115 protein-coding genes, 4 tRNA genes, 1 rRNA gene and 3 pseudogenes (2 of these 123 cut by a window edge) are annotated in these 112,512 nt (G+C 42.9%); 63 read left to right on the top strand and 60 right to left on the bottom strand.

Annotated elements, in window-relative coordinates; genetic code table 11:
* The 5 genes from OCC_RS08830 to OCC_RS08815 form a co-directional block, all read left to right on the top strand.
* Positions 1-263, top strand: partial view of an ABC transporter permease gene (locus OCC_RS08830; RefSeq protein WP_004068923.1) — the end only. Its footprint begins 721 nt before the window's first position; the window shows 263 of its 984 coding nt (coding positions 722-984); its start codon lies off the left edge, out of view; the stop codon is at positions 261-263.
* The gene (locus tag OCC_RS08825; RefSeq protein WP_004068926.1) at positions 260-1,150 is read left to right on the top strand and encodes an ABC transporter permease; all 891 of its coding nucleotides are present in this window, start codon (positions 260-262) and stop codon (positions 1,148-1,150) included. The genes OCC_RS08830 and OCC_RS08825 overlap by 4 nt, the downstream gene beginning before the upstream one ends.
* A gap of 34 nt (positions 1,151-1,184) precedes the next feature.
* A complete protein-coding gene (locus OCC_RS12710; protein WP_004068928.1) occupies positions 1,185-1,535 on the top strand; it encodes a hypothetical protein in 351 nt (116 codons plus the stop codon).
* Positions 1,536-1,640: 105 nt separating this feature from the next.
* Positions 1,641-2,363, top strand: a complete 723-nt coding sequence (locus OCC_RS12705; protein ID WP_004068930.1) for an amidohydrolase family protein — start codon at positions 1,641-1,643, stop codon at positions 2,361-2,363.
* A 148-nt stretch (positions 2,364-2,511) separates the two neighbouring features.
* Positions 2,512-3,564 (top strand): M20/M25/M40 family metallo-hydrolase, encoded by a 1,053-nt coding sequence (locus tag OCC_RS08815; RefSeq protein ID WP_004068931.1) that lies wholly within the window; start codon positions 2,512-2,514, stop codon positions 3,562-3,564.
* 1 nt (position 3,565) lies between these two features.
* Here the strand turns inward: OCC_RS08815 and OCC_RS08810 are convergent, their stop codons facing one another.
* The 3 genes from OCC_RS08810 to mtnA are packed head-to-tail and all read right to left on the bottom strand — an operon-like array spanning position 3,566 to position 8,600.
* Positions 3,566-6,316 carry a DEAD/DEAH box helicase gene (locus tag OCC_RS08810; RefSeq protein ID WP_004068933.1) on the bottom strand — a complete coding sequence of 917 codons (2,751 nt, stop codon included), beginning with the start codon at positions 6,314-6,316 and terminating at the stop codon, positions 3,566-3,568.
* Positions 6,317-6,345: 29 nt separating this feature from the next.
* On the bottom strand, positions 6,346-7,488 hold the full coding sequence (locus OCC_RS08805; RefSeq protein WP_004068936.1) for an iron-containing alcohol dehydrogenase: 1,143 nt from the start codon (positions 7,486-7,488) through the stop codon (positions 6,346-6,348).
* Positions 7,489-7,535: 47 nt separating this feature from the next.
* Entirely contained in the window at positions 7,536-8,600 is a 1,065-nt protein-coding gene (gene mtnA / locus OCC_RS08800) for an S-methyl-5-thioribose-1-phosphate isomerase (RefSeq protein WP_004068937.1), read from the bottom strand.
* Positions 8,601-8,895: 295 nt separating this feature from the next.
* Here mtnA and OCC_RS08795 point away from each other — a divergent pair, with 295 nt between their 5' ends.
* On the top strand, positions 8,896-10,074 hold the full coding sequence (locus OCC_RS08795) for a cell wall-binding repeat-containing protein (protein ID WP_004068938.1): 1,179 nt from the start codon (positions 8,896-8,898) through the stop codon (positions 10,072-10,074).
* Positions 10,075-10,120: 46 nt separating this feature from the next.
* A complete protein-coding gene (locus OCC_RS08790; protein ID WP_171814839.1) occupies positions 10,121-10,645 on the top strand; it encodes an NTPase in 525 nt (174 codons plus the stop codon).
* A gap of 5 nt (positions 10,646-10,650) precedes the next feature.
* Here the strand turns inward: OCC_RS08790 and OCC_RS08785 are convergent, their stop codons facing one another.
* The 3 genes from OCC_RS08785 to OCC_RS08775 form a co-directional block, all read right to left on the bottom strand.
* The gene (locus OCC_RS08785; protein WP_449449426.1) at positions 10,651-11,382 is read right to left on the bottom strand and encodes an ABC transporter ATP-binding protein; all 732 of its coding nucleotides are present in this window, start codon (positions 11,380-11,382) and stop codon (positions 10,651-10,653) included.
* Positions 11,366-12,364, bottom strand: coding sequence for a FecCD family ABC transporter permease (locus OCC_RS08780; RefSeq protein WP_004068945.1), 999 nt, complete (start codon positions 12,362-12,364; stop codon positions 11,366-11,368). The genes OCC_RS08785 and OCC_RS08780 overlap by 17 nt, the downstream gene beginning before the upstream one ends.
* Before the next feature lie 119 nt (positions 12,365-12,483).
* Positions 12,484-12,561 (bottom strand) — tRNA-Glu (locus OCC_RS08775).
* A gap of 86 nt (positions 12,562-12,647) precedes the next feature.
* On the opposite strand from OCC_RS08775, the gene trm5b reads away from it, so the two are divergent.
* Positions 12,648-13,640 carry a tRNA (guanine(37)-N1)-methyltransferase Trm5b gene (gene trm5b, locus OCC_RS08770; protein WP_048874711.1) on the top strand — a complete coding sequence of 331 codons (993 nt, stop codon included), beginning with the start codon at positions 12,648-12,650 and terminating at the stop codon, positions 13,638-13,640.
* Positions 13,641-13,757: 117 nt separating this feature from the next.
* Here the strand turns inward: trm5b and OCC_RS08765 are convergent, their stop codons facing one another.
* Positions 13,758-14,222 carry a DUF192 domain-containing protein gene (locus OCC_RS08765; protein ID WP_004068948.1) on the bottom strand — a complete coding sequence of 155 codons (465 nt, stop codon included), beginning with the start codon at positions 14,220-14,222 and terminating at the stop codon, positions 13,758-13,760.
* A 157-nt stretch (positions 14,223-14,379) separates the two neighbouring features.
* Here OCC_RS08765 and OCC_RS08760 point away from each other — a divergent pair, with 157 nt between their 5' ends.
* Together OCC_RS08760 and gltA are read left to right on the top strand one after the other, a co-directional pair.
* Positions 14,380-15,228: a sulfide/dihydroorotate dehydrogenase-like FAD/NAD-binding protein gene (locus OCC_RS08760; protein ID WP_004068950.1), complete on the top strand. Its 849-nt coding sequence runs from the start codon at positions 14,380-14,382 to the stop codon at positions 15,226-15,228.
* The gene (gltA, locus tag OCC_RS08755; RefSeq protein ID WP_004068951.1) at positions 15,229-16,671 is read left to right on the top strand and encodes an NADPH-dependent glutamate synthase; all 1,443 of its coding nucleotides are present in this window, start codon (positions 15,229-15,231) and stop codon (positions 16,669-16,671) included.
* Positions 16,672-16,710: 39 nt separating this feature from the next.
* Here gltA and OCC_RS08750 read toward each other — a convergent pair whose 3' ends face one another.
* The 8 genes from OCC_RS08750 to OCC_RS08715 all read right to left on the bottom strand — a co-directional run bounded on the left by OCC_RS08750 (position 16,711) and on the right by OCC_RS08715 (position 23,353).
* Positions 16,711-17,271, bottom strand: coding sequence for a 2-oxoacid:ferredoxin oxidoreductase subunit gamma (locus OCC_RS08750; RefSeq protein ID WP_004068953.1), 561 nt, complete (start codon positions 17,269-17,271; stop codon positions 16,711-16,713).
* Positions 17,268-18,113: a 2-oxoacid:ferredoxin oxidoreductase subunit beta gene (locus OCC_RS08745; protein WP_004068955.1), complete on the bottom strand. Its 846-nt coding sequence runs from the start codon at positions 18,111-18,113 to the stop codon at positions 17,268-17,270. Before OCC_RS08745 ends, OCC_RS08750 begins: the two co-directional genes overlap by 4 nt.
* Before the next feature lie 5 nt (positions 18,114-18,118).
* Positions 18,119-19,276: a 2-oxoacid:acceptor oxidoreductase subunit alpha gene (locus OCC_RS08740; RefSeq protein ID WP_004068957.1), complete on the bottom strand. Its 1,158-nt coding sequence runs from the start codon at positions 19,274-19,276 to the stop codon at positions 18,119-18,121.
* Positions 19,273-19,785 (bottom strand): 2-oxoacid:ferredoxin oxidoreductase subunit gamma, encoded by a 513-nt coding sequence (locus OCC_RS08735; protein WP_004068959.1) that lies wholly within the window; start codon positions 19,783-19,785, stop codon positions 19,273-19,275. The genes OCC_RS08740 and OCC_RS08735 overlap by 4 nt, the downstream gene beginning before the upstream one ends.
* Positions 19,775-20,638, bottom strand: a complete 864-nt coding sequence (locus tag OCC_RS08730; RefSeq protein ID WP_004068961.1) for a 2-oxoacid:ferredoxin oxidoreductase subunit beta — start codon at positions 20,636-20,638, stop codon at positions 19,775-19,777. The genes OCC_RS08735 and OCC_RS08730 overlap by 11 nt, the downstream gene beginning before the upstream one ends.
* 53 nt (positions 20,639-20,691) lie before the next feature.
* On the bottom strand, positions 20,692-21,909 hold the full coding sequence (locus OCC_RS08725; protein WP_004068963.1) for a 2-oxoacid:acceptor oxidoreductase subunit alpha: 1,218 nt from the start codon (positions 21,907-21,909) through the stop codon (positions 20,692-20,694).
* Positions 21,910-21,913: 4 nt separating this feature from the next.
* A complete protein-coding gene (locus OCC_RS08720; RefSeq protein ID WP_004068965.1) occupies positions 21,914-22,171 on the bottom strand; it encodes a 2-oxoglutarate ferredoxin oxidoreductase subunit delta in 258 nt (85 codons plus the stop codon).
* Positions 22,172-22,381: 210 nt separating this feature from the next.
* Entirely contained in the window at positions 22,382-23,353 is a 972-nt protein-coding gene (locus OCC_RS08715) for an archaeosine biosynthesis radical SAM protein RaSEA (RefSeq protein ID WP_004068967.1), read from the bottom strand.
* 93 nt (positions 23,354-23,446) lie between these two features.
* Here OCC_RS08715 and OCC_RS08710 point away from each other — a divergent pair, with 93 nt between their 5' ends.
* Both OCC_RS08710 and surE read left to right on the top strand, forming a co-directional pair.
* A complete protein-coding gene (locus OCC_RS08710; RefSeq protein ID WP_004068969.1) occupies positions 23,447-24,013 on the top strand; it encodes a DUF996 domain-containing protein in 567 nt (188 codons plus the stop codon).
* A 2-nt stretch (positions 24,014-24,015) separates the two neighbouring features.
* Positions 24,016-24,801 carry a 5'/3'-nucleotidase SurE gene (surE, locus tag OCC_RS08705; protein ID WP_004068971.1) on the top strand — a complete coding sequence of 262 codons (786 nt, stop codon included), beginning with the start codon at positions 24,016-24,018 and terminating at the stop codon, positions 24,799-24,801.
* 11 nt (positions 24,802-24,812) lie between these two features.
* Here the strand turns inward: surE and OCC_RS08700 are convergent.
* Both OCC_RS08700 and rrf read right to left on the bottom strand, forming a co-directional pair.
* Positions 24,813-24,890, bottom strand: a tRNA-Asp gene (locus OCC_RS08700).
* A gap of 9 nt (positions 24,891-24,899) precedes the next feature.
* Positions 24,900-25,021: ribosomal RNA gene (rrf, locus tag OCC_RS08695) — 5S ribosomal RNA — on the bottom strand.
* Positions 25,022-25,171: 150 nt separating this feature from the next.
* Between rrf and OCC_RS08690 the strand changes: the two genes are divergently transcribed.
* From OCC_RS08690 to OCC_RS08680, 3 genes are read left to right on the top strand one after another with little or no spacing between them, the layout of a single operon-like run.
* Positions 25,172-26,020, top strand: a complete 849-nt coding sequence (locus OCC_RS08690) for a CBS domain-containing protein (RefSeq protein WP_004068972.1) — start codon at positions 25,172-25,174, stop codon at positions 26,018-26,020.
* Positions 26,017-27,027, top strand: coding sequence for a homoserine dehydrogenase (locus OCC_RS08685; protein ID WP_004068973.1), 1,011 nt, complete (start codon positions 26,017-26,019; stop codon positions 27,025-27,027). The genes OCC_RS08690 and OCC_RS08685 overlap by 4 nt, the downstream gene beginning before the upstream one ends.
* 32 nt (positions 27,028-27,059) lie before the next feature.
* Positions 27,060-27,587 (top strand): ASCH domain-containing protein, encoded by a 528-nt coding sequence (locus OCC_RS08680; RefSeq protein WP_004068975.1) that lies wholly within the window; start codon positions 27,060-27,062, stop codon positions 27,585-27,587.
* 3 nt (positions 27,588-27,590) lie between these two features.
* Here OCC_RS08680 and OCC_RS08675 read toward each other — a convergent pair whose 3' ends face one another.
* Positions 27,591-28,196 (bottom strand): ZPR1 zinc finger domain-containing protein, encoded by a 606-nt coding sequence (locus tag OCC_RS08675; RefSeq protein ID WP_004068977.1) that lies wholly within the window; start codon positions 28,194-28,196, stop codon positions 27,591-27,593.
* Between the two features lie 56 nt (positions 28,197-28,252).
* A complete protein-coding gene (locus tag OCC_RS08670; protein WP_004068980.1) occupies positions 28,253-28,642 on the bottom strand; it encodes a cell division protein SepF in 390 nt (129 codons plus the stop codon).
* A 418-nt stretch (positions 28,643-29,060) separates the two neighbouring features.
* On the opposite strand from OCC_RS08670, the gene hpkA reads away from it, so the two are divergent.
* Complete coding sequence (hpkA, locus tag OCC_RS08665; protein ID WP_004068982.1) at positions 29,061-29,264, top strand: archaeal histone HpkA; 204 nt, start codon at positions 29,061-29,063, stop codon at positions 29,262-29,264.
* Positions 29,265-29,291: 27 nt separating this feature from the next.
* Here the strand turns inward: hpkA and OCC_RS08660 are convergent, their stop codons facing one another.
* The 3 genes from OCC_RS08660 to OCC_RS08650 are packed head-to-tail and all read right to left on the bottom strand — an operon-like array spanning position 29,292 to position 31,058.
* Positions 29,292-29,807 carry a metallophosphoesterase gene (locus OCC_RS08660; RefSeq protein WP_004068984.1) on the bottom strand — a complete coding sequence of 172 codons (516 nt, stop codon included), beginning with the start codon at positions 29,805-29,807 and terminating at the stop codon, positions 29,292-29,294.
* 16 nt (positions 29,808-29,823) lie between these two features.
* Positions 29,824-30,744, bottom strand: coding sequence for a transcription initiation factor IIB (locus tag OCC_RS08655; RefSeq protein ID WP_004068985.1), 921 nt, complete (start codon positions 30,742-30,744; stop codon positions 29,824-29,826).
* Complete coding sequence (locus OCC_RS08650) at positions 30,741-31,058, bottom strand: Gar1/Naf1 family protein (protein ID WP_004068988.1); 318 nt, start codon at positions 31,056-31,058, stop codon at positions 30,741-30,743. The genes OCC_RS08655 and OCC_RS08650 overlap by 4 nt, the downstream gene beginning before the upstream one ends.
* A gap of 207 nt (positions 31,059-31,265) precedes the next feature.
* Here OCC_RS08650 and OCC_RS08645 point away from each other — a divergent pair, with 207 nt between their 5' ends.
* The 9 genes from OCC_RS08645 to OCC_RS08605 all read left to right on the top strand — a co-directional run bounded on the left by OCC_RS08645 (position 31,266) and on the right by OCC_RS08605 (position 45,507).
* Positions 31,266-32,591, top strand: coding sequence for a RuvB-like helicase (locus OCC_RS08645; RefSeq protein ID WP_004068989.1), 1,326 nt, complete (start codon positions 31,266-31,268; stop codon positions 32,589-32,591).
* A 291-nt stretch (positions 32,592-32,882) separates the two neighbouring features.
* A complete protein-coding gene (locus OCC_RS08640) occupies positions 32,883-34,145 on the top strand; it encodes an ORC1-type DNA replication protein (RefSeq protein ID WP_004068992.1) in 1,263 nt (420 codons plus the stop codon).
* Entirely contained in the window at positions 34,138-36,144 is a 2,007-nt protein-coding gene (locus tag OCC_RS08635; RefSeq protein WP_004068994.1) for a DNA-directed DNA polymerase II small subunit, read from the top strand. Before OCC_RS08640 ends, OCC_RS08635 begins: the two co-directional genes overlap by 8 nt.
* A gap of 11 nt (positions 36,145-36,155) precedes the next feature.
* Positions 36,156-39,971, top strand: coding sequence for a DNA polymerase II large subunit (locus OCC_RS08630; RefSeq protein ID WP_004068996.1), 3,816 nt, complete (start codon positions 36,156-36,158; stop codon positions 39,969-39,971).
* A gap of 70 nt (positions 39,972-40,041) precedes the next feature.
* Positions 40,042-40,728 carry an RING finger protein gene (locus OCC_RS08625; RefSeq protein WP_048874635.1) on the top strand — a complete coding sequence of 229 codons (687 nt, stop codon included), beginning with the start codon at positions 40,042-40,044 and terminating at the stop codon, positions 40,726-40,728.
* Positions 40,729-40,782: 54 nt separating this feature from the next.
* Positions 40,783-40,858 (top strand) — tRNA-Gln (locus OCC_RS08620).
* 269 nt (positions 40,859-41,127) lie between these two features.
* Positions 41,128-42,819: a DUF2357 domain-containing protein gene (locus OCC_RS08615; protein ID WP_020953768.1), complete on the top strand. Its 1,692-nt coding sequence runs from the start codon at positions 41,128-41,130 to the stop codon at positions 42,817-42,819.
* A 6-nt stretch (positions 42,820-42,825) separates the two neighbouring features.
* A complete protein-coding gene (locus tag OCC_RS08610) occupies positions 42,826-44,715 on the top strand; it encodes an McrB family protein (protein WP_004067136.1) in 1,890 nt (629 codons plus the stop codon).
* 102 nt (positions 44,716-44,817) lie between these two features.
* Positions 44,818-45,507, top strand: a complete 690-nt coding sequence (locus OCC_RS08605; protein ID WP_004067138.1) for an HAD family hydrolase — start codon at positions 44,818-44,820, stop codon at positions 45,505-45,507.
* Positions 45,508-45,553: 46 nt separating this feature from the next.
* On the opposite strand, the gene argF is transcribed toward OCC_RS08605, so the two are convergent.
* The gene (argF, locus tag OCC_RS08600) at positions 45,554-46,501 is read right to left on the bottom strand and encodes an ornithine carbamoyltransferase (protein WP_004067140.1); all 948 of its coding nucleotides are present in this window, start codon (positions 46,499-46,501) and stop codon (positions 45,554-45,556) included.
* A 190-nt stretch (positions 46,502-46,691) separates the two neighbouring features.
* Between argF and thyX the strand changes: the two genes are divergently transcribed.
* The 3 genes and pseudogenes from thyX to OCC_RS08585 all read left to right on the top strand — a co-directional run bounded on the left by thyX (position 46,692) and on the right by OCC_RS08585 (position 50,163).
* Positions 46,692-47,426 (top strand): FAD-dependent thymidylate synthase, encoded by a 735-nt coding sequence (gene thyX / locus OCC_RS08595; RefSeq protein WP_004067142.1) that lies wholly within the window; start codon positions 46,692-46,694, stop codon positions 47,424-47,426.
* Positions 47,427-47,661: 235 nt separating this feature from the next.
* Positions 47,662-49,343, top strand: a pseudogene (locus OCC_RS08590) (Na+/H+ antiporter NhaC family protein).
* A gap of 163 nt (positions 49,344-49,506) precedes the next feature.
* Positions 49,507-50,163, top strand: coding sequence for a DUF257 family protein (locus OCC_RS08585; protein WP_004067144.1), 657 nt, complete (start codon positions 49,507-49,509; stop codon positions 50,161-50,163).
* Here OCC_RS08585 and OCC_RS08580 read toward each other — a convergent pair.
* Entirely contained in the window at positions 50,160-50,645 is a 486-nt protein-coding gene (locus tag OCC_RS08580) for an HIT family protein (RefSeq protein ID WP_004067146.1), read from the bottom strand. The genes OCC_RS08585 and OCC_RS08580 overlap by 4 nt on opposite strands.
* Before the next feature lie 93 nt (positions 50,646-50,738).
* On the opposite strand from OCC_RS08580, the gene OCC_RS08575 reads away from it, so the two are divergent.
* The gene (locus tag OCC_RS08575) at positions 50,739-51,971 is read left to right on the top strand and encodes a 2,3-bisphosphoglycerate-independent phosphoglycerate mutase (RefSeq protein WP_004067148.1); all 1,233 of its coding nucleotides are present in this window, start codon (positions 50,739-50,741) and stop codon (positions 51,969-51,971) included.
* 159 nt (positions 51,972-52,130) lie between these two features.
* Here the strand turns inward: OCC_RS08575 and OCC_RS12460 are convergent, their stop codons facing one another.
* The 4 genes from OCC_RS12460 to OCC_RS08555 all read right to left on the bottom strand — a co-directional run bounded on the left by OCC_RS12460 (position 52,131) and on the right by OCC_RS08555 (position 55,079).
* The gene (locus OCC_RS12460; RefSeq protein WP_148290434.1) at positions 52,131-52,313 is read right to left on the bottom strand and encodes a hypothetical protein; all 183 of its coding nucleotides are present in this window, start codon (positions 52,311-52,313) and stop codon (positions 52,131-52,133) included.
* A gap of 74 nt (positions 52,314-52,387) precedes the next feature.
* Positions 52,388-53,353: an aminotransferase class I/II-fold pyridoxal phosphate-dependent enzyme gene (locus OCC_RS08565; protein WP_004067152.1), complete on the bottom strand. Its 966-nt coding sequence runs from the start codon at positions 53,351-53,353 to the stop codon at positions 52,388-52,390.
* On the bottom strand, positions 53,346-54,215 hold the full coding sequence (cbiB, locus tag OCC_RS08560) for an adenosylcobinamide-phosphate synthase CbiB (RefSeq protein ID WP_004067154.1): 870 nt from the start codon (positions 54,213-54,215) through the stop codon (positions 53,346-53,348). The genes OCC_RS08565 and cbiB overlap by 8 nt, the downstream gene beginning before the upstream one ends.
* Positions 54,216-54,323: 108 nt before the next feature.
* On the bottom strand, positions 54,324-55,079 hold the full coding sequence (locus OCC_RS08555; RefSeq protein ID WP_004067156.1) for a uracil-DNA glycosylase family protein: 756 nt from the start codon (positions 55,077-55,079) through the stop codon (positions 54,324-54,326).
* Positions 55,080-55,121: 42 nt separating this feature from the next.
* Between OCC_RS08555 and OCC_RS08550 the strand changes: the two genes are divergently transcribed.
* The 7 genes from OCC_RS08550 (at position 55,122) to OCC_RS08520 (ending at position 58,503) form a co-directional block, all read left to right on the top strand.
* On the top strand, positions 55,122-55,370 hold the full coding sequence (locus tag OCC_RS08550; RefSeq protein WP_004067157.1) for a PF20097 family protein: 249 nt from the start codon (positions 55,122-55,124) through the stop codon (positions 55,368-55,370).
* Positions 55,367-56,011, top strand: coding sequence for a PAB0415 family putative ATP pyrophosphatase (locus OCC_RS08545; protein WP_004067158.1), 645 nt, complete (start codon positions 55,367-55,369; stop codon positions 56,009-56,011). The genes OCC_RS08550 and OCC_RS08545 overlap by 4 nt, the downstream gene beginning before the upstream one ends.
* Positions 56,004-56,438, top strand: coding sequence for an alpha-ribazole phosphatase CobZ (cobZ, locus tag OCC_RS08540; protein WP_004067161.1), 435 nt, complete (start codon positions 56,004-56,006; stop codon positions 56,436-56,438). The genes OCC_RS08545 and cobZ overlap by 8 nt, the downstream gene beginning before the upstream one ends.
* Before the next feature lie 181 nt (positions 56,439-56,619).
* The gene (cobS, locus tag OCC_RS08535) at positions 56,620-57,318 is read left to right on the top strand and encodes an adenosylcobinamide-GDP ribazoletransferase (RefSeq protein ID WP_004067163.1); all 699 of its coding nucleotides are present in this window, start codon (positions 56,620-56,622) and stop codon (positions 57,316-57,318) included.
* Between the two features lie 53 nt (positions 57,319-57,371).
* Positions 57,372-57,566: a DUF2281 domain-containing protein gene (locus tag OCC_RS08530; RefSeq protein ID WP_004067165.1), complete on the top strand. Its 195-nt coding sequence runs from the start codon at positions 57,372-57,374 to the stop codon at positions 57,564-57,566.
* Positions 57,566-57,946, top strand: coding sequence for a type II toxin-antitoxin system VapC family toxin (locus OCC_RS08525; protein ID WP_004067167.1), 381 nt, complete (start codon positions 57,566-57,568; stop codon positions 57,944-57,946). Before OCC_RS08530 ends, OCC_RS08525 begins: the two co-directional genes overlap by 1 nt.
* 5 nt (positions 57,947-57,951) lie before the next feature.
* Positions 57,952-58,503 carry a GTP--adenosylcobinamide-phosphate guanylyltransferase gene (locus OCC_RS08520; RefSeq protein ID WP_004067169.1) on the top strand — a complete coding sequence of 184 codons (552 nt, stop codon included), beginning with the start codon at positions 57,952-57,954 and terminating at the stop codon, positions 58,501-58,503.
* Here the strand turns inward: OCC_RS08520 and OCC_RS08515 are convergent.
* Both OCC_RS08515 and OCC_RS08510 read right to left on the bottom strand, forming a co-directional pair.
* Positions 58,483-59,934, bottom strand: a complete 1,452-nt coding sequence (locus OCC_RS08515; protein ID WP_004067171.1) for a cobyric acid synthase — start codon at positions 59,932-59,934, stop codon at positions 58,483-58,485. The two genes, OCC_RS08520 and OCC_RS08515, sit on opposite strands and share 21 nt — an antisense overlap.
* A gap of 27 nt (positions 59,935-59,961) precedes the next feature.
* Positions 59,962-60,981, bottom strand: a complete 1,020-nt coding sequence (locus OCC_RS08510; RefSeq protein WP_004067173.1) for an ABC transporter substrate-binding protein — start codon at positions 60,979-60,981, stop codon at positions 59,962-59,964.
* An 84-nt stretch (positions 60,982-61,065) separates the two neighbouring features.
* On the opposite strand from OCC_RS08510, the gene cobT reads away from it, so the two are divergent.
* On the top strand, positions 61,066-62,058 hold the full coding sequence (gene cobT / locus OCC_RS08505; RefSeq protein ID WP_004068589.1) for a nicotinate mononucleotide-dependent phosphoribosyltransferase CobT: 993 nt from the start codon (positions 61,066-61,068) through the stop codon (positions 62,056-62,058).
* Here the strand turns inward: cobT and OCC_RS08500 are convergent.
* The 8 genes from OCC_RS08500 to OCC_RS08465 all read right to left on the bottom strand — a co-directional run bounded on the left by OCC_RS08500 (position 62,042) and on the right by OCC_RS08465 (position 69,621).
* On the bottom strand, positions 62,042-62,629 hold the full coding sequence (locus OCC_RS08500; protein WP_048874633.1) for an adenosylcobinamide amidohydrolase: 588 nt from the start codon (positions 62,627-62,629) through the stop codon (positions 62,042-62,044). The two genes, cobT and OCC_RS08500, sit on opposite strands and share 17 nt — an antisense overlap.
* 38 nt (positions 62,630-62,667) lie before the next feature.
* Complete coding sequence (locus tag OCC_RS08495) at positions 62,668-63,210, bottom strand: 50S ribosomal protein L16 (protein WP_004067179.1); 543 nt, start codon at positions 63,208-63,210, stop codon at positions 62,668-62,670.
* Between the two features lie 360 nt (positions 63,211-63,570).
* Complete coding sequence (locus OCC_RS08490; protein WP_004067181.1) at positions 63,571-64,566, bottom strand: NrpR regulatory domain-containing protein; 996 nt, start codon at positions 64,564-64,566, stop codon at positions 63,571-63,573.
* A 21-nt stretch (positions 64,567-64,587) separates the two neighbouring features.
* On the bottom strand, positions 64,588-65,661 hold the full coding sequence (locus OCC_RS08485; RefSeq protein ID WP_004067183.1) for an alanine/ornithine racemase family PLP-dependent enzyme: 1,074 nt from the start codon (positions 65,659-65,661) through the stop codon (positions 64,588-64,590).
* Positions 65,662-65,694: 33 nt separating this feature from the next.
* The gene (locus OCC_RS08480) at positions 65,695-67,086 is read right to left on the bottom strand and encodes a YfcC family protein (protein ID WP_004067185.1); all 1,392 of its coding nucleotides are present in this window, start codon (positions 67,084-67,086) and stop codon (positions 65,695-65,697) included.
* Between the two features lie 72 nt (positions 67,087-67,158).
* Positions 67,159-67,521: a DUF4387 domain-containing protein gene (locus OCC_RS08475; RefSeq protein WP_004067187.1), complete on the bottom strand. Its 363-nt coding sequence runs from the start codon at positions 67,519-67,521 to the stop codon at positions 67,159-67,161.
* Position 67,522: 1 nt separating this feature from the next.
* A complete protein-coding gene (locus OCC_RS08470) occupies positions 67,523-68,887 on the bottom strand; it encodes an acyclic terpene utilization AtuA family protein (protein ID WP_004067189.1) in 1,365 nt (454 codons plus the stop codon).
* Positions 68,888-68,892: 5 nt separating this feature from the next.
* Positions 68,893-69,621, bottom strand: coding sequence for a gamma-glutamyl-gamma-aminobutyrate hydrolase family protein (locus OCC_RS08465; protein WP_004067191.1), 729 nt, complete (start codon positions 69,619-69,621; stop codon positions 68,893-68,895).
* A gap of 461 nt (positions 69,622-70,082) precedes the next feature.
* Here OCC_RS08465 and OCC_RS08455 point away from each other — a divergent pair, with 461 nt between their 5' ends.
* Complete coding sequence (locus OCC_RS08455) at positions 70,083-71,228, top strand: alanine--glyoxylate aminotransferase family protein (protein ID WP_004067193.1); 1,146 nt, start codon at positions 70,083-70,085, stop codon at positions 71,226-71,228.
* Here the strand turns inward: OCC_RS08455 and OCC_RS08450 are convergent.
* A complete protein-coding gene (locus OCC_RS08450) occupies positions 71,225-71,818 on the bottom strand; it encodes a Flp pilus assembly complex ATPase component TadA (RefSeq protein ID WP_004067195.1) in 594 nt (197 codons plus the stop codon). The genes OCC_RS08455 and OCC_RS08450 overlap by 4 nt on opposite strands.
* Positions 71,819-71,893: 75 nt before the next feature.
* Here OCC_RS08450 and OCC_RS08445 point away from each other — a divergent pair, with 75 nt between their 5' ends.
* From OCC_RS08445 to OCC_RS08400, 10 genes and pseudogenes are all read left to right on the top strand, one after another.
* Positions 71,894-72,208, top strand: coding sequence for a hypothetical protein (locus tag OCC_RS08445; RefSeq protein WP_004067196.1), 315 nt, complete (start codon positions 71,894-71,896; stop codon positions 72,206-72,208).
* Positions 72,209-73,212: 1,004 nt separating this feature from the next.
* Complete coding sequence (locus OCC_RS08440) at positions 73,213-73,521, top strand: PqqD family peptide modification chaperone (protein ID WP_004067200.1); 309 nt, start codon at positions 73,213-73,215, stop codon at positions 73,519-73,521.
* On the top strand, positions 73,518-74,585 hold the full coding sequence (locus OCC_RS08435; protein WP_004067201.1) for a radical SAM/SPASM domain-containing protein: 1,068 nt from the start codon (positions 73,518-73,520) through the stop codon (positions 74,583-74,585). The genes OCC_RS08440 and OCC_RS08435 overlap by 4 nt, the downstream gene beginning before the upstream one ends.
* Before the next feature lie 4 nt (positions 74,586-74,589).
* Positions 74,590-75,765, top strand: coding sequence for an MFS transporter (locus tag OCC_RS08430; protein ID WP_004068585.1), 1,176 nt, complete (start codon positions 74,590-74,592; stop codon positions 75,763-75,765).
* Positions 75,693-76,271: a hypothetical protein gene (locus OCC_RS08425; RefSeq protein WP_004068572.1), complete on the top strand. Its 579-nt coding sequence runs from the start codon at positions 75,693-75,695 to the stop codon at positions 76,269-76,271. The genes OCC_RS08430 and OCC_RS08425 overlap by 73 nt, the downstream gene beginning before the upstream one ends.
* Positions 76,272-76,542: 271 nt before the next feature.
* The gene (gene tuf, locus OCC_RS08420; RefSeq protein WP_004068570.1) at positions 76,543-77,829 is read left to right on the top strand and encodes a translation elongation factor EF-1 subunit alpha; all 1,287 of its coding nucleotides are present in this window, start codon (positions 76,543-76,545) and stop codon (positions 77,827-77,829) included.
* Between the two features lie 67 nt (positions 77,830-77,896).
* Positions 77,897-78,205 (top strand): 30S ribosomal protein S10, encoded by a 309-nt coding sequence (gene rpsJ, locus OCC_RS08415; protein WP_004068568.1) that lies wholly within the window; start codon positions 77,897-77,899, stop codon positions 78,203-78,205.
* A gap of 17 nt (positions 78,206-78,222) precedes the next feature.
* Positions 78,223-78,310: transfer RNA gene (locus tag OCC_RS08410), tRNA-Ser, on the top strand.
* Positions 78,311-78,357: 47 nt separating this feature from the next.
* Positions 78,358-78,696, top strand: coding sequence for a PqqD family protein (locus OCC_RS08405; protein WP_004068566.1), 339 nt, complete (start codon positions 78,358-78,360; stop codon positions 78,694-78,696).
* Positions 78,680-79,526, top strand: a pseudogene (locus OCC_RS08400) (DMT family transporter). Before OCC_RS08405 ends, OCC_RS08400 begins: the two are co-directional and overlap by 17 nt.
* Here OCC_RS08400 and OCC_RS08395 read toward each other — a convergent pair.
* Together OCC_RS08395 and panB are read right to left on the bottom strand one after the other, a co-directional pair.
* The gene (locus tag OCC_RS08395) at positions 79,512-80,570 is read right to left on the bottom strand and encodes a pyridoxal phosphate-dependent aminotransferase (protein ID WP_004068564.1); all 1,059 of its coding nucleotides are present in this window, start codon (positions 80,568-80,570) and stop codon (positions 79,512-79,514) included. The pseudogene OCC_RS08400 and the gene OCC_RS08395 sit on opposite strands and share 15 nt — an antisense overlap.
* Positions 80,557-81,429, bottom strand: coding sequence for a 3-methyl-2-oxobutanoate hydroxymethyltransferase (panB, locus tag OCC_RS08390; RefSeq protein ID WP_004068562.1), 873 nt, complete (start codon positions 81,427-81,429; stop codon positions 80,557-80,559). Before panB ends, OCC_RS08395 begins: the two co-directional genes overlap by 14 nt.
* 55 nt (positions 81,430-81,484) lie before the next feature.
* Here panB and OCC_RS08385 point away from each other — a divergent pair, with 55 nt between their 5' ends.
* Genes OCC_RS08385 through OCC_RS08370 form a run of 4 tightly spaced genes read left to right on the top strand, consistent with a single transcriptional unit; the run spans position 81,485 to position 84,726 of the window.
* Positions 81,485-81,910, top strand: a complete 426-nt coding sequence (locus OCC_RS08385) for an archease (RefSeq protein ID WP_004068560.1) — start codon at positions 81,485-81,487, stop codon at positions 81,908-81,910.
* Between the two features lie 9 nt (positions 81,911-81,919).
* Positions 81,920-82,834, top strand: coding sequence for a tRNA (cytosine(49)-C(5))-methyltransferase (locus tag OCC_RS08380; protein ID WP_004068558.1), 915 nt, complete (start codon positions 81,920-81,922; stop codon positions 82,832-82,834).
* On the top strand, positions 82,831-83,235 hold the full coding sequence (locus OCC_RS08375) for a methyltransferase RsmF C-terminal domain-like protein (RefSeq protein WP_004068556.1): 405 nt from the start codon (positions 82,831-82,833) through the stop codon (positions 83,233-83,235). Before OCC_RS08380 ends, OCC_RS08375 begins: the two co-directional genes overlap by 4 nt.
* Positions 83,236-83,283: 48 nt before the next feature.
* Positions 83,284-84,726, top strand: a complete 1,443-nt coding sequence (locus tag OCC_RS08370; protein ID WP_004068554.1) for an RtcB family protein — start codon at positions 83,284-83,286, stop codon at positions 84,724-84,726.
* A 17-nt stretch (positions 84,727-84,743) separates the two neighbouring features.
* Here OCC_RS08370 and OCC_RS08365 read toward each other — a convergent pair whose 3' ends face one another.
* The 6 genes from OCC_RS08365 to OCC_RS08345 all read right to left on the bottom strand — a co-directional run bounded on the left by OCC_RS08365 (position 84,744) and on the right by OCC_RS08345 (position 90,425).
* Positions 84,744-85,694, bottom strand: a complete 951-nt coding sequence (locus tag OCC_RS08365; RefSeq protein ID WP_143592371.1) for an ABC transporter permease — start codon at positions 85,692-85,694, stop codon at positions 84,744-84,746.
* On the bottom strand, positions 85,664-87,856 hold the full coding sequence (locus tag OCC_RS08360; RefSeq protein WP_004068549.1) for an NEW3 domain-containing protein: 2,193 nt from the start codon (positions 87,854-87,856) through the stop codon (positions 85,664-85,666). The genes OCC_RS08365 and OCC_RS08360 overlap by 31 nt, the downstream gene beginning before the upstream one ends.
* A gap of 5 nt (positions 87,857-87,861) precedes the next feature.
* Positions 87,862-88,776: an ABC transporter ATP-binding protein gene (locus OCC_RS08355; protein WP_004068547.1), complete on the bottom strand. Its 915-nt coding sequence runs from the start codon at positions 88,774-88,776 to the stop codon at positions 87,862-87,864.
* A 4-nt stretch (positions 88,777-88,780) separates the two neighbouring features.
* Positions 88,781-89,704 carry an ABC transporter permease subunit gene (locus OCC_RS08350; protein WP_004068546.1) on the bottom strand — a complete coding sequence of 308 codons (924 nt, stop codon included), beginning with the start codon at positions 89,702-89,704 and terminating at the stop codon, positions 88,781-88,783.
* An 89-nt stretch (positions 89,705-89,793) separates the two neighbouring features.
* Positions 89,794-89,949 carry a hypothetical protein gene (locus OCC_RS12620; RefSeq protein ID WP_004068544.1) on the bottom strand — a complete coding sequence of 52 codons (156 nt, stop codon included), beginning with the start codon at positions 89,947-89,949 and terminating at the stop codon, positions 89,794-89,796.
* Positions 89,950-90,095: 146 nt separating this feature from the next.
* Entirely contained in the window at positions 90,096-90,425 is a 330-nt protein-coding gene (locus OCC_RS08345) for a YbjQ family protein (RefSeq protein ID WP_004068542.1), read from the bottom strand.
* A gap of 87 nt (positions 90,426-90,512) precedes the next feature.
* Here OCC_RS08345 and moaC point away from each other — a divergent pair, with 87 nt between their 5' ends.
* Positions 90,513-90,974: a cyclic pyranopterin monophosphate synthase MoaC gene (gene moaC, locus OCC_RS08340; RefSeq protein WP_004068540.1), complete on the top strand. Its 462-nt coding sequence runs from the start codon at positions 90,513-90,515 to the stop codon at positions 90,972-90,974.
* Between the two features lie 33 nt (positions 90,975-91,007).
* The gene (locus OCC_RS08335) at positions 91,008-92,714 is read left to right on the top strand and encodes a MutS-related protein (RefSeq protein ID WP_004068538.1); all 1,707 of its coding nucleotides are present in this window, start codon (positions 91,008-91,010) and stop codon (positions 92,712-92,714) included.
* On the opposite strand, the gene OCC_RS08330 is transcribed toward OCC_RS08335, so the two are convergent.
* From OCC_RS08330 to OCC_RS08315, 4 genes are all read right to left on the bottom strand, one after another.
* A complete protein-coding gene (locus OCC_RS08330; RefSeq protein WP_004068536.1) occupies positions 92,711-93,592 on the bottom strand; it encodes a hypothetical protein in 882 nt (293 codons plus the stop codon). The two genes, OCC_RS08335 and OCC_RS08330, sit on opposite strands and share 4 nt — an antisense overlap.
* 70 nt (positions 93,593-93,662) lie before the next feature.
* Positions 93,663-94,325 (bottom strand): Kae1-associated kinase Bud32, encoded by a 663-nt coding sequence (locus OCC_RS08325; protein WP_004068534.1) that lies wholly within the window; start codon positions 94,323-94,325, stop codon positions 93,663-93,665.
* A 46-nt stretch (positions 94,326-94,371) separates the two neighbouring features.
* Positions 94,372-95,169, bottom strand: a complete 798-nt coding sequence (locus OCC_RS08320; RefSeq protein WP_004068532.1) for a DUF1648 domain-containing protein — start codon at positions 95,167-95,169, stop codon at positions 94,372-94,374.
* Positions 95,162-95,518 carry a PadR family transcriptional regulator gene (locus OCC_RS08315; protein ID WP_004068530.1) on the bottom strand — a complete coding sequence of 119 codons (357 nt, stop codon included), beginning with the start codon at positions 95,516-95,518 and terminating at the stop codon, positions 95,162-95,164. The genes OCC_RS08320 and OCC_RS08315 overlap by 8 nt, the downstream gene beginning before the upstream one ends.
* A 142-nt stretch (positions 95,519-95,660) precedes the next feature.
* Here OCC_RS08315 and OCC_RS08310 point away from each other — a divergent pair, with 142 nt between their 5' ends.
* Genes OCC_RS08310 through OCC_RS08300 form a run of 3 tightly spaced genes read left to right on the top strand, consistent with a single transcriptional unit; the run spans position 95,661 to position 97,417 of the window.
* A complete protein-coding gene (locus OCC_RS08310; RefSeq protein ID WP_004068528.1) occupies positions 95,661-96,335 on the top strand; it encodes a hypothetical protein in 675 nt (224 codons plus the stop codon).
* Entirely contained in the window at positions 96,325-97,032 is a 708-nt protein-coding gene (locus OCC_RS08305; protein ID WP_004068526.1) for a hypothetical protein, read from the top strand. The genes OCC_RS08310 and OCC_RS08305 overlap by 11 nt, the downstream gene beginning before the upstream one ends.
* Positions 97,025-97,417 carry a sigma-70 RNA polymerase sigma factor region 4 domain-containing protein gene (locus OCC_RS08300; RefSeq protein WP_004068524.1) on the top strand — a complete coding sequence of 131 codons (393 nt, stop codon included), beginning with the start codon at positions 97,025-97,027 and terminating at the stop codon, positions 97,415-97,417. Before OCC_RS08305 ends, OCC_RS08300 begins: the two co-directional genes overlap by 8 nt.
* On the opposite strand, the gene OCC_RS08295 is transcribed toward OCC_RS08300, so the two are convergent.
* Positions 97,418-98,059 (bottom strand): YigZ family protein, encoded by a 642-nt coding sequence (locus OCC_RS08295; protein WP_004068523.1) that lies wholly within the window; start codon positions 98,057-98,059, stop codon positions 97,418-97,420.
* Positions 98,060-98,246: 187 nt separating this feature from the next.
* Here OCC_RS08295 and thsB point away from each other — a divergent pair.
* A pseudogene (gene thsB, locus OCC_RS08290) lies at positions 98,247-99,892 on the top strand (thermosome subunit beta).
* A gap of 79 nt (positions 99,893-99,971) precedes the next feature.
* Here thsB and OCC_RS08285 read toward each other — a convergent pair.
* The 7 genes from OCC_RS08285 to OCC_RS08255 form a co-directional block, all read right to left on the bottom strand.
* A complete protein-coding gene (locus OCC_RS08285) occupies positions 99,972-101,105 on the bottom strand; it encodes a sodium ion-translocating decarboxylase subunit beta (protein WP_004069452.1) in 1,134 nt (377 codons plus the stop codon).
* Between the two features lie 6 nt (positions 101,106-101,111).
* On the bottom strand, positions 101,112-101,588 hold the full coding sequence (locus OCC_RS08280; protein ID WP_004069451.1) for an acetyl-CoA carboxylase biotin carboxyl carrier protein subunit: 477 nt from the start codon (positions 101,586-101,588) through the stop codon (positions 101,112-101,114).
* Between the two features lie 2 nt (positions 101,589-101,590).
* Complete coding sequence (locus OCC_RS08275; RefSeq protein ID WP_004069449.1) at positions 101,591-101,971, bottom strand: OadG family protein; 381 nt, start codon at positions 101,969-101,971, stop codon at positions 101,591-101,593.
* A gap of 10 nt (positions 101,972-101,981) precedes the next feature.
* Positions 101,982-103,550, bottom strand: a complete 1,569-nt coding sequence (locus OCC_RS08270) for a carboxyl transferase domain-containing protein (RefSeq protein ID WP_004069448.1) — start codon at positions 103,548-103,550, stop codon at positions 101,982-101,984.
* A gap of 123 nt (positions 103,551-103,673) precedes the next feature.
* Positions 103,674-104,096, bottom strand: coding sequence for a translation initiation factor IF-2 subunit beta (locus tag OCC_RS08265; RefSeq protein ID WP_004069445.1), 423 nt, complete (start codon positions 104,094-104,096; stop codon positions 103,674-103,676).
* A gap of 45 nt (positions 104,097-104,141) precedes the next feature.
* Positions 104,142-108,347, bottom strand: a complete 4,206-nt coding sequence (locus OCC_RS08260; protein WP_004069444.1) for an LAGLIDADG family homing endonuclease — start codon at positions 108,345-108,347, stop codon at positions 104,142-104,144.
* Entirely contained in the window at positions 108,347-108,841 is a 495-nt protein-coding gene (locus OCC_RS08255) for a hypothetical protein (RefSeq protein ID WP_004069443.1), read from the bottom strand. Before OCC_RS08255 ends, OCC_RS08260 begins: the two co-directional genes overlap by 1 nt.
* A 112-nt stretch (positions 108,842-108,953) precedes the next feature.
* Between OCC_RS08255 and OCC_RS08250 the strand changes: the two genes are divergently transcribed.
* The 5 genes from OCC_RS08250 to OCC_RS12885 all read left to right on the top strand — a co-directional run bounded on the left by OCC_RS08250 (position 108,954) and on the right by OCC_RS12885 (position 112,392).
* Entirely contained in the window at positions 108,954-109,466 is a 513-nt protein-coding gene (locus OCC_RS08250) for a metallophosphoesterase (protein WP_004069434.1), read from the top strand.
* A 35-nt stretch (positions 109,467-109,501) separates the two neighbouring features.
* Positions 109,502-110,641 carry a hypothetical protein gene (locus OCC_RS08245; protein ID WP_048874707.1) on the top strand — a complete coding sequence of 380 codons (1,140 nt, stop codon included), beginning with the start codon at positions 109,502-109,504 and terminating at the stop codon, positions 110,639-110,641.
* Entirely contained in the window at positions 110,628-111,680 is a 1,053-nt protein-coding gene (gene rtcA, locus OCC_RS08240) for an RNA 3'-terminal phosphate cyclase (protein WP_004069431.1), read from the top strand. Before OCC_RS08245 ends, rtcA begins: the two co-directional genes overlap by 14 nt.
* Positions 111,681-111,726: 46 nt before the next feature.
* On the top strand, positions 111,727-111,975 hold the full coding sequence (locus OCC_RS08235; protein ID WP_004069430.1) for a UPF0175 family protein: 249 nt from the start codon (positions 111,727-111,729) through the stop codon (positions 111,973-111,975).
* A gap of 159 nt (positions 111,976-112,134) precedes the next feature.
* A complete protein-coding gene (locus OCC_RS12885) occupies positions 112,135-112,392 on the top strand; it encodes a DUF3368 domain-containing protein (protein WP_004069428.1) in 258 nt (85 codons plus the stop codon).
* Between the two features lie 53 nt (positions 112,393-112,445).
* On the opposite strand, the gene OCC_RS08225 is transcribed toward OCC_RS12885, so the two are convergent.
* Positions 112,446-112,512, bottom strand: the end of a protein-coding gene (locus OCC_RS08225) for a hypothetical protein (RefSeq protein ID WP_004069426.1). 305 nt of this gene lie beyond the right edge of the window; only the last 67 of its 372 coding nucleotides appear in the window; the start codon falls outside the window, past its right edge — the gene reads right to left on this strand; its stop codon occupies positions 112,446-112,448.

Here is a 112,512-nt window from a genome sequence, read left to right as displayed (position 1 = left end):
TCAAGCATGCTCTAAGGCCTGCTAGTTTACCCGTAGTTACTGCCCTTGCATTGGATCTAGGTTGGTCAGTAAGTGGAGCAATGCTTATTGAAGTTGTTTTTTCATTACCTGGTGTTGGTAAATTACTCTATGATGCAGTATATATGACAGACTATCCACTACTTTTGGGTATAGTAGTGTACACCTCTCTGTTGACATTAGTGTTAGTTACAATAGTCGAATTCATGTATCCAATAATAGATCCAAGGGTGAGTGAGCAATGAACAGAAAGAACCAAAGATTGTTTGAATCTTTGTTTGATAAAATATTTTCATTTTTGGAGATTGCTAAAACAATATTAAAAAGCAGAAGAGGGAAAATTGGCTTAATGTTATTGGCTTTGCCATTCGCAATGGCTATTGCTCCCCAATATATTGCTCCTTATGATCCTTGGAAAATTGTGGATGCTCCATTCCTGCCTCCCTCTTGGGACCACTTACTGGGGACAAACGATATAGGTCAAGATGTATTTAGTGAACTAGTTTATGGAGCAAGAATTTCTTTGTTCGTAGGAATTACTGCAGCAGTTTCAACAGTAGTCATAGGAACCCTTGTAGGTTTACTCGCAGGATATTATGGGAAGATAATTGATGAAGCTCTAATGGCAGTAACGGATGTTATGCTACTCATTCCAATATTGCCCTTTATGATACTTCTCGCATCTATTCTTGGCCAGGGGTACATGAATATAGTGATAACAATCGCAATATTTAGTTGGCCTGGGATTGCAAGAATGGTTAGAGCCCAAGTACTGTCACTAAAAGAAAGAGATTACGTAGAAGCAGCAAGAGCTCTCGGAGCCAGCAACAAAAGAATAATGTTTAAGCATATACTACCCCAGTTACTCCCTCTCCTTGTGGCATTTACTTTAATGAGAGTCGGTGGAGCTATGATCGCTGAAGCATCGCTTAGTTTCCTTGGACTAGGAGACCCATCTAAAAAATCATGGGGAGCCATTATTTACTGGGCAAGGAATTCAGGAGCTATCTCTAGCGGCCTTTGGTGGTGGATAACGGCCCCAGGGATAATGATTACAATAACAGTTCTTGGATTTACGCAAATAGGGTATGCAATAGAGGAATACATAAATCCGAGGCTTAAACAAATGTAGGCCTTGGTAGTAAGAATTTAGAGGGTGATAGAAAATGAAAAAAGAGCTCTCCCAATTTGCATTGAGCGGAGCTACAATATTAACGATGTCTAATTTAGGAACTATTAAAGAAGGAGTTGTCCTAATAAAAAATGGAAAAATTGAAAAAATAGGTGGAAAAAACACTAAAATTCCTAAAGAATATGAAATTATAGACGTAAAAGAGAAAGTCATAACCCCTGGATTCATAGACGCTCATGCACATATCGGACTTTTTGAAGAAGGTTTAAGATGGGAAGGGAACGACGGTAATGAAATGACAGACCCAATAACTCCACATTTGAGAGTTATAGATGGAATTAAACTGATGACACGGCCTTTGAAATGGCAAGAAAATTTGGAATAACTACTGTAGGAATACTACCTGGAAGTGCAAATCCTATTGGTGGGATGGGAGCAGCTATAAAGACTTATGGTAAGACTGTAGAGGAGATGCTAATAAACTATCGGGATGAAAATGGCATTTGGAGAAAATCCAATGAATGTATACGGAATCAACCAGAAACGAAGTCCACAAACTAGAATGGCAACTTCAGGCTTGATAAGAGAATGGCTTTACAAAGCCAAGACATATATGACCAAAAAAGAAAAAACAAAAGATAATTCTGATAACGCTCCAGATTTTGACATAAAGCTAGAGGCCTTGGAACTGGTGCTAAAGAAAGAGATTCCAATTAGGGCTCATGCTCATAGATTCAGTGACATACTGACTGCAATAAGAATTGCAGAAGAATTTGGAGTTAACATCGTGATAGAGCATGGAACAGAAGCATACAAAGTTGCAGAGATAATCGCAGAAAAAAAGGTGCCTATAGTTCATGGCCCCCTTCTCCTCCCCCGCCATAAGCCAGAACTCAGAAATCTAACTATTAAATCTCCAGTGTTACTAGCTAACGCAGGTGTAGAATTTGCATTAACAACTGACGCTCTAGGACAAATTATTTTTGAACTACCGATTATGGCATCACTTTCAGTAAGAGAAGGACTTGATCCAAATATTGCTCTTAGGAGTATAACGATAACACCTGCCAAGATTCTGGGAATTAATGACAAAGTTGGAAGCATAGAAAAAGGAAAGGATGCAGATCTTCTTGTGTTTAATGGAGATCCATTAGACATTCGAAATAAGATCGAGCTTGTAGTGATAAATGGCAGGATAGTGTACAGTGAATAATGCTATCTGTTACGAGAGCTTAAAATCTTCATAATCAATACATAAAAATGCTTCACTCTGCTACTCGGGGATTTTGACAAAAATCCTCAAACCCGAAGACCAACAAACCTTTATAAGCTTCTTAACCCAAACAAATTAGGTGAGCCAAATGAAAGCTGAGAGAGCAAAGGAAATTTTGGTCGAGCTTTTGAAGATTCCATCACCATCAGGACAGGAAGACCGTCTTGCCTTGCACATAATGGAGTTCCTCCACAGATTGGACTATGATGTCCACATAGAGAGCGATGGAAAGGTAATCGACCTCGTTGTAAACCCCGAGGCTGAGCTCTTCTTTGAAGTTCACATGGACACGATAGACGTAAGAGCCGAGCCTTTTGTCAGGGGAAATATCGTCTACGGTACGGGAGCTAGTGATGTTAAAGGCGGACTGGCAAGCGTTCTCCTAATGCTTGAGAGCCTCAAGAAGGATAAGCAAGACCTCAACGTCGGAGTTGTATTTGTGAGCGACGAAGAAAAAGAAGGAATGGGGTCTGCTCTGTTTATGGAGCGCTACAAACCAAAGATGGCAATAGTAATAGAGCCAACCGACCTTGAAGTTCATATAGCCCATGCAGGAAACATAGAAGCTTACTTCGAAGTTGACGGGAAAGAAGCTCACGGAGCATGCCCCGAGAGCGGGATAAACGCCATAGACCAGGCTTACAAGATGATAGAGGAGCTTAAGGCTCTTGAACCCTTCAAGCAGAAGGGGAAGTACTTCGATGCCTACATAGGACTGCAAGAGCTGATATGTGAGAACCCCTACTACCTAATTCCAGCTCTCTGCAAGGGAAGGTTTGAAGCGAGGCTCTTACCTAACCAAGAAGTTGAGGACGTTCTGGACTTAATGGAGCCCATATTGGATGAATACACCCTCCGCTATGAGTACACGGAAATATGGGATGGCTATGAGCTTGACGAGAGTGAAGAGATAGTGCAGCTGGCAAAGAAAGCCATGGAAGAAGTTGATCTGGAAGACTTCGGAGGAATGAGGAGCTGGACGGATGCAATTAACTTCATGTACAACGGAACAAAGACTATTGTTTTCGGCCCCGGGAACCTCGACATCTCCCACACAAAGGGCGAAAGAATAGATGTAAGAGACGTGGTCAAGGCAAGCGAGTTTTTGAGGAAGGTTAACGAGATCTACGGGAGGAGTTAGATCAATCCTTCCAAAATTTTCTTGTTCTTATATACCTCCTCTCAGCTTCCAAAAGAGCTACCAGGAGTGCTTCTCCTCTATACTGGCTCAAAAGTCTGGCGGCAGTGTCTGCACCGACGCCATAGCTTGCCAGTGCCAAAACCGCATCAAACCCATAAGCTTTTATTAAGTCGCTTGCCTTTATTAACCTTCTATAGGCGCTCTCCTCTTCTTTTTCAAGTTTCTCCCCTTTCTTGAGCTTCTTCAGTGCAGAGACAAACAGCTCAGCATCTATTGGATGTGCAACAGCAATCATCCTGGAAGAGCACTTGGGACACTGGAGATAATCCAAACGGTTCTTTAAGCGCAGAACTTTTGTGGTGCTCTTCCACCCGCAGTTGGTGCATATTAGTGCAACTTCCGTGTTTAGAAGCCTTTCCTTAAACAGCATCAGTATTTCGTCTTTCTCAAGCTCTCCACTGACCAAAAACTCCCCGCCAACGCTCAGGTTAATACTGCCGAGAGGTGAGGGTTCTCTTCTTAAGACACCCTTTATCCGGATTTTTCCATCCTTAACTGCTTTCAGAACTTCCTCAGCTCTCTTCACGTCGAGCTTATCATGGAAAAGTTCATTTAATGTTTCTTTTTCAATTATAGTTCCCTCAAAGAGCCGTTCGATTTTTCTTATCCTCGCCTCTCTCCTCAATGCTCCAATTCTTTTCGCTACATTCAGCATTCTCCACCTGTAAGCCGGGCTGTCTCTTACTGCCTTAGAAAGAACAAATGGAAGTGCCCTCGCATCTTGGAGAAGATACTCCTTAACCTCACCCGGATTGAGCTGGAAAGGAGAGTTAATGACTATTGCATGAGCCTGCGCCTTCATGGAGAATACTTTCCCGTATTTTGCCGCCAAGAAAGCCAAAAGAAACCTTCCGATGGCTTCGTTAGCTTTGTTTCCAAAATCTGCGTGGATAACTAACGCCTTCGGGAGGGATTCTATCCCAATGTCCCTGTCAGTTCCCAAAGGTTCCTGCTTCTTTAGAATTGAAAGGGCAAGGTCGAGTTCCTCATCATTGAAATCCACCTTCGAGATAAGAACCTTGCCGGAGTTAAAATCGAAAAGAAGCTCCCTTTTTAGCCTTCCAACGTCTTGAGCCACTTCAAAGGGGACGGGTATCATCTCCCCCTCCCAGCTCGGTACAGCGCTTTCCAGACTCTTGCTCTCCCTTACCTTCAACAGCCTTGACTCCTCATCAATGCCCAGCAAAATCCAGCTTCTGCCATGCATTATAAACTCTACTCCTTCCTCAAGATCCATCACGAAGCTCTCATCCAAGCGGCCAATTATCCTCCCGCTTTTTATGTCAAAAACCCTGTAGCTGATTTCATCGGGAATCGTGGAAAGGTTCTCGTAATAATACTGATAAGCCCCCCTCCTCAGATAGAGAAGGCCGCTTTCCTCGTCATAACCGATTAAACGTGCCTCGCTCAGCATGTTTAAAACTTCGCCGTATTCCTCCCACCTCAGATTTCTGTAGGGATAAGCCCTCTTTGCGATCTCAAAGGGAACTTCCTTTGGTAATCTTCTATGTTCTATTAAAAGGCCCACAATAAAATGCCCGAGAACATCAAGGGCGTTTTCATATGGTTCCACCGCTTCGAGCTTCCCTTCAAGTGCCCTCTGGGCTATTACCAGGCTTTCGAGGTAATCCTCAATGTTTGTGGCGATTATATAGCCCTCACTAACTTCCCCCGCCCTGTGCTTAGCTCTTCCTATTCTCTGGATAAGCCTGTTTACTTGTCTCGGGCTCATATATTGGATTACAACGTCCACATCTCCGATATCAATTCCAAGCTCCATGGAAGATGTGCACACAAGGGCTTTTATCTTGCCTTCTTTTAAAGCCCTCTCCGCACTTATCCTCGCTTCTCGTGAAAGGCTGCCGTGATGGACTTCTACCGGCTTGCCCCACGCTTTTAATCGGTGAGCAAGAATCTCAGCGAATTGCCGTGTGTTCGTAAATACCAACGCCCTCTCGTGCTTTTCTATTATCTCCCAAAGAACCCTTAGCCTCGTGGCAACATCGAGAGAAATGCTTAAGCTGGTGGAGAGCTCAAGATCCTTCTTATCGGGCTGCGGAAAGAGAACTTTGATTTTGTAGCCCTTTTCAATTGGTGGTTTAACAATGCTCTCTGCCTTGAGCCATGCCTTAATTTCCTCTTCGTTCCCAACAGTCGCTGAAAGACCAATCCTCCGAAAATCTGCAACCTCAGCAAGCCTCTCAAGGGCTAAGCTAAGCTGAGCGCCCCTCTTGTTATCGACAAGCTCCACTATTTCATCTACTATCACAAACTTAACGTTTTTGAGGGCTTTTCGAAAAGACTTCATCGTGAGGATTACTCCAAGGGTTTCGGGGGTTATGATTAGCATGTGGGGAGGCTTTTTCACCTGCTGGGCTTTTCTATAGGCTGAAGTGTCGCCGTGCCTCACTTCCACATTAAGCCCAAGCTTTTCCCCCCACCACAGCAATCTATCCAACAAATCTCTGTTAAGGGCCTTTAAAGGAGCTATATAGATGACGGAGATAGGGTCTAGCCTTTTTTCTAAAATTGCGTTAAAAACAGGAAGCACAGCAGCCTCGGTTTTTCCGCTTCCGGTGGGTGCTACAATTAAAACACTCTTCCCGGAGCTAACCTCATCAAAAGCCCTCATCTGGAGCTCATTAAGGCTCCCGAACTTCTCCTCTATAGCCCTTTTTAAAAGTGGATGCATGATAAAAAGAGCGAAAGAGGGTTTAAAAATTACTCGGCATAGTAGGCTTTTTTATAGAGTTCTTTCATATCTTCAACGCTGGGCTCCACGGGATTGAAGTTGACCAGAGGGTCTGCATAAGCCTTTTTCGCCATCTCATCCAGCTTTGCCATGAAAACCTCCTCATCTACGAGCTCATTAAGCTTAGGCACTCCAAGCATTTCGTTAAACTCTTTGATAACTTCGACCAGCTCTTCAGCGGTGTTGAACCCTATTTCCTTTGCTATCTCAGTGTATTTCTTCCTTGCGTAGTCGCTTTTCATGTTGAACTCAATCACATAGGGTAAGAAGATAGCATTGAGCAACCCATGGGGACCGATCCATGCGGCTTTGTGACTTAGGCTGTGGCATATTCCGAGACGTGCATTCAAGAAAGCTATCCCCGCCATTGTTGCCGCATAGTGGATTTTCTCTCTTGCGGTTTCATCGCCATTAACGGACAATGGGAGCCACTTGAAGACGGTTTTTACAGCTTGTATTGCCATTGCATCGCTGAAGGGCGTGGCTGCTGTCGTAGTATAAGCCTCAATTCCATGGACAAGAACGTCAAGCCCGCTGTTTCTTGCAACTTCTCTCGGCATTGTTCTAGGCAGCCTTGGATCCAAAATAGCGTATTCTGGAGCAATTTCAAATGACACGAAGTTGTATTTTATGCCATCTTTCTTGAGAACGCTTGCAGCTGAAACTTCACTCCCAGCACCGCTTGTAGAGGGTATTGCCACCAAAGGAGTCTTGAGCTTGGGAATAACCTTGGGAGGCTTTGTAAACCTGTCGAGAAATGCGATTTCCTCAAAGCTCAGTTCTGGAGCATCGTAAAACACCTTTATCGCCTTTGTGATGTCTATTACGCTTCCGCCTCCGAGGGCTATGAGCAAATCCGGAGAAAATTCCCTAACTCTTGGCATCAGCTCCTCAACGTCCTCATAGCTTGGCTCTGCAGGTAAGCCCTCTATAACATCAACTTCAGCCCCCGCTTCCTCCACATAGTTCATGACCTCGTTTAAGAACCCATGAATGCGCATTGACTTACTAGATAAGATCAAGACCCTCTCATGGTTCCTAGCAATGCTCTCCACATACTTAAGGCTCCCTTCTCCAATTGCTATCCTAGTTTTTAAGCTGAAGAACTTCATACCCATCACCAAAAATAATATTGAGGAGGAATATTTAAACCCCAACGCTATTCAAAGAGCTTCTTCAAGTTCTTCTCAAAAGGTGGATAAACAACTCCTCTGTCCGTGATTATTGCCGTGAGGTATTTGTGGGGCGTTACATCAAAAGCTGGGTTGTAGACGTCAACATCGGGCGCTATTTTGCATCCCCCACAGGTCAGGACTTCTTCTTTAGGCCTTTCTTCTATTGGAATCTCCTCGCCGCTCTTGAGGCTCATGTCAATGGTTGAGAGGGGTGCTATGGTGAAGAAGGGTATTTTGTGCTCCTTCGCAAGCACTGCCAGAGAGTAAGTTCCAATTTTGTTGGCAAAGTCTCCGTTGGCAACTATCCTATCAGCACCAACTATTATCGCATCCACCATTCCCTGCTGCATCACAAAGCCAGCCATGTTGTCGCTTATCAGCTTTAGTGGAATCCCATCATAGTGGTACTCCCAAGCGGAGAGCCTTGCGCCTTGGAGAACCGGCCTAGTCTCATCAACCCATAAAAGCTTGAGCTTGCCCTCTTTGTGCATAACTCTAAGTGCAGCACCAACAGTGCCAAGATGAACTGTAGCTAAGCTCCCAGCATTGCAGTGGGTTAGAATATTTCCCTCCGGAAGAATCTCAGCCGCATAGTGACCCATCCTAAGGTTTGCTTCCACGTCTTCATCCGCTATCTTGTGAGCCTCCTCAACTATCAGCCTTTTTATTTCACCAAGACTTTCCTCTCTGTGCTCCTCCACAAGGTTTTTAATCCTGTTGAGTGCCCAGAAGAGATTTACCGCTGTCGGACGGGTGTTTCTAAGGATTTCGAATGCCTTGTAAAATTCATCAAAGAACTCTTCTTTAGTTTTTGCTTTGCTGTTCTCTGCAAGTAAAGCTAACCCATAGGCTGCTGTTGCCCCTATTGCCGGAGCCCCGCGGACTTGGAGGGTTTTTATTGCCCTAGCAACTTCTTCAACAGTGCTCAAAGGGATTACCTTAAACTCCCTCGGAAGCAGAAGCTGGTCAATAATGTAGACCTTTCCCTCCCTGAACTCTACACTTCTTGGGAGCTTTGTAAGTTCTTCGGGCTTGTATTTTATCTCCATGCTCATCACCTTTAGTTCTTTTCAGTAGAATGATTTAAAGTTTGCTTTATGCAACAAGACAAAATAGCTAGTAATGGTCATCGTCAAAAATCTATTATAAGTGACGTAAGTTGCACACAAACCCCTATCAGGACTTATTAAACAATAATAAACACTCACAAACGGTGTTTAACGATAACTCGATAAATTTCCAATAACAGGGCTCTTTTTTGAACAAACAAAAACGAAACAAAACTATTTCATGAAAAAAGCTTAAATAGGAGTTTTTCACTATAATAAAGTGAGGTGATAAGCCATGGTAGCGAAAAAAGTATTAGTGTGGCTTTTTAGTGCTTTGCTTTTAGTAAGCATGATACCAACAGTCACTGCAGCGAATGAAACCAGCGTTGGCATAGTAATACTTGTGAGTAACAACGAGGCAGATTTGACCTTAGCCCAAAAACTTGGGGAAAGCATGAACGTGTCAGTTATCGTAGCTCCATGGGGAGTATACGATCCAGACGTTACAGCAGAGGTAATAAGTGCAGCTCCGGACAAGGTGTTGATCATTGGTGGACCAGCGGCAGTTCCAAAGACCTATGAAGATGATTTGAATGAGATGGGAATAAGTTGGGTTAGAATATGGGGCAAAGACAGATATGAAACAAATATTCAGGTGCTTCAGTACGTTTTGAAGAACTATCCAGAGCTCCTAGAAAACGTTAAGATTGCCATCGCCCACGGAAGGGACATAGGGGCTATTAAGAAGGTCGAGCTTGAAAAGGCATTTCCGATATATGTAGATATCAACAGAACTGAAAACCAAACTCAGATATTGGCAACAATCAAAGTAACATCAGTGGTAATCATAAAAACACCATATTCAGAAAACATAACCGAGAGGGTTAGAAATGAAATAAGAAACAGAGTTAGGGCAAGCATTACTGAGGAGCAAGCAAATATAAGCGCAGAGACAGCATGGGAGGCTATAGAGATTGCGGAAAACAAAACATCCCTAGCCACGGCATTGTTAGAGAACAGCACTACAAAGCTTCCAGCTGCAGAGAAACTTTTAGAACTTGCTAATAAAGAAATCGAGAAAGCCAAAGAAGCCTATGAGAGTGGAAAATATGGAGAAGCTTATGGACAGGCAATAGCTGCAAAAGCGCACGCAGAGGCCGTGATTAGAATGGCAAGTGAAAAAATACAGATAATGATGAAAACCAACCAAACTCTAAGAATTAAAATCAGAATAGAAAAGCTAGGCGGCATCATAGAGAGGTTCGAGAGCATTGGGCTTAATGTGACAGAGGAAAAAGGCTTGTTAGAGAAGGCAAAAGAGGCATATGAAAAAGGAAGCTACAAAGAGGCTGAACAGCTGATCGAACAGCTAAGAAATATGCTTAAGGAAAAATTCCATGAAGAAAAACTAACGATCAGAGAGAAATGGAAAGAAAGGAAGAAGAGAGAAGTCCCGAAGATGAACAGACCATAGCATATGGCACCAAATTATTAAACCCCACTTTTCTTTTTATAATTTGGTGAACCTTATGAAAATCTTTATCACCGGCTTACCGGGAGTGGGCAAGACAACTCTCGCACTAAAAGTTACCGAAGAGCTGAAAACTTACAACTTAAAAATTGGAGGCTTTATAACACAGGAGGTAAGAGAAAAGGGTAGAAGAGTTGGATTCAAAATCAAAGCCCTTGACACTGGAGAAGAAGGCATCTTAGCCTGGGTTGGAGAAGGGTATCCAAGAGTGGGGAAGTACGTTGTCAATCTTGAGGACTTAAACCGCATTGGAGTTTTGGCAATAATAAGGGCTCTTGAGGATGCGGACCTCATAATTATTGACGAAATCGGGGCAATGGAATACAAAAGCAGGGAGTTTGCAGAAGCTGTGGAAAAAGCTGTTAAGAGCGAAAAACCACTTTTAGCGACGGTTCACAGAAATTATGCAAAGCGATTCAAGGATTATGGAAAGCTCTATGTTTTAACCCCAGAAAACAGAGAATACATAAGACAGGAAATCATTCACAACTTGAAGGCAATTCTAAAACCTTAAATTTTTCATTCCCAAGCCACAACAATCCTTTGCCCTTCCACATCAACTATCTTCGCTTTTATCCCATAGACCTCCTCCAGAACCTCTGGGGTTAGGGCGGAAGATTTGCCGCTCCATTGTATCTGCCCTTTCTTTAGGACTATCACCCTATCTGCATAGTTCAAAGCGAGGTTTAGGTCGTGCATAACGGCCACAAGAATTTTCTCGTCTTTGATGCTCTTTAAAAGATCCATTATCTGGAGAGCGTGATTGATATCAAGGTGGGAAGTTGGTTCATCAAGCAGCATAACATCGCTTCCTTGAGCCAAAGCCCTCGCTATCAGCACCAGCTGGTATTCTCCCCCGCTCAGCTTTGTTACAAGCTCCTTTCTTCTTTCCCACATTCCCACCTTTCTCAATGCTTCCTCCACGTTGCCCCTAGTTGCATACGTGCCAAGCTCAACAAACTCTTCAACCGTAAACGCGAACTCTGGAAACGAACTTTGCGGAACGTATGAGATGTACTTTGCCCGTTCTTTGGGCTTTAAACCCAACAAATCTAGACCGTTTAGCCTAACGTATCCAGAGGGCTTTAAAATCCCAACTAAGCACTTCAGAAGGGTTGATTTTCCAGCGCCATTGGGCCCCACAATTGCTAAAAGCTCTCCCTTTCTAGCTGAAAACTCCACATCCTTTAAAATCTGCTTCTCGCCATAGGAGAACGACACATTGACCTCAAGCTTATCCAAACAGCTCACCCCTCTTTTTCTTTATGAGAAGGTAGAGGAAAAACGGAGCTCCAAAGAGAGCTGTAATAATTCCCACCGGAACTTCTGCCGGCTTTAGGAGTATTCTGGCAAGTATGTCGGCAAAAACCATTAAAGTTCCTCCAAAAAGGGCTGAAGCAGGCAAAAGTCTCTTATGATTTGGGCCAAATATTATCCTCATGGCGTGCGGGCTTATCAGACCCACAAACCCTATTATTCCGCTGGTAGCCACGGCAAATGACGTCAAAAGAGAGATAACACCAATTACTATTTTTCTGTAGCGATTTATATCAAGGCCCATTGAAATGCTCTCCTCCCCCAAAAGGAGCAGATTTAGCTCCCTCCAGCTGAAAAGCAAAATACTAACCCCTACTACAGATGAAAACAAAACCATCTTAACGTCTCCCCAATCGGCTCCGTTAAATGTTCCCATAAGCCAAAAGATTGCGTTGTGGATTCTCTCCCTGCCTACGTAGAGGAGATAAGATGTTAGAGCACTTGTAAAAAATCCCAAGGCAATTCCTGCTAAAAGCAACGTATCCACCGGAATATGACCATTAACCCTTGCAATCCTATACACTACAACAACCGCCAAGGAAGCACCTACCAATGCAAGAACACCCATGTATTGGGGAAAATACAAGGCCGCTATTGATGCTCCAACTGCAGCTCCCCCACTTATTCCGATTATATACGGATCTGCAAGCGGATTTTTAAAGAGAGCTTGGGAGGCGGTACCAGCTGAAGCCAAGCTTACCCCAACAAGATATGCCAGTAGAACTCTAGGCAATCTTATCTGGAGGACAATGTAGCTGTTCCCACTAAGCGAGTTTGGATCTAAAAACGCCCTCCTTAAATTATCAAAACTAAAAGCTGCTAGAATATCTCGGAAAGGTATCTTTACTGGCCCAACAACTATCCCCAAAAGGATAAGGGCTACTGATGATACTAATAGTGGTGCAATTTTCTTCATGTTCTCACTGGATTATTTATCCAAACCTAGTGTATAAAAAGTTATCCTTGATCAACCCCAACTCAAGAAAGTATAAATGCATGCTGGCTTTGATGAAATTTTCCCAGAAAAGTTTTTTATGGTGCCCCGGCCGGGATTTGAACCCGGGGCGCGGGCTCGAAAGGCCCGCATGTTTGACCGGGCTACACCACCGGGGCGTCCAATATCCTAACGTTGAGATGCATTTAAAAACTTTTCGCTCAAAACCCTTTTAAAGGGCTTGTGAAGGAGTTTAGTTATGAAAATGCTGGGGATAAAGGTGCCAAAACAAGATGCCGAAAAGGTTAGAAAAAAGCTCATTGAACTCGGCCTATTGGATACTAATTTTAAGGTCAAGCATGAGGGAGAATTCGTGATATTCCCCGTAAAAGAAAAGATAGAGGGCTTTGAAATCGTGGAAGAAACTTTTGAAAGAGCCAAAAAGCGGTTTCATAGCTACAGAGAGGTTGTAGAAATTCCTTCCGAACTCGGACATCTTCTCCCCTCATCCTTCGACATAATAGGGGACATCGCCATAATAGAACTTCCAGAGGAGCTCATCCCGTATGGGGAAAACATTGGAAGAGCAATATTGAGAGCACACAAGCACATAAAGGCAGTCTTTGCAAAAGGGAGCAAAGTTTTAGGAGAATACAGGGTGAGGGAGCTCATTCATCTTGCGGGAGAGAAGAGAACTGAGACAATCCATAGGGAAAACGGAATAAGGCTGAAGCTCGATGTTGCAAAGGTTTATTTTTCCCCAAGGCTTGCAACGGAGAGAATGAGAATTTTTGAAAAGACTAAAGAGGGAGAGATCATTTTTGACATGTTTGCAGGAATTGGCCCTTATTCGATCCTCCTCGCAAAGAAAGCAAAGATAGTCTTTGCGTGTGACATAAACCCCTGGGCAATAAAATATTTAGAAGAAAACAAAAAGCTGAACAAGGTTGAAAACGTTGTCCCGATTCTCGGAGACGTGAGAAAAGTAGCGGGACAGATAAAAGCCGATCGCGTGATAATGAACCTCCCCAAGTTTGCCCACGAATTCCTAAAGGAAGCGATGATAAGCGTCAAAAAAGGTGGAGTGGTTCACTACTATGGATTTTCACATGAGGATAACCTCTTTGACGAGCACATAGAGATGATAGAGATGGCTGCAGAGGAGCTTGGAAAAAGCGTGAAGATTCTCGAAAAAAGGAAAGTAAGGCCATATGCTCCGTATCAGTTCAACATCGCGATTGATTTTGCCGTGTTTTGAGATTAGCTTTTCTCAAAATTTCGTTGCACCTTGTGACAATGAAGTTTCTCAAAAATTCCTCATCAAACGGCATGCTTCTTTTGTTGAGATATGCAGTTTACAATGAGAGCTTCCATATCATTTCCCCTTAAGCTTGGGTTTGGGCTCTGCAAGGCTTATCGCGCTGTTTGAGCTCTTTATGTCTATTTTGTTTAAAGCTCCAACGGGAGAGGGAACGGCTTTTCTTTCCTCCTCAACTTTCCAGTCAATTTCATCCCCAATTTCGGCGTTTAAATATTCAATAACTCCCACAGGAGCCTCAATTATGTATTTAGCGCTTTCCCTCGGCACATAAATTCTCCAAGGGCGAGCCCTTTTCAGATCAACAACTTCCCGGGAAGAGTTCAAGAAGATAACATCTATACTCTGGAGCATGAAGAACATATGAATCGAGGCATTTATCCTTGTCTCCGCTGGCAAGATAAACACGAGGGCATAGTCTATGTTAGGTTTTAGCATTAACCCCCTAAATCTCCCAAAGAACGTATCCGCAACTTTGACCTTTCCACTCCAGATTTTGCCCTTTGTTTTGTTTATCAGCATGTCAAATGTAGGATAAGGTACCATCTAAATAAGCGTTGCGACATGATGCCCAACACTTGAAAATACCTTCAGTTATTAACCTTCGGTTTAAAAAACAGTTATAAACTAAAAGCAACTATAGTATACAAACCAAAACATATGTACAAGGTGGTGCATTGTGGGGTATAAGATAACAAAAAAGGAAAACCTGAGTGCAATTGACTTTTTTATGGAAGTTGAGGCCCCTCATATAGCAAAATCCTGGAAGCCCGGGCAGTTCGTCGTTTTGATTCCAGACGAGAAAGGAGAAAGAGTCCCAATGTCCGTGTACTACGCAAAAGACGGCAAGATAGGGATGTTCATAAGAAGGCACGGCGTCACAACCCTCAAGCTGTGGCACGAATTTCATGTTGGGGACGAAATTCTAAGCATAACTGGCCCTCTTGGAAAGCCAATTGAAGTTAAGCACTATGGAAACGTAGTCTTTGCGGCTGATGCGGTATGTGCACAGGCGGAAGCTTATGCTACACTCAAAGCTATGAAAGAAGCGGGCAATTACACAATAGCCATCCACAGTTTTGAGAACAAGGACAACACGTATCCGGAAGAATACCTTGCGAAGCCGGTTGCCGATGAGTTTTACATCACAACAGAAGACGGCAGTGTTGGGAGAAAGGGCCACTATCTGGACGTTCTAAAGGAACTCATTGAGCAGGATAAAGTCGATATTGTTTTTGCTGGTGGAAAGTTGGGCAGCCTTAAGAAGCTTGCCGAACTAACTAGACCTTACGGAATCCCAACCATCGTCACGGTGAGGCAGATAATGGTCGATGGGACAGGTATGTGCGGCTCATGCAGAATTCTCTACGATGGAGAAATAAAGTTTGCGTGCAGAGATGGGCCTATGTTAGATGCCCACAAGATAGACTGGGACGATGCCATAAAGAGAAACGCCCGCTTTGCAGAGCAAGAAAAGCTTGCAAGAGAGCGCTATATTGCAAAGTTGAGAGAGAAGGGGGTGATCTAAATGCCCAAGAGACCGCTCATCAAAGAGAGGGTTCCTACTCCCGAAGTTCCAGTTGAGGAGAGGGTAAAAAGCTTTGTTGAAGTCAATTTGGGTTACGACTTCGATTCCGCAGTGAAGGAAGCCGAGAGGTGCATTCAATGCCCACCCGAATATGCCCCGTGTATCAAGGGTTGCCCCGTTCACATAAACATTCCGGGCTTCATAAAGGCCCTCCGCGAGAACTCCGAGAATCCTGATGAGGCAGTTAAAAACGCTCTCCACGTCATATGGAATGACAACACACTACCTGCCGTCACTGGTAGAGTTTGTCCCCAAGAAGAGCAGTGTGAGGCCCCTTGTGTCATGGGTAAAGTTGGTGATCCCATTAACATAGGGAAGCTCGAGAGATTTGTTGCGGATTACGCAAGAAAACACGGCATAGATGAGGAACTTCTTAAGGAATTTATTTCCGAAGAGAATGGAATAAAAGGGAAAGTAGCTGTAGTAGGTTCAGGACCAGCAGGGCTGACCTGTGCTGGAGAACTGGCAAAAATGGGCTACAAGGTAACAATTTTTGAAGCCCTCCACAAGCCCGGAGGAGTTCTCATCTATGGCATCCCTGAATTCAGACTCCCAAAAGAGATACTCGACAAAGAAATAGCCAAACTTCACGAGTTGGGTGTAGAGATAAAGCTTGATCACATAGTAGGAAAAACGGTGACCCTCGAAGAGCTTCTTGAGGAGTACGATGCCGTCTTCATAGGAACCGGGGCTGGAACGCCAAAGCTTCTCAACATACCAGGTATACTCCTCGACAGAATTTATACCGCCAACGAGTTCCTCACAAGGATAAACCTCATGAAAGCTTACCTCTTCCCAGAATATGACGAGCCTATAGCTATAGGAAAGAAGACCATCGTTATTGGAGCCGGGAATACAGCTATGGACGCAGCTCGTTCCGCTCTCAGGATGGGAAGCGAAGTTGTTATCGCATATCGCCGTGGAAGAGAGGACATGACTGCCCGTATTGAAGAGATAACCCACGCCGAGGAAGAGGGCGTTAAGTTCGAGTTTTTCCTCAATCCAGTTGAGTTCATCGGTGACGAGAACGGAAAGGTGAAGGCAGTTAAATTCGAGAAGATGAGACCTCTTGGGGAAAGAGATGCCAAAGGAAAGAGAAGGATAGTGGGAACTGGTGAGTACGTCACACTTGAGGCAGATACCGTCATAATATCCATCGGTCTAGAGCCGAACAGAATAATAAGCGAGGAGGCAACAGCTCTAAAGACTAACCCCGATGGAACCCTTGTGGTTGATGAAAACCTCATGACAAGCATCCCCGGAGTTTTTGCAGGTGGAGATGCCATAAGGGGAGAGGCAACCGTTATCCTAGCTATGGGGGACGGAAAAAAGGCCGCGAAGGCAATAGATGAATACATCAAGAAGAAGCGTCTTCCAGCTTAGCTTTTTAACTTTATTTTTGGTAAAATAAAAAATATAAAGTCAAATCTCCCCTTTAAGGGCTTTTTCACCGAGTTCAAAGCCCTTTTTGAGGGCCCTTAGATTTATGTTTTCGGTCCCCTTGGGAACTGAATCAAGAACGGCTTTTTCTATGGAGTCTTCACTCACAATACCGGCAAGCTTAACTAAGAGTCCGAGGGTTAGAATGTTCATTGTTAGGCTAAGCCCTGTCGTTTCTTCGGCTATTTCTGTTAAAGGAATTGCAAAAACCTTGAAGTTTTTCTCAAGCTCTTCATTTCTATTGGGAACCAAGTCCTTCTCGACTATCACGATGCCTCCTTTCTTTACAAGGGGAAGGTATTTCTCATAAGCCTGCTGGGAAAGCAAAACCGCATAATCCGGAGCCAGTGCTTTTGGATAGTCTATTGGCTCGTCACTTATTACAACTTCAGCTCTGCTTGCTCCCCCTCTTGATTCCGGCCCATAAGCCTGGGTTTGAACTGCGTAAAGACCCTCATAGACTGCCGCTGCCCTTCCAAGGATAACACTCGCTAAGATAACTCCCTGCCCACCAAAGCCGCCTATAAGGACTTCCTTCCTCATTCTTCCCACCCCATTATTTTCTTTGCCCTTCTCTTGTATGCCTCGTATTCCTCTATTAAACTCGGTCTGTCTCTGTCTACGAACTCTCCGATGACGATTTTGCCCTCAAGCTCCTCTGGAGACATGTTCTTGGCTTTACTTATGGGAACCGTTATCTTCTGATACCACTTTATAAGCTCCGGACCCGTTTTAAGCCTGTTCCTTCTCCCAAAGCTTATCGGGCACTGGGATAAGAACTCCACCAACGTGAACCCCCTCTTTTGCAGAGCCTTCTTTATGCTGTTTATGCCTTGAAGGTAGTTGAAAACGCTCCACCTTGCAACATAGTTTGCCCCTGCGGCAACTGCCAGCTCGGCAATGTCAAAGGGGTTCTCAAAGCTCCCATATGGGGCAGTCGTTCCCCTAAGGCCCTTCGGAGTTGTTGGTGCCACTTGCCCACCAGTCATTCCGTACGTGAAGTTGTTAATGAGAATAACGGTAACATCAAGGTTTCTTCTTATGGCGTGGATTAAGTGATTTCCACCTATAGCGGCAGCATCACCATCGCCCATAAAGGCTATCACTTTGAGGTCTGGATTTGCTAATTTGATTCCAGTCGCAAAAGCCAATGCCCTTCCATGGGTTGTGTGGAGACCATCAAAGTTCACATAGCCGGGGACTCTAGAGGAACAGCCTATACCGCTTACCCACACTATTTCGTCTTGGTTTAGACCGAGATCATCGATAGCTCTGAGGGTATACTGCAGAACAGCCCCAATACCACATCCCGGGCAGAATATCGTGGGAAGCATGTCTTTTCTAAGGTATTTGCCCCTAATCTCATAGCTGGATTTTAGATACATCTTCCTCACCTCAAATCCTTCTTAATTCTCTCTACTATCTCTCCGGGAGTGTGAACCTCCCCGCCTATCTTGCTTATGAGCTCGACATCGGCCTTTCCGTTGGCTCCCTCTCTAACCAAGTGATAGAGCTGACCAAGGTTCATCTCTGCCACATACATCCTTTCTGCATTTTCGGCTATTTTCTCTATCAGTTCAAAGTCAAAAGGCCAGACTACATTAAGTTTGAGCAATCCAGCCTTTACGCCCTCCTTGCGAAGTTCCTTAACGGCTCTCATAGCCGACCTCGCAACAATCCCAAAGCTTACCAGCACTATATCGGCATCGTCCAGTTCATAGGCTTCATAATCAACGATGTCCTCCTTGTTGTTCTCTATCTTGGCAACAATGCGCTTTATGAGCTTTTCATGAACCTCTGCCTCAACTGTTTTGGGTCTTCCCTTTTCGTCGTGTGTCAGTCCGGTTACATAAGTTCTGTACCCTTTCCCAAAGATAGGCATTGGAGGAACTAAGTCGCCATGAACGTCTCCAAATGGATACTTTGCCTCTTCTTCATTAGCGGGAAGCTTTCTGTAAATGAGTTCAAGCTCGTCCGGATGTGGGGCATAAACCCTCTCCCTCATGTGTCCAACTTCTGCATCTGTGAGTAGTATAACAGGGGTCCTATATTTCTCCGCAAGGTTGAAAGCCCTTATTGTCATGTCAAAGGCCTCTTGAACCGTTGCTGGTGTTAGAACTATCAAGCTGTGATCTCCATGAGTCCCCCATATAGCCTGCATTAAATCGCCTTGAGCTGCCAAAGTGGGCTGACCTGTTGAGGGGCCACTCCTTTGGACATTTACCAAAACCAAGGGGGTCTCTGTCATTATGGCATAGCCAAGGTTCTCCATCATCAAGCTAAAACCTGGGCCGGAAGTTGCGGTCATAGCCTTGGCCCCAGCCCAAGAAGCACCTATTACAGCGGCTATGCTCCCTATCTCATCCTCCATCTGAATGCTTACTCCATCAACAAGGGGCATGTAAAGGGACATTGCCTCAAAAATTTCGCTTGCTGGGGTTATTGGATAACCAGCGTAAAATCTACACCCGGCTAAAATGGCAGCCCTTGCTATGGCTTCATCTCCTTGAATAAAATCCGCAGCACCTACAGGAAACGGATATCTCATCTCAATCCCTCCTCGTAGCCTATCCTAAATGCCTTTAAGTTTATTTCCTCCGTTCCCTTGGGAACCCTCCTCCTTATGGCCTTTTCAACACTCTCTTTCTTCACAATGTTTATTTTTGCAACCAAATATCCAAGTGCAACCATGTTGACGGTTAAAGCCAAGCCCGTTTTTTCCTCAGCAAGTCTTGTGAATGGTGCACCTATATACTCCCTATCGGGCTTTACAAGGTCGGTGTCAATTACTAAAAGCCCACCTTCGCGGAGAGAGTTCTTTGTGGAATTATAGCCTAGTTGGGCAAGAGCAACAAGAATATCGGCTTTTGTGACCATTAAATCGTAAATCGGCTCCTTTGAGATTATCAGATCAGCTATAGAGTGACCGCCCCTGCTTTGAGAACCATAATCTTGAGTTTGGATAACGTTAAGTCCCTCTATGGCGGCAGCCTCTCCTAGGATTATCCCCGCAAGAACGACTCCCTGCCCTCCAATACCCGCTAACCTAATCTGCATCTTCACCACCCAGACTGTGATATTGGGCAACCTCATCAATAAGCTTGTTAAGTTCTTCCGTAAACTCGGGCTTTTCTCTGCTTACAAACTCTCCAATGATAATTTTTCCCTCAAGCTCCTCCGGAGACATGTTCTTGGCCTTACTTATGGGTATGGAATTCTTTGAGAACCAGCGGAGCATCTCGGCTGGAGTCTTCATTCTGTTTCTCCTTCCGAACTGCACGGGACATTGAGAAACTACCTCTACTAGCGAGAATCCCTTAACGGTCAATGCCTTCTTTATACTCTCTATCAGCTGGTAAACGTGAAAAGTGGTCCACCTTGCCACATAAGATGCCCCAGCGGAGGCTACGGTTTCGGCTATCTTTAGTGGATGCTCAATGTTCCTATAGGGTGTTGTGGTGGTAATTGCTCCAAAGGGGGTTGTTGGAGCCACTTGCCCACCAGTCATCCCATATATGAAGTTGTTCACAAGGATTACAGTTATGTCAATGTTCCTCCTTGCTGCGTGAATGAGGTGATTCCCTCCAATTCCAGCTAAGTCCCCATCACCGCTTATGACAACAACTTTCTTATCGGGCAAACCAACCTTAACACCCGTTGCAAATGCTATGGCCCTTCCATGTGTAGTGTGCAGAGTGTCAGCAAGAAAGTACGGTGAGGCTATCCAAGCCGAGCACCCTATTCCACTCACGACAACTAAGTCACGCGGGTCGATTTTTAGCTGATCTATGGCGTTTGCAAAAGCATTCAACACAGTCCCGCCACCACATCCGGGACAAAGTGCAGTTGGAAGGGCTTCCTTCCTAAGATATTTGGCCATTTCATACTTTGTGTAAATTTGTTTTGCCATACGCATCACCTTTAAATATCCAAACACCAACTTTATTCAGCGATGATGAATATCTAATCCGCCGAACGGTGACGAGAACGCTCGGCTGAGCTTTCTATTTCTTTTAAAATCTCCTCTACCGTCAGTGGAACTCCTCCTATCTTGTTCACACCAATAACCGGAACTTCTTCCCTTATAAAGCGCTGCACCTCGAGTATCATCTGCCCAAGGTTCATCTCGGGCACAAGAATCGTGTGAGCTTTCTTAGAGAGCTCTTTAATTCTCTTCCCCGGAAACGGATGAACGGTCTTAGGGACAATGAGTCCAGCCCTTATTCCCTTCTTTCTCGCCTCTATTACCGCTCCAAGCGATGGTCTCGCGCTTACGCCCCAGCTCACGAGCAGAATCTCTGCATCGTCGGTGTAGTATTCTTCCCACTTTTGGATCTCCTTCTCGTGAGCTTCTATCTTCTTGTGAAGCCTTCTCACCAAGCGATCGTGAACCTCTGGCGTATAAACATCCCTCAAGCCATTTTCCTTGTGTGTAGAGCCTGTAACGTGAGTAAAGTAGCCGTTGCCAAAGAGGGGCATTGGAGGAATTAAGTCGCCATGAACATCTCCAAACGGATACTTTGCCTCTTCTTCATTAGCGGGAAGCTTTCTATAGACTATTTCAACTTCCTCCGGATCAGGAATCCTTATCTGCTCTCTCGTGTGTCCTATTATCCCGTCAGCAAGAAGAATCACGGGTATTCTGAATTTTTCACTCAAGTTAAACGCCCTTATTGTCTCCCAGAAGCTGTCCTCCACACTAGTTGGAGAGACTGCAATTATTGGATGATCTCCATGAGTTCCCCACCTTGCCTGGAAGAAATCTCCCTGGGCACCTTTTGTTGCCTGACCTGTCGAAGGGCCGCTCCTTTGAACGTCAACTAAAACCAAGGGAGTCTCCGTGAATACAGCATAGCCAAGGTTTTCCTGCATTAAGCTAAAGCCCGGACCAGAAGTTGCAGTCATGCTCTTAAGTCCCGTCCAAGATGCTCCAACAACAGCAGCTATGCTCCCTATCTCATCCTCCATCTGGATGTAGTAGCCCTTAAGCTTCGGAAGCTCCCTTGCCATTGTTTCGGCAATTTCGCTTGCGGGGGTTATTGGATAGCCGGCATAAAACCTGCACCCGGCAAAAAGAGCTCCATAAGCTATAGCCTCATCGCCCTGCATGAAGTAGTTTCCCTTGGGATAAAGCCTTTTTAGGAGCCCTATTTGTTCGGGCTCGTCTCCTCGGATTATCATCTTATCACCACTTAACAGCTATTGCAAAGTCCGGACAGAGGAGCTCACAGAGCTTACACTTCACGCACTTGTCGGCATGCACTGGAATCGGGTAATGGACACCTTTTTCACTGAGCTCTTGGCTCCACTCGAAAACCTTTCTTGGGCACAGCTCAACACAAATGCCGCATCCCTTGCAGAGGAAAGTGTCAACGCTTATCTCTACAGCTTCGGTTCTTCCAACAGCCAGATAGTTATCTTTTTTGACTTCGACATTTGCCATAACCATCACCTACGATTTGCTAAGTGTTTTTACGTATGTAAAGCATTTAAAGTTTTCGAAAATTTTCTCATCTATGAATAAGTTCAGACTCTAGGTTGCTTTTTTTGAGCAAATGCCTAACAAAAACATCCACATTGTACAGAAATAGCCATCAAACAGCCTTCTCTAGCTTGAAATTTTTGGACCTCGGATTTATATTTGTAAAGTTGATTACCAAGTTTGGAGTTGCCAATCAAGAAACCCCTTGGAAACTATGTATTCCCACTCTCTCAAGCAGTCATGCTCAATGTTCTCAAGGAATTTTAGGTTTTGAGTGTTTGAGAATTCTCTAATCGCCTTTGCCACGGCTTTGTCGCATTTACCACAGTTATGAGGCCCTCTTTTTGAGCCAGCTCCCACCGGGTCACTCAGTATCCTCTTCTCCGGAAAGTTCTCTTTGGCCCACTTCAAAATTTCGACAACGCTCCAAAGCCAAGGCGTCCTGTACTCTCCTTTTTCCCACAGCCTCTCATAGGTTGTTCCCCTTTGTATGTTGGTCACGTTTATGGAAAACGTGTCCGTGTATGGGGCGGCTTTTTTTATGCTCTCCTTTACATCCTCAATTGCATCTCTTTCGCTCAAAAATATCGGCTTAAAGAGTAGATATGTCTTAACGTTGGCTCCAGCTTCCCTAATTATCTCACTCGCCCGTACAAACTCTTCAAAGGTATTCCCCTTGTTTATGCTCACATCTGCAATATCGTCATTTGCGGTCTCCAACCCTATGGCAACTTCGAAGTATTTCCCCCCAATAATTTCAACAAGCTCTCTCACTGTGTCATATCTCACAAGCTCTGACCTGCTCTCCACCACTATCTCCTCAACGTTATCCATCTCGGCCAGAATAGAGAAGATTTGCCTTCTGGTATCCCGCTTTAGCTCACCATTGTCAAAGAAACTCCCGGATGTGAAAATTCTAACAGCTATCGGGCCATTTTTACCCTCAATTTTCTTAAGGGCTTTTTTGAAGTATTTCACAAGCTCCTCTTGACTCCAAGGAACTTTGGGGGCTTCCGCTGGATAAGAGCACATATAACAGGCTTCTCCAATTCTATAGCGATAACAGCCAATAGTTGGGAGAATAACATAAAGTGCGATGCCCTTTTTTCCTGCAACATTGTCTTCGCTTGTCCAAAATGTCATCAATTCTCACCTACCAAAGCTTAGAGAAGGGCTTTTTAAGTTTGATGGAAATTCTCATAATAAGATGAAATCAAAAGGTAGTAGGTGGGGATCATGAGCTTAAAGGAAGCCAGGACTTATGGAAGTATAGGAGCCATCCTTTCCCTTTTAGGAGGCCTTATACCAAGGGTAGGGCTTTTAGTTACAATAACAGGGATGATAATGATACTATTTGCGGTGAAGGAAATCTCCAACGAATTCAAAAGGGAGGACATTTTTAGAAGCTACCTTGTGGCACTTATCCTCCGTTTGGGGGCATTTGTAGTGCTCATAATCGCTGTTTTATTTGGGATCGGGGTTGCAGCGTTCAAGGGGATGCCCTTCAGGGCTATGGAGGAGGGTTTTTGGGCATTAAGACATGTAATTGCAACTTTTCTAGTGGGAGCACTCTTGGCATGGATCCTCTTCCTTCTCGGCTCTTACTACCTTCAAAAGAGCTATGAAGAGATCGCAGCTGAAAGCGGTGTTGACGTATTTAAAACAACCGGTTCCCTGTACTTTCTAGGAGCCATCTTGATAATCGTTTTTGGACTTGGAGTACTTGTCATCTTTGCTGGAAAGATACTGGAAATAGTTGCATACCTTTCCCTTCCAGAAAGGGTTGAAGATGGAGAGGGGTAAAGATGGCAAAGATACTTGTAACAAATGATGACGGAATTCATTCGCGAGGAATAAAAGCTGCTGTAGAGGCACTTCAAGGATTGGGAGAGATCTACGTAGTTGCCCCAATGTTTCAAAGGAGCGCAAGTGGAAGGGCAATGACCATCCACAGACCTCTAAGGGCTAAAAGAATAAGTATGAACGGTGCAAAAGCAGCCTATGCTTTGGATGGAATGCCCGTTGATTGCGTTATCTTTGCCATGGCCAGATTTGGAGATTTCGACCTTGCAATAAGTGGTATAAATCTGGGAGAAAACATGAGCACCGAGATAACGGTTTCCGGGACTGCAAGCGCTGCAATAGAGGCTGCAACCCAGGAGATCCCAAGCATTGCCATAAGCCTAGAAGTTAATAGGGAAAAACACAAATTTGGTGAGGGGGAGGAGATAGACTTCTCAGCTGCCAAGTATTTCCTAAGAAAAATCGCAACGGCGGTTTTAAAGAGAGGCCTCCCCAAAGGAGTCGATATGCTGAACGTTAACGTCCCTTATGATGCAAATGAAAGAACAGAGATAGCCTTTACCCGTTTGGCAAGAAGGATGTATAGGCCTTCTATTGAAGAGCGCATAGACCCAAAGGGGAATCCCTACTACTGGATAGTCGGAACTCAGTGCCCTAAGGAGGCATTAGAACTAGGAACGGATATGTATGTAGTTAAAGTTGAGAGAAAAGTTAGCGTGACTCCAATAAACATCGACATGACAGCAAGAGTGAATTTAAACGAGATTAAAAGACTTTTAGAATTATAGAAAGGAAATTTTGGCGCCCGGGTCGGGATTTGAACCCGAGTCGCGGGAGTGACAGTCCCGCATGATGGGCCTGGCTACACCACCCGGGCAATTTGAGTGGCCGGCGGCGTCCCCGGTTTCCCGCCCCCTCTCGGAGGGCAGTACACCCGGGATCGCTGGCGGGCTTAACTTCCGGGGTCGAAACGAGTCCGGGTGTGACCCCGCCGCTATGACCGCCGTACCACTAACAACTCCCGGCATTGGGTTTATAAATTTTGCGGTAACGCAGAAATCACAATCTCTGCCTCAGAGATGCAAAGTTTAAATACACTTCTTCAAGTGAAAAACTTAAATAGTGAAAAGGCTTCCTACATAAAAGCGGTGATGAAAAATGAAAGTTAAAAGCCTCATGACTCCAGACCCAGTGGTAATTGAACTTCCGGCAACGAGGAATTACGCACTCGATCTTTTCAAAAAACATAGAGTTAGGTCTTTTCCGGTAGTTAAAAAAGGCACAAAGGAGCTTGTTGGTATAGTTAGCATAAAAAGTGTTCTTTTGCACCCTGATGAGGATCAACTCGCAATGCTCGTTAAGAGAGATGTTCCTACCGTACATCCCAATGATACCTTGAAAAAGGCCGTTAAGTTGATGCTTGAATACGACTACAGGCGTGTTGTTGTAGTGGATGATCAAAACCGGGTTGTGGGTATTCTAACGGTGGGAGATATAATAAGAAGGTACCTCTCCAAGAACGAAAAAATGAAGGAGATAGAAATTGAACCCTATTACCAGAGATATGTGAGCGTTGTCTGGAGAGGAACGCCCTTAAAAGCGGCATTAAAGGCACTGCTGCTTTCAAACTCCATGGCTTTGCCCGTAATAGATGATGAAGGAAACCTTATAGGCATCATCGACGAGACAGATCTCCTCAAAGACAGCGAGATTGTGAGAGTCATGAAGAGTGCAGACTTAGCAGCTTCCAGCGAGGAGGAGTGGATATTGGAGAGCCACCCTGTGCTTCTCTTTGAGAAGGCAGAACTTCAGCTTCCCAAAAAGCCAGTAGAAGAAATTATGACAACCGAACTAAAACTTGCAACCCCCCATATGAGTGTTTATGAAGTGGCAAACATAATGACAAGGGAACACATAGAGCAGCTACCAGTTGTCAAAGGGGAAGGAGAAATAATAGGGTTGATTAGAGACATTGACCTCATAAGGGTAATAGTGAAAAAGGCATGAAGGAAATTTCCCTTTCTCTTATTGGTTTTGGAAACGTGGGAACAGGGGTTGCTGAGGTACTTCTCAACAAGCATCAGTATTTCAAAGAGAAATACAACCTCGAGATCAAGGTAGTGAGCATTACCGATTCTACCGCCACAATATGGGACCCCAACGGGATAAACCTAAAAGAGGCTTTGGAAACTAAGGAAAGTTTTGGTTCGCTTAAATTCTGGGGGAATGAGTATGAGGTTTATGAGTTGGGAGCTTATGAAGTGGTTGAAGAAATCGACAGCGATGTGGTGGTTGACGTTACCAACGACAAAAACGCAACAAAATGGCATTTGAAGGCTTTAAAGAATGGAAAGTCCGTTGTAACCTCAAACAAACCACCTGTGGTTTTTAGTTATAGAGAACTCCTCAGGGTCTCGTCTGAAAAAGATGTGCCTTACCTTTTTGAGGCTACAGTAATGGCGGGGACGCCTATAATACACCTCCTTAGGAGTGCTCTACTCGCTGATTCTATAGAAAGGATTTGGGGAGTGCTCAACGGCACAACAACGTTTATCCTAAATGCAGTAGAAGAAGGCATGAGCTTTGAAGAAGCCCTTAAAAAAGCCCAAGAGCTTGGAATAGCAGAAAGAGATCCATCAAACGACATCAAAGGAATTGATGCAGGTTATAAGGGGGTCATTCTGCACAACATAACCTTTTACCCCTTTGATTTCAAAAAAGCTTACATAGAAGGTATAGAGGGAATATCAGAGGAGAAAATCAGGGAGAATTTCAAAAAAGGATCTGTTACAAGGCTTGTTGCCCTTGTGGAAGATGGGAAAGTGGAGATAAAGCCCAGAGAATTACCCATGGACAGTCCCCTAGCCGTTAAAGGTACTTCAAACGTTGCTTTGATAGAGAGCGATCTATTAGGGGAGTTAGTTATTAGGGGAGCCGGGGCAGGGATAAAAGAGACTGCCTCTGGAGTTGTGAGCGACATAATAAGAGCATCCTTAAAAACCAAATATTTATAACTCCCTTCTGGATTTTTTGACTCGGTGAGAGTGTGAAGCATGTAATAGCCCTCCATCAGGTTTATGGGGAGCTGATATTCAGGGGACTTAAGTATCATGAAATAAGGAAAGCCCCTGTTTTTAGGGAAGGGGATACTGTTTTTCTCTATATCGCAAGAGGAGACCTAAGCGTCTTAAGAAGAACTCTGGGAAAGCTCGGCCTTACTGAGGAACAGGTTTTAACCAAAAGAGGGAGCATTGTTGGAGGGTTTGAAGTAGGGGAAGTTATTAAAGCCGATTTTGAGACACTGTGGGAGTTAACTAAGGACACCAGTGGGCTTAGTTTTGTCTATGGCGAAGAAGAGGGCAAAAAATGGCTTAAACAGTATATAAAAGAATACGGCTATGCCTTTACCATAGAAAAGCCGTTTCTTTTTAGGGAACCCCTTACAAGAGAAAAAATGAAGGAGCTTTATGGCATTCACGTAGAGGGAATAATACATCTTTCAAGCAGGACGAGGAAGCCATGGGTTAAAACCCTTCTCGAAGACCTCACCGCGAGAGAAGTTCACTTTATCTAGCCTTCATTCGGTTTCTTCTTCAGGGTAATATACTACGTAAGGCCCTGTGCTGAGTTTTTTGATTTCTTCTTTTGTGAGAAGTCTGCTCTTGACTTTCTCCCCTATTAATGCACTGTTCCCAAAGGGATCCATGATTTTTACTGTTAGGGGTTTTTTGCCCTCTTTCACTTCCTCAATATATGAGAGGAGTTCATCAATCTTTTTTACACTTTCCTCGTCATTTTCCTGGGTTTTAAAGTTCCTGGTCATTAGCAGAGTTTCCCTAGTCCTCTCGAGGACACCTTCTATATTCGTTACAAACCCCTGACTCGCTGGCCCAGGCTCTATTTTAACCCCGATCTCTTCAAGCTCAATAGTCCCACTTTTGCTCCTTACAACCCTTGTAAAGAGATCTTTTTCTTCTTCTACCTTGATACTGTAAAGTTTGGGCTCTTTCTCTTCGAGTATCATTACATCGGCATTTCGATATCCGCACTTCTCGCATATTATCGTAGACTCCATCACCTTACCAAAATATGGAATTTCATGAATGTGATTAAGAGCCTTCAGAGTGTTCTTTCCCCCACATATTGGGCAGTCGCCAAGCCTAACCTCATGTATTTCGCTCATTTCAACTCACCAACGATCAAAAAGAATAGAGGGTTTATAAAGGTTAAAGAAGTCTTTCAACCTTTGTATATTTTAATGTCTGAAGGAGTAATGAGAATCTTAATCTCATGCTTTGCTATTTTTGCCGTCTCTCCACCAAGGGCTTGGGTAATCCCCTTTATCTGTTCAACAACCTTTGCAAGCACTTCAGGTTTTGATTCCAACGGTGTTAAATCGGCGATAATAATGTTACCTGCCTGTATTTCTTCAGAAATCTTCTCCAAATCACTGTAACTGGTAACAACAATCTTCTTGACATATCTAATCTCCGGCTCAACAATCGTTTTCGCTATAACATCCTCTTCCAGAGGGACGACATCAATTTCACGTCTGACATCTCTCTTTCTTCCCGTTCCAAGTTCCTTCTTTGTTTCTTCTTTTTTGATAATCTTGTCAAACAGTCCCATACTTTTCACCCCAAAAACATTCTTGACTAAGTTATTTTTTGGTACTAGGTCTTTATATTTCTTATGGATGGGCTAATTAATAAGTGGCAAAGAGATGGTGTATCAAAAAGTGAAGGTACGTCTTTTGTCAATCGAGAAATTAAAATAAATTAGGTCTTCCAATAGGTGAGCAAAAAATCTTTGTGAGTGCTCTTATGCACAACTTTCCCTACCTGGGTAAGACCTTAAATTTCGCTGATTGTCTATATAGGAAAACATTTTCCAGAGATGGGGTATGTCACCTCTTCCTTAAATAGTTCCTATTTATTTATAAGAAAATGGGGGATGAAAAGGGCGAAAATGGCCGCTTTTATCGAAAGGTTTATATATCTTTAATTCAAAAAATAAGAATGAAGAATTTCCCAAGGAGGTGTTGTGAATGGCTGAGTTGCCAATTGCCCCAATTGACAGATTGATTAGAAAGGCTGGTGCCGAGAGAGTTAGTGAAGAGGCCGCCAAGATACTCGCCGAGTACCTCGAAGAATACGCAGTCGAGCTCGGAAAGAAGGCTGTTGAATTCGCTAGACACGCCGGCAGAAAGACAGTCAAAGCCGAGGACATTAAGCTTGCAATCAAGGCTTGAAAGCCTTTCCCTTTTTTGTCTTTTCTATTATGGGTATTTCCACTGTGTTTCCCACGGCTTGTAGATATCAAATTTGAAATGTTCACCCGTTATCTTGCCAACGAGAAAAGTTGGATCACTCATTCTTGGAACCGTTGGGGAGCCGGGATTAAGGAGATGCACTTTTTTACCCATATACTCATAGCTTTTGTAGAAGAACCTGTGTGTATGACCAAAAATTAGCAAATTAACACCCATTTCGAGGGCTTTGTATTTGAGACTTTGCTCATCCAAGCTGAGAAATTGATGGCCGTGGATGATGCCCACTTTCAGACCTTCGATTTCTAAAACCTTCTCCTCTGGAAAAATTGGCTTGTCTAAGTTTCCCCTAACAATAACTACCGGCGCTATTTCTCTAAAAATATCAAAAAGCTCAGGGGATGTCAAATCCCCAGCGTGGATTATTAGCTCCACCCCTTCTTCCCTAAAAACATCAAAAATTAAATCGGGAAGATAGGAAGTTTTGTCGGGGTAGTGAGTATCGCTAAGTATCCCTATTTTCATTTCTTCCCCCACTTGTTTAAGTGGGGATGCGTATATTAAGTTTGTCCACAAGTTCTTTATACCTGTTCCTTACCGTAACTTCTGTAACTCTCGCAACCTCAGCCACTTCTCTTTGGGTCATTTTCTCCCCTTCAAGAAGGCTCGCTATGTAAATAGCAGCTGCAGCTATTCCTGTCGGACCTTTCCCACTTGTAAGCCCTTTTTCAATTGCCTGATTTAGTATCTTTACCGCCCTTCTTTTTGTCTTTTCACTTATCCCGAGCTGATCTCCAAATCTTATAACGTAATCAATAGGGCTGGTTGGTTTTAGTCGAAGATTGAGCTCCCTAGCCAGATACCTGTAACTCCTCCCAATCTCTTTTTTATCAACTTTTGACACATCCTCTATCTCGTCCAGGGTTCTCGGTGCATTTGCAATCCTACACGCTGCGTAAAGACAAGCGGAAACCATTCCCTCTATGGATCTTCCTCTAACTAGCTTGTTAATGACTGCCTTTCTGTACAAAACCGCCGCAATTTCTCTTATGTTCCTAGGGAGTCCCAGCTGGGAACCCATTCTATCAAGCTCGCTCAAAGCGAACGCGAGATTTCTGTCTATAGCATCGCTTATTCTCATCCTTCTCTGCCACATTCTAAGGCGGTATATCTTTGTTCTAATGCTCCCTGAGATATCGCTCCCGTGGATGTCTTTGTTTCTCCAATCTATATCTGTAGAAAGCCCCTTATCATGAAGCATTACAGTTTCTGGTGCCCCTACTCTAGAACGCTTCTCCCTTTGTCCAGGCTCGAAAGCCCTCCACTCTGGCCCCAAATCCATAATCTCTTCAGCTAAAACATATCCGCAGTTGGAACAAACAATCTCAGCCCTACTTGGGTCATAAATCAAGCTTTCCGAACCACAAATAGGACACCTTTTAATACCTCCAAGTTGAGTCAAAAGCTCTCACCCCCTCTTCTGGGGGGCAGGGCGCTTTTTCTTGACCTTCCCCTTATGCTTTTTACCAGATTTAGAAGGAGCTTTTTTCTGCGCTCATCAACGTATAAAACTTCCCCAACATACCTTTGAGGATCTTTAACACGCGGCTTTACAGCAACATAGGGATAATTAACTGGACCAAAAACATCTTTAACAGTACCAATAAGCTGAAGATTCTTATCTACTACAGGGTCATTTAGTGCAGGTGCAAATGTTGAACGGAGTATCAAGAAACCCTGTTTGGCGTAATGAGAAACCTTGCCTAAACGCTTCATAGCCCCACCCCAATCGAAAACCTTTTAAGTATATTTCTTTTAACCTTTTTAAACTTTTCGCAACACCACGGGAAATAGTAAGATTTTGTAGAAAAGTTTTTAAGCATGAGGTATTTTTCCACTGGAATTTTCGCAACGTTAACCTTTTAAATTCTTGACTATTTTAACTACAAACGGTTTCTAAAGAATTTGGGGGTGAGGGAGGAGATGCCTCTTATTGAAGAAGTTGCAACCCACAGATTTGAAAGAATCGGCAGCCATTCTCACATAAAAGGGCTTGGATTAGATGAAAACGGTAAAGCCAAGTTCATTGCAGACGGAATGGTGGGACAAACAAGGGCAAGGGAAGCAGCAGGGATTGCCGTTAAACTCATAAAGAAAGGAAAATTAGCAGGTAAAGGAATCCTCCTTGCAGGACCAACAGGAAGTGGAAAAACTGCAATTGCAATGGGCATCGCGAGAGAACTTGGAGAGGATGTGCCTTTTGTTCAGATCTCTGGAAGCGAGATATACTCCGCTGAGATTAAAAAGACCGAATTCCTAAAGCAGGCTTTGAGAAGGGCAATTGGAGTTAGAATAAGCGAGGAGAGAAAGGTTTACGAAGGAAAGGTAGAGAAAATACAGATCAATAAGACGAAACATCCCTTCAACCCCTATGTGGAAATCCCAGAATCCGTTGTGATTACCCTAAAAACCAAAGACGATGAAAAGACAATCAGGGCTGGGAGGGAGATAGCATACCAACTTTTAGAGATGGGAGTAGAAGAGGGAGATGTCATCCAAATAGATGCCGAAACTGGTAGGATTTCAAAACTGGGAACCACAAAGGAAGAGGAAGGGCTGTTCTTTAAGAAAAAGACCGAAATGCCGAGCGGGCCTGTGCTCAAGATTAAGGAATTCACGTATACAGTAACTCTCCACGATTTAGACCTCGTAAACAGTCGTGCTGGCGGGATATTCAGCCTCTTCTTCGGAGGAGGTCTTGAGATTACAGACGAGATAAGAGAAAAAGTTGATGAAACCGTGAAACAGTGGATAGAGGAAGGAAAGGCAATTCTAGTGCCAGGAGTTCTCTTCATAGACGAATGCCACATGCTCGACATAGAGGCATTTTCCTTCTTAGCTAGGGCCATGGAAAATGAGCTGGCACCCATCCTAATCCTAGCAACCAACAGGGGCATCACAAAGATAAGGGGAACTGACTTGGAGTCACCCCATGGAATACCAATAGACATGCTCGACAGACTGCTGATAATTAACACCGAACCCTACAAAAAGGAAGAAGTCAAGGAAATCGTAAAGATAAGAGCCAGAGAAGAAGGCATAGAAATTTCAGAGGAAGCTCTGGAGTATCTGGCAGAACTCGGAGAAAAGACAAGTTTAAGATATGCAGTTCAGCTTTTAGCCCCTGCAAGCATCTTGGCTGGTGGTAAGAAGGTGGAAAAAGATCACATTGAGAAAGCAAGACAATATTTCGCCGATATAAAGAGAAGCACAGAATACGTCCAAAATCTTGAAGGAATGCTCCGCTAAGCTTTTTTTATTTATAAACTTATTTTGAGTCTAAATGCTTTTAAAGACCCCGTGAATTTTAGTCATAAATTTGCTCAACAAAGCATATATACCCCTGATTACAACCTATGAAATGCCTTCCTCTGGATCATCTGCTTCCAGTGGAAACCTTTTAAAAGGTGTTAAAATTATACTGAATTAAAATGAAGAATGCAAAAAATGAGCACAACTTTGTGCTATAATAACTAACAAAAACCAAAAAATTGGTCAAATTGTCAAGAATTGGATAGATTTCCAATGGAGGGACGAGGAATGTTACAGGAAGGACAGACCAACCTAAGATCACTTTTTGAAAAATATCTCCACACACAGCGAATCTTCAAAAACAAGGATGTTTTGAGACATAGTTACACCCCCCGAGAACTTCCACACAGGAGAGAGCAGATAGAAACTCTCGTTCACATATTGGTTCCCGTCTTAAGGGGGGAGACACCTTCAAACATCTTTGTGTATGGGAAGACCGGAACTGGAAAAACGGTCACCGTTAGGTACGTAACTGAGGATTTGATGAGGATATCCCAAAAGTACAATGTTCCAGTAGATGTTATTTATCTCAACTGTGAGATTGTTGATACCCAGTATAGGGTTCTAGCGAACATAGTTAACCATTTCAAGGAAGAAAGTGGTGTAGAGGTTCCTCTTGTAGGATGGCCTACTGATGAGGTCTATGCGCAGTTAAAAAAAGTGCTGGACATGAGAGAGCGCTTTGTGATAATAGTCTTAGATGAGATAGACAAGCTTGTCAAGAAAAGCGGCGATGACATTCTATATTCTCTAACAAGAATAAACACGGAGCTTAAAAAAGCAAAGGTGAGCATAATAGGTATCTCAAACGACCTGAGGTTCAAGGAGTACCTCGATCCAAGAGTTCTCTCAAGTTTAAGCGAAGAGGAAGTCGTTTTTCCGCCATATGATGCTAATCAACTAAGGGATATACTTATGCAGAGAGCTCAAGAAGCTTTTTATGACGGTGTTTTAGATGAGGCAGTCGTTCCTCTCTGTGCTGCTTTGGCAGCGAGGGAACATGGAGATGCAAGAAGGGCTCTTGATCTGCTGAGAGTGAGTGGGGAAATAGCTGAGAGAGAAATGGCACCAAAGGTTACTGAAAAGCACGTATGGAAGGCCCAAGAAAAGATAGAGCAGGACACCATGGAGGAGGTAATTAAAACACTTCCCTTACATTCAAAGATCCTGCTTTATGCAATAGTCCTCCTCGACGAAAACGGGGAGTTACCGGCAAATACGGGTGATGTCTACTCCGTCTATAAAGATCTCTGTGATTACCTCGACCTTGAACCTCTAACTCAAAGGAGAATAAGCGATTTGATAAACGAGCTGGATATGCTCGGCATCATCAATGCTAAGGTCGTCAGCAAGGGTAGATACGGAAGAACAAAAGAGATAAGGCTCAACATAACACCCTATAAAGTTAAAAACATCTACCGCTTTGAAGAGACATTGAGGCCATTAATATCAGTAAGCATGCTTAAGCAGAGGAGGTTGTTCTATGGATGAGCTCGTGAGGGGCTTGATGTCAAACAACTATCTAATAACTCCCCCCGCATATTTTCTTTTGTCTGAACACTACAACAAAGATTTTACTCTCCCGGAGCTCATAAAATTTGCAAAGGCAAAAGGGACCTTCATAATAGATGAGATCATTGCAGAGGAGTTTTTGGAAGCTAAGGAAATTATAACAAAACCAAAACACTTAGAGAAGTTCATGACAGGTAAAAAACCAGAAGAACAAAGCCCGGAAGAATCTGAAGAAGGGCAAACGCTAGAAATCTCGGAAGCTGAAGAAGCTCCAACTTTTGTAAGTGAAGCTATAAGTGAAGTGGTTAAAGAAGCTGAGAAGCTCGAAATTCCAGAAAGCCAAGAGCAGCATTTAACCTCTGAAGTTGCCGAAGAGCCCTCAATGGGGGAAATAGAGGAGACGAGTGAAGAAGCCGTAAGCGAACTTGTGGAAGAGGTGGAGACACTCGAAGAGGATAAAGAAGCTGTAGAAGAATTTGCGGGGGAAGAAGAGACAGAAGAATCTTTTGAGACCAATGGAGAAGAGAATGGAGAAAATGGAGAGGTTAAAAGAAAGGTTATTTTCGATGAGTATGGTGTTCCACTTGTAGCTGAGGAAGAGTTACCTGAAGAAGAAAAGAAAACTTATTCTGTTTATGCCGATTTTAAGGTTTCTCCGAGAGAGGGATTTGAATTCATTGCCAAAGATATAGAAGCAGACTTTAAGGTTAAATTTGATGTGAGAAACGTTAAGCTCAAGCCACCAAAGGCTAAAAACGGAACAACTAAGGAAGGAGAGGTCATTGTTAAGGTTTACGAGAACTACTTCAAAAGCAGGCTGAAAAAGATGAGAAAAATACTTCGTGAAAATCCCGAAGTTTCTGGTGTTATTGATATAGGGAAACTCAGCTACATAAACCCCGAAGGGGATGTAACGATCATAGGGCTCGTAAACTCAAAAAGAGAGACAAGAAACGGATACATGTTTGAGGTTGAGGACTTAACCGGGATAATAAAAGTCTTCATAGGAAGAGATAAAGAGGACTACAAAAAAGCCTTTGAAATAATGCCCGACAGTGTAGTGGCTTTCAAGGGGAGGTACTCAAAAAGAGGGATATTTTTTGCGGAAAACATTTACCTCCCAGATGTCCCGCTGTACAAAAAGGAGAAACCACCTCTCGAAGAAAAGGTGTATGCTGTTCTGATAAGTGACATACACGTAGGAAGCAACAAGTTCTGTGAGAAGGCATTCATGAAGTTTTTGGAGTGGTTAAACGGCAATGTAAACACAAAGACTGAAGAGGAGATAGTTAGCAGGATAAAATACATGATAATAGCCGGTGATGTAGTTGATGGAATTGGCATATATCCAGGCCAATACAACGAACTAAGCATACCGGATATTTTTGATCAATACGAGGCTCTCGCCAATTTACTCTCCAACGTCCCCGAGCATATAACTATGTTCATAGGCCCAGGAAACCACGATGCTGCAAGAACTGCTTTGCCACAACCAGAATTTTATAGAGAATATGCAAAACCCCTCTATGACCTTAAGAATGCTGTCATAATAAGCAACCCTGCCGTTATAGATTTACACGGAAGAGAGTTTCTCATTGTTCACGGAAGAGGAATAGAGGACGTTGTTAGTTATGTTCCAAATATGAGCCACCATCAGCCTGTGAAGCCCATGGTGCAACTCTTGAAATTAAGGCACTTGGCCCCAACTTTTGGAGGAAAAGTGCCCATCGCCCCAGACCCAGAGGATTTGCTTGTCATAGAGAGTGTCCCAGATTTAGTTCAGATGGGTCATGTTCACGTTTTGGATTATCAGATATACAGGGGAGTTTTCTTGATAAACTCGGCAACTTGGCAAGCCCAAACGGAGTTTCAGAAGATGGTCAATATCGTCCCAACTCCCGCTAGAGTCCCAATCATAGATGTGGAGACCGCTAAGCTAAGAATGATAGTTGACTTTAGTAAGTGGTGTGACGTCTGAGGTGAAATAATATGGAGCTTTACAGTGAGGATATGAAAAAATACTTCGAATCCCTCCAAAGGGAGATTGACAAGGCTTATGAAATAGCCAAACAAGCTAGAGCTCAAGGAAAAGATCCCGTAAGAGACATCGAAGTTCCCCAAGCAACCGATATGGCGGGAAGAGTTGAGAGTCTTGTGGGTCCAAGGGGAGTTGCTGAGAGAATAAGAGAGCTCGTAAAGGAATATGGAAAAGAACTGGCCGCCCTCAAAGTTGTTGATGAAATAATAGAGGGAAAATTCGGAAAGTTTGAGAGCAAAGAGAAGCTTGCCGATCAATCTGTGAGAACTGCCTTGGCAATTCTAACTGAAGGTATTGTCTCCGCTCCGCTCGAAGGAATAGCCGATGTTAAAATAAAGAAAAATTCAGATGGAACTAATTACCTAGCAATTTATTATGCTGGACCAATTAGAAGTAGCGGAGGAACGGCACAGGCTTTGAGTGTTCTTGTTGGAGATTACGTGAGAAGGAAGCTTGGCCTTGATAGGTTTAAGCCAACTGAAGAGCACGTGGAGAGATATGTTGAAGAGGTAGACCTCTACCATAGAGCTGTTACAAGACTCCAATATCATCCCTCACCAGATGAGGTTCGTTTAGCTGTTAGAAACATTCCAATAGAAATAACTGGAGAAGCAACCGATGACGTAGAGGTAAGCCACAGAAACGTTCCAGGAGTTGAAACAAATCACCTAAGAGGAGGAGCGATCCTAGTTTTGGCAGAGGGAGTTCTTCAAAAGGCAAAGAAGCTTGTAAAGTATATAGACAAAATGGGCATTGAGGGATGGGAATGGCTAAAGGAGTTCGTTGAGGCAAAGGAAAAAGGCGGCAAAGAGGAAGAGAAAGGGAAAGAAGAAAAAGAAGAGAAAACAGAAGAAAAGACCACAGTAAAAGTTGAGAAAGGCTTCTACTACGAGCTTTATGAGAAGTTCAGAGCAAATATAGCCCCAAATCCAAAGTATACAAAAGAGATAATAGGTGGAAGGCCTCTCTTTGCTGAACCATCAAGAAATGGTGGCTTCAGGCTTCGCTATGGAAGGAGCAGAGTGAGTGGATTTGCAACGTGGAGCATAAATCCAGCGGTTATGATAATGGTAGATGAATTCTTGGCTGTAGGAACCCAAATGAAGACCGAAAGGCCAGGAAAAGGTGCAATTGTAACCCCAGCAAGCACCATTGAAGGCCCTATTGTAAAGTTAAAAGACGGAAGTGTTGTGAGGGTTGATGACTACTACAAAGCGCTTGAGCTGAAAGACCAAGTCGAGGAGATTCTATATCTCGGAGATGCCCTCATAGCATTTGGAGACTTTGTGGAGAACAATCAAACACTTTTACCTGCCAACTATGTTGAGGAGTGGTGGATTCAAGAACTTGTGGAGGCAGTAAACAAAGTTTATGAGCTTGACCTCAAGCCCTTCCAAGAAAACGAGCGGGAAATTGTAGAGGAAGCTGCAGATTACCTCGACTTAGACCCAGAATTCCTTGCAAAGCTTCTTCACGATCCGGTCAAGGTAAAGCCTTCAATTGAAGATGCTATACACCTCTCGCGCATTCTCAAGATACCCCTCCACCCATACTACACCCTCTACTGGAATACCTTGGAGGTTGAGGAGCTTATCTCTCTCCAAAACGCCCTTGTAAATGCCAACATAGAGTGGGGAGAGTATAGAGGGTTCAAATACGCAAAGAGAGTTGAAATTCCCCTCCAGTCTCTAGGAAAAGCTAAGAGATATCTGGAGCTTCTTGGGGTCGAGCATAAAGTCTCTGAAGGCTTTGTTATAATTGATTACCCATGGTCCGCCGCGCTACTAACTCCTTTGGCAAATTTAGAGAAGAAAATTGAATTCAAAGAATTCCACACTCCCATAGACCTGATAAACGAGATAAGTGACGTTAAGCTTAGGGATAGGGGAATCAGCTGGATAGGGGCAAGAATGGGAAGACCAGAAAAGGCGAAAGAAAGAAAAATGAAGCCCCCTGTCCACGTTCTTTTCCCGATAGGATTAGCGGGAGGAAGTTCGAGAGATATTTACAAAGCTGCCCAAGAAGGAAAAACGGCGGAAGTTGAGATAGCGCACTTCAAATGCACCAGCTGTGGCCATGTAGATATCTACCCCACATGTCCCAAATGCGGAAGCGAGGCTAAGCTACTCTACCACTGTCCCAAATGCGGCTTTGAATCAACAATCGACACAGAATGCCCAAAATGTGGTATAGAAATGAAAGCCTACCGCAAGAGAAGAATAAATCCCTCAGAACTATTAAACAACGCTATGCAAAATGTTGGAGTTTACACCCTTGACAGGCTCAAAGGCGTAATGGGTATGAGCTCCGCCCATAAGATAGCAGAACCTCTCGAAAAAGGAATACTAAGGGCAAGAAACGACGTCTACGTCTTTAAAGACGGCACAATAAGGTTTGACGCCACGGATGCGCCAATAACCCACTTCAAACCCAAGGAAATAGGGGTAAGCGTTGAGAAGCTAAGGGAGCTCGGTTATACACACGATTTTGAGGGCAAGCCCCTTGTAAGCGATGAACAAATAGTTGAGCTCAAGGTTCAGGATATAATCCTCTCAAAAGAGGCTGGAAACTACCTTGTCAAGGTTGCTAAGTTTGTTGATGATTTGCTCGAAAAGTTCTACGGACTGCCGAGGTTCTACAACGTTGAGAAGATGGAAGATCTAATAGGACATCTCGTGATTGGTTTAGCCCCTCACACTTCAGCCGGAATTATTGGACGGATTATTGGGTTTGTTGACGCTCTTGTAGGCTATGCTCACCCGTATTATCACGCTGCAAAGAGGAGGAACTGCGACGGCGACGAGGACGCAGTTATGCTCCTCCTCGATGCTCTGCTCAACTTCTCGCGCTATTACTTGCCAGAGAAGCGCGGTGGAAAGATGGACGCTCCGCTGGTAGTTACAACTCGCTTAGACCCAAGGGAAGTTGATAGCGAAGTTCACAACATGGATGTTGCTAGATATTATCCATTAGAGTTCTACAGGGCAACTTACGAGCTCAAATCTCCAAAAGAGCTCGTTGGGGTCATTGAGAGGGTAGAAGATCGCCTGGGCAAGCCAGAAATGTACGAAGGGCTGAAGTTCACCCACGACACCGACGACATCGCCTTAGGTCCAAAAATGAGCCTCTACAAGCAGTTGGGCGATATGGAAGACAAAGTTAGCAGGCAGTTGGCTCTAGCGGAACGTATTAGAGCGGTAAACGAACATCACGTCGCTGAAACTATAATAAACTCCCATATAGTGCCGGATTTAAGAGGAAACCTGAGGAGCTTTACAAGGCAAGAGTTTAGGTGTGTGAAATGCAACACCAAATACCGGAGACCACCTCTGAGTGGAAAATGTCCAAAATGTGGGGGCAAGATAGTGCTCACAGTGTCAAAGGGAGCAATTGAGAAATACCTCCCAACTGCGAAGATGCTGGTTACTCATTATAACGTTATAGATTACACAAGACAGAGGATCTGCCTAACGGAGAAGGACATAAAGGCGCTTTTCCAAAATGTATTCCCAGAGACCCAACGAACCCTCCTTGCCCTTGGAGCTGACATTTGTGAGAGAATGATAGCGGAAAGAACGGGAAAGGTAATAAAGAAGAATGGATATCTCGATGAGCTAAAAGAAAACGGTAAATTAAACAACTCCAAAAAGGAAGAGAACAAAAAGGAAAAAGCTGCAAAACAAGAAAGAAAAGAGGAAAAAGAAAAGCCCAAGCTCAAGAAAAAGACCAAGAAGGTCATTAGCCTTGAGGAGTTTTTCGGCAGCTAATTATCCATTATTTTTTCAATGTCTAGACAAAAAGGATAAATACTTCAAGTGACAATATCTTTTGAGAAAGATGAAATTAGTGCCTAGTGTGGCTTACCTTAGAATCCAGCGGCAGTTTTATGTGGGTTATTCGATGGCATTAGCCGGATGGATAGGGGAGCATCTGGTTATTCGTAAGGCCCTTCCGAAGCCTTCTTTTGTTGACAGGGCTTTGAAAAAGCTTGGCTTTTCTCTCGTGGGTGAAGACATTGGTGATGATGAATATTCCTATTTCTTTAAGAGAAAAGATATAGGAATTTCTGCATTTTTTGAACCCTCAAACGACCTGCTGTTTCTTCAGATATATCCCCTCAAAAAGAGGCTTTCCTCTGGTGTGAGCGTAAGGGCCCAGTACATAGAGTTCTACGACCAGTTCGTTGTTTCAATCGAGCCCGCACAAAAGCTTCCGCCTGGAATACGAAGTCTGGGCATTAACCCCTTTATCCTTGAGGACTACTACCCGGTATCAACCCCCTATTGGGGAATGGTGCACGAGGACTGGGAAAACGACTTAAAGATGCTGGTTATGAGAGATGAGATATTCGAAGAGCTCGAGAGAAATGAGTACCGCTGTCCAATTTGCTTTTCTGAGCTGAGTGTGGAGGATGGTTATTTGAAATGCCACACCTGCGGATTCCTATATACGGCTGAAAGCGAGTTTGAGAATGTCATATCAAAGTTCTCATTGGGCATTGGGGAGGAAGAGATTATCTTCTAGCTGTTCTCCTGCAGTAAAATTTATAAATGCATCCATAAAGTAGTGATTGGGCGCAGCCCCGTGGTGTAGCGGCCAAGCATGCGGGACTTTGGATCCCGCGACCGGGGTTCGAATCCCCGCGGGGCTACCAAATCCAGGGCTCCAGACCAAATCTTTTTTTAAAACAATTATCGCAAGAAGTTTTCCTATGAATGCACCTTATCACTTGCGAATACTTTCTGTGTTTTCTCAAATTTAATGTAGCAACTGCATATTTTCTCAATTTCAACAGGAAGAGTTAACTCTCTCCGAAGTACTACTCAATGCTGATTAGGAGTGAAAAGTCCTCGAAAATAGAAAAGGATAAATTAAAGTTTGTGCTATTTTTAAATGAGGGTAACTTGTGGGGGAATACGTAGGATGGAAAATAGTGAAGCAAAAAATGTTCTTTTAAAAATACCACTTGATAAAGATGGAAAATATCAGCTAAAGGGCAAAATAGGTGTAATAAACGACACAGTATACCTTTTTGAGTGGCAGGAATATAGGGTTATTGGGAAGCGAGAATTCAGCATAAGGATTGGGAATGAAAAGACTAAGGCTGAGGAAATCAACGAAAATACCTACCTAGCGACTTTTCAGTTCAAAAACTACATCGGAAAGACCAATATCGAAATTTTAGAAAATGGGAAGGAAGTTTCTCTACGGTTTAAGAATTTTGAAGTACTTTCAGAGAAAGTGGGGAAAATTTACAACGTCAGCCCGGAGAATACAGAAGAGCTTGTACGAAAGCATGAAGAACTCTACAATGCGCTCGTCAAATACATAAGCGAAAAATCAATTTTGCTCCCATTCTCGATTACCGCTCCCACAGGCTTTGGAGTTGAAGAATCTGAAGAACCTATAAGTGAGCTCTTTGTGTATCACTTTCTCGTAAACAACAGGGAGAGAATAATCTCAGCTTACGAGGAAATCATAAAAAGTCCTCACAGAAAGCTCGTTGAGAAGCAAGAGTGGCTAAACTTCTGGGAAGTAAGTGAAGCCAATGAAGATACTGCTATTTCAATCATTAGTCATCCTGAATACCTAACGAAAGCAGAGGACTCTTCTTTTGCAGTTGCAGAATCCCTAAGCGGTTATGTCCCTACCAAAGTCGCTCAAGAAATTAAGTACGAAAGCTTTGATACCCATGAAAACAGGTTTGTTAAGCACTTCCTAAACGAGCTGATAGCGTGGGGTGAGAGGACTCTCAATGCCATTATGACATCTTCATACTTAACAAAGGATCAAAAACAAGAAGCAATCTCCAAGCTGAAAATGGTTCTTGGCGATCTGGAATACTACGCTGTAAGTGACATCTTCGATGACGTTAGTGAAATGATCATCTTTCCATCCACATCTCAGGTGCTCCTTAAACGTGAGGGGTACAGGGATTTACTTCAGCTCTGGTGGGAGTTTAAAGCTTACTCGCCCTTTTTCGGTGAAATGAAGAGAGCAATAGCCAACAAAGACATCGCTAAGCTCTACGAGTACTGGTGCTTTTTTAAGCTGGTGGAAGAGCTTGGGGATATACTTGAGAATAAGAGGCTTAAAATTCACGTAACGCCAACGGGAGAACTCTCTGAGAGGGGTGATGTCTACGCCGAGTTCGACAACGGCTGGCGTTTGTACTACAACAAACGCCTCATTCCTAGAAAGTGGAGCTATTCTGTGACGCTGAGGCCTGATTTCTCACTCTTCATGGAAAATGCAAAGAATGCTGGGCTAATTGGAGTATTCGACGCAAAGTTCAAGCTTGACGTGGTTGACGAAGAATGGGAAATAGAAGAGTTTGACGAAGAAGTTGAGGTCGCTGAAAAAACAGGGGAGTATGAAACGTGGGCAAAGCTGGAGGACATTTACAAGATGCATACTTACAGAGACGCTTTAGGGGCTAGGTTTGCCCTGGTGTTGTATCCTGGTTCTCGCTCGAAGATGTACCTTGCTAAGATTGATAAAGAAAAAACACGGAATCAAGCCTTTGTAAATCTTACTGATGTTCAACGCCTCCTTAAACTTGTTGTTTTGGGGCTGGTTGAAGGTGTTGGGTATTTGGGATTTATTCCGGGGTGAATAAAGATGGGGGATATCGATAAGCAAATCCTTTTCGAAATATTGAAGACTCAAAAAGAAAAGCACAGAAGGGAATGGGAGGGTATCCAAGACAAGGTTCTCATAACCTTTAAAAAATTTAAGGAGAGTGTTTCTAATAATATAACTCTTAATGACGTCAGAGAGTGGAGGGAAAAATTACCTTCACAAATTTATGGAATGTTTAGATACCTAATCGTGAATGACAAACTCGGCAAGGAATTACTATCTACAGAATCTTTTTCGATATTAAGGGCTGTTTTAGAACAACTTGAAAGTACAAATGATTTTGAAGAATCCTTGAAACTATTTTTAACAGCAGTCAATGATGAACGTATTAAAGGGGCGAGAGTGTCAGTGATAAGCACTTGGTTTGCAATTTTTAAACCCCAATTCTTTCTGCCGATATGGGGCACGACTGGAGAAGGGGCTGTCATAACTTCTAAACTCCAAGAAGAAGCAAATGTGAAAATTGGAAATTTACTCAACAATCCCAAGAGCGCTGTAGAATTTATTAAATTAGTAAAAGAAGTATCACAAGGATTAGGAATTGACAACATGATAGAAAGTGCTTATTATCTGAGTAAGTACTCCGAGAGATCCTACCACGAGTATACTGAGGAGAAAAGCTCCAATGACACCTCAACCTGGTTGTCAAAATATCTCACCTCAAAGGGTTATTACTTCCCCACACACCTTGTCTCCCAGTTCTACGTTGCTTTGAAAACTAAGGGCTTCGCAATCCTTTCCGGTCTAACAGGAACGGGCAAGACGAAGATAGCCCAAGAGCTGGCAGAACTCCTTGATTCCTCAAAAGAAAACTTCCTCTTTCTCTCCGTCCGCCCGGACTGGCGCGATTCCAAGGCACTCTTGGGGTATTATAACCCGCTAACCGGAGAGTACCAAAGAACCGAGCTCCTCGATTTCATCTTAAGGGCTGTGGATGACTACCAGAGAAACGGCGCTAATTCGAAGCCCTATTTCCTCCTTCTCGACGAGATGAACCTAGCTCACGTTGAGTACTACTTTGCGGACTTCCTCAGCGTCCTTGAGAGTGGAAGAGAAGAAAATGGCTTCACAAGGGAGAGCATAAAGCTTCACGATATTGATGACATTGCAGAGAAGAAGGGGATTCCAAGGGAGCTTAAATTCCCGCCGAACCTCTACATAATCGGCACCGTTAACATGGATGAAACTACTTACGCCTTCAGCCCGAAAGTCCTCGACAGGGCCTTCGTGGTGGAATTCCACGACGTTGACCTTGAGAACTATCCATCGGCTGGAGAAAATTCCTCAGATAACTTTGAAGCCCTGAGAGAGGTGTTGCTGAATGATCTTAGAGGCTCCAACGGAAAGTTCCTAGCCCACTCGAAGGAAGAGATAAACGAGACTGTTAAAGAGCTTAAAACCACTGAATATTGGAAAATCATTCAGCATATAAACAGAGCTCTCGAACCCTACGACTTGCACTTTGGCTATAGAGTAATTGATGAGATTGCATTGTTCTTCAAAAATGCAAAGGAGAGCAAAGAAAAGGGCATTGTGATGTTTGAAAGTGAGGACGAAATATTTGATCTGGCGTTGCTCATGAAGGTTCTTCCCAAGTTCCACGGCAACAGAAAGAAGCTTGAAAAACCGTTGAAAGAAGTTCTAAGAGAATGCATTGAGTCTAACTTTGAAGTCAAATTCAAGGAAAACAATACAGAGAAAACAATAAAGTTGCCTTCTCAACTGGAAAAATTAAACAGTTTCGCAATTGTTGAAATTCTCAGAAACTGGGAAAGCTATAACAAAAACTTCCGCTTCAAGCACACGGCTAAAAAAGTCCTCCGCATGCTTCGCCAGCTCTACGAGATAGGCTTCGCAAGTTTTAGTTAATTCTTCTCTCTTTGCCCTACTACGCTAATTTCTCTATTGCTTACGTTTCATTCTATAGCAAATTTATTAATCCCTTTCTCCAATACTTTCAGGGTGGTAGCGATGATAAGGCTGATCTCTTTTGACGTCTGGAACACCCTTCTCGACATAAACGTCATGGTTGAAAACCTTGTAAAAGCCCTATCAGAACTTTTAGGAGTTCCTGAGAATGACCTTATGCAGAAAATCTTAGAAACAAGGGAGGAAATAAAAAAGATTAGAAAATCTCAAAGCGGCAGTCCTGAAAAAGCTCTGGAGGAAAGCCAAGAACTCCTCGCAAGAGCCTTAGAGGTTGATGTCGAAATAGTAAAGAGGGCAGTTGCAAAGGCTACTTTAACCGTTGATGAAAGCATACTCCTCCCAGGAGTTAAAGAGACCCTCAAAGAGCTTCATGGAAAGTATATAATCACAACAACGGGCAACGTGATGTTCTGGCCATCGGCATATACGAGGCTCATCCTAGAAAAGTTTGGGCTGGCTGATTACATAACCAAGCAGTTCTATTCTGATGAAATCAAAGCCTACAAGCCCATGAGGGAAGCATTTTTAGCGCCGCTGAAGTATTTTAACGTCTCTCCAGAAGAGGCACTCCACATTGGTGACACGAAGGCTGAAGACTTTGAGGGAGCCTTAAAAGTCGGAATGTATGCATGCTGGATAAATCCAGAAGCAGAAAGAGTCGAGAGAATCCACGAGAGAGGCTTTGTTGTTAAAAGCGTAAAAGACCTTTTGGAAGTGCTTCCTCAGATTTGATTTTCCAATTTTTAATCTATCAAAACAGAAAAGTAGAAAAAAGAGCTCAAACCTTTATACCGCCCATTATAAGAGCCATGGCTGCCTTTTGGGCATGTAACCTGTTCTCCGCTTGATCCCATACAACGCTGTTTGGTGAGTCTATGACGTCGTCGGTAACTTCCTCTCCCCTGTGTGCCGGGAGGCAGTGCATAAAGATGTAGTCCTTCTTTGCATGCTTTACGAGCTCTTTGTTAACTTGGAATGGCATGAATATCTTTCTCCTTTGCTCCGCCTCTGCTTCCTGTCCCATTGAGGCCCAGACATCGGTGTAGATTACATCGGCATCTTTAACAGCTTTAATCGGGTCGTGGAGGAGCTCAAAGCTCCCACCGCTTTCGGCGGAATTTTCCTCAGCCCACTTGATAACTTTTGGATCTGGCTCGTAGCCCTCTGGGGTGGCAACCACAACATTAGCCCCAAGCTTGGTTCCGGCTATCATGAGGGAGTGTGCGACGTTGTTTCCATCACCGACGTAGACAACCTTAAGCCCTTCAATTCTTCCCTTCTTTTCCTTTATGGTCATGTAGTCTGCTAAAGCCTGGCATGGGTGGACAAAGTCGCTTAAACCATTTATGACGGGAACGCTTGCATATTTTGCCAAATCCTCAACGTCCTTGTGGTCAAAAACTCTAGCCATTATACCATCAACATACCTGCTCAGAACCCTTGCTGTGTCCGCTATCGTTTCTCCCCTTCTCAACTGCAAATCTTGGGCGTTTAGATATAACCCGTATCCACCAAGCTGATAGATTCCAACCTCAAAGCTTATTCTTGTTCTCGTGGAGGGCTTTTGGAAAATCATGGCTAAAGTCTTGCCCTCAAGAACGCGGTGTGGCTTCCCAATTTTGTTCCAGATCTTCATCATTTCAGCTGTTTTGAGAATTGTCTCGATTTCTTCTCTTGTAAAATCCTGAAGGCAGAGTATATCCCTTCCAGCCAAACTCACTACCATGTGCATCACCACCTAAAGCTTGACATTTTCTTTAATAACTATTTCGTCGTTAAAAAATACCCGGCGGCGAAAATTTTCAAAAAATTTCTGAAAACTAATGGATAAATGTAAACACACACAAGCTTATATCTTGCTGAAGTTTTCAACAAGGCTAATAAGGAAAGTTCTCCTTTTATTGCCGGTGTGTGTGATGGAAGGCTTAAAGGTCAAACTAGTAAACTACTCCCCAAAACCCCTTGAAACAGTGACTTGGGCTGCGTTGATAAGCTATTGGGATGAGTGGGAAAGTGAAGCCTTCGAAAGAACAACTATGGAGGATGTTGAGAAGCATTTGCCGAGGGTTCTGGGCTATGGGCATGAGTCGATTTTGGAGCATGCTGTTTTTACCTTTGCAATTGAAGGGATAAGCAGAGTCGCCTCACACCAACTAATCCGTCACAGGATAGCCAGCTACACACAGCAGAGCCAACGCTATATCAAGCTTAACCCCCAGGATGTCGAAGAAACTTTTGTTATCCCAGAGGACATTAAAGAGAATCCAGAGCTGTATGAAAAGTGGAAAAAGTTGATGAGAGAGGCGATAGAGCTTTATGAAGAGACCTATGCTAAGGGGATACATCAGGAAGATGCGCGCTTCATTCTGCCTCAGGCAGTGAGAACCAAAATCGTGGTCACAATGAACTTAAGGGAGCTCAAGCATTTTCTGGGTTTTAGAGCGTGTGAAAGGGCACAGTGGGAGATAAGAGAAGTTGCGTGGAAAATGCTCGAGGAGATAGCCAAGAGAGAAGAGCTGAAACCGATAATAAAATGGGCAAGGCTCGGGCCGAGGTGCATAGCCTTAGGCTACTGTCCGGAGAGAGAACTAATGCCACCTGGGTGCCTAAAAATGACAAAAGAAAAGTGGAAAAAGGTAATAGAAAAGTGAACACAATCTCATAAATTTTTGGAAGAAGAGCTATGAAACTGGGAAAAATATTTGTATAACACAAGCCTCAAAACTGCACTAATGCTGTTCTGAAACCTTTTTAGTTCCTTTTCTAGCAATTTAGCATATAATATGGTCAAAAAAGCCCAAAAACGTTCTAAAAAGGCTTTTATACAAGATGGATAAAAGTCCGATGACTAATGCATCCACAAAGTACAATAAGGGGGTTTGAAATATGAGCGATTTCGGCATATTGTCTCTCCTGCCACCTCTTGTGGATATTGGGCTGGCAATATTGACGAAAAGAGTTCTTTTTGCATTGTTCTTTGGAGTATGGGTCGGTGGACTACTGGTTGCAGGAGGAGACCCAGTAGGAGCAACTACACAAACTTTGAAATGGATTGTCTTTAACATAGCCTCAGCATGGGAAGAGAATGGACAAATAGTTACAGACCTATGGAACACAAGGATACTGCTCTTTGATGCTCTTATTGGTGCCGGTGTAGCATTGATTTATAAAGCTGGCGGAATGAACGCCATCGCGAAAGCCGTTACAAGGAAGATTAGAACCAGCAGGGCTGCCTCTCTAATGGCAGCAATTTTTGGAACCATAATCTTCTTTGACGACTACACCAACACCATCATCGTTGGCAACACCATGAGGCCAATAACCGATAGGGCAAGGGTTTCAAGAGAGTTTTTGGCTTATGCTGATGATTCCACTGCTGCACCGGTAGCTGTTTTAGCCGTTGTTTCAACATGGATAGGCTATGAGCTTGGACTTCTAAAAGATGCAATAGCAAGCGTTGGAGAAAACATAAGTGCGTACTCTGCCTGGTTTGCAAGTTGGCCTTACAGATTTTACCCAATACTCGCAATAATCCTGGTTTACCTTGTAGCTGTTACACATAAACACTACGGACCAATGCTTAAAGCAGAATACAGAGCAAGAACGGAAGGAAAAGTATTGAGAGACGGCGCACAGCCGATGATGACAACTGAAATTGACGTTGGAATGCCAATCGAAGGCAAGGAAAGTGTATGGGTGTTTGTACTTCCAGTGTTAACGCTTGTAGCACTGACGTTCCTTGGCTTATGGGTCACCGGTGGGGGAAGTGCCACCTACGCTGAGGGAGGCTTCCAAGCAGTTCTATCAAACGCAGACTCTACATGGGCTCTAGTGTGGGGTTCGTTCGGAATGGTCGTCGTTGCAATGGCACTCGTCATCGGAATGAAGATAATGAATCTCAAGGAAGTCGAGGAGACCGTTGTCGCAGGTATGAAGCAGATGCACTTCGCAATGATGATTCTCATTCTCGCTTGGAGCATTAAGAGCGCATGTGATGCCGTTGGAACAGCAGACTATGTAGTAAGCGTTGCATCAAAAGTTCTTTCTCCAGGGTTGGTTCCACTAGTGGTCTTCCTGGTGGCAGCGTTCATTTCATTCACAACAGGAACCTCCTGGGGAACATTTGCCATAATGATGCCAATAGCAGTTCCACTCGCCTACCAGCTGAGCGGAAGCTTCGGCCCAGTAGTCTATGCAAGCATTGCCTCTGTCTTTGCCGGAGGGTTTTCGGTGACCACTGCTCTCCAATAAGCGATACAACGATCATGAGTTCAATGTTCTCTGGCTGTGACCACATAGACCACGTAAGCACTCAAATTCCCTATGCACTTACTGCTGCAACTGTTGGCGTTTTAATGCTTGTGTTGTTTGCCCTTGGCTTGACGAACGGGTGGATACTGCTAGCAATAGCAGTGCCTCTTCTAATAGTTGCCCACTACGTCCTAAGCGAGTGGTATGGGGCGAAAGTCGGTATACCACACGGGAAAGTGCCAATATATATTGTCGAGGAAGATATCAAAAGAACTGGTGGAACAATTCCAACAGGAGCTGTTCTTGGAGAGGAATGAATTCCTTTCTATTTTTCTCTTTTTCTCTTATGGTGTATCATGCTGTCAGAATTTAGCCCCTTCTTTTTCTGAGGTAGTGTTAGGGGCTTAAACCTAATCAAAAAACTGGATATTCAAAATTTTTAAATAGTTTTCCGCGTACTATAATCATGGTGACGTATAAATGCAGATAATTGATCTCTTATCACACATAAAACCTGGCGAGACCGTTGTTGTGGAGCATGACTCTACAGCTGTTCCTTCCTATGTTCTCTACATCCTCGTAAGAGATGCACTCAATGAGGGGAAGAGAGTGCTCATAGACGACTTTATGGATACTCTTCACATATACAAGACCCAGCTGGAGCTGGCTGGGATTGATGTTTCAATCTTCGATGATATTCTGGTCATAAAGATCGGAGGAATTGCTGAGGTAGGCAAAATAGTGGGGATAATAAGCCCACGTGGAGGAACCATAATCAGGAAGGAGTACGAAAGAATATACACAGGGGTTGTTTCCGAAGAGGAAACCACAATAAACCCGGTGCTCGGGCTTGAAAAAGTGCTCCTGCTTTCAGAGGATAAGTTCGACCTCATGGCAACTCTCGCCGAAATATACCTACGTCTTGGAGATAAGAGAAGAATAGCCATCTACTTCATAAACAGAGATGTTCTAAAGAACATTAATCCTGTGGCACTCCCAATTATCGAGTTTATGGCCACGACTCTCATTGAAGTGGAGAAAAAGGGAAGGGTGTACACCCTGGAGGTTCGCAAGTCTATAACACCAGAGATAGATGGAAAGACCTTTAACTACGACATTGACAGGCTTGAAGGCTAAGTGAGCTCTTCTAATGCCTTTTTCAATTCCTTGTATGCCTCTTCGAGGGACTCTGGAATAACTTTCGTGTCCGCTATTACAGGCATAAAGTTAGTATCCCCATTCCACCTCGGCACGATGTGGAGGTGAACGTGGTCGTCTATGCCAGCTCCCGCTACTCTTCCAAGATTCACTCCCATATTAAACCCGTCTGGATTCATAGCTTTCTTTAAAGCCTTTATCATTAGTTGAGAAAGCTTCATAATATCCAAAAGTTCCTCATCGGTGAGATCTTCCCACTTTCCAACATGTCTGTAAGGAGCTATCATAACGTGACCGGGATTGTAGGGATAGTTGTTCATGATAACGAATGCATGCTTACCTCTGTAAAGAATTAATCTCTCTTCATCGCGGTTTTCTTTGGGGAAATCACAAAATATGCAGCCGTTGTGCTTTGGGGAACGAATGTACTCGATGCGCCACGGTGCCCAGAGTATCTTCACGCTCTCACCTCAATTGGGAGAAAACATTGATATTAAAAAGGTTTCTCATAAAGTTTTTAATCCTCTCTCTGTATTCACCCTAGGTGGTAGGGTATGAAAAGGAAAGGCATTCTCATAATTCTCGATGGGCTTGGAGACAGACCCGTAAAAGAACTTGATGGGAAAACTCCCCTTGAGTACGCAAAAACTCCAAACATGGATAAGCTCGCAAAGATCGGAATTCTCGGGCAACAAGACCCCATAGCCCCGGGTAAACCTGCGGGAAGCGACACAGCACATCTGGCAATCTTCGGTTATGATCCATATCAAACCTACAGAGGAAGAGGCTTCTTTGAGGCCCTAGGGGTGGGATTAGACCTAGATGAGGACGACTTGGCATTTAGAGTTAACTTTGCCACAATCGAGAACGGAATAATAACCGACAGGAGAGCTGGAAGAATAAGCACGGAAGAGGCTCACGAGCTTGCAAAGGCCATTCAGGAGAACGTCAAAATACCAGTAGAGTTCATATTTGTCGGAGCAACAGGCCACAGAGCGGTTCTCGTGCTCAAAGGCATGGCCAAGGGATATAAGGTTGGAGAAAACGACCCTCATGAAGCTGGAAAGCCACCACACAGGTTTGAATATGCCGATGAGGATAGCAAAAAAGTTGCGGAAATTTTAGAAGAATTTGTGCAGAAAGCGCATGAAGTTCTTGAGAAGCACCCGATAAACAAGAAGCGCAGAAAGGAAGGTAAGCCGGTGGCAAATTATCTCCTTATTCGCGGTGCTGGAACCTATCCAAACATCCCAATGAAGTTCACCGAGGAGTGGAAGGTAAAGGCTGCTGCCGTTGTTGCAACTGCCTTAGTTAAAGGTGTTGCAAGGGCTATAGGCTTCGAAGTTTACACTCCCGAAGGAGCCACGGGTGAATACAACACCGACCCAATGGCTAAGGCAAAGAAAGTCGTTGAGCTTTTAAATGACTACGACTTTGTGTTCCTCCACTTTAAACCAACCGATGCAGCTGGGCACGATAATAACCCCATGAAAAAGGTGGAAATGATCGAAAAAGCCGATGAAATGATAGGGTACATAATTGACAACATAGACCTTGAGAACACAGTGATAGCAATCACTGGAGACCACTCCACGCCATGTGAAGTCAAAAACCACAGCGGTGATCCAGTTCCATTGCTCATAGCCGGTGGAGGAGTTAGAGCAGATTACACAGAGAGCTTTGGCGAAAGGGAGTGCATGCGCGGAGGAATAGGAAGAGTCAGAGGAAAATACATAGTGCCCATGATGATGGACTTAATGGGAAGAACCGAAAAGTTCGGAGCTTAGCTTCTTTTTACTATTACTATTTTTGAAAGCCCTCCTCTTGTCCCTAGGCAACGCTGGAGCGGTAAGTCCTCTTCCCATGAAGTCTCCGCTTTTCTCTCTCAAGATTTCTAGAGATCTCTGTATTCCATAGTTTCCAGTAGTCTTTAAGGGGTTATTTTTTTAATCTCTCCTCATCCTTGCCTCCCAGCGAAGGAAAATAAACAGAAATATCATAAAAATCGTGACATAGTAGCTGATAGCAAAAGGCAGAACACCCATAATACCCAACGTGTAGAGGATAGCCAGAATTATAACAACTGGAAGCAACAACCTATAGAGGCGTTTTCTCTCCATTCCTTTCACTCCGTGTTGGTATTCTCCTTGATTTTTAAACGTTTTGGAAAAAGAGTATAAAATCAGCTAACATTGGACTTCCTTCACTTGTCGAGGTGCTTTAAAGCCTCTATTAGTTTGTCATTTTCCTCTTTTTTCCGAATGCTGAATCTTATGTGGCCAGGTAATCCAAAACTTGAGCAGTCTCTAACGAGTATTCTCTTCTCCACAAGCTTCTCAACCGTGGTTTTTGCATCTCCAACGTATTTGATGAAGAAGTTTGCATCGCTTTTTACGTTTAATTCACGTTCTACTCGCTCCTTTTCTTTCCAGATTAGTGGCATTGTTCGTTTTAAGTGTTCAAATTCATCCGCTATGACAAACTCTAAAAACGCATAGCCAAGGGACCCAATGCTCCAAGGCATCCTTACACTTTTGAAGGCCTCCTCAAACCCAACAACATAGCCAACTCTAATTCCTGGCAAGCCATAGCTCTTTGTAAATGTTCTCAGCTTTACTATGTTTTCACTTTCGGGACTTTCTGCATCTTTCACGAAATCTATAAAAGCCTCATCTAAAACGAGAAGTGAATTTTCATTCTCCACTGCTTGGATTAAGGGCTTAAGCTCTTTCACCCCATAGAATTTCCCATCAGGGTTGTTGGGATTGCAGAAGAAGATAATACTACCTTTATCAACTTTCTTAGCCATTGTTCTTGGATCATTTGGAGTCTTTATGATTTCAGCCCCAAAAATTTTTGCAGTTCTCTCGTATTCTCCGTAGGTGTGCTCTGGAATGATCACTTTTCTTTTTCCTTTCATTGCGAGGATGCCAACTAGGTATAAAGCTTCGGTTATTCCAGCCGTGACCGTTAATGGTTCCCCCACAATGCTCGAAAGTTCTTCTTCAAGCCCTTCCCAGTAGAGGTAGCGATTGCTTAGGGTTTTAGCACGCTCAACCATCTCATCTATCCATTCTGGAAGATAGGGGTTCAATGAGGCTGAAAAGTCCAACAATCCCTCCCTTCTAGCGCCTCCATGCTGAGCTTTAAATTTAACAGGCTTAAGCATTCCACCACCTCCATATAGCCAAAGCAGATATAAGTATCCATTCACCCACAACAATCCAGTAGATTCTAAGAGCTCGTTTTATATCCTCAAGTTCTGGTGCTTTGCCATCAAAACGATATACTCCGTATTTCTCAAGCCAGACTCCTAAAACGGCGCTCATTGCCGCAATCGGTTTATCCCCATTTATTTTGAATTTGGCCTTTTTATAATGAGACAACACCTTTCTAGGGCCGAAAGGAAGAAACAAAAGAACGGTAAAACGTGCAGGAATAAAGTTTACGAGATCATCTATTCTAGCCGCAAACTTTCCAAAAAACTCGTATCTCTCATTCCTATATCCAATCATGGCATCGAGAGTGTTTATGGCTCTATACACCAATGCCCCGCTTAACCCAAAGAGGAGAAAATAGAAAATTGGAGCAACCACACTATCCACGATGTTCTCAGCGAGGCTCTCGATTGCTGTTGAGTTAAGATGGTACCTATCTAGGCTTTTCACATCTCTGCTCACAATCAAACCAACGTACTTTCGCTGTTCTTCGATGTCTTCTCTTATGGTGTTCTTTACATGCCAGGCAAGGCTTTTTATAGCAAAGGAGGTCTTTAAAAGGTAAGCACCCAAGGCAATGCTAAGCCATCTAGGCAAAAAATAAGGAAGTTTTGAAAGGAAAAAAGCAAAGCCAATCACAGCCATCGCCCCTAAAGATCCTATAACAAGGTCTAGAGCTGGACTTCTCCTTCTGTAATGTTTATCAAAAAATTCAATGAGCTTGCCAAACCACACTACAGGGTGAATTAAGGCAGGCGGTTCTCCTATCATCAAGTCCCACACCAAAGCAAGGAGAAAGATTATCGGCTTCATTTCGGCATCAACAGTGTTGGATATTTTATCCTTTTAACTCTTTCCGGAGCTCAATTTAGGGAGAACTAGAATTATCAAAAAACTTTAATGGCAATATTTTGCCACGTTTCAAAATACTCCACCACGAATTGAGACAAATGCCTTTCTTATTTCTTCATACTCCTCAAGAATCTCCTCGTTTGGTTCTTTTATTCCTCTCCTAACGTACCAGGCTGGATGTTTAAGATAAATTGCATCAAGACCAAGCTTTTTCAGGGCTTTCTGAGCGGTTCTGCCGACGGCAAAAATGGCTTTAGGCTTGAGGATATCGAGCTCCCTCTCCAAAAGTCCTAGCTCCTTTTCCCCAAATCCTTTCAGCTTGTTTTCCGGAGGATTGCACTTAACAACATTGGTGATGTACACAAAATCCGGGTTTATGCCGAGAGAAAAGAGGGTCTTCCTAAGAAGCATTCCCGAGGCATCTCTGTAGAAGCATATTCCCGTTAATCCGCACCCTTTTCTACCCGGCGCTTCACCTATCAAAGCAATTTTTGAACCAACCCATCCGTTTGCAAAGGGCAAGCCTTCAAAGGCTTTTATTTTCATCTGGTATTCATAGTTTTCTCTACTGCAGAACCTCAAGGGAGATCTAAGAAATTCATGATAGAGTTTCACAAGCTCATAAGCTTTTTTCTCATCCTTCTCCTCTTTGACCAGAAACCTTTCCTTCGGGTTGTATAGGGTTTTAGCATAAACCCCATAGGTTTTTTCATCAAGGGAAAGGAGATCTCTCCACGTCTTTAAGAATAAAGGCATGGTTTTGAAGTTTTTTGGATTAATATAAACCTCGCCAATCCTTTTAAGGCTCTCAAACCTCAGCAGCATAAATAATAAAACATCCAGTGAGGTTATAATTTTGGTGGTAGCATGGAGACAAAGACGTGCCCGTTTTGTGGGGGAACGATGGTAAAAGGAAAAAGCCCACAGGAGGGTTATGCACTATACTTCTGGAAGGCTCCATGGAAAAAGGGTTTTAAGGGAGCAATTAGCGGAACTGTAAAAGCTTATCCATGGCTATGCCTTAACTGTGGTGCGATAATCCCTTACGTGGAGGAGGCAGAGCTTCAAAAAGTCAAGGAGGAATACGAAGAGGCAAAGCTGGAGGGAAGGCTTTGAGGGGTGTAGCTTTTTTCTCAGGTGGAAAGGATGGATTATATGCTCTCTACCTTGTCGAAAAGAGAGGTATCAAAGTTCCCTATTTACTTGCCCTCAAGACTTCAATTGGACTATCTCCCCACTGGGAAAATTTTGATGCCCTTAAGATCATTGCAAATGCCATGGGGAAAACTCTCCTTACCTTTGACATGGCAGAAGGAGGAGATTCTTTAGCCAGATTCATAGCATCCCTTGAAGTTGATTATCTCATAGCAGGGGACATATTCCTAGAAGAACACCTAAAGTGGGTGGAGTGGCTTGCTGAAAAAGCCGGTGTTAGAAGCTTAGAACCCCTGTGGGGACGAAATACGCTTGAGCTAGCCGAAGAGATTCTTAATGCTGGCTTTGAATATGCAATAATTGCAGTAAATAAGGAAAAACTTGAAAAAGACTGGTTAGGATATAAGTTTTCCTCCCTGGAAGATTTAGATGCATTCTTAGACAAGAACCCCGCCGTAGATCCGCTCGGTGAAAGGGGAGAGTTCCACACGGTAACACTCTCCGGCCCACTCTTTAGGGAGCGTTTTAAGCTTGAAAAGCTTTCCATTGAGAAAAGCGAAAAGTATTGGTGGTTAAGGTTTAAGGTGATGAGGGATGATTGAAAAGCTTAATTCCAAGGGAATAACCCTTGAAAAAATGCTTGATACCGCTCTGGAGCTCTACATCGGGGAAGAGAGAGAAAAGGTCAAAGAAAAACTCAAGGAAATCATGCTCCACTATCTAAACGATATAAATATCCAAGCACTTTTGACAGCTGCTCTGCTCTTGGAAGAGGACTTCAAAGTTGAAGGTGATCCGGTAAACCTAGTTGCCGATGAACTCATCGGGATCAACATAGCTGAGTATATTGGGGGCAAGATGGCGCTCTTCAACTTCTTCTACTACGACACAAAAAAGCCCGGGATTTTAAAGGAGCTCCCTCCTTTCCTGGACGATGCAATTGGGGGATTCATTGCCGGATGCATGACAAAAGTTTTCGAGCTCACTTCATCCGGGACTCCCAACGAAGGAAGAGAAAGAGGAATATAAAGAAGATCGTGATGTAGTAACTCACGGCAAAATGGAATATACCCAGCAGCCCGAGGGTATATAAGAAGGTCAAAATCAAAACCAAGACAAGCAATTTTCGATAGTGTTCTTTTTCATGGATGGCATTGGGGGCAGACTTTTTAAGCTTTCTTGCAATTGGATTAATTAGCCAGGTGGTTACATGAGAAACATCATTCCCTTTATGACAAGAGTCCCAATAAGGGGAGACTTCGAAAAAGCTAGGAATGAAGTATGGGCCTTTCCCTTGCTTGCTATCATTACCTCCTCTCTACCTACTTTGATTTTATACCTTGACCTTCCTATGAAAAACATCTTAGCAATTCTCTCGCTTTACTCCATAATAGGCCTGCTCCACTTGGACGGGCTAGCCGATTGGGCCGATGGAATTATGGTTAAAGGAGACAGAGAAAGGAAAATTGAAGCCATGAAAGATCTGAACACTGGCATAGCTGGAATTTTTGCTGTTGTAATGGTACTTTTTATTCAGATATACTCTCTAAACCATCTCCCATTTTATGCAATATTTCTAGCTGAGCTGAACTCAAAGTATGCAATGCTCCTTGCTTTAGCCACCAAAAAACCACTTGGATCAGGATTAGGATGGTATTTTATGGAAAAGATGAACAAAAGGCAATTGGCTGTTGGCACCTTGTTATATTCAATCCTCATCTTCCCTATAGGATTTTATAACCCAAAGGCCATTTTTTCAGTTGTTGGACTTCTGGTTGGTGCATACGTCATGAAGGTTAGTATAGACAATTTCGGAGGTTTAAACGGGGACTGCATTGGAGCAATAGCGGAGATAACAAGAGCCGGAACACTTTTACTTATGGCTTTTGTATTTATGCTATTGGAATGAAGCTGACGCATAAGTTTAAAAGTTTTCTGAACCAAATTCTATTCGGTGAGAATATGCAAGAGATCGAGAAAGTTCTCTCCAAACTTCCTCCCGAGCTTAAAAAGGAGGTTTTTGATTATGCAGAGTTCCTTCTTAAAAAATATCGGGAGAAAAAAAGAAAGGGATTCACGTTTTCATGGGAAGGCAAAGTTAAGTCGGGGCTTTCCTCAGTTGAACTTCAACACAAGGCTTTGGAGTGGAGGGCTTGATGTTTCTTGTGGATACAAATGTTTTCTTGGAGATCCTTCTTGGTCAAAAGAAGAAAGAGGAGGCAAAGAAATTTCTTTCTGAGAATATTGATAGACTTTATATGACAGATTTTTCTCTGCACTCAATTGGAGTGATACTTTTCAAATTAAGAAAACCAGAGGTTTTTGAAGAATTCATAGAAGATGTTCTTCCAAATGTGGAGATTCTCTCTTTACCAGTAGAGAGCTATCCAGAACTCATTAGGATACATAAGACCTTTAATCTTAATTTCGACGATGCCTACCAGTGTGCTGTTGCAAACGTTTTTGATCTTACAGTAGTTACTATGGACACGGATTTCACAAAAGCTTTGAATTATGTAAAAATCCTCTTTTTGTGATAGCAATGATAATCATCTTAGCGGGTGGAAAATCTACCAGAATGGGAAAAGAAAAACCAGTATTGAAAATAGCAGATAAAGAAATGCTCCTCTGGGTTTACAATGAGAGCTCAAAGATAGATGAAACCCTTGTTGCCCTCTCGAAGAACACACCAAAAACCAGGGAACTATGCCTCCGGGAGAGGATTCCCTTCGTCAACACGCCAGGAAGGGGATATGTTGAAGACGTTCAGTGGCTCTTGAAGGAGTTTGGGCCATTTGTAAGCGTCTCAGCCGATCTGCCTTTCGTAAAGGCGTGTGATATTGCCCTTATAAGGAGCGAGCTTGAAAAGAAAAAAACCAGCATCACTGGAGTTTTGCCTTTAAACATCGTGCCAAAAGACCTTGGAGTTGCAACTTACAGAGGATACGCAATTGTAGGAATTAATGGAGTTTCCTATGAGGGAGAAGAATTCGTTGAGCTAAGAAACCCCCTTTTGGCTTTAAACGTGAACACACCAAGAGAGATTGAACTTGCAAACAGAATTGCCAAGCTCCTACACCCCAAGTTCACTTAGGATGTAATTGAGGTCTAAGTTTTCTTCCACGACTCTGGAAAATCTTTCAATTTCCTCCTCTAGGCTCCACTCCTTGAGGCTTAAGGACTCAAGACCCTTCTCCAAGCGAAGCATGTTTAAAAGCCGCTCTGTGAATGCGAAGTTGTGAAAGATTCCGTGGAGATACGTTCCAAAGCTTCTCTCACCTATAGCTCCCTCGGGCTCGAAGACTTTGGCACCGTTTATCTCCTTTATTATTGAGAACGGCCTCTCACTTGTGGAACGTCCCATCCTTATCTCGTAGCCCTCAACTTCCATTTTCTTGGCTTGCTCCCACAGTATTTCTGATTTCAGGTGGTTGGTTCTCTTTTCCATCGTGAAGATCGTTTTAGCTGGCAGAAGACCGACGCCCCTAACCTTGCCTCTCTTTGACTCGACATTGTCTATTATCTCCTTCCCAAGCATCTGAAAGCCGCCACAAATACCGACAACGAATGAACCCTCGCAGTGAGCCTGAATTATGGCATCTTCAATTCCGTTCTCCCTCATCCAGAGCAAATCTTCCACCGTGTTTTTGCTCCCTGGAATAATTATTAAATCTCCTTCAATCTCGTCGGCTTTTGTCACATAATCAACACCGTTGGCCCAATGAAGGGGCTCGAAATCGGTGAAGTTGCTTATATGTGGAAGCTTGATGATCTGTATGTGCAAGTCACCTTTAACTTTAGGAAACTCTGCTAAGGAATCTTCCTCTGGCAGTTTGTGATCCACATAGGGGATAACTCCCAAGACCCTCTTCCTATATCTCTGCTCCAAATATCCAAAGCCGGGTTCAAGGAGAGATTTATCGCCCCTAAACTTGTTAAAAACAAATCCCATAACTAGCTCCCTTTCCTCCTCGCTTAAAAGCTCCATCGTGCCTACTATTGAAGCAAAACTACCTCCCCTATCTATGTCAGCCACGAGAATAACTTTGGCATTTGCATGCCTTGCAACCCGCATGTTTGCAATATCATAATCCTTCAAGTTTATCTCCACAGGGGAACCCGCTCCCTCAATTACTACAACATCATGACTATGCATAAGCTCATCTAGAACCCTCATGGCTCTTTTAAAGAGCTCCTCCTTGGTGGAAAGCATGTATTCTCTGGCTGAGACACTTCCGATGGGCTTTCCCATAAAAACTACTTGACTTCTCATGTTCCCCTCAGGTTTTAGAAGAATGGGGTTGAACCTCACAGAAGGTTTCTTCTTACATGCCAAAGCTTGCAAATATTGAGCCCTGCTTATTTCTCCCCCTTCAATGCTTGGAGCAGAATTTAAACTCATGTTCTGGCTTTTGAAGGGAACCACATCGTAGCCGAGATTTGTAAGAATCCTGCACAGTGCAAGGGCCAATAAAGATTTTCCAGCTCCTGAAGAAGTGCCTTGGATCATCAAAGCTCTACCCATAACCATCACCAAAAAGAGAAAAAAGAATCAGCCTGCCGTAGCTTCACATACGAGAGGCTGATATGTGAAGTTAAACACATCTGGATGTAAGAACTTCGCAATCTCCTCTAGTCCTTTAACTATTCTTGGGCTTGGTCTTGAAACGATGTCATCACTGCTTAGAGTGTAAACCCTCCCAGTTTTTACGGCATCAGTGTTCACAAGCTGAGTATTGCAGAGATCCTCCGCATTCATTCCCGCATGTGGAGGAAGGATTATTACTTCTGGATTTCTTGCCAAGACTTCTTCAATGCTTACTTGCGGCCAGCCCTGAGTATCTCCAAAGATGTTTTCTCCCCCTGCCAATGTTATGAGATCGTGGATAAAGGTTCCATTACCGGCACTCATCAATGGGTCACTCCAAACTATGTAGAACACCTTTACTTTCGGAGCATCCATTACTTTTGATTTTATTTCTTCAATCTTACTTCGCATGTTATTCACGACTTCATTTGCTTTCTCCTCTTTGTTCGTAACTTCTCCCAAAAGTTCAACTGCTTTGTAGATTTCATCTATACTCTTTGGGTCAATGATTATAACTGGGGCTATCTTCTCAAGTTGCTCTAAGTATTTGAGATGCATTGAAGTACCAACTATAAGATCCGGATTCAAAGATGCTATCACCTCTATACTAGGATCAGAAAATCCTCCAACAACGGTTCTTCCTTCCTGAACATTCTCCGGGTAGTTGTCGAATTTTGTCACTCCAACAACTTTGTCGAGAGCACCTATGAAGTAAAGGGTTTCCGTGATACTAGGCGCTAGAGATACTATTTTTTGAGGCTCTTTCTCTATGGTGACTTCCCTTCCGGCAAAATCAACTATAGTTAATGGATATTTAGGAGCAGGAGTTTGGGTTTCGCTTACTGTATTTGTTGTGGTTGTCGTGGATGTCACTTTTTCTTCAGCAGTTTCTGTTGTGGTAGGGGTGGTTTGAGTTTGCCCGATGCAACCCGCTATAACAACCCCAAATATAAGCAGTACCAGCACAATGGCTACCTTCCTCATGCACCTCACCCGGATAATTTGTCCAGCAATAATAAAAGGGAAGGATATATAAACCTATTGGATAATTTGTCCAAGGTGATAGCTATGATGTTTGTTGTATTAGGAAACACCGAGGTGTCTTTAATACCGGGAATAAGTATAGCAGGGGCAACAGCAGAGCTGACAAAACTAACCCCACCGGCAGATGCGGAATATCTTTTTTACGAAAGGCCGAAAATAATAGACACAATACCCGTAACTCCCGAGGGACATCCAACCCCTGCCATAATCACGAAAGCCGCAAAAGAGCTTGCAAACTTTCCGATTATTGTTGTAAGGGGCGGTACTTATTTAGCCCCTCTAGTCCCCCATGTGCACATAAGCAGCTATGTAGGAAGAGATTTTAGAAAAGAGAAAGCTTTACCAGAAACTAGGGAAATAATAGACAGAGCATCCCTTTTTGGGGAAGAACTAAACAAGCTAAATCTGGGAGAAGTAGTTATTGGGGAATCAACACCGGGAGGAACAACAACAGCTCAAGCGGTTTTGTGGGCTCTTGGATACGATGCAAAGACTTCCTCGGCTTCTCTCGACAATCCCCAACCCTTAAAAGAGAAGGTAATAGCAGAGGGGTTCAAAAGGGCGGGTATAAAAGAGGGAGAGCTTAAGGACAAACCATTAACAGCCTTGGAAGAGTTTGGCGACCCGATGATGGCCACGGTTGTAGGGATTGCCCGAGGATTCAAAGGAAGAGTAATACTTGCTGGTGGAACACAAATGCTGGCTGTTGCAGCATTGTTAAGAGCTATGGGGGGAGAACTCGAAAGGTTCACGATTGTAACAACAAAGTGGGTAATAAAAGACAAAAGTTCAACTTTCAAAGAAACAGCCGAGGGACTGGGGGTAGAGTACCAATATGCGAACTTGGACTTTTCAAAAAGCAAATTTAAGGGTCTTAGAGATTACGAAAGGGGCTACGTGAAAGAAGGGGTTGGAGCCGGGGGAGCCGCATGGCTAGCACTAAAGAGGGGATTTACTGAGAGAGATATCGAGAGGAAAGTAGAAGAGCTCTACGAAAAACTCACAAAGAATCTTTAGTTTTTTCCCACTTCTTCAAACTTTCTTTTAGAGCTTTCCTAACTGCCCTGCCTATGTCTATTCCAAGCCTTGTGGCGGTTCCTGCCCACTCCTGTTCTCCCTCGAAGGCAAACACCCCTATTCCATCGCTTGTTGTTCCAGTGGCATTATAACCGAGATTCAATAGCGTGTATGTTTTTGCCTCTGTGGCCGTCATTATTGCATTTGCCATAGCTCCTAGGGTGAGCCCTTCTTCAATAACCAAAGCTATGTTGATTGTTTTGCTTAAAAATCGGGGAGGCTCATCTCCAGCTATTGCAGGATTAGTTATTCCAGCTGTGATATAAGCCTTGACGTTTCCAGACTCTGCAATAGAGAGAACTTTTTCTATATCCGCAGCAGTCATGAAACCTACAAAATTCTCCAGCCCATTTGCCCTCTCAAATTCAAGACAGTCCTTCTTGTAATCACCGTCATAATTTTTGTGAACCTGCATGAAAAAGAACCCGTTAGCTCTGAAAACTCCACCATTATGGGGCGCATTACTGAGAGAGATCATTTGAGACTTAAAAGGGTGTACAAATGCCCTCATGAAAGAAAAGGGAAAATTAAGGTTAATAAGCTTTTACCTCAAAGTGTTGACAGTACTTTGGTTGTTACGTCGTTTCCTTCCTTGTCGTAGATTCTGTAGTAGCACTTACATGGGAACTTCATGCTTGCTCTCTTCATTGCGGCGATTGCAAACTTCAAGTGCTGCCTGTTAACTCTAACGGTGAGGATCTTTTGATCTTTCTTAAGTCTTGCTGCTAATCCTATTGGCTTTCCAAAGGGCCTTCTCATACCGTTTCCGTAACGGTCAGCCTTTCTTCCAGTAGCCATCGGGTTTTCTCTAAGTACTTGGAAGGGATAAACTCTAATCTTGTAGTGGAAGTTGCTCCTACCGACGTTCTTTGTGAGGAATCTGTTGAGCTGGGTTCTTGCAGCCTCAAGTGCATTCTGCCTGATCTGGACAGGTTCGGCTGTGTGAAGGCTAACCTCAAACTCAAAGTCTCCAGCGGGATTCCCCATGTCGAAGATGGTAATTCTCGGACCGGGGGCACCCCTAATGTATTCCCTTCTCGTGTAAGCGGGCTTATCAACGTATCTGTCAATCTTGGCTGGTCTCAGAGCCATATTCCTCACCTCCCAAATAAGCGTAATCTAAAGGTAAACACTTTGCTTAGCTTATAAAAGTTTTGGATTTTTGACTTGAAAAGCTTTTTTGGGCGACTATATATTTCTGACTTTTTCCTAGCTTTGATGAGGATCCAGTTTTAACCCCTTGTTAAAGCTTTGCAGGAAGTTTACAGGCGATTCATAACTTATTCAGTGTTACGCCTTTCGGTTTAGCCCAAGAGGTGGTCCTACCTCCGTTATCCTTTACCACAGAGTGAATTGAGTTCTCGCTAGATGTTGGACTTTGAAAGGACAGTTTTTGAGGATTGAAATTGAACTCAAAAATGAGAATATTTCCATGAGATTCATGAAAGGGACTTATTTGAGAACTTTTTCTGGTTTTTTCATTTTTTGAATATCATAAAGATCTCTAGCAATTTCAAGCTTTTTTGAAACCCCAGTTTCCACTATGGGAGCAAAATAATTGGCCCCACCATAAACAACAAGATAGCCTTTGTTTTTATCCATAATGTTCACCCTTTTGTTTTCTGGTATTACACAACTGTGTTCAGCTATTCCACTTATATTATTCTTTTTCAGTTTTTCCAAAATCTTAATGGTATCTTCGTAGAGAAACGAAGAGAAAGTCTTTATTGCCGCTGTCACGTATCCACTTCCCGTACTTGCGACTTTATGAACTGAAGTGTAGCCTCCCCTAATTAAAAGCTCTCCCGGGCTTATTGTAGTTCCTAGGTGGGATATTATTTCCATGAACCCTTTAGGGGTGTTGTTCTCTAATTGGTATAGTCCCGTAGCCGTGGATTGGAGGCAAATCCCGTTCTTTTGAAAGATAATGTCATACGTTCTAGAGGAAATCCCCAATATCCCAACATGTCCTTCCTTAACTTCAAAATGCCAGATACTCTCTTTTTCATCGAGAATTGCCAGCAAGGGAGATGTTATAACATTTGTTTTTGAGATATCCAATAACAAGGGGACTACCAAATCATATTTGTCTTTTGGTACCATTATGGCATTTACCATAACTTTTCCTTTGTTTTTGTCTATGTCATAATCACTATTTGTGATCAGTTTCTCAATTTCAATGGAGGGTATCCCTATCCTTTCATAGACTAACAATCTCCGAACTTCATTTACCCCACGTTCCGTGAGTTTTACGCCTTTTCTGCCTAATCTTTTAATAAACCCTTTCTCTTCTAGGCGGGAGATATGGTACCTTACTGTTCTTGAATCCACATTTATACCTCGGTTTTTTAAGAATTTTGCTAATTCTACTGAAGTTTTTGGACTTTCAGAAAAATAAAGAATCCTTAGAATCTCCACAACCGTCATTGGAAACTCATCGTCACTCATCCCGCTCACCCTAATATTTTGTTAATTCTTGTAAATATATACCTTGTGCACATATGGAGAAGTCATCCCTCTGAGCATTGCTGAATAGCTTAATTTGAATTTCACTGTATCTCCTACTGTTAAGGGCACTTCAGATTCCGTTATGTCAATTATTGTATGATCACTGCTACCCCCAAGAACTTCAATGCCGTTATAAAGCGGAAATAATCCCCTCACCTCTATATCTTGCTTTCCTATGGCTAATATTGCCCTCTTTCTAGTTCCTTTATCCTCAAAAATAGGAGTGTTACCGAAGGCATCTTTGCCCATTGATCCTTCTGGCAAAGAAGGTTTCCACTTAACCTCAATTATTTCAGCCTCTAGTGTAAACGTGTCCTGTCTAAGCCAAGGGATAACCCTATTGCCTGTGGAATCAGTTCCTAGAAGTATTCCTTCCCCAATCCTGAGTTGACTAATCCCATATGACGACTGTCTTTCCTCTAAAAGATTCAAAACTACGGTTCCCCCCGAGGAAATTATTAAATTGTTAGTACCCAGAATGGATTTTGCCTTTTCCTTCAGTTTTCTAAGTATATCATGATTTTTTGGACTTGGGAGTACTCCTCCAAAGCAACCAACATTTGTCCCAATTCCAACTATTTCAATGCCTCTTAACTTTCTGGCCTCTCTAAGAAATGGAACAAAATCACTGGGCATTATCCCCTCTCTCCTATCTCCCACATCAACCATTATTATCACTTTGTGGGACTTTCTATGTTCTAGCGAAGCTTCCGACAGCTTCTTCAAAACAGACAGCTCACTATTAATGCTGTAATCCGCTAATTCCACAACTTTCTCTATCTCACTAACCATAGGGGATCGAATTAGCATGAATCTTGCATTGATATTATTTTCTCTCATTTTTTCAATGTTTTGAATTCTAGAATCTCCAAATATATGAATTCCACTATTTAACATTGCTTTTGCTATTTTTGGATCACCACACACACCCTTGGTCACTCCAACAACCTGCATTCCATAAGAGTCACAAAATCTTACAACTTCCCTGGCATTCTCTTCAATAGCAGACAAGTTTATTTCAAGTGCAGGGAACATACAACTCCCTCCAAATAAGAAAATTTAATGGGCCTAATATGGCCCATAGTTTATAGCAGCGGCAATTGCGACCAAAATAGCTCCTGCAATTGTTAGATAAACCACCAGCTTCCAGATATGGCGTACCCATCTGTCGTAGGGTATGTCTGCAAATACCAAGTAGTAAATCATTGCTGGGTAGAACATGTTTGTAATACCATCACCAAACTGGAATGCCAGCACTGCCGTTTGTCTTGTAACTCCAATGAGATCAGATAATGGAGTCATAATAGGCATTGTCGCCGCAGCTTGTCCACTTCCTGAACCTATAAAAAAGTTTATGGCTGACTGTATTAGGAACATCAACACTGCAGCACTGACTGAACCAACACTTCCTAATGGCGTAGCAAGTCCATGAATTATCGTATCTAGCACCCTTCCTTCACTCAATATAACCACAATTGCTCTAGCAAACCCAATAATCAGCGCTCCGTATGTAACACCTTTTGCTCCTTTTACGAATTCTCCAAAGAGTTCACTGGGATTCATTTTTGCGATTAGCCCTGCTATTATGCCAAGTCCTAAAAATAGAGCGGAAATTTCAGTGGTATACCATCCATATTCTATAACTCCATATATCTGGAGCAGTATACCTCCAAACAGAACTAAAAGTACCAATTTCCTCGTGGGAGTTAGCTCTTGTTGCTCATAGTTCAGATTAAATTCTGCCCTCTCTTCTCCCTTGTATCCATATAGTATGCTCTTCTTTGGGTCTTTTCTCACATCTCTGGCGTATTTCAGAATAAAAACTGCACCTATTGTAAAGAACACCAAAAAGCAGATTATTCTGTACCACAGCCCGGAATAGAGGGGAAGTTCTGCTATGCTTTGTGCAACACCAATTGTAAATGGATTAAGCATTGCTCCTGCAAACCCTATCCATGCTGCTGTTCTAACGATGTGAAAACCTACAACCCTGTCATAACCAAGTGCCAGTGCCATAGCCACTCCCAATGGGATTAAAGGTATTGTTTCCTCAGCAAATCCGAATACTGAACCCAATAGAGCAAATACAAACATTATTGCCAGCAGCAACGGCGTATCTTTTCCTTGCATTTTGTTTACCATTGCAATAATTCCCGCGTCCAGTGCGCCAGTAGAACGGATTATTTGAATAGCACCTGCAATTATGAAAACAAAGGCTATAATACCAGCAGCTTGTTTAAAGCCTGTTGGAATGGCTTGAAGCATTTCAAATGGATCTACTGGATTGGGATCTACATAGTGAAATGATTCAGGGTCTACAATTGTTTTTCCACTATTGGGGTCTTTGAATCTATCAAACTCACCCGCCGGAAGTGTCCATGTTGCCAATGTGGCAATTAATATTAGGACGAATATAATAAAATACCCATGCGGGTTTTTCAACCAGTCAGGAACCGCCATTTTTCATATCCCTCCTCTTTTAATACCATTTTGTCTCATGACATGATTTTAGCATCCTGTAGAAGCGTGTTCTCAACCTTTGCTACCACCTCCTTCTTCTTTTAATAAACTCTCAGGTAACGTAAGAGAAATTTCAAATAATGGAGGATATTGTTGAGCCCCCATAACATCAGTCTCACCAGGACTTCCGCTTGGCTTAGAACGGCGTATTGTAAATTTAATTGCTTTTGCCGGGTCAAAATAAACAAAAAGAACTATTTTTTCAGGAGATATGTTGTAAATTTGGGCTACCATCTCTTTAGTTATGAGTTGATTCTGTTTGATGTACTCGTAAACTTCCCTATCTCTGAAGATAATATCGAATGTTATATGGTCAACACCGGCATTTTTGCTTCTTATTGTCTTTGCTAAATCTACAAGAGGAACTTTTTTCATATCATTCCCCTCCAACGGTTTCAAACTTAATCTCAAATAGCTCAAGCGGATCGTTTACCTTTATCAGGTGATTTATTGTCCATTCATATGCCGGATGAGCCACAAGAACCTCATCAGAAATAAAAGCTGCAGCACCGGCCGTTCCTTTTACCCCAACTAGTCGGGCATATAAAAAGTTCCTCCCCGCTAAATATGTAAGCTCTTTGGCCATCTCTAGGTCTGGAGCTATACCCTCTACAATAATCCCAACCTCATGAGGAGTTGGGTTTTTTATAGGCTCTAACTCTCCCATGACACCATTCTTGCCATAAACATGGTAGTAGAGTTCGTATCCACTTTCACCAAACCTTTCCTTCACTTTTTTCCGCGACCATTCTATTACCCTATCCAGATTTGCTATTAAGTATGGATCTCTTATCCCTACTATCATAAAACAACGTTCGCCGACTTTTCCAGACCCTTCAAGTTTTATTTTGTATTCAGGAGTCCTGTAGAATTTCGAACCTCTGACCCTGGTTCTTTTCTCGTCTATAGCTTCATAAACACAACCTCTCATGTCGATATATCCGCCTGGAAGCCATTCTATAAACGGATCAATTCTTTCGTACATTGCATGACTTGCCACTGATTCTGGGGTAGCTCGTTGATAATCGCTCATAGGCTCGATTATTACTTCATCTTCCCTCAATATTCCTAGGACAGATTCTTTACCTGCAAAGGGCTCTGCAACGAAAGAAGCACATTCCAAAACTTTTCCTGCGTAGAACGCTATATCTTCTGGAATCCCACTCCAAAGTGCAGGAGCAGCAAAAACTGCAACGTCTGAAGATCTACCTGCGATTATGACATCTGCTCCTTCCTCAAGGGCCTTTATATACGGCTCTACTCCCATAACTGCTACGATATGGTCTGTTTTCATCAGAATTTCCTTATTCAATGGGGGTCTCCCATGAAGACCCTCTATAACTTCTCCTTTTTCAAGACGCTTTAAAAGAACATCTTTCTGAACATCAGAATAAATTTTGGCCATTTTGAAGGGTTTAAGTCCATGTTTTTTTGCCAAGTCTTTTATGATTCTTGCGAACTGATTAACTCCCCTGTTTGTTCCGGTATCTGATGCAGAACCAATGATCATGGGGACATCAAGTTCTCGTGAAGCCAGAAGCATAAGTTCCAGATCATGCTTTTGCCATTCCTCTGGACTTGCAGCAACATCGGCCCCTAATGGGTAAGGGCCAATATCGCAGCTGCCGGAGTCTGCACATATGAAATCCGGTTTTCTGTCCACGCCTTTCCAAAAGCTCTCTTCCTCGATGGGAGTGAAACCCAGATGACCAGTAGGGGATAAAATTTTAACCTCTTTCAAGTTGATTACCTCCTACCATACTCTATGGCTTTTTCAACAAAACGGTCAAATATCACCTTGGCATGAGGATCAACGTCGTACCTTTCCTCCGGGTGAAATTGCATACCAAAAACGAAGTCTTTGTCAATAGCTTCTATTACTTCTATGATTCCATCATCACTCCATCCTACGGCCTCAAATCCCTTGGGCACCTTTTCAACTGCTTGTATGTGGAAACTATTAACTTCAATTTCCCTTGTTCCAACAAGAGTTTCGAATTTACTGCCTTCCTTTATACGTAGAGAATGCCAAGGTTCATATCCTGGAAGATTCTGTTTGTGGCCATCAATCGTCCCGTCCATTAGCTTTCCGCCAAAAACCTCTACAAGCATTTGGTAACCCCGACATATACCTAATATCGGCAAATCTCTTTTCCATGCCTTCAAAATAAGTTCTTTCTCAAATGAATACCTAAATGGCTGTTGATCATATAAGCTTGGCAATTCTTCTTTTTTGAATCTCTTAGCATCACCTCCACCACTAAATACAATAGCATCTACTTTAGAGACAACTTCCTCCGCAAATTCCCCTAAATCTGCGTTTTTATGGGGAAGTGGAATTATAAAAGGCAAGCCTCCGCTTTTTGATACTGCCGTTGAGTAATAACTTCCAACGTAGAAATAGCCCCCATGTTCTTCCGAATGTCCCCAAGTTTCCACACTCCAAGCCCCTGTTATTCCAATCGTAGGTTTCATGATACAACCTCCCGAAATTGTGGAAATACATTTCCATTACATTTTAGATTATAAAAAGTTTTTGGTTGATATTATTGTTTTGAAGTTTAAAATTCGTTTTAAAAATGGCAATAAATTGCATTTTAGCTTCTATTATCCACTTAATAATCAAAAATGCATTGAAAATTTGGATTTTTCATTATTTGGCTTATAATTTTGGAAATAAATTTCCAATTGGTTAGTCCATGTTAGAGATGCTCTATGGGTTAAAAACTCAATGTTTAGGGAGTATAAGTTATCAAAGATGCCATTATGTTAACTTTATCCTGCTTTCTAGACACCAGCAAAAAGATCTCCATGTCATTTCCTCTAAATAACCAGGAAGATGATGCAATTTTCATTTTTTGTACTACCGATGGTTAAGCTAAAGTGTTAAGATAAAGTTTTTATAATTATGAAATGTCATTCAACTGGGTGATACTATGCAGTTTGAGGATGCTTATGGGGAAGTCTACGAGATAGTAAAGCCAAAATACAAACTTTTCACCGCCGGTCCAGTTGCCTGTTTTCCAGAAGTTCTTGAGATAATGAAAGTCCAGATGTTTAGTCACAGAGCAAAGGAGTATAAGCAGATGCACGTCGATACCGTTGAGAGACTCAAGAAGTTCCTTGAAGTTGAGAAAGGAGAAGTTCTTCTCTTCCCAAGCTCCGGTACTGGAGTGATGGAAGCAAGCATAAGAAACGGTGTTTCCAAAGGCGGAAAAGTTCTCGTGACAATAATCGGGGCTTTTGGAAAAAGGTACAAGCAAGTTGTAGAGAGCAATGGGAGAAAAGCAGTAACTTTGGAATATGAACCTGGAAAGGCTGTCAAACCAGAGGATCTTGACGAGGCATTAAAGAAAAACCCAGATGTTGAAGCCGTAACAATAACATATAACGAAACTTCTACAGGTGTCCTTAATCCACTGCCGGAGTTAGCCAAGGTGGCAAAGGAGCACAATAAGCTTGTGTTCGTGGATGCTGTGAGTGCAATGGGTGGGGCTGACATAAAGTTCACCAAATGGGGAATCGATGTTGTCTTTGGAAGTTCCCAAAAGGCCTTTGGAGTTCCTCCAGGCTTAGCTATTGGAGCTTTCAGTGAAGAATTCATTGAAATAGCTCACAAAATGGAAGAGAGAGGCTGGTATTTTGACATTCCAAGGTACATTAAGGTCCAAAACGAGAAGCAGGGGCCGCCTTCAACCCCGGCAATGCCCCAAGAGTTTGGCCTAAACGTTGTGCTTAGAATAATTGAAAAGATGGGCGGGAAAGAGAAGTGGCTCGACATGTACAGAAAGAGGAGCGAGATGATAAGGAATGGAGTAAGAGAGATTGGCCTAGAAATCCTCGCAGAGCCAGGTTACGAGAGCCCCACAATAACGGCAGTACTTACACCGGAGGGCATCAAGGGAGATCAAGTTTATAACGCAATGCGTGAGAGAGGATTCGAGCTTGCTAAGGGCTACGGTGAGGGCATAAAGGAGAAAACCTTCAGAATTGGAAACATGGGATACATGACATTTGAAGACATCGAAGAGATGCTCCAGAACCTAAAAGAAGTGATAGAAGAGTTAAAGGCAAAAGTTTAAGCAACTTTCTCTAGCTTTATTTTTCCTTCTTTTTGAACAACCCGATAGATTGCGTTCACCCTTCTAAGGCCGCTCTTTATGTCCCTATATAACTCGATAACCAGCTCAAACCTTGCAAGGGTTTTGTCGTCTATTCTAAGCCAGTGTTTTATTTCCTCAATCAAATCCCTTGAAATAACAAGTGAGGAAATTATAAACGGATAATCATCGATTATTTTGTCCAGCAGATATGGAATGTCAATTGTATGGAGAGTGTCTATAACAACGTAATCGGGATTGAGTTTCTTAATCTCCTCTATAACCTCCTTAGTCCTCTGCTTGGTGCTCTTTTCATTGAACTCGGTGTCTATCACGTGGATTTTTTTCTTGAAAGGCTTAAACTCCCCATAGGCAGTGACAACAGCTATTTTCCATTCTTCTGGAAGGAGATGGATCATCGCTTCGATAAGCTTTGTTTTACCTGCCCTGCTTGTCCCAACTACAAGAATGTCTTCTTTCTTTAATATAGACTCTTTAATCACTTCCAGCTGGTGTTTGGTTATTGTCTCATATCTCAAAAGATCCTCCGGTGTAAAGATATAGAGGCCCATTTCTTTGTCACCAAAAGATATTTGGGTTTTGATGTTATTAACCATATGGTTGGAACGCCTTTGTGGGGGCCTGAGATGCGGTTTCAAAAGTATCTCCTTGGAGCAGTTCTTGTTCTTCTAATCTATGCAGTATTTTTCTCAAGGGCTATTGAAACAAGAGTCGAGAATATGCCCAAATTTGGAGAGGAAAATTTAGAGAAATGTCCAGCGAAAATTGAGGTTAAAGAAGTGAGAAACGGGCTGGAAAATTATGTAAATTTTACTGTGGATGGGAAGACATACACGCTTAAGGGGTTCTTTGGTGAATACTTCTGCTTTCCTGAGGGGGTCCTCCTAATAGCTGGATATCCCGGGACCCTCACGCTCCAGCACCGACATGGTCTTTCTTGATAATGCATTGAACAAAAAGTGGGAGAGATACCTTGGGAGAGGACTCTGGTTTGAGTCTTATCATGAAGGGAAAATTATACTTGGAGATGGGTGTGTCTATTGGATTGAAGTAGAAATGGAAATTTCAAATATTTCTGCCCAAAAACCGGATCAATAACAGACGTTAAGGATAAAGGAGATTTAAGCTATGTTGCTACTACCGAGGGGTATGTCTATCTATTAAAGGAGCACAAACTCGAAAAAGGCATTAGAACTGCAAAACCTTGGAAAGGGGAAAATTTAAGAATGCTTGTTAGAGTTGGAGTTGGAGAAAAGTATGTTGCGGTGGTGTATTCCTTCGTGAATCCCCCAGGGGGATGAAAAAAGAGGACTGTGCGTTTATGCTAAGAATTTAATAAAGCTTGCATGCAAGAGGTTAAATTACACCCCAGGAGAGGTAGTAGTGGTAAACAAAACGGTATACGTGAAAGATTTCTATACAGGACAGATTAGGGCGTACAAAGTCTATTCACTGCTCTAATTTGGAGTCTAAAAAATTTTAAGTATATAAAGTTGTAGTTGTATACGATCCAAATTTGGAATACTCAAAGATAACACTTCCCTGCTGGAAAGAAAAAACGCTAAGAGGAGAGGGCTGGTTTGAGGTTAGAAAATAACTTTGAATTCTAGGCTTCGTGAATTTTGTGTAGTAATCCCAATAGACACTATTCGTTCGGAAATTTACCTTTGATGCCTAAGAATTCACTGTTTAGAATATTAAGCAAGACTTCTAGTATTGCCCATCAGCTTATCTTAACAGTATTCTAAAAGTTAACAACTAAAAGTTAACAAAAAAAATAAATATAATAATATAGAATAATTATAAAACTAACGGAGGTGGTTAGATGAAGTATGAAAAGCCGAAAATAGAAGAACTTACCAAAATTGTTAGGGCATGTTCCGGAGGGGGTTGTTGTAACGGACCTAGCGTTACGTGAAGTAAAGCAGTAGCGGAGGTATGAACTGTGGAAGAGTCTCTTCTATTTTCTCCTTTTTATAAGCCCAAAATAAAACCACTCCATATAATTTCTTATTCAGATTATGCATTATGCTATGATTACTCTACAGGAAGGATATTTACGGTTAATAAAATGGGGGAGTTAGTCCTAAAGTACAGTAATGGCTCTTTAACTATAAAAGAGATTGCAAATTACGTAAAGAAAGACATAGACGAAGAAATTGACATTGAAATAATAACCAAAGACATTTTAGAGTTTATTAAACATTTGTCAAAGTTAGGCCTTCTCCAAAACGATAAGGAGGCATGTGAATGAATGCTCCACCCCTAGAGATATTGCATGTATATTTAACACGTTCATGCAACCTACAATGTGAGCACTGTTGGATAAATGCTAGTAGAACATATCCTATGGTCGAACTGGAAGACAAATATTTTCTTAATGCTTTTAATGAGGCCTTGGACTTAGGTCTTGATACACTTTTTATATCTGGAGGAGAACCTCTTTTGCGAAGTGATCTAGCAATAACCCTTATAAAAGTCGCAAACAACAGCAAGGTTAAAACAGTGCTGGAAACCAATGGAACCCTAATTACTCCACCCCTATTAAAAGAGCTCGCAAAATATGAGATCGACATAAGTTTAAGTTTAGATTTTCCCTCAGAAGTTGAATTTAATGCGTTCAGGCATGGGAAGAGAGTATACAGAAGGGTTTTAGATGTAATACCAAAACTTAGAGATCTAGGTATACCCCCAGTTGTTGTAGTTTCTGTATTCAATCGCAACTTACACTCCATTTTTGAGATAACGGATTTAATTATGAGTTTAGGAGCAAAGGCAGTGAAATTTAATCCAATACTCCCAATAGGCCGAGCTAGGCATAATAATATTTCCCTGTCTGTCTCCCAATACCAAACACTCATAGAGTATTTAATCCAGCTATATGATAAATATCCTGGCAAAATATGGTCTATGGTACCTCATTATCTGCTCGCAAAATACGGAAGGAGATACCTAAACATTTCAAGGATGGCATGCAACTATACAAAAATGCTTGGGATTTTACCCGATGGAGGAGTGTCGTTATGTGGCATAGGAATTGAATACCCAGAGACTGTGATAGGAAATATAAAAGAAGAGAGCCTAAGAGACATATGGTATAGTGGCAGAGGTTTTTTAGGAGAGCTTCGTAGAGTAAAACCTGATGAATTTCAAGGAATTTGCAGCGGATGTATTCTAAGGAGCTACTGTGCAAATATTTGTCCGGCATTTGCATATGAAGAGTACAAATCATTTACTGCGTCCTTTCCAGTATGTCAAAAGTTGTTCGAGGAAGGAGTGTTTCCTCATGAATTTATAGATCCTTCAGTGTTACGGTGATGAAATGAAACCCAAATACAATCCCTTAATAATTCTAATAACAGGTTTTCCTATCAATATGGTGAGAGCATATTTCTTCATATACCTACCTATACTAGTTAACAATCAAGCGGGAAGTTCTGAATTAGCACTCTCAATGTCTATAGCAGGTGCCCTATCTTTAATCTTTTCCTTTTCTGGAGGACTAATAGCCGATAGTCTCGGGAGAAAACCCATGGCAGTGTTGTCTGTTTTTAGCATGATACCAACTCTTGGACTGCTTTTAATGAAAAATCCCCTCGCCATCATGCTTTCATTAATACTCTTCCACTCAATAGGAATCTTTTTTAGTCCGGGTACTACAGCACTTATAGCTGAATCTACAGAAGAAAAAATTCGGGGTAGGGTATTCTCATTGGTTCATGTCTCCAGCACAGTTGCATGGATTATTGGTCCAATGTTAACGAACTGGATAATTAAAAAGCTGGGTTTTGTATATGTTTTGTACGTCGTGTTAGTGATGTTATTTATTTTATCTCTCTTTCGATTGATGCTCGTGGAAACTCTTCCTAAAAAGCGTCCATTAAATGGAGTTACATCAGAGATAAAGAAGAACATTATAAGTAGCATCAAAAATTCTGACTTCAGAAAACTGTTAAACACCCCTCTCGCACCGTTAGCACTCCTTTTCTGTCTGTCTGCATTTATCAGCTCGTGTTTCAACACTTTCCTTTATCCCTACTTGGACTCTTGGATGAAACTCGATTCAGATGTAATTGTAAATGTTTTCTCTGCTTCGAGATTTTTCGTATTGGTAGCGTACTTCGTAGCGGGCTTTATGGTGGACTATCTCAGCCCCAAAAAGACCTTTATTGTAGATATCCTCGGGGATAGCATAACGATGACTCTGTTTGCTCTCCTAAGCAAATATGCACCCACGTATTCTCTCATATTCTTGGCTTTAAGTGGGCTCTTTGGAGAGGCTCTCTCAAACATTGCATATAGCGTTTATACTTCCAAACATCAAAAAGAGTATTTAGCAACTGCCTATGGCACATTAAATACTCTGCCCGGCTTAATTGGGATTTTTGCTCCCGTAATATGGGGAGCGCTGTGGAGGGTGGATCCATGGTTGACTATATTAGCGGTTTCCATGATGACGTTTGTAGGGTTATTCTTTGCAATAATGGTCAAAGAATAATACTTTACAAAGTTCCTCCATTGGCGATTTCAAAGTATATTATACCCGATATTGCAAATCGTCTGGTTGCTAATATTAAGTTGAATGATAAAAAAGGACTTCAAAAGCTACATAGAGACCTACTGAAAGAAATATGCTACATCCCAACTATAACAATTAAAGATAATAATGAGTTGCATCCTCTAAATACCATAGGCCAAAGATGCGGGAATTGTCTTCAAATTTCTATTCTTGAGGCTTCTATATTGAGGGGACTGGGATTCTCAGAACGGGAAGTATATGTATTTTTGCTTCTTCACAAAGGAGAAAGTGTTTTTGAGGCTTCACATGCTGTATGTGGAGTATTTTTAGAAAAAAAGGAGATATGCTTAGAGAACGAAGTCATAATATTAGATCCATCCAATCTTAAAACATGCTCCATAAGCTTATTAAAGTTACTTTTGACTCATAACATTCATACGTTTTTCAATGATAAGATTGCGTTTTTGGTGGAAATATTAAAGTAACTTTTGGGTATTGAGAGCTTATGTAAATGAACCCTAGTTCCCATCAAATACTGTTAGGATAAAGTTTCTGATATTATTCGTTAGCTTATTCTAACAGCGAGCCGTATAATTTTAGTTAATTTTTTAAACCCTAATTTTTATCCCACCATGAACTCATGAGGCTCTCTCAAAAGAATGCGGGTTTCCCGCGTGAGAGAGCTGAGGTTTAGAGAAAGCTTTAAAAACCCACTTTGATGAATAGACTTAGGCATAACTTTGGAGGTGTGTTAAGATGGCAAAGGAGAAGCCACACGTTAATATAGTGTTTATCGGACACGTAGACCACGGAAAGAGTACAACAATCGGTAGATTGCTCTTCGACACAGCCAACATTCCAGAGCAGATCATCAAGAAGTTCGAGGAAATGGGTGAAAAGGGTAAGTCATTCAAGTTCGCTTGGGTTATGGACAGACTCAAGGAAGAGAGAGAAAGAGGTATTACAATCGACGTTGCTCACACCAAGTTCGAGACCCCACATAGGTACATCACCATTATCGACGCCCCAGGTCACAGAGACTTCGTTAAGAACATGATTACCGGTGCTTCACAGGCTGACGCTGCAGTTCTCGTCGTTGCAGCCACAGACGGTGTAATGCCACAGACAAAGGAGCACGCATTCCTTGCAAGAACACTCGGTATCAACCACATAATCGTTGCGATTAACAAGATGGACATGGTCAACTACGACGAGAAGAGGTTCAAAGAGGTTGCAACACAGGTTACAAAGCTCTTGCAAATGCTCGGTTACAAGAACTTCCCAGTCATCCCAATCAGCGCTTGGGAAGGAGACAACGTAGTGAAGAAGAGCGACAAGATGCCCTGGTACAACGGCCCAACACTCATCGAGGCCCTTGACCAAATCCCAGAGCCAGAGAAGCCAGTTGACAAGCCACTTAGAATCCCAATCCAAGACGTCTACTCAATTAAGGGTGTCGGTACAGTCCCAGTCGGTAGAGTTGAAACCGGAAGACTTAGGGTTGGAGATGTAGTCATCTTCGAGCCAGCATCAACAATCTTCCACAAGCCCATACAAGGTGAAGTCAAGAGCATTGAAATGCACCACGAGCCACTTGAAGAGGCTCTTCCAGGTGACAACATTGGTTTCAACGTCAGAGGTGTCGGTAAGAACGACATAAAGAGAGGTGACGTCGCTGGACACACAACCAACCCACCAACAGTTGTCAGACCAAAGGACACATTCAAGGCCCAAATTATCGTCCTCAACCACCCAACAGCCATTACAATCGGTTACACACCAGTTCTCCACGCTCACACAACCCAGGTCGCAGTTAGATTCGAGCAACTCTTAGCTAAGCTCGACCCAAGAACCGGTAACATCGTTGAGGAGAACCCACAATTCATCAAAACCGGTGACTCAGCTATCGTGATCCTCAGACCAACCAAGCCAATGGTCATCGAGCCAGTTAAGGAGATACCACAGCTCGGTAGATTCGCTATCAGAGACATGGGTCAAACAGTCGCTGCCGGTATGGTTATATCCATCCAGAAGGGCGAGTGAAGCCCTTCTCTAGCCTTTTCCTTTAAAATTATTACTTTTCCCATTAGAACTTAGAGAGGTGGCAAAAATGCAAAAAGCAAGAATTAAGCTTGCGAGCACAAACATAAGTGCTCTTAATGAGGTTACAGATCAAATCAAGCAGATTGCAGAGAGGACAGGAGTTAGAATGAGCGGGCCTATCCCACTCCCAACCAAAAGGATAAGGATAACCACAAGAAAGAGCCCTGATGGGGAAGGAAGCGCAACTTTTGATAGATTTGAACTTAGAGTTCACAAGAGACTCATAGACATTGAAGCTGATGAGAGAGCTATGAGGCAGATCATGAGGATTCGTGTTCCTGAAGACGTGACAATCGAGATTGAGCTCATCTCATGATTCTCATTATTTTTAGCGCCGGGGTAGCCTAGCCTGGGAAGGCGCGGGCCTGGAGAGTCCGTGGGCGTTAAGCCCGCCAGGGTTCAAATCCCTGCCCCGGCGCCAACACCCTTATAAACATCCTCTTCTCATCTCCGTTGGTGAATAAAGCTATGGAGAACTATCTCAAGCTTATCCCCAAGAGAAATGAAGAAATCGAATTAAGAAAGATCGATGGGAAGTATTATCTTCTAATCCCTATGACATCCACACTGGATTTTCTCGCAAGGAAGCTCCATGGTGACTACAGGCGAATAGAACTCGATGAAATAGGGGTTTTTGTATGGGAGCTTTGCGATGGCACAAGGACAGTAGAACAAATAGGGAAAAAAGTGAGGGAGAAATTTGGAGAAAATGCTGAACCGCTATATGAAAGACTTGTGACCTTTATCCTTGAGCTATACAAGAGAAATCTCATTCTCTTGGGTGGGTGGGATGAACAAAGAGAGTGAAGGGACTCTTTTGGCCCTTCTTGGCATGTTTCTCTATGGAATAGAACCCGTGGTAATCAAGGCAAACCCCACCAATCCGCTAAGCTTTGCAGCATTTTCTGCCCTCATAGCTTCTTTACTCCTTTGGCCAATCGTTTTACTTACGTCCAGCTGGAGAGAAGCAAAAGAAAATCCACAGTATATTCCAAGAGCATTTTTGGTAGGGATGTTTGGAACTGCCTTAGCCTATATCGCTTATTCTTATGGGGCTCGATTAAGCACAGCGATAAATGCCTCTCTTATAACTAGGGCAGAAGTCCTTTTCTCGTTTGTTCTTGCATATGTTTTCCTAAGGGAAAAAATAACTAAACACCAGGTCTTCTGGTCATTTTCAATCATTATTGGCTTGTTTTTGGTGATAACACAGGGAAAGGCATTAATACCAAGAAGGGGGAGATTTGCTCCTCCTGTTAGTCCCCCTTTTCTGGCAGAGCGGGCATGTGATAGCAAAGAAACTCCCTTACAATCCATTCCTTATAGCGGCATTTAGAAACACCTTTGGAGGAATCTTGCTCTTTTTGCTTGCTCTCTCTTCTGGACTTGAGTTTTCAAAGCTTGCTGTAGCAGAGGGCATAATACTCTCATTTGGACAAGTGATATGGTACCTCGCAATAAAGCGGATAAACCTCTCAAAGGCGACGGCAATAATAACACCCGCTCCCGCAGTAGCAATAGGGGTTGCAATCCTCCTTGGGGAAGAATTCACAGTATATCACCTAGTAGGGTTTGTGCTCATAACCATTGGAACCTTTATGGTCAGCAGAATCAAAAGTGAACTAAAGACGGCTTAGTAATTCATCGGCATTTTTTGGAACCCTAAGTCGGGCATAGGAATCGTCCAACGACCTAAAAGCTGAGCCCCTCACAGTTAATATCTTCCTTTCAAGAAAATAGCGATAAGTGTCTCCTTCTCCCCACAAAAGCATTATTGGAGTCTGCATGTGGGTTTCAGCTATTTGGAATTTTTTCTTGAGGGTATCTATGACTTCTCTTTTTACAGCGGCTATCTTTTTTCTGCTTTCCTTGAGGAATTTTTGATCCTTAAGTGCTTCAACTGCCAAAATCTCTCCAATTGTACTTATCGGAAATGGCAAATCTACCTTTCTATAAAGCTCCCCAAGCTTTCGGTTTTTTATAACAGCATAGCCTACTCGCATAGATGCCAGCCCAAAGCCTTTTGAGAAAGAGCGGAGGACGATGAGGTTATCATATTCAAGGTTTATTGCCGATTCTTCTTTTTCGACAAAATCTCCATAAGCTTCATCTACAAGAACCAAAACGCCCTTTCTCTCGGCATCCTGAACGATTTCTTCAACTTCTTTGAGCCTTAACACCTGTCCAGTGGGATTGTGAGGGTTGTCGAGGTAGAGAAGAGAATAATCTGAAGTGAGAGCATTTATAACTTCTCCAACATCGATTTTAAACCTGTTTTCCTTTTTCAGGGAAACCGATTCATAGGAGCCCCCCATGGCAAGTACGTCGCTTATGTATCTTGTATACTGTGGGGAAATACCAAACACCTTGGAGCCCGGGCTTATTACAAATTTGTTCACCTTTTCAAAGCATCCGATGGTCCCATAACCAAAGAAAATGCTTTCTTCATCTACATCCCAGTATTCCGCAAGGGCGTTTCTGAGATAAGTATACCTCACATCCGGATACGCAGAAAGGTCTACCTCTAAGTTTTTCAACTTCTCTTTTACCCTTTCGGAAGTTCCAAACGGATTTGTGCCAAGGGAACAGTCTAGGAATCCTTCTCCATGTCCAACTTTATCCGCGTATCCTCCGGGCACCTCAAGGGTGAAGAGCTCTTTGCGGACTTTAAACTTCCTCATCAAACCTCTCTCCTAATAGGCGCTCTATGACTTTTCTCCTCTTTTTCTCAAAGTCGTCCTTATCGAGGAACTCCCAGTAGTATTCACCGCTTGGGAACTTGCCCTCTTTTACTTCCTCCCTATAATTCTCAAGTGCCAGCTGAATTATACCCCTCAAATCCGCATATTTCTTTACAAATGGGGGCACATGCTCATAGACGCCAAGGAGATCGTGCCATACCAAAACTTGCCCGTCCACATAAGGACCAGACCCGATTCCTATCGTTGGTATCTTGACTTCTTCAGTTACCAACTTAGCTACATCCGCCAGAACAAACTCCAAAACAACTGCAAAAGCTCCAGCCTTTTCTAATGCCTTCGCATCCCTAAGTATTTCCTCGATTTCTTCTTCGGTCTCTCCCGTTATATGGTAGCCTCCCAAACGAAGGTATCTTTGGGGAGTTAGGCCAGTATGCCCCATAACAGGTATACCCGCCCTAACGAGCTTCTTTACAAGTTTTCTGTGATCGTAGCCCCCTTCAATCTTCACCGCATCCGCCCCTGCCTGAATTAATCGGGCGGCATTTCTCATTCCTTCCTCTACACTAACCTCATAACTCATAAATGGCATATCAGCGAGAACCAATCCTCTTTTAACGGCTTTTGCAACTGCCCTCGTGTGATAAACCATCTGCTCCATGGTCACATTTAGGGTGTTCTGCTCTCCATAGACCACCATTCCCAGCGAATCCCCAACAAAAATAATGTCAATCTTGGCTTTATCCGCTAGAAGAGCTGATGGATAATCGTATGCAGTCACCATCGTAATTTTCTCCTTCCCCTTCATTTCCATAATCTTCTTCGGTGTTATCTCCCTCATGGCAATCCCCAAAGCCTAATAAACTTGGGGAAATATTAACCTATCGGGTGAGAGAATGAAAAGGTGGGAGCACTATGAGCACACTGCCGATATTGGAATAAGAGGGTATGGAGAAACCCTTGAAGAGGCTTTTGAAGCCGTTGCAATTGCTCTTTTTGATGTAATGGTTAACGTTGAGAAAGTTGAGAAGAGAGAAGTAAGAGAAATCGAAGTTGAGGGAGAGGATTTATATTCCTTGCTTTACAACTTCCTTGAAGAGCTCCTTATCCTCCATGACACGGAAGGACTGGTTTTTAGGGACTTTGAAGTTAAAATAGAAAAAACTGAAAAGGGATACAAGCTCAAGGCAAAAGCCTATGGAGAAAAGCTGAGCGAAAAGCACGAGCCAAAGGAAGAAGTCAAAGCCATAACCTACCACGACATGGAGATAAAACAGCTCCCCAACGGGGAATGGATGGCACAGCTTGTCCCAGATATCTGAGGTGGTTACATGGAAGAAGTCGCCAAAATGAACAGAGCATTCTACGAGAGGTATCAAAAGCTCGATGATGGGGAAGAATTCTGGAGGCTCATGATGGCGCCCTTGAGGCAGAGCATAAGAATCAACACCCTCAAAGCTCCCCTAGAGTACGTAAAGGCAAGGCTGGAAGAAAGGTACGAGCTTGAACCGATCCCTTGGGTAAAAGAAGGGTTCTTTATCAACACCAGAGAGTTCGGGGATATGATAGAGTACGCCCTTGGGCTTGTCTTTCCTCAAGAGGCGTCCTCAATGATACCACCCGTTGTCCTAGACCCCAAGCCCAGAGAACTCGTCCTTGACATGGCGGCTGCCCCAGGAGCTAAAACGACACAAATAGCACAATACATGAAAAACGAAGGGTGCATAATAGCCAATGACTTAAAAAAATGGCGTGCTAATGTTTTGATAGCAAACCTAAACCGGTTTGGAGTGCTTAACGCAAGGGTTACCGTCAAAGACGGCATTTACTTTTCACGATTTGAAAATACCTTCGATAGAGTACTCCTTGATGCGCCTTGCTCAAGTGTGGGGATGATAAGAAAAAGCTTCAAATTCTTGACAGATTGGAGCATGAAGAAGGTTATAAGATACTCCAACATTCAAAAAAAGCTAATAGTAGCAGCTTACAAAGCTCTAAAGCCCGGAGGAGTTTTGGTGTACTCAACATGTACCATAGACCCCCTTGAAAACGAAGAAGTTGTTGACTACCTCCTCTCCAAAACTGACGCCAAGCTTGAGAAAATCAACCTACCTCTAAAGTCAACACCTCCTGTTTTGGAGTTTGAGGGGAAGAAGTATTCCGAGGAGGTGAAAAAATGTCTTCGCATTCATCCACAGGACAACAACACGGAAGCGTTCTTTATAGCGAAAATAAGGAAACCATGAGCAAAAAAGTTAAGGAAATGCTAATAGAGCAGTATGGGTATGCTCCAGATTTGATTTTTGAAGTAAAAAGGAGTAAAAAGGTTTACGCCTATAAGCCCTGCGAGTTCAATCCAAATACACGCACAGATAGGGGAATTTATTTTGGAAAAATTGAAAGTGATGGGATAAGGCTCACTATAGAGGGAAGCTTTTTAGTCGGCCCAAAAGCTACAAAAAACGTCGTTGAAGTTGATGAGGAAGAGATGAAGCTCTGGCTAAGTGGAGAAGACCTGAAAACCTCAACCGAAACGAGAGGATGGGTAATACTAAAATGGGGCTTGTACTATCTTGGCTGCGGAAAAGCAAAAGACGGTATAATTAAAAACTACGTGCCGAAAGAAAGGAGAATAAACCCCAAATAACGCAATCTTTTAAAATTTTGAGAGCTATTTAATTTGGAGGTGAGAAGGATGGAGATCCCATTAAAAAGAATAGATAAGATCAGGTGGGAGATACCGAAGTTCGATAAAAGAATGAGAGTGCCGGGAAGAGTTTATGCAGATGATACACTAATCCAAAAAATGAGACAAGATAGAACCCTCGAACAGGCCGCAAATGTGGCCATGCTTCCTGGGATTTATAAGTATTCTATAGTAATGCCCGATGGTCATCAGGGTTATGGTTTCCCAATCGGCGGTGTAGCGGCTTTTGACGTGAAAGAAGGCGTTATAAGCCCCGGAGGCGTGGGTTATGACGTCAACTGCGGCGTCAGGCTTATTAGGACGAACTTAACGGAGAAAGAAGTTAGACCAAAGATCAAACAGCTCGTCGATACCCTCTTCAAAAACGTGCCAAGCGGACTTGGAAGCAAAGGAAGGATTAGGCTTCACTGGACGCAATTAGATGATGTTCTTGCAGATGGTGCAAAGTGGGCTGTGGAGAACGGCTATGGCTGGAAGGAAGATCTAGAGCATCTAGAAGAGAACGGGAGAATGGAAGGAGCGGATCCAAATGCAGTAAGCCAAAAAGCAAAGCAAAGAGGGGCCCCACAATTAGGCTCTCTAGGAAGTGGAAACCACTTCTTGGAAGTGCAGGTAGTTGACAAAATCTTCAATGAGGAAATCGCTAAGGTATATGGCTTGTTTGAAGGACAAGTTGTTGTTATGGTGCACACTGGGTCAAGAGGGCTTGGTCATCAGGTAGCAAGCGATTACCTAAGGATCATGGAGAAGGCAAATAGGAAGTACAATGTGCCATGGCCAGACAGAGAACTCGTGAGCGTCCCATTCCAGACAGGGGAAGGGCAAAGATATTTCAGTGCAATGAAAGCTGCGGCAAACTTTGCATGGGCTAACAGGCAGATGATTACCCACTGGGTAAGGGAGAGCTTTGAGGAAGTGTTCAAGCAAAAGGCTGAGGACTTAGGAATGAGCATAGTTTACGATGTTGCCCACAACATAGCAAAAGTTGAAGAGCACGAGGTTGATGGAAGGAAAGTCAAAGTTGTAGTTCACAGAAAAGGTGCCACAAGAGCATTCCCCGCTGGGCATGAGGCTGTGCCAAGAGCTTACCGCAATGTGGGACAGCCTGTCTTAATTCCCGGTTCAATGGGTACGGCAAGCTATGTGCTTGCTGGAGCCGAGGGATCAATGAAAGAAACCTTTGGTAGCACATGCCACGGTGCGGGAAGGGTTTTGAGCAGACATGCTGCTACAAGACAATTTAGAGGAGATAAGCTTAGAAACGAGCTCATGCAGAGAGGAATATACATTAGGGCAGCGAGCATGAGGGTTGTTGCAGAGGAAGCCCCCGGAGCCTACAAGAACGTCGATAACGTTGTTAACGTTGTTCATGAGGCGGGAATAGCTAATCTGGTGGCAAGGATGAGACCTATTGGAGTTGCAAAGGGCTAATTTGCTCTTTTCTATTTTTATCTGAGGTCGCTGGTCATAAATCTAACATAAGCAAAGGCAAACGGGAGGAGCAGAAAGGTTAAAAGCATTGATAGATTGTTGAACATCAAGATTAGGGAATCTCCAAGGGGAGCATAGTAGTTGGCTATTCTATCACCAGCAAAAACAGCAATAATTAAAGCAACATAGTGATGAGCCGGATTTATAAAGTGCAGCCTCTGCTCCCAGAGCTTAAAAGTTTCTTCCCATATTTCAAAAGCAGGCGTTCCATAAGGTGGCACTTCTCCAGCTAGGTGTTGGGCTATCAGAGAGACGATTAACCCATATATCATTGTTAAAAAAATTGCTAGGCCAATTGATATAAGCATAGAGGTCTCAGGTTTTTTTAGAAGTGTCGAAAAAAGGATGGAGAAGCTTAGAAAGACTAAGGAATAGAGAAATGTCAAAAGGAATGCAATAAATCCCCTGAAGACAGAATCTCCATCGAGAGGAGTGCCATTGATAAGGAGAAAGGCAATCGTAACCACATATCCAATGGTGATTGTAATAGCCAAAACAAACGCATTGCCGAGGAATTTCCCGTTTATAACCTCATCTCTATAAATAGGGTGTCCAAGTAGTGTTTTTATAGTTCCACTTTCAATCTCTTTGTTTATCGCATCTGCCCCGAGAGAAGCTCCTAAAATAGCTCCAATTACCGTGAAGAACGTAAAGTTGAGGGTAAGCATAGTAGAAAGAGGTGTAGCAAAAACATCTCCACTAACTCCAAACAAATCCATTGATAACTTTTCAACAGAGGGAGAAGTTAGCTCACTTAAGTTGTCCCTCAGAGAGTAAGAGAGCAGAAGAAGGAGAAGAACATAAATACTAAGGAGTATTATAAACCTTTTGCTTTTTATTGAGACATAGAGCTCCTTCATTGCGATGTTTAATGCCTTCATCTCCTGCCCACCCTCCTCATCATCCATATTACAGCCCCAAATGTTAGTACAAGTACTAGTATTCCAATGTATGCGGTATTAGAGCTCTGAGTTACCCTAACCGTGATCTGGGTGCTGGCTTGAGCTTGATCTCCTTTTCCGGTGATTGTTATTTGGTATGTCCCAGCTGGAGTTGTCTCTGGGACTTTTATCGTAACAGTTAAACGATTCTCCGATCCACTTATTCCTCTAACACCGCCCTCCTCGAAATACAGCGACCTAAGCTCGGGAATTACTTGGGGAGTAACCTTAACATCCCATCCTTGGGGAGCACTTACCTCAAATTTTATGTTCGTTATTGGAGCAGTTCCAGTGTTTTCGAGGGAAAGATAGGCGATCCCCTCCTTACCGGCTTTAATGTTCACCATTGGTGTCTCCGGATACATCTCAAATTTGTATTCCCCGATAAGCTTCACTACTAAGTTTATCCTTTTCTCCAATCCAGAGGAGCTATCAACGGCAATCGTCAGGTTGTATTCTCCAGGCTGGGCATTAAAGGGAGGAACTATTCTTAAAGTAACTTCTTTGGATTCTCCCGGGTTAATTTTTATCTTTCTCATAGGACTTTCCGCATAATAAAATTCCGCTGACCATCCTTCCGGAACGTCAAAAGTCGAAAGCAAATACGAATCTTCTTCTTTTCCTAAGTTCTTTATGCTCATTGTATAGCTCCCTATGGATCCAGCCGTAACTGCAACTGTGTCCCCGCTTCCCTCAAGCTCGAAGTAGTAGGGGAGCTTTGTTAAAGTTATCTCCAAAGTTTTTTCCTCCCCATCCTCAAGTGTGACATCTTCTTCAACAGTTTCATATCCCTCTTTCTCTATAAGAACCTTATATTCCCCCGGTTTAAGCTCCATATTGGCTTTTCCATAGCTGTCTGTGAAGGCTGTTTTGTTTCCGATGATAATTTTTGCTTTTTTCACAAAGTTGCCCTCTTCATCCTTAACAGTCACGGATACTTTCGCTGGTTCTCCCTTATACGTTTTGTAGACAAAAATACTTACATTCTTTTCTATTCCGTTTACTGAGAACTTTATCCTATGCTCACCAAGCTCAGCATTTCTCGGAATCTTTACAAAAAGAGTTATCTCTTGTTCTCCTTCCAAAAGAAAAGACCTAACCCTCTGATTACCCATGAGGAAGTAGGCATCCCAACTTGCAGGCTTTTCTGTTACTTCCAGCTTTACAACTTTCTCCTCTCCTCTGTCTCTCAGAGTTATTGGAAATGTAATGTTCTGACCCGCCTCACTTTCCACGTTAAGCAGGGGGATCGCAATATCAACAACTTCGTCTCTAACCACGTCAATGGTAATCTCACCAATTTCCTCACCAACTGCAAATCGAATTTCTTTTGTCCCCTTTGCATTTTCGGGAATCTTTATAAAAAGGGTTAGGGTAGAAGAGCTCTTAGGATTTAAAGCAATTTCATCGACTTCATATCTCCCACTCTCATCAAGGAATTTTACCTCCCATCCAAAGGGTTTTGAGAGAACCCTCAGCTGAAGCTTTAATTCCTCGTTGCCATTGTTGTGAACTGTTATTGGAATCTGGACTTCATCCCTAGTCTTTACTTTAAGTCCTTTGAAAGGATAGTACAGCTCATAGTCTTTTCTCTCTTCTCTTTTTACTTGAATATTGGCAAGATAAACCTTCAAAACCTCTTCCGTGTATTCGAGGGCGAGTTTGTCGTAAACTCTGACAGATTTTGCCTTTACTTCTACTTCATCTCCGTTTATGCTCAGTAGTACGCTTTCATTACCTGACTCTATCACCTTTAGAGCATAATCCCCTACTTCAAACGAAGCTCCGTTTTTAGGGGATATCTCTTTGGTTAGAGAAGGCTTATATTGTAATGCAACAAAGACATCCTCGTTTTCAGCATTGTAGCTTCCAAGGACGATTCTCATGTTGCCAATCTCAGTTAGGTTTCCCTGTCCAACAACCTTCTTTATTTCCTCGTCCTCGTAGATTATGGCATATGGCTTCATTTCATTCTTTTCCAAGGTTACATCTATTTTATAATCCCCTACAATTATGGTTTCCCCTATTTTTACTCTATCTTCAAACACCGTTACCCATGGTTGGGCATTTATCAGAGGATAATTCGAGAGCAGAAAAAGAAAAACTATGATAAAAGCCTTCTTTTTCATTTAGCTCACCTCTTGTAAATAGTTTTTAGGAAAACATCCTCTAAACTTGGCTCTTCAACCTCAAGGTTCACAATTGTTATCCCCTTCTTTGCAAGAAGCTCTGAAAGCTGCTCTCTAATGTCTTCCTTCGCAAATATGATTGCTTTATTTTCGCTTACTTTTTGCATCCTTATGATCCCAGAAAGTTCAATTTCTGGAAGCGCCTGCTTTGTCTCAACCTTTATCTCATACCCTTCAAGCTCCATAAATTCTTTCTTTATTTCCTCAAGCGTCCCCAGTGCCCTAAGCTTCCCCTTGACTATTATACCAACTCTATCACTTAACTCCTCCACTTCACTGAGTATATGAGACGAGAAAAACACCGTCTTCCCTTTTTTGCGTTCTTCTCTAACGATGCTTTTTACTAGGTAAGCCCCTTCCGGATCGAGACCGCTTGTGGGCTCGTCCAGTATTAGCACTTCGGGATCGTTTATAAGTGCTTGAGCCAGCAAAAGCCTCTGCTTCATGCCTTTTGAAAAGGCTTTGACTTTTCTATACCTTGCTTCCCACAGTCCTACAAGCTTTAAAAGTTCTTTAATGCGCTTTTCCTTCTCTTGTTTTGAAAAGCTGTAAAAGTTTGCAAAGAACTCCAAGTTCCTCCATGCTGTCAATTCTTCATAGAGAGTTGCATTTTCTGGGAGAAAGCCGATTTTCTCTTTGACTTTTATGGGCTCTCTGAAAACGTCATTTCCAAGTATTTTTATGGTTCCTTTATCGGGGATTATAAGCCCAAGCATGCTCAAAATAGTTGTCGTTTTACCCGCTCCATTCGGACCCAAAAATCCAAAAATTTCCCCTTTGTAAACTTCAAAGCTCAGTTCATCAACTGCTTTGAAATTGCCGTAGCTCTTGGTTAGGTTTTTGACTTCTATTGCCTTCATAATATCACCTCAGCTCCATTTTCATAAACTTTGCATAGGCTATCGCAAAAGGTAAGAGAAACATAATTACCAAGGCTACAATGTTTTTCCATGCAATCCCAATTGCCTCCAAGTACGAAATATTTGAAGGTTCCAGTGTGAGTGAAAATCCTCCAGAAGCTAATAATTCAGAGAATTCAGATGTAGAAACCCCATACTTAATCGCATTTAGTATGTTGTCCATATGATAGCCCGGAATTGGTGAGAGTAAAAGATAAATTTTCTTTAGTGCTTCTTGTAAGACTATCGGATTAGTGGGGGCAACTCCCTCTCTCAAGCTCATTAACACAACAAGGGTCGAAGCAACACTTGGGTAGACAATTTCAAGGAATATCGGCAGAATTACCGCCACTATTATTGCTGTTGAAGGTTTTTTTATGAATGTGGAAAGCAGAAAGCCTAAGGAGAGATAGACAAGCGAAAACAGCACAAAAAACGGCAACATTTTTACGAAAGTTGCTACAAATTCTGAGCCTAAAGGAACACCAAGTATTAACAAGAATGCAATACTCCCTACCGCAAATATTAAAAATGCCATTATAACCACTGCCATTCTGCCAAGGAACTTTCCTATCAAGTATTGATCCCTATAAATTGGATGACTCAAAGTGACTTTAATAGTTCCTCTCTCAACTTCCCTGTTTATAGCATCAGCCCCAAAAATTGCTCCAATTACTGCAAGGAAAAACATCATTGAGGAAATTTGGGCATTTTGAGCGGCGTTTAAAGCCATATCGGTGTCTAAAACCTCTATTCTCATTAAAGTACTCTTTATCCAGTATGCATACCCTGCGCCAGCCATCAAAAACACGACAAGCACTATAAGCACTCTCTTTGTCTTTATTCCCTCATAGATTTCTTTCATGGAAACGTTCAAAATTGATGACATTTTCTCACCTCATTGTTTTGCAATTACTTAGTTGAATTTAAATATCCTATTTTGGAATTTAAACTTTTTGGTGATTAGACGTTAGTGAGCTACTCCACTCTTTCGGAAGGGGGCTTCCCGCCCGAATATGTTGAGCTGTATCTCATTCTCGGGGAGAGTATTACAAATAGCGCTGTCATTATTTGGAATTTCCTCGTTTTGATGCCGACTTCAAAATCCTTCACTGCAATGTTCATTACTTTCATGGTGACCACCAAGCCTGATAGCAACTCATATACTTAAAGCTATTGATACCTTTAGTTTTATTAATCATTCAAAAAAACATAAGTAAAAACAAGATAAACAAATCAACAATAGAGGGGATTATCAAATGAAAAAGAAAAAGCAGGTTTCACTCCTTTTCCAGTACAACAGCCGTTCCATAGGCAAAAATCTCTGCTGCTCCTGAGGCAACTGCTGAAGTCATAAACCTAACTCCAATAACCCCGTTTGCTCCCATTTCCTTTGCGTGCTGAATCATTCTCTGAAGGGCTATCTCTCTCGCCTCTGCAAGCATTTCAGTGTACTCTTTAACTTCCCCACCAGCGATATTCCTTAAACCGGCAAGTATGTCTTTTCCAAGGTGCTTTGCCCTAACGGTTGCCCCTCTTGCAATTCCGAGAACCTTGACTACCTTATACCCCGGAACATTCTCCGTTGTAGAAAGAATGAATTCCTCCATATTCACCACCCAAATACTTCGAACTTCGAGGTAATTTTATATTCTAAAGCTTAAATACTTTTCTGGAGTAATAGGAGAGGTGAGAAAATGGAGCTCACACATGTCGATGAAAAGGGCGTAAAAATGGTTGAAGTTGGGCATAAGGATGTAGTCTTCAGGAAAGCCGTTGCAAAGGGAAGAATAAAACTAAAGCCTGAGACCATCAAGCTCATCCAAGAGGGAAAAACAAAAAAGGGAAACGTGATAGCAGCTGCACAGCTTGCAGGAATTTTGGCCGTAAAGAAAACTCCAGAGCTAATTCCCCTTTGTCACCCAATTCCACTAACCGGAGTGGATATATCCTTTGAGTTCGGAGAAGACTACATCGAGGCAACTTGTGAGGTTAGAGCCTACTACAAAACAGGCGTCGAAATGGAAGCGCTAACTGGTGTCAGCGTTGCCCTTCTCACGATATGGGACATGGTAAAAGCTGTAGAAAAAGATGCTAACGGCCAGTATCCCTTTACAAAGATTGAAGGGATTAGAGTAGTGGAGAAAGTGAAGGAGTAGGGTTTATAAAATCTGTCAGAGGTTTAGTGAGAGATGAAGCTCAACAGTGAAGCAAAGGAAATATACAAGGCTATAAAAAATGAGATAAAAAGGAGAATCCAGCTCAGAGAAAGTCTAGCGTACCTTGAGAAATTTTCGCTAACAAACAACAGAGAGGAAATATTGAGAAGACAGAGGTATCTGAAGGAAAATCTTCCGAAAATCAGCGAAGAGCTAAAGCCCCTCCTTTCAAAGATAAGACCCATAAGGTTTAGAAGGGAATATCTCCACGACAGGCTTCTTGTAGTCAGTGAAGAGGAATTCGAGAAGGCAAAAGCCCTCAATATATGTGACGTCTCTCTAGAGCCAGAGGAGGGCTATGACCTATTACTGAGCACAGTTGATTATGGCATTGATGTTGAACTTTCCATTAGCGAAATAGCTCCCGAGCTCTATATAATGCCCCTGTGGGAAAATCGGGAAACGCTTAAAGCCCTTGCCAGCATAGGGAGAATTATAAACTCCCCTTCCGTTGCAGAGGAAATTTTGGCAGAGCTAAGAAGACTCGAAAAAGTTGCGAAGAGGGGAGAGATTTTGGAGAACCTAGACGAAATAGTTCGGAGAGAAGAGCAGAGGTTAAACACAAAGATTGAAGAGATGCTAAAGAAATTTAGCCTAACCCTGAGCGGAAAGGAACTTTTGGAGTTCCTAAAAGAACTAAAGAGCGGAAATTATCAGGCAATATTCTCCCACTTCTCCCAGGTTGAAAACGAAATCCTGAGGGAGATAAGAAAAAGCGAAGAAAGACTTAGTAAACTGCTTAATCTTGACGTGGAGGTGTTTTCGAGAGATAATTTATACCCAGTGGAAGTTTCTGCAGAGACTGTTGAACTCCTGAGGACAGAGCTCGAAAAAGAAACAAAGGTTGAGATGTATTTAGTGAGCAGGGAAATCCTGAGGAAAATAAAGCCCCTGCTCCCGAAACTGAAAGAAGAACTCCAGAGAGCTTATGAACTGGAATTCTTGAGGGCTGTGAAAGAATTTACCGAAGGCTTTGTCTTTCCAGAAATTGCCAGCGGAGGGATGGCTTTCATAAATGGAAGGCACCTCTTTATAGAAAACCCACAGCCGGTCAGCTACGTCGTTGGGAACGTTGCGAGCTTTGACGGCACAAGTGGAGAGAGAATTGTGATTTTAACTGGAGCTAACAGCGGTGGAAAGACCTCTCTGCTCGAACTCATCACCCAGATAGTTCTCCTCACCCACATGGGGCTTCCAGTTCCTGCGGAAAAAGCATGGGTTGAGCCACTAGATGAGCTTTTCTTCTTCAGGAGGAAGCGCTCTTCCTACGGAGCCGGCGCTTTTGAAACCGCCTTAAAGGCTTTTGCCCGCGCTCTCACAAAAGAAGGCAAAAAGCTGATCCTCATAGACGAGTTTGAGGCGATAACGGAACCCGGCGCTGCAGTGAAGATTATTGGAGAGCTCCTAAAGGTAGCCCACGAAAAGGGGTTTTACGTCGTTATCGTCTCTCACTTAGGAGAAGACTTAAAGAGAGAGCTGTCCTTTGCGAGGGTTGACGGAATAGAGGCAGAAGGCTTGGATGAGAACCTCAACTTGATAGTAGATAGACAGCCCAAGTTTGGAAAGCTTGGAAAGAGCACTCCAGAGCTTATAGTGGAGAGGCTGGCAAAGAAAAAGCGCGGAAAAGAGAAGGAGATTTTTGAGAGAGTATGGAGGGCTTTCAAAGAAAGCCAAGACTAATTGTAATACAGATTTGTTAACTCTTTCCTACGTTTTTGTTGTTTCTGGGCGTTTATGTATATATAATGTCCTAAAAGAGACATGTAAATTAGTCCAAAGAGAGCCAAAATTAGGAGAAAGTGTACAAATCTAATCCACCCTGTCTTGTCCCCTACTAAACTCGAAGAAATATTTAAAATCCCACTGAAAATTTGATACATTGCCCAAAAGATATCAATACCAATAACAATAATAACTAATCCCCATTTTCTCAAGTTCTTTCTCAATTCTTGAATAGGAAGGGGACTATCCGAACTAATTCGCTTTATTAAAACCCACAAAATAAAAAGCGAAGGTATGACCATAATTGCAAACTTGAAGAGTATCGGCTTAATGATTTCCAAGCTATTGTTTGCTGTGAGAGCAAAGGTGCTGGCACTTACGTTAAAAATTTCCAAAGAAAGATTTGAACCTCCCATAACGATACTGACATTCTTGCTTTCGAGACTCACATTTTTATATATTTCTAAGAACGGCTTAAGTGTATTAGGAATGCCTAGAATACTCCACACTAGCATTGCAGTTATGTTAAGAAAAACCATAAACTGAGCAACATTTTTAGTAGATCTGACAACAATTTTGGAGTATCTTCTAGGTAACATACTGCCAAAAAGTAAGGCTAGTAAATAACCAGCAATAGAAAGAACCATGTAGCCAAGCAGAATGTTGACAATAAGTAAGCCAGCTAAAATATCGAGACTTGCTGTTGCTGAAATGAATAGTACAACAACAGAAATCACTGTTGTATTTAGTATTTCTCCAGTTTTATGAGGTTCTAATGCCCATTCTTCAATCTTGCCAATTATCCACTTCCCAAGGCTTTTCCTAATCCATTTCATAGTGTACTTACCCTCCCAGAGGCTAAAAATATACTGAACAAGGTAAATCATACAAGTCAGATTCTTAAACTCATTTAATCCATCCCCTCTCCCTGTATCGTCCTCGGCTTTCGATTTCGTCCAGCTTTGCCTCAACTTCCTTCCTCTTCTCTGAACCCCTGATCTCCTCGTAACCGTTCAGAACTTCTTCAAAGCCCCTCTCAAACCACTTGTAATGAGTGCTCTCCATAGCCCTCCTTAGGAGATGCAAATCAACACCCCGAGCCTCAAGAGATGAGTCAAACTCCGCAAGACCGAAGTCGATGAAGTAAATTTTCCCTTCCCTCAGAATCATGTTTGAGGTTGTTAGATCCCCATGAACCACTCCAGCTTCGTGGAGCTTACCTATCTGTCTGCCGATTTCCCTGCAGAGCTTCAAACGCTCTTCTATGGGAACTGCTTCGAGGTATTCCTTTAGCCTCTCTCCCGCTATGTACTCCATGACTATTTTCATATCTTTTAGGTCAACCTCGTAAACGTAGGGAACATTAACCCCAAACTGCTTCGCCCTGTGCAGAATCCTTGCTTCCCTCACGGTTCTCTCTTTTCTGAGCTTTTCATCAATCTCCTTTATGCGGTAGCGCTTTGGAATGCGGTGTTTTATGATAACCTTCTCTTCATCAAATGGGAAGTAAAGCTCTTTGAAATCTGCCAGATAAATCTTTGCCTCTGCGCCCTGCTTTATCAGCTTCATCTTACTTCCTCCACTGCAACTGTTATGGTTAACTTCAAATACTTTGCTACTCCTCAAGTGGAGTGGACTTATAATGTTTCCACATCCAGTATGCCCATACAATTGTAACAGCCACAATACCCATTGCTGCCCACCTTATCCATCCTTCACCTACCATGCCAACATTGTAGAGAAGGGACATTGAAACTATGACTACAATAGAGAGGTGCATTATTGTCAAAAAGGCTAAAGTCAACACCTGTCCTCTTCCAAATACGGGGAATCTTATGAGCATGGGAACTTTTGATATGAGTATCGTGAACGAAGGCATTATAATAAAGCCGGCAAGCGGATACACAAACGCTCCCATGACTTTTGGAGCAAAGTTATCCGGAATTCCATTAGAAGAATAATGTACCGCTATTTCCTCGGGCAGTTTATTCCATAGGAGAGCTACAATCAAGAAGTAAATTCCTACCGCAATAAGCTGAACCATAAGATAGGGTTTTACGTTTGCAGTGGTAAGGGGTTTAGGACTTTCTTCCAAGGGAACTCTAAATTCAGCTCTTTCATAAGCTTCCTTCGCTTTTAAGTACGTTGTAACGGCTAAAATTCCAATGGCTATGAGAAAGAGTAACAAAAGGACTTCCCTTGGTGGATTTAGGAGATAGGTTATCGCTCCAATTACTACTCCAATAACAATGGAGTATACGCCTGCAAAGGTATTAGCTTCCCTCCATGCTTCTTTTGAGAGGTATGTATAACCAAGCCTTACGCCAATATAGGGATTTGGTGTGTTCCTAAAAAGGTAGGTCAGTACTCCTATTGCAACTAACAATCCAGAGATATAAAACCCATCATTCACATAAATCCCCCCCAATAATTCTTGCGATCTCCAAAACCTCTGGTTTTAATTCCTTCAAAACCTCTTTTCCTAAGGAGGTAAGCCGATAAGACTTTCTTGGTCTTCCTCCGGAATGAACCCAAAAATCTTCTACGAGGTTATACTTTTTCAAACTCTTCAGAATATCGTAGAGTGTTCCTTCACTCGGCACTAGATGACCATTGGTCATTGCTTCAAGCTCCTTTCGTATTGCATAGCCGTGCAGTTCTTCTTTCTGTTCGAGGATAAGCAACACTAGATACGCATAAAATCCGGAGCGTATATCCTTCATGAGTTTCTTTAATGCTTTTTCTTTTTTGTCTCTGAACAATGTCCTCACCTATATATGGCACTCAGATATATCTGACTCCGAGGTATAGTTGGATATACTCTCTTATAAGCTTTTTCCTCTGCAAAAGGTTTAAATACTATGTCAACTTACATTGGTTGACAAGAATTCAATGGTGAAGTGAATGAAAGTTGAGGGTGCATGGCCTATAACCCCTCTAGGAGTTTCAAGGATTTTTGTAATATTGGGGTATTCTCTAATGATTGCAGGTTTAATTCTTCAAGTCCACATTGGAAAACTTGTTTGGGTCGGAGTTACTCTTCTTGCACTCTCTGGGGGAAGGGGTATAGAGGTTAAAGAAGATGGGCTTGTTTTAAAATATCTTTTCTGGAGGGTTAAAATACCCTTTGAGGAAATCAAAGAGGTAATGCTTGCGAATGAGCTCAGAGAGGCCAAATTATTTAGATACAACTGGAAAGATGCAGGACTTGTAGTGTTGCTCTTTATTATAACCCTCATTAAAGCCCCATGGAGAGAATTTCCTCTCCTTTTTCTCTGGATTTTTGTCATTTATGTTGCTTATTTCTTGTATCTCTTTGTTCCAATCTATAAAATTTGGGAAGACTTCGGAAAAATCTTTTTGGGTATTGCAGTGCTGCTTCCCATATTCTCCGCCTTAGTTGGTGAAAACCCAGTTCTTGGAGTATTTCTTGGGATTGTATTTCTCGTGTTTATCGTTTTTTGGACAAGATTCGACTACATAATTGTCAATACTGTGGGAAAAGATATTATTGTAATAGGATGCCCCGATGGAAAAAAAGCTATCAAAATGTTTATGGGTGTTAAAAATGAAGCTTGAAGGGGTCAGACCCTCAAACTTTAGTGGAATTCCATTGATGATAGCTATTCTTTCCCTTGTTCTAATATTGGGAGCCATGGAGCTCTCCTATTGGTGGATGTGGACAGTTGGATGGATTTTTATTTTTGCTTCATGGGGATTATCGGCTAAAATTGAAAATAAGACCTTAATTCTCAAATATGCCTTTGGATTGCTACCCATAAAGCTCAAAGGAGAAGACATCGAGGAAGTCTTAGTTTTGAACAGACTGGAAAAGGGTGTTCTTCTGAGGCATTTTCCCGGAATTGGAATCGCCTATATGGGTGTACTTGTATATGCATTATATCGTTATTTTGCACTTCCGGAAAACCTTCTGCCGGGCTATTATGTGGGGGTTGTTGCACTCATTGTATTCTCGAGCTCTATACTGATTTCAATGGCAGTGCCCCTTGGAAAAACCTCTCATAAACTTCTCATAACAGCAGCTATTTCTATCGCTGGTGCATCTCTTTTATGGATTAAGAGCCATGAAGTTGAATTAATTCCAATGATAGTAATCTTAGCTATGATAGCTCTTTGGACTGTGTACGATATCGACACTGAAGATTATATTGTCCTGAAAACAAAGAAAGGAAAATACCTCCTAACTTCTAATGCCCCAAGAGATAAAGTGGAAAAAGCAATTAAAGGAATTATGGAGGTTTTAATCGATGATTAAGCTCCCGGAAAGCATGGAGAGAATCTGGACTATGAGAGCCAAAGAAATGAGGGAAATAGAGATAGCAGAAAATCTTGGAATTTCGAGGCAGGCCGTGAACAAAGCTTTGAAAGAGGCTAAAGCCAAGCTATTTGAGGCATTCTTTTCCTTAGCTGAGACCTTTTCGTGGGAAATCGTGAGAGTAAACGCTGAAAAGGGTTTTATGGTTGCAAGAGGGAGATGTGGAGGTAAAACAACAAGAGTTTACGCATTCTATATGCCAGAGAAGGGGATAAGGGCATTTTTTGATAATGAAATTCCAGAGTTTATTCTTCAACACGCTTTGGAGTTCGGTATTATTAAAAAACCAGACAAGAGGGAGCTGATAAATGCCTTGGAGAGATGATTAATCTCTCTTCTTTCTGATTCCTCTCCCAAAATCTAAGAACTCTCTTATTTTTGCTTTGCCTTTGGTGATCTCGATGAGGTATTTCATAAGCTCCTCTTTTTTCTCCGGCAAAACTCCAGCCACAAATTTGACTTCGACATTGAATTCCCTCTCAAGGATATCTGCCTCGAATTTTTCAAGTGCCTTTTCAACTGCGTTGTAAAGGTTGTATGGGAAAACTATTTCAATGGGTTCTTTTTTGATAATTTCAATTATTCCCGCTTCTTCAAGAGCTTCACTTGCCGTTTCGCTATATGCCTTTATCAACCCTCCGTATCCAAGCTTTGTTCCACCAAAATACCTCGTTACAACGACCACAACGTTTTCCAATCCCTTGTACTCAAGAACCTTAAAAACCGGCTTTCCGGCGCTTCCCCTAGGCTCTCCATCGTCATCATAGTGAACAAGAAGTGTATTGTCCTCTCTAACCCTATAAGCAGAAACATTGTGCGTCGCATCCGAGTGGGCTTCCTTAACCTTCCTAATGAACTCTTTAGCCTCTTTCTCTGATTTTACGGGCATAGCATAGCCGATAAAGAGAGAATCCACGTAGACTTTTTCAACCTTTCCAAATCCCCTAACTGTCTTGTAGCCCTCCATGGAAGGAAATGGGAAACGTTACTTTAAGAATCTTTTGCGCTTCTGTTCTTTGTAGTTTGAACAAAACTTTAGCTTATTTGTTGCCTATTGTTCAAGAATTTTCATTAAATTCAGCCTTTTAAGTAGAAACTTTTTTATAGAGCACTAACGAAAGGCCCTTGTTTAACAAATGGAGGTAATTGAAATGATGGTAGGACAAGGTGGACAGCCTGTTGTTATTCTTCCCGAAGGAACCCAGAGATACGTTGGAAGAGACGCCCAGAGATTGAACATTTTGGCCGCTAGAGTCATAGCGGAAACCGTAAGAACTACCCTTGGTCCAAAGGGTATGGANAAAATGCTTGTCGACAGCCTTGGTGACATAGTCATCACAAACGACGGTGCAACGATTTTGGAGCAAATCGATGTCCAGCACCCAGCCGCCAAGATGATTATTGAAATTGCAAAGACCCAGGACAAGGAAGCCGGAGATGGAACAACCTCAGCCGTTGTAATTGCGGGAGAACTCTTAGCAAAGGCTGAAGAGCTTTTAGACCAAAACATCCACCCGAGCATAATTATTAAGGGTTACACTCTTGCAGCCGAGAAGGCTCAAGAGATACTTGACAGCATGGCAATCTCAGTTGAACCAGACAACGAGGAAACCCTCACAAAAATAGCCTCAACTTCAATAACCGGTAAGAACGCTGAGAGCCACAAAGAGCTTTTGGCAAAGCTTGCCGTTGAGGCAGTTAAGCAGGTTGCCGAAAAGATTAACGGGACATACGCGGTGGACATTGATAACATCAAGCTTGAGAAGAAGGAGGTGGAAGCGTAAGGGACACTCAGCTCATCAAGGGTGTCGTTATTGACAAAGAGAGAGTTCACCCAAGAATGCCAAAGAAAGTTGAAAACGCAAAAATAGCCCTCATAAACGATGCCCTCGAGGTTAAAAAGACCGAAACGGATGCAAAGATAAACATTACGAGCCCAGACCAGCTCTATGCGTTCCTCGAGCAGGAGGAAAAGATGCTCCAAGAGATGGTGGAGCAAATAGCGGCAACAGGTGCTAATGTCCTCTTCTGCCAGAAGGGAATTGACGACCTAGCACAGCACTACCTCGCAAAGCACGGTATCTTGGCAGTAAGGAGAGTTAAGAAGAGCGACATGGAGAAGCTTGCCAAAGCCACGGGCGCTAAGATTGTCACAAACGTTAAAGACTTAACAAGCGAAGACCTTGGCTATGCTGAGCTTGTTGAAGAGAGGAAAGTCGCTGGCGAAAACATGATATTCGTTGAGGGCTGCAAGAATCCAAAGGCAGTTACAATCCTCATTAGGGGTGGAACAGAGCACGTTGTCGACGAAGTCGAGAGAGCCCTNGAAGATGCCATCAAAGTCGTCAAGGACGTCATGGAAGACGGTGCAATCTTACCAGGAGGAGGAGCTACAGAGATTGAGCTCAGCATTAGACTCGATGAGTTCGCAAAGCAAGTAGGTGGAAAGGAACAGCTTGCAGTTGAGGCATTTGCTGAAGCTTTGAAAATCATTCCAAAGACTCTTGCAGAAAATGCTGGACTTGACACAATAGACGTCCTCGTTAAGGCCATAAGCGAGCACAAGAACAAAGGAAAAGCAATTGGTGTTGATGTCTTTGCCGGAGAACCAGCTGACATGCTTGAGAGAGGTGTCATCGAGCCAGCTAGGGTTAAGAGGCAAGCCATAAAGAGCGCAAGTGAAGTTGCAATAATGATCCTTAGAATCGACGATGTCATCGCTGCAAAGCTTTCAAAGGGCGAAGGTAAAGGTGGAGAAGGAGAAATGGGTGGAATGGGCGGAATGCCCGGCATGATGTGATTTCTCTTCTTAATTTTTACTTTTCTCCTCAATTAAGCCTAAAAAAGGAACTCAGAAAATTCTAATAAAAAAGAAGAGATCACCCAAGTACCGAGAGCAGAACTCCAGCGGCGACTGCAGTTCCTATAACTCCAGCAACGTTTGGTCCCATTGCATGCATTAGTATGAAGTTTCCGGGATCTTCCTTTGCGGCAAGCTTTTGAACAACCCTAGCACTCATTGGAACTGCTGAAACACCGGCAGCACCGATCATTGGGTTTATCCTTCCACCGCTAAGCTTCATCATGAGCTTACCCAACAATACCCCACCAGCAGTTGCTGAAGCAAAAGCTATGACACCAAGGAGAAGGATTTTTATAGTGCTCAAAGTTAGAAAGCTCTCCGCCTGCATTGTTGATCCAACACCAAGTCCAAGGAAGATCGTAACGATGTTCATTAGCTCTTCTCTTGCAGCTTTGCTAAGTCTTTCAACAACACCGCTTTCTCTGAAAAGGTTGCCGATCATAAGCATTCCAACCAAAGGAGCTGCTGAAGGTACAAGGAGGCCGATGATTATCATCGAAGCTATTGGGAAAATAACCTTCTCCCTCTTTGAAACCGGCCTTAGCTGTTCCATTCTGATTTTTCTCTCCTCTGGAGTTGTTAAGGCTTTAATAACTGGAGGCTGGATTATTGGGACGAGGCTCATGTAGGAATAAGCAGCTACTGCAGTTGCACCAAGTAAATGGGGAGCGAGCTTAGTGGTTAGATAAATTGTTGTTGGCCCATCGGCACCGCCAATGATACCAATAGAAGCTGCCTCTTGGAGGTTGAAGCCTAAGGCTACTGCAGTAAGCATTGCAATGAAGACACCAATCTGAGCCGCTGCACCAAGCAGTGCAGTCTTTGGATCGGCGATCATTGGACCAAAATCCGTCATTGCTCCTAGACCAAAGAAGATCGGCAATGGCACAACCTCTGTGTCAATAAGGTAGTGCTTAATTAGGAAAAACAGCCCTGGATGCTCTGGATCGGCACTCAAAATGCCAGTTAATGGGAGATTCACTAGTACGGCACTTATTCCAATCGGGAGCAACAACAATGGCTCCATCTCATACCTTATGGCCAAATACATCAGGATGAAGCCAACAATTATCATTATCACGTTTCCGACTGTTAAATGAAAGAGACCTATGTTGGCAAAGAAGTCAAGTATTGCTTGCTCAATTCCCATTCCCCATCACCCTAGTTCTATTAGTGGTTGTCCTGTGTCGACGGTGTCTCCTTCCTTGACGAGTATTCTCTTGACGACTCCATCCTTTGGTGAGGGAATCTCATTCTCCATCTTCATAGCCTCCAAAATGAGCAACCCCTGACCAACCCTAACCTGATCACCCTCCCTAACCAAAACCCTAAGAATCTTACCAGGCATAGGCGCAGAAACCACATCCTCGCCAACCGCCGGAGCCGGAACTGAAGGAGCCGATACCGGAGCAGAAGCTACTGCTGGAGCTGGCGCAGGAGTAGCGACAGGAGCACCAACCTGAACAGGAGCTGCCGAAGGAGCTTGAAGCGCCCCCATTGGGATTCCAAGGTCTTTAGCCTCAACTTCGTAACTTTCTCCCTCAAAGCTAACTTTGAACTTTCCTCCACCGAGTTCTTCAACCTCAACCTCATAAGGAACGCCATCAACAATGACCTTAACTTTACCTTTCATCCTCACCATGCCCCCATTTCGTAGTTAAAGTTTTCAACCTCTTCAACCTGGGATTGAATACCATATAAACGCCAAGCATCGGAAGGTTTCTTTTTAAACGGCAAAGGTCTAAGTTGAGCGTTCTTCTCTGCTATGTAAGCCAAAATCGCAGCAGTGATTACTGCAAGCTTCTTTGGTTCAATTGAAGGCTTCTCCTCAACAACTACCTTCTCTTCCTTAGGCAAGGGCTTAACTTCCACAGGCTTTTCTCTCTCAATCAACACCCTTTCAAGGTATCCTATTCCATACATTGCTAGGGCTAATATTGAGAGCACTAGGAAAACTACCGTAACGCCCAAAATGGTAATATAAAGACCCTCAAGGAAAAACTCCCAAGTGACCATTTCTCGCACCTCACAATGGTATATTGCCGTGCTTCTTTGGTGGAAGCTTTACACGCTTGCTTTCTAAAGCCTCCAACGCCATGATTATCTTTCCTCTTGTCTCCGCTGGGTCTATGACATCATCTATGTAGCCTCTGCTTGCGGCAACATATGGGTTAGCAAACTTCTCTCTGTATTCTTTGATCTTTTGTTGCCTGACCTCTTCTGGATTTTCTGCTTTGGCAATCTCCTTTCTAAAGATGATATTTGCCGCTCCTTCCGGTCCCATAACGGCTATCTCAGCCGTTGGCCAAGCGAAGACAAAATCTGCACCAAGGTGTTTGCTTCCCATGGCTAGATAAGCTCCACCGTAAGCCTTCCTCAAGATTACTGTGACCATTGGGACTGTTGCCTCTGAATAAGCATAGAGCACCTTTGCACCGTGCCTTATGATTCCACCGTATTCTTGCTGAACTCCCGGCAAGTAACCGGGAACGTCAACCAAAGTTACTATTGGGATGTTGAAGGCGTCACAAGTCCTGACAAAGCGTGCAATCTTGTCGGAGCTGTCTATATCAAGAACTCCCGCTAAGTGAATTGGGTTGTTTGCCACAATTCCAACAGTTTGTCCGTTCATCCTTCCAAAGCCTACGACGGCATTTGGAGCAAAGTAGGGGAGTATCTCAAGGAAGTCTGGATTTCCGTTGGCATCCCTATCAACAATCTCATAGATAACCTGCCTCACATCGTAACCTTTGTTGGGATCATCTGGAACTATTTCATAGAGCTTCTCGCTTTTTCTAAACGGTGGATCGTTAGTTGGATATCTAGGCGGCTTCTCCATGTTGTTTGATGGGAGATAGCTTACCAACCTTCTTATGAGCATTAAAACTTCTTCGTCACTCTTTCCTATTAAATGAGCCTGTCCACTCTTTTGGGCATGAACCATTGCACCACCAAGCTGAATTGGAGAGACTTCCACACCAGTGACTGCCTTTACTACTTGGGGACCAGTAATGAACATGAAGCTTGCGGGATTGTCAACCATAAGGATAAAATCGCCTATTGCCGGGCTGTATACGGCTCCTCCGGCACACGGGCCCATAATGGCTGTAATCTGTGGGACTACACCGCTGAGAAGGGTGTTCATCTTGAATATCTCACCGTAGCCCTTAAGTGAGTCAACACCCTCCTGTATTCTCGCCCCACCGGAGTCGTTGAGTCCTATCACTGGCGCTCCTGCCTCTAAAGCCAGCTCCATGATGCGCTTTATCTTTGCCGCGTGCATTTCTCCAAGAGAACCACCCATAACGGTGAAATCTTGAGCATAAACGAAGACCAATCTGCCGTCGATCGTTCCATAGCCGGTGATAACTCCATCTGCTGGTAGCTCCATCTTGTCAAGGCCAAACTCTGTGTTTCTGTGCTTAACGAACATCCCTATCTCTACAAAACTTCCAGGATCAAGGAGTTTTTCGATTCTTTCTCTCGCTGTAAGCTTTCCTTTTTCATGCTGCTTTGCCACCTTTTCCTCTCCACCCATCTTCAGAATTTTCTCCTTCTTTTCATAGAGTTCCTTCACTTTTTCCTCCATGCTCATAAGAGTTGCCCCCATAACCATTGGTTAACTAATTTGTAGTTTGTAAACCCCTTTAAAAGGATTTTCATAGCCATAAAATGCTCAGAAGAGTACATGTACACAAACAAAAGAGTGAAAAAGGGCTCAGAGATGGGCTATTGGGGTTTCAGCACCACAGGCTTCACACTTCAAGAAGTGGAAGCGGTCTCTCTTGATGATCTTTGTGTCCGGTGAGCCACACACAGGGCATATGACGTACTCTTTGAGGTATTTCTTCATTTTGTTTGCTATGAGATACGGTGTAAAACGCCCCTGCAGGACGGCTCTTCTTCCTTCCAAGACACCCGCAGTAGCGACTTCCCTCAAGATAAACTTAAGCAGATGATTTGGATCTCTGTTCATGGCCTCCGCGATATCCCTGAAGTTCTCGATTATAGTTTTGTTGCCTTCGATTGTTACCACTGCAGCAGGAACCTCAAATCTTGATTCATGATGCTTAACATTCTCTGGAAGTTCTTCATACGCTTTTTCCAAAAGCTTCTCATAATCATAATAGTCGTACTCCATTTTTCTCACCTCGCTATAGGTTCTATCTTCGCCTTATTAACCTTTTCACAAAACCTTGTAATAGCCCGAACGAGGTTCATATATCATTGAGTTCGCTTTGAGTTCTTCTAATATTTTCTCAACCTCACTCTTTCCTATTCCGTGTTTGCTGGCCTCTTTTATTATCTCTTCCCTAGGGGCCCCGTAGTCTTCCAAATCCTGAAGCTCTTTTATTATATTGAGAATCTTGTCCATCTTGTTGATTTTCTTTGAGGATTTTCCAATCTCCAAGATGCTGACATCAATGTTTCCTTCTTCGTCCATTGCCGTCTTCCTTAGCGTATATTCCATAAGCTCAATTGCAGCTCTGGCGTCTTCTTTTGTGACAATCTCGCTCAGCCTCATTTTTGCATGGGCTTCGCTGAGCCTTATGAGAGCCTCAAGCTGTCTTGCGGTAATTGGAATCGGTTTAATCCCTTCCTCACTACCTCCTCTCCCTATTGTCCTTCTCATTTTAACGTAGTAGCGCTTGATTTCTTCCATTGCCTCTTTACTGAGCACTGGTTTGATGTTCTTTCTTGCATAGGCTATGTACTTTTTGAGAAGCTCATGCGGTATCTTTGGAGCAACTGCCTCCGCCTCACCCTTTCTGACCTTAAGTATGTGCTCAGCTATCTCAGAATCGAGTTTTTCATCTGGCTCATCAAGAAGAACAAATATAAGGTCAAACCTGCTTAGGAGTGTTGGAGGCAAATCCACTTGCTCCGGAAGGGATTTCATCCTATTGAACCTTCCATATTTAGGATTGGCCGCGGCTATAACCGTAGTTCTTGCATTCAGTGTTGCTGTAATTCCCGCCTTTGATATACTAACGGTCTGCTGCTCAAGGGCTTCGTGTATGGAACTCCTATCTCTGTCGCTCATCTTGTCTATCTCGTCAATGCAGTTATGCACAATTATTCCTTCGGCTACAAAGTTATGATAAACAGGCACGTAAAGATCGTAAACATGCCCTTCATATGGTATCCTCTCTACCTCCACAATTTCATCAAGGAAGTAGTCCCTTCTTGCTAGGATTTCAAGCTTAAATTTTATTTCCGGGCTGAGATAATCCGAAAGTCTCTCCAGAAGTTTATGGATTTGTTTCCTAGTTGGAACACGGACGCCTTTGGAGTACTCATAGATAACACTCCAAAGACCTTTTTCCAAGAGAATTGAAGCTGGTATTTCCTCTCTTATCCTCCTCGCAATTTCTTTAACAGGCTCTGAGGGCAATTTGTCGCTTTTGGGCGATATAAGGCGTTTAACTTCAGGGATTTCTTTGACCTTTATGCTGTAAGATTTCACAGCTTCTAAAAGGTTTTTAACGTCTTCCCTAGAGGTTATTTGTATTCTATTGACGTTTTCTCGTTTGTCTCTTACAATTCTGGCATACACGTCAAATCTCCTTAGGAGCATTGCAAAGGCATTATCTTTCCTAATATCATTAGATAGGAGGAACTCCACGTGGACAACTTCTCCTTTATCACTCCGCTTTATTGATACACAACCGTCTGAGTCCAGAGCCCCTGCAACAAATGCTTTAAGTGCCTCATCATCTAGCCCAAAGAGGTTCGTTAGATTGTCTTTCGTGAGGTACTCGTAGATGTAGCCGAGAAGAGGAGAATTTACTGAGAAGGTTATGCTTTCACTCGAGATTTTGTTTCCTGCCAAGATGCTCGATGTAGTTCTCCTGTACTCTCTGAGTTTTTTAGGATAAAATAATGCAAAACTCTCTCTTAACCTTTTGAGCTGTTTTTCATTGACAAGTGATTGGGTTATCCGCAGTGTTACCCTATCTCCAATTCTTTGAATCCACCCGTCTCCGTACAGAAATCCAAAGAAATAGGCCATTTCTGGAGTTATATATGCGACCTTAAGCTTTTCTCTTCTTGAATATGGCCCATAAGCCAGGTGACGCTTTTTCCATTTTTCGTAAATGCCGAAATCTTTGAGTATCTTCCTGAACTTACCAACCTTTATAGCTCCTCTCCCAGATAGAAAGTCTTTTGAAATACCGTAGTGCCTGTTGAACTCTGCAATAGACTTGAATCTTCTAAGAACTTCTTTTCTTAGCTCTTCTTTTTCTTCCTTGGTTAATTTAACCCTCCAGTTTTCAGGAAGTATGTCAAGGATGTAGATTTTCTCCTTCACTTCTGGGAGTTTGAGAGGAGCAACGACCGTATCACCCGGTTTAAACTCTCCTGCTTCTTTCCATTCTAATGTTTTACCATCAATGAGCCAGTGGTCGGGAGTAAGAAGGAGTTCATTACCCGAGCGGAATTTTAGCTTAACGAGTTCTCCTTTCCATTGTTTCCTCCTGATGATTGTGGCCAAAGAGTTACCAGTTTTCATTCTTTCAAGGTCTAATGAGACAACTTCGAAAGTATCTTCCTGAATATCCACTATCTCACCGTTAGATTTGGCTTTGTAGGACTTTGCCTCATTAAATAACTCTTTTATTGGAAGGTATTTGCCGTTCACAAGCACTCTCGAATCGGGGTGAAGACATGCAATGCCCATATCCGCTAAAACAAGAACTCCAGCCTCCAAAACCCAAGAGCCGGTTAATTCATCGCGCACTGCGGCGGCAGTAAGGCCGGCGGCGCTTGAGCTCTTCCCACTGGTATAGATAGCCCTCGGTGCTAAATTCGCCACATAACGAAGGAGCTGGCTATTGTGAACAAAGATATCGTTAGCTATGAAGTTATGATGCTCGGGAACTTGAAGGTCATATACCCACGGGTGCTCCGGCTTGTACTCCTCTATCTCTTCTATCCTGTCCCAGAAGATGTCAGAACTGGCAAGGAGCTTTTTGAGATGCTCATTTTTTGTCTCGGGAATTTCAATTGGTTCATTCTCTCTTCTTAGCGTTGCGATTTTGTCTCCCACTTTTAGCTCTTCTGCTTTTCTTGTCTTGAAGGTTCCTTCATCAAAGACGAAGAAAGGATGTGTTGGTGTTACTTTTATTTCCCTCCCACTAGCGGTCTTTATCCTGAACATTCTTTCCGGAGCGGTTCTCTTCCATGCAATGTTTGCCTTAACCCTTCTAACCTTCAGCGTTGAAGCGTCGAGGGCGTAGATTTCGAGGTCTATGGGTGCATAGTAGCCATCGTCAACGACACCAAGGGTTCCGCGTTCTTTTGCTTTTTCTATGGCTTCATCAACGAGTTCTCCGATTGGTTTAATGCTCCCATCCGACAGCACAACTTCTGTATTGTATTCAACACACTTAGCTACTCCAGGATCTCCTACAAGCAGAACGTGGCTCTCTCCTCTTAGCCTTGTCCCATCCGGGAGTTGTTTCGTGTTTCCTCCAAACAGCGCGAGGGCAATTCCGAGTTTTTCCTTTTTCATTCCATAAATAGCAGGAGCGATAGAGTCAACTATTACATCGACAATATCCTTCCTTTTTGCAAGCTCCTTAATCTTCTGCTCATCCTCCGGAGTTATTTCGAGCTCTTCTATTTCCTTGCTTAACTGCTCCACATAGTTTGCCTCTATTATCTTCCGGAATATTGGTCTCTTGTCCCTTTGCTCTAAAACAACCCTCAAAATTCCAGTTATAACTACTCTATCTCCTGGAAGGGCAATATCCACGAGATCGTCAAGCAAAATTACGTCAACAAAACGGGGCATTTGTCCACCTTTAAGGCTTTCAGGCCTGTCTTGGAGTCTAAAGCTCTGAAAGTTTAGAAAAGTGCTCTTATCAACGTCAAGCTCAACGTTCCTACTTCCACAGGCTTCACATTTGTTGGGCTTGATTAAGTTCGCATACGGTTTTTGAAGTCTCACCATCTCATGTCCGCAATCTTTGCAGATGTAAACCGCTCTCGAAACAAAGGGCTTTACCTCGGTCATCCTTGTTATTATTCCCTCCACCTGGATGAATTTGTTTATATGCTCACTCCCAAGCTCCTTCACAAGGTAGCTCTTTGGCAGACCATGAAAACGAGCATGAATTAGAAAAGGCTCCTTCCTAAAGAAATCCTCCTGCAGGATTATTTGGATAGCATCTTCAGCCGCAAGGATAACTTCTTCGGGATTGTCTATAAGCTCTCCAGCGAGTTCGGGATCAAAGGCGTTTAAATGTTCCCAGTTTATCGCAAGATATCTCCTAGGGACAACTGTCAGCACATCCCTTATTTCATCTAAATAAACCTTGTTCCCGCTGTCATCGGTATATTCTCTGAGAAACTTCACAAATCTCTCTATCATCTCCTCCTTGTCCATCACTTCTCACCCAACCACTCATTTCTAATTTGGGATATCTGGAGGTATATCCTCCTTTCCTCCAATGAGAGTCTGCTTAGGATCTCCAAGCTCCCGGGTCTGAACATTATTGCGTTGATTATCTTATTAAAGCGGAGCCTTTTGAGATACTGGTACTTTCTCTTTAAATTGGAGAGCTTGGTCATTTTGGCATTTAAAATTTCTATATCCACATCGGTCTTGGTTTTTACATAATTTTCAAGATAATAAATATAGAACTCAGCCCTTTCATACAACCCCTCTGGAATTGAAGTTATCGGCTCGCTGTTTTTTTCTTCGTTTATAACCTTCTCAAGCTCGCGGATGATTTTCTCACTCTCATCTATAATCTCCACTATGCCTCTTTCCCAAAGCTCTTTGGCTTTCCAATCTTCAATTAACGGGGTATCCCCAGCTTTCCAGCTCCCAAATGATTTTAACACCTTGACCGGAATCAATGCCCTCCCAATCAGCATTACCTTTCACCCTCTCATCGTATAGATTGTTGATGAACTGAAGTTCTTAAGCTTTAGCCCACCGAAGATAAAAATATAAACTCCTCATCCTTGACTATACAGAGGTGATCGTATGCTGATAGGAATAATGAGCGACACTCATGACAACCTTCCGGCTATAGCAAGGGCTGTTGAGCTATTTAACAAGGAAAACGTTGACCTCGTGCTTCATGCAGGCGATTATGTGGCACCTTTTGTCAAAAGAGAACTTTCAAAACTAAATGCACCGTTAAAGGGTGTCTTTGGCAACAACGATGGAGAAAGAGAAGGTCTCAAAAAAGCGATTGGGGTAGATGATGAAATAATAGAGCTCGAACTGGATGGGCTTAAGATAGTTCTCCTTCACGGCACAAATGAAAAGGTAGTTGAGGCATTTATAAGGAGCCAGCTTTATGACGTTGTGATAAGGGGGCACACTCATAAATACGAGATAAGGGAAACTGGGAGAAGCATAGTTCTTAATCCCGGCGAGGTTTGTGGGTACGTCAGTGGAATAAAGAGTGTTGCATTTCTGGACACGAGAAAGAGAGAAATAAAGATAGTAAACCTTGACACAGGGGAGCCACTTGGCTTCATGAGCCTTTGAAAAAGGATATAAGAACAAAAAGCGAAGAAAGAATCATGGAGACCGATCTACTTACACCTAAAGAAAGATACAGTGGAGTAGTTTTTATTGGGGTTAGAAAAAATGGCGAGGTAGAGCTCATAAAAGTCTATGCAGAGAATGAAGAACTCGCCAAGGATATCCTGGAGAGGTTTCTATACGAAAAGGGAATCCATCCAGCGGATTTCGTTGTGGTGGATAAGGGGTATGAGAATGTTGAAGGGAAAGAGATAATAAGCACGCGAACCGAAAGCGAGCTTTCTTCTTTTCTTGGCCGTCTCGGGTTAAGGCTTCTCTCAAATGGGATCCTCTACCTTCAGGGAAAGAAGGAAATATACCAGATAACCTCCCTCAGCAAAGATCTTCTAAAGGAGATAAAAGCTAAAGAAAACTTAAAAGAAGAACCGGTTAGACTTGAGCTCAAAAACCTAAACCTCCCGCCGAGATTTATCGAAAAGCTCAGAGCTCTGGAGCTTATGGAAGACACGCTGGTGATAAACCATGCAGAACTCCCCCTTTCAGAGGTTTTGAAAGAAGCTATCAAGGGAGCCGTTAAAATCCCAGAAGTCCTTGAACTTGGCTCGCTAAAACTTCGGCTTTTTGATAGCGAGCTCCATGAAGTGATAAAGAGAGGAAAAGAGCCCCTAATAAAACCTCCGGTAGTGGTTTGGGACAGCTATGTGGATTCTTTGGAAGATTTTGAAGCGGGTGAAATTGGAGATAAGATTTACAGAGCTCCCCTGTTCTTAAAAGCCCACAAGGGATTTCTAATACTCCGAGAGCCTCCCGAGGAACTTGTTGAAAAACTCATAAGGATTAAGGAAAAAGGGAGCGCAAAGATTAAGGGCTTCAAGGTTTCCGTGGAGTTCACGCTGATAGTGGAAAGCAAAAATGAAAAGTACGACCTGCCTGTGAAGATAAGGCTGCCATATTTAAGCCAAGAAGAATTCAAGGAACTTCTAGAGGAAAAGACTGGAGTAAAAGTGTCGGATGAAGTGGTAGAGAAAATACCCGAAGAGAAAAGAACTTTCAAAACTCTCTCAACCCTATCAAAGCTCTTCAAGAGGCTCAAGGAGAAAAAACTCAACGCAAGGCCAGAAGAACTTTTAAATGAAGCGCTTGTACTGTTTCTTGGTGAGGAGAATGAGGGTCATTGATGGGAGTTATGGAGAGGGCGGGGGGCAAATATTAAGGACTGCACTTGCCCTTTCAGTCATCACAGGAGAGGCTGTTAAGATAATAAACATCCGTGCTAAGAGACCAAAACCCGGACTAAGGCCCCAGCACCTATACGGCGTTTTAGCTCTCAAGGAACTTTCACATGGAGAAGTAAAGGGAGCGAGAGAAGGTTCAACTGAGCTGGAGTTCTACCCCAAAGAGATAAAAACAAAACACATTAGGGTGCCAATAAAAACTGCCGGCAGCATAACCCTTGTTCTTCAAGCCCTTCTGCCAGCGATGGTCTTTGCAGATAGCGAGGTCACTTTTGAGATAACCGGGGGAACTGACGTCCCCTGGAGCCCGCCAGTTGATTATCTCAAGCACGTAACCCTCTACGCCCTCGAAAAGCTCGGCATTAGGGTGGAGCTAGAAATAAAGAAGAGAGGCCATTACCCAAGGGGCGGAGGATTGGTCATCGGTAAAGCATATTCTTGGGAAGAAAAGAAGCCGCTGGTTGCTACAGAGTTTAAAAGACTTCACAGCTTTGAAGGGATAAGCCACGCTGTAAGGTTGCCTTCCCACGTTGCTATAAGACAGGCAAAAGCTGCAAGAGAAGTCCTTGAGAGGGTTTATCCTTCTGTGCCGGTGAAGATTAAGGAGGAGTACTATGAACCCGGTAAAGACTCCCACCTAGGCCCGGGAAGTGGGATCGTCGTATGGGCGAATACAGATGTTCTCCGCTTGGGAGGAGATGCCCTTGGGGAGAGGGGCAAACCGGCAGAGGTCGTGGGAAGAGAAGCCGCAACTGAACTTTTAGAGCAATTAAAGACGGGACATGCAGTAGACAAGTTCCTCGGAGACCAGCTCATACCGTTTTTAGCCTTTGCGGGAGGAGAGATATGGGTGAGTGAAATCACAAAGCACCTCATAACCAACGTCTGGGTCGTGGAGCAGTTTTTCGGAAAGGTCTTCGAGGTAGAGGGAGAACTCGGAAAGCCCGGGAAGGTGAAAGTTGTGAGAAAGGTTGAGATTTAGCGAAGGTTTTAAATATTTTCCACTACAACCATCAACCGGTGGGAAAATGGAAATAGTAATTCCAGAAGATATAATCACCGCAATGAAGCTTCCGAGGAAAGAAGTAGAGAGGGAGCTGAAAATTGATCTTGCGGTTATTTTGTATCAGCGAGGAATTCTCTCCCTCGGAAAAGCTGCCAAGCTTGCGGGAGTAACCAAGAGAGAGTTCCTTGAGGAACTGGCCAAGAGGAAAGTCCCGAGGCATTACACGGAAAGGGAGCTTGAGGAGGACGTGGCATTTGCGCGTGGTGAGTGATTTAACCCCTCTGATTCATCTTGCCAAGATTGGCAGACTTGAGCTTCTCCGGAGTTCTTTGGGGAAATAATTATCCCCGAAGCCGTTTATCGAGAGTGCCTCCTTGAAGGTGGCGGGAGCGAAGATGCAAGGGCAATTAAAAACGCCGGATGGATCAAGGTGGAGAAGATATCCGATGACAGGTTAAAACGCACTCCCATGCTTGAACTGGATGAAGGTGAGAGCGAGGCGATAGTTCTGGCACTTGAAAAGAACGCCGAGCTTATTTTGATCGACGACTACGATGGCCGGGAAGTAGCGAGGGCTCTGGGGCTTAGAGTTGTGGGAACTATCGGCATTCTCCTCAGAGCGAAGTTTCGTGGGGAGATAGAGAGCCTTAAGGACGAGCTCGAAAAGCTGAAGGCTACTGGCTTCTAGTTGAGTGAGGGGCTTTATGAAAAAGTTTTGAGAGAAGCGGGAGAGATTTAGAGTCACCTCTCCTTAGATTTCTTCATTCCGATTTCTACACCTTTGGCGATGGCTTCCTGGAGGAGTTTT

Origin of the sequence: Thermococcus litoralis DSM 5473, assembly GCF_000246985.2 — an archaeon.
Taxonomy (GTDB): Archaea; Methanobacteriota_B; Thermococci; order Thermococcales; family Thermococcaceae; genus Thermococcus_A; species Thermococcus_A litoralis.
Note: the sequence above shows the minus strand (reverse complement) of the source record. Positions and strands in the feature narration are given on the sequence as shown.

What these genes read in the sequence shown, in the direction of transcription:
- OCC_RS08825 (WP_004068926.1), top strand. Translation starts at nt 260, where the DNA reads ATGAACAGAAAGAACCAAAGATTGTTTGAATCTTTGTTTGATAAAATA.
- OCC_RS12710 (WP_004068928.1), top strand. Translation starts at nt 1,185, where the DNA reads ATGAAAAAAGAGCTCTCCCAATTTGCATTGAGCGGAGCTACAATATTA.
- OCC_RS12705 (WP_004068930.1), top strand. Translation starts at nt 1,641, where the DNA reads ATGAAAATGGCATTTGGAGAAAATCCAATGAATGTATACGGAATCAAC.
- OCC_RS08815 (WP_004068931.1), top strand. Translation starts at nt 2,512, where the DNA reads ATGAAAGCTGAGAGAGCAAAGGAAATTTTGGTCGAGCTTTTGAAGATT.
- OCC_RS08810 (WP_004068933.1), bottom strand. Translation starts at nt 6,316, where the DNA reads ATGCATCCACTTTTAAAAAGGGCTATAGAGGAGAAGTTCGGGAGCCTT.
- OCC_RS08805 (WP_004068936.1), bottom strand. Translation starts at nt 7,488, where the DNA reads ATGAAGTTCTTCAGCTTAAAAACTAGGATAGCAATTGGAGAAGGGAGC.
- mtnA (WP_004068937.1), bottom strand. Translation starts at nt 8,600, where the DNA reads ATGGAGATAAAATACAAGCCCGAAGAACTTACAAAGCTCCCAAGAAGT.
- OCC_RS08795 (WP_004068938.1), top strand. Translation starts at nt 8,896, where the DNA reads ATGGTAGCGAAAAAAGTATTAGTGTGGCTTTTTAGTGCTTTGCTTTTA.
- OCC_RS08780 (WP_004068945.1), bottom strand. Translation starts at nt 12,364, where the DNA reads ATGAAGAAAATTGCACCACTATTAGTATCATCAGTAGCCCTTATCCTT.
- trm5b (WP_048874711.1), top strand. Translation starts at nt 12,648, where the DNA reads ATGCTGGGGATAAAGGTGCCAAAACAAGATGCCGAAAAGGTTAGAAAA.
- OCC_RS08765 (WP_004068948.1), bottom strand. Translation starts at nt 14,222, where the DNA reads ATGCTGATAAACAAAACAAAGGGCAAAATCTGGAGTGGAAAGGTCAAA.
- gltA (WP_004068951.1), top strand. Translation starts at nt 15,229, where the DNA reads ATGCCCAAGAGACCGCTCATCAAAGAGAGGGTTCCTACTCCCGAAGTT.
- OCC_RS08750 (WP_004068953.1), bottom strand. Translation starts at nt 17,271, where the DNA reads ATGAGGAAGGAAGTCCTTATAGGCGGCTTTGGTGGGCAGGGAGTTATC.
- OCC_RS08745 (WP_004068955.1), bottom strand. Translation starts at nt 18,113, where the DNA reads ATGTATCTAAAATCCAGCTATGAGATTAGGGGCAAATACCTTAGAAAA.
- OCC_RS08740 (WP_004068957.1), bottom strand. Translation starts at nt 19,276, where the DNA reads ATGAGATATCCGTTTCCTGTAGGTGCTGCGGATTTTATTCAAGGAGAT.
- OCC_RS08735 (WP_004068959.1), bottom strand. Translation starts at nt 19,785, where the DNA reads ATGCAGATTAGGTTAGCGGGTATTGGAGGGCAGGGAGTCGTTCTTGCG.
- OCC_RS08730 (WP_004068961.1), bottom strand. Translation starts at nt 20,638, where the DNA reads ATGGCAAAACAAATTTACACAAAGTATGAAATGGCCAAATATCTTAGG.
- OCC_RS08725 (WP_004068963.1), bottom strand. Translation starts at nt 21,909, where the DNA reads ATGATAATCCGAGGAGACGAGCCCGAACAAATAGGGCTCCTAAAAAGG.
- OCC_RS08720 (WP_004068965.1), bottom strand. Translation starts at nt 22,171, where the DNA reads ATGGCAAATGTCGAAGTCAAAAAAGATAACTATCTGGCTGTTGGAAGA.
- OCC_RS08715 (WP_004068967.1), bottom strand. Translation starts at nt 23,353, where the DNA reads ATGACATTTTGGACAAGCGAAGACAATGTTGCAGGAAAAAAGGGCATC.
- OCC_RS08710 (WP_004068969.1), top strand. Translation starts at nt 23,447, where the DNA reads ATGAGCTTAAAGGAAGCCAGGACTTATGGAAGTATAGGAGCCATCCTT.
- surE (WP_004068971.1), top strand. Translation starts at nt 24,016, where the DNA reads ATGGCAAAGATACTTGTAACAAATGATGACGGAATTCATTCGCGAGGA.
- OCC_RS08690 (WP_004068972.1), top strand. Translation starts at nt 25,172, where the DNA reads ATGAAAGTTAAAAGCCTCATGACTCCAGACCCAGTGGTAATTGAACTT.
- OCC_RS08685 (WP_004068973.1), top strand. Translation starts at nt 26,017, where the DNA reads ATGAAGGAAATTTCCCTTTCTCTTATTGGTTTTGGAAACGTGGGAACA.
- OCC_RS08675 (WP_004068977.1), bottom strand. Translation starts at nt 28,196, where the DNA reads ATGAGCGAAATACATGAGGTTAGGCTTGGCGACTGCCCAATATGTGGG.
- OCC_RS08670 (WP_004068980.1), bottom strand. Translation starts at nt 28,642, where the DNA reads ATGGGACTGTTTGACAAGATTATCAAAAAAGAAGAAACAAAGAAGGAA.
- hpkA (WP_004068982.1), top strand. Translation starts at nt 29,061, where the DNA reads ATGGCTGAGTTGCCAATTGCCCCAATTGACAGATTGATTAGAAAGGCT.
- OCC_RS08660 (WP_004068984.1), bottom strand. Translation starts at nt 29,807, where the DNA reads ATGAAAATAGGGATACTTAGCGATACTCACTACCCCGACAAAACTTCC.
- OCC_RS08650 (WP_004068988.1), bottom strand. Translation starts at nt 31,058, where the DNA reads ATGAAGCGTTTAGGCAAGGTTTCTCATTACGCCAAACAGGGTTTCTTG.
- OCC_RS08645 (WP_004068989.1), top strand. Translation starts at nt 31,266, where the DNA reads ATGCCTCTTATTGAAGAAGTTGCAACCCACAGATTTGAAAGAATCGGC.
- OCC_RS08640 (WP_004068992.1), top strand. Translation starts at nt 32,883, where the DNA reads ATGTTACAGGAAGGACAGACCAACCTAAGATCACTTTTTGAAAAATAT.
- OCC_RS08635 (WP_004068994.1), top strand. Translation starts at nt 34,138, where the DNA reads ATGGATGAGCTCGTGAGGGGCTTGATGTCAAACAACTATCTAATAACT.
- OCC_RS08630 (WP_004068996.1), top strand. Translation starts at nt 36,156, where the DNA reads ATGGAGCTTTACAGTGAGGATATGAAAAAATACTTCGAATCCCTCCAA.
- OCC_RS08625 (WP_048874635.1), top strand. Translation starts at nt 40,042, where the DNA reads ATGAAATTAGTGCCTAGTGTGGCTTACCTTAGAATCCAGCGGCAGTTT.
- OCC_RS08615 (WP_020953768.1), top strand. Translation starts at nt 41,128, where the DNA reads ATGGAAAATAGTGAAGCAAAAAATGTTCTTTTAAAAATACCACTTGAT.
- OCC_RS08610 (WP_004067136.1), top strand. Translation starts at nt 42,826, where the DNA reads ATGGGGGATATCGATAAGCAAATCCTTTTCGAAATATTGAAGACTCAA.
- OCC_RS08605 (WP_004067138.1), top strand. Translation starts at nt 44,818, where the DNA reads ATGATAAGGCTGATCTCTTTTGACGTCTGGAACACCCTTCTCGACATA.
- argF (WP_004067140.1), bottom strand. Translation starts at nt 46,501, where the DNA reads ATGGTAGTGAGTTTGGCTGGAAGGGATATACTCTGCCTTCAGGATTTT.
- thyX (WP_004067142.1), top strand. Translation starts at nt 46,692, where the DNA reads ATGGAAGGCTTAAAGGTCAAACTAGTAAACTACTCCCCAAAACCCCTT.
- OCC_RS08585 (WP_004067144.1), top strand. Translation starts at nt 49,507, where the DNA reads ATGCAGATAATTGATCTCTTATCACACATAAAACCTGGCGAGACCGTT.
- OCC_RS08575 (WP_004067148.1), top strand. Translation starts at nt 50,739, where the DNA reads ATGAAAAGGAAAGGCATTCTCATAATTCTCGATGGGCTTGGAGACAGA.
- OCC_RS08565 (WP_004067152.1), bottom strand. Translation starts at nt 53,353, where the DNA reads ATGCTTAAGCCTGTTAAATTTAAAGCTCAGCATGGAGGCGCTAGAAGG.
- cbiB (WP_004067154.1), bottom strand. Translation starts at nt 54,215, where the DNA reads ATGAAGCCGATAATCTTTCTCCTTGCTTTGGTGTGGGACTTGATGATA.
- OCC_RS08555 (WP_004067156.1), bottom strand. Translation starts at nt 55,079, where the DNA reads ATGCTGCTGAGGTTTGAGAGCCTTAAAAGGATTGGCGAGGTTTATATT.
- OCC_RS08550 (WP_004067157.1), top strand. Translation starts at nt 55,122, where the DNA reads ATGGAGACAAAGACGTGCCCGTTTTGTGGGGGAACGATGGTAAAAGGA.
- cobZ (WP_004067161.1), top strand. Translation starts at nt 56,004, where the DNA reads ATGATTGAAAAGCTTAATTCCAAGGGAATAACCCTTGAAAAAATGCTT.
- cobS (WP_004067163.1), top strand. Translation starts at nt 56,620, where the DNA reads ATGAGAAACATCATTCCCTTTATGACAAGAGTCCCAATAAGGGGAGAC.
- OCC_RS08530 (WP_004067165.1), top strand. Translation starts at nt 57,372, where the DNA reads ATGCAAGAGATCGAGAAAGTTCTCTCCAAACTTCCTCCCGAGCTTAAA.
- OCC_RS08525 (WP_004067167.1), top strand. Translation starts at nt 57,566, where the DNA reads ATGTTTCTTGTGGATACAAATGTTTTCTTGGAGATCCTTCTTGGTCAA.
- OCC_RS08520 (WP_004067169.1), top strand. Translation starts at nt 57,952, where the DNA reads ATGATAATCATCTTAGCGGGTGGAAAATCTACCAGAATGGGAAAAGAA.
- OCC_RS08515 (WP_004067171.1), bottom strand. Translation starts at nt 59,934, where the DNA reads ATGGGTAGAGCTTTGATGATCCAAGGCACTTCTTCAGGAGCTGGAAAA.
- OCC_RS08510 (WP_004067173.1), bottom strand. Translation starts at nt 60,981, where the DNA reads ATGAGGAAGGTAGCCATTGTGCTGGTACTGCTTATATTTGGGGTTGTT.
- cobT (WP_004068589.1), top strand. Translation starts at nt 61,066, where the DNA reads ATGATGTTTGTTGTATTAGGAAACACCGAGGTGTCTTTAATACCGGGA.
- OCC_RS08500 (WP_048874633.1), bottom strand. Translation starts at nt 62,629, where the DNA reads ATGAGGGCATTTGTACACCCTTTTAAGTCTCAAATGATCTCTCTCAGT.
- OCC_RS08495 (WP_004067179.1), bottom strand. Translation starts at nt 63,210, where the DNA reads ATGGCTCTGAGACCAGCCAAGATTGACAGATACGTTGATAAGCCCGCT.
- OCC_RS08490 (WP_004067181.1), bottom strand. Translation starts at nt 64,566, where the DNA reads ATGAGTGACGATGAGTTTCCAATGACGGTTGTGGAGATTCTAAGGATT.
- OCC_RS08485 (WP_004067183.1), bottom strand. Translation starts at nt 65,661, where the DNA reads ATGTTCCCTGCACTTGAAATAAACTTGTCTGCTATTGAAGAGAATGCC.
- OCC_RS08480 (WP_004067185.1), bottom strand. Translation starts at nt 67,086, where the DNA reads ATGGCGGTTCCTGACTGGTTGAAAAACCCGCATGGGTATTTTATTATA.
- OCC_RS08475 (WP_004067187.1), bottom strand. Translation starts at nt 67,521, where the DNA reads ATGAAAAAAGTTCCTCTTGTAGATTTAGCAAAGACAATAAGAAGCAAA.
- OCC_RS08465 (WP_004067191.1), bottom strand. Translation starts at nt 69,621, where the DNA reads ATGAAACCTACGATTGGAATAACAGGGGCTTGGAGTGTGGAAACTTGG.
- OCC_RS08455 (WP_004067193.1), top strand. Translation starts at nt 70,083, where the DNA reads ATGCAGTTTGAGGATGCTTATGGGGAAGTCTACGAGATAGTAAAGCCA.
- OCC_RS08450 (WP_004067195.1), bottom strand. Translation starts at nt 71,818, where the DNA reads ATGGGCCTCTATATCTTTACACCGGAGGATCTTTTGAGATATGAGACA.
- OCC_RS08445 (WP_004067196.1), top strand. Translation starts at nt 71,894, where the DNA reads ATGCGGTTTCAAAAGTATCTCCTTGGAGCAGTTCTTGTTCTTCTAATC.
- OCC_RS08435 (WP_004067201.1), top strand. Translation starts at nt 73,518, where the DNA reads ATGAATGCTCCACCCCTAGAGATATTGCATGTATATTTAACACGTTCA.
- OCC_RS08430 (WP_004068585.1), top strand. Translation starts at nt 74,590, where the DNA reads ATGAAACCCAAATACAATCCCTTAATAATTCTAATAACAGGTTTTCCT.
- OCC_RS08425 (WP_004068572.1), top strand. Translation starts at nt 75,693, where the DNA reads ATGGTTGACTATATTAGCGGTTTCCATGATGACGTTTGTAGGGTTATT.
- tuf (WP_004068570.1), top strand. Translation starts at nt 76,543, where the DNA reads ATGGCAAAGGAGAAGCCACACGTTAATATAGTGTTTATCGGACACGTA.
- rpsJ (WP_004068568.1), top strand. Translation starts at nt 77,897, where the DNA reads ATGCAAAAAGCAAGAATTAAGCTTGCGAGCACAAACATAAGTGCTCTT.
- OCC_RS08405 (WP_004068566.1), top strand. Translation starts at nt 78,358, where the DNA reads ATGGAGAACTATCTCAAGCTTATCCCCAAGAGAAATGAAGAAATCGAA.
- OCC_RS08395 (WP_004068564.1), bottom strand. Translation starts at nt 80,570, where the DNA reads ATGAGGAAGTTTAAAGTCCGCAAAGAGCTCTTCACCCTTGAGGTGCCC.
- panB (WP_004068562.1), bottom strand. Translation starts at nt 81,429, where the DNA reads ATGAGGGAGATAACACCGAAGAAGATTATGGAAATGAAGGGGAAGGAG.
- OCC_RS08385 (WP_004068560.1), top strand. Translation starts at nt 81,485, where the DNA reads ATGAAAAGGTGGGAGCACTATGAGCACACTGCCGATATTGGAATAAGA.
- OCC_RS08380 (WP_004068558.1), top strand. Translation starts at nt 81,920, where the DNA reads ATGGAAGAAGTCGCCAAAATGAACAGAGCATTCTACGAGAGGTATCAA.
- OCC_RS08375 (WP_004068556.1), top strand. Translation starts at nt 82,831, where the DNA reads ATGAGCAAAAAAGTTAAGGAAATGCTAATAGAGCAGTATGGGTATGCT.
- OCC_RS08370 (WP_004068554.1), top strand. Translation starts at nt 83,284, where the DNA reads ATGGAGATCCCATTAAAAAGAATAGATAAGATCAGGTGGGAGATACCG.
- OCC_RS08365 (WP_143592371.1), bottom strand. Translation starts at nt 85,694, where the DNA reads ATGGATGATGAGGAGGGTGGGCAGGAGATGAAGGCATTAAACATCGCA.
- OCC_RS08360 (WP_004068549.1), bottom strand. Translation starts at nt 87,856, where the DNA reads ATGAAAAAGAAGGCTTTTATCATAGTTTTTCTTTTTCTGCTCTCGAAT.
- OCC_RS08355 (WP_004068547.1), bottom strand. Translation starts at nt 88,776, where the DNA reads ATGAAGGCAATAGAAGTCAAAAACCTAACCAAGAGCTACGGCAATTTC.
- OCC_RS08350 (WP_004068546.1), bottom strand. Translation starts at nt 89,704, where the DNA reads ATGTCATCAATTTTGAACGTTTCCATGAAAGAAATCTATGAGGGAATA.
- OCC_RS12620 (WP_004068544.1), bottom strand. Translation starts at nt 89,949, where the DNA reads ATGAAAGTAATGAACATTGCAGTGAAGGATTTTGAAGTCGGCATCAAA.
- OCC_RS08345 (WP_004068542.1), bottom strand. Translation starts at nt 90,425, where the DNA reads ATGGAGGAATTCATTCTTTCTACAACGGAGAATGTTCCGGGGTATAAG.
- moaC (WP_004068540.1), top strand. Translation starts at nt 90,513, where the DNA reads ATGGAGCTCACACATGTCGATGAAAAGGGCGTAAAAATGGTTGAAGTT.
- OCC_RS08335 (WP_004068538.1), top strand. Translation starts at nt 91,008, where the DNA reads ATGAAGCTCAACAGTGAAGCAAAGGAAATATACAAGGCTATAAAAAAT.
- OCC_RS08330 (WP_004068536.1), bottom strand. Translation starts at nt 93,592, where the DNA reads ATGAAATGGATTAGGAAAAGCCTTGGGAAGTGGATAATTGGCAAGATT.
- OCC_RS08325 (WP_004068534.1), bottom strand. Translation starts at nt 94,325, where the DNA reads ATGAAGCTGATAAAGCAGGGCGCAGAGGCAAAGATTTATCTGGCAGAT.
- OCC_RS08310 (WP_004068528.1), top strand. Translation starts at nt 95,661, where the DNA reads ATGAAAGTTGAGGGTGCATGGCCTATAACCCCTCTAGGAGTTTCAAGG.
- OCC_RS08305 (WP_004068526.1), top strand. Translation starts at nt 96,325, where the DNA reads ATGAAGCTTGAAGGGGTCAGACCCTCAAACTTTAGTGGAATTCCATTG.
- OCC_RS08300 (WP_004068524.1), top strand. Translation starts at nt 97,025, where the DNA reads ATGATTAAGCTCCCGGAAAGCATGGAGAGAATCTGGACTATGAGAGCC.
- OCC_RS08295 (WP_004068523.1), bottom strand. Translation starts at nt 98,059, where the DNA reads ATGGAGGGCTACAAGACAGTTAGGGGATTTGGAAAGGTTGAAAAAGTC.
- OCC_RS08285 (WP_004069452.1), bottom strand. Translation starts at nt 101,105, where the DNA reads ATGGGAATTGAGCAAGCAATACTTGACTTCTTTGCCAACATAGGTCTC.
- OCC_RS08280 (WP_004069451.1), bottom strand. Translation starts at nt 101,588, where the DNA reads ATGAAAGGTAAAGTTAAGGTCATTGTTGATGGCGTTCCTTATGAGGTT.
- OCC_RS08275 (WP_004069449.1), bottom strand. Translation starts at nt 101,971, where the DNA reads ATGGTCACTTGGGAGTTTTTCCTTGAGGGTCTTTATATTACCATTTTG.
- OCC_RS08270 (WP_004069448.1), bottom strand. Translation starts at nt 103,550, where the DNA reads ATGAGCATGGAGGAAAAAGTGAAGGAACTCTATGAAAAGAAGGAGAAA.
- OCC_RS08265 (WP_004069445.1), bottom strand. Translation starts at nt 104,096, where the DNA reads ATGGAGTACGACTATTATGATTATGAGAAGCTTTTGGAAAAAGCGTAT.
- OCC_RS08260 (WP_004069444.1), bottom strand. Translation starts at nt 108,347, where the DNA reads ATGGACAAGGAGGAGATGATAGAGAGATTTGTGAAGTTTCTCAGAGAA.
- OCC_RS08255 (WP_004069443.1), bottom strand. Translation starts at nt 108,841, where the DNA reads ATGCTGATTGGGAGGGCATTGATTCCGGTCAAGGTGTTAAAATCATTT.
- OCC_RS08250 (WP_004069434.1), top strand. Translation starts at nt 108,954, where the DNA reads ATGCTGATAGGAATAATGAGCGACACTCATGACAACCTTCCGGCTATA.
- OCC_RS08245 (WP_048874707.1), top strand. Translation starts at nt 109,502, where the DNA reads ATGGAGACCGATCTACTTACACCTAAAGAAAGATACAGTGGAGTAGTT.
- rtcA (WP_004069431.1), top strand. Translation starts at nt 110,628, where the DNA reads ATGAGGGTCATTGATGGGAGTTATGGAGAGGGCGGGGGGCAAATATTA.
- OCC_RS08235 (WP_004069430.1), top strand. Translation starts at nt 111,727, where the DNA reads ATGGAAATAGTAATTCCAGAAGATATAATCACCGCAATGAAGCTTCCG.